Annotated in this window: 115 protein-coding genes and 4 tRNA genes (2 of these 119 running past the window's edge); 58 read left to right on the top strand and 61 right to left on the bottom strand. The window is 60.8% G+C overall.

Annotation, left to right across the window (positions count from 1 at the left end; all coding sequences use genetic code 11):
• The 4 genes from fabF to gmk form a co-directional block, all read left to right on the top strand.
• Positions 1–251 carry the 3' portion of a beta-ketoacyl-ACP synthase II gene (fabF, locus tag ABID44_RS01980; RefSeq protein ID WP_354149996.1) on the top strand. It extends 1012 nt beyond the left edge of the window, so only the last 251 of its 1263 coding nucleotides appear in the window; its start codon lies off the left edge, out of view; its stop codon occupies positions 249–251.
• 105 nt (positions 252–356) lie between these two features.
• A complete protein-coding gene (gene mltG / locus ABID44_RS01975) occupies positions 357–1562 on the top strand; it encodes an endolytic transglycosylase MltG (protein ID WP_354149995.1) in 1206 nt (401 codons plus the stop codon).
• 80 nt (positions 1563–1642) lie between these two features.
• Positions 1643–2533, top strand: a complete 891-nt coding sequence (locus ABID44_RS01970; RefSeq protein ID WP_354149994.1) for a YicC/YloC family endoribonuclease — start codon at positions 1643–1645, stop codon at positions 2531–2533.
• 3 nt (positions 2534–2536) lie between these two features.
• A complete protein-coding gene (gene gmk, locus ABID44_RS01965; protein WP_354149993.1) occupies positions 2537–3193 on the top strand; it encodes a guanylate kinase in 657 nt (218 codons plus the stop codon).
• Positions 3194–3295: 102 nt separating this feature from the next.
• Here gmk and rsmA read toward each other — a convergent pair whose 3' ends face one another.
• From rsmA to lptF, 6 genes are all read right to left on the bottom strand, one after another.
• Positions 3296–4123, bottom strand: coding sequence for a 16S rRNA (adenine(1518)-N(6)/adenine(1519)-N(6))-dimethyltransferase RsmA (rsmA, locus tag ABID44_RS01960; protein ID WP_354149992.1), 828 nt, complete (start codon positions 4121–4123; stop codon positions 3296–3298).
• Positions 4120–5145: a 4-hydroxythreonine-4-phosphate dehydrogenase PdxA gene (pdxA, locus tag ABID44_RS01955; protein WP_354149991.1), complete on the bottom strand. Its 1026-nt coding sequence runs from the start codon at positions 5143–5145 to the stop codon at positions 4120–4122. Before pdxA ends, rsmA begins: the two co-directional genes overlap by 4 nt.
• 1 nt (position 5146) lies before the next feature.
• A complete protein-coding gene (locus ABID44_RS01950) occupies positions 5147–6082 on the bottom strand; it encodes a peptidylprolyl isomerase (protein ID WP_354149990.1) in 936 nt (311 codons plus the stop codon).
• Positions 6083–6164: 82 nt separating this feature from the next.
• Positions 6165–8573 (bottom strand): LPS-assembly protein LptD, encoded by a 2409-nt coding sequence (locus tag ABID44_RS01945; protein WP_354149989.1) that lies wholly within the window; start codon positions 8571–8573, stop codon positions 6165–6167.
• A complete protein-coding gene (lptG, locus tag ABID44_RS01940; RefSeq protein WP_354150187.1) occupies positions 8573–9661 on the bottom strand; it encodes an LPS export ABC transporter permease LptG in 1089 nt (362 codons plus the stop codon). Before lptG ends, ABID44_RS01945 begins: the two co-directional genes overlap by 1 nt.
• Complete coding sequence (gene lptF / locus ABID44_RS01935) at positions 9658–10857, bottom strand: LPS export ABC transporter permease LptF (RefSeq protein WP_354149988.1); 1200 nt, start codon at positions 10855–10857, stop codon at positions 9658–9660. The genes lptG and lptF overlap by 4 nt, the downstream gene beginning before the upstream one ends.
• A gap of 321 nt (positions 10858–11178) precedes the next feature.
• Between lptF and ABID44_RS01930 the strand changes: the two genes are divergently transcribed.
• The 6 genes from ABID44_RS01930 to ABID44_RS01905 all read left to right on the top strand — a co-directional run bounded on the left by ABID44_RS01930 (position 11179) and on the right by ABID44_RS01905 (position 15874).
• Positions 11179–12687, top strand: coding sequence for a leucyl aminopeptidase (locus ABID44_RS01930; protein WP_354149987.1), 1509 nt, complete (start codon positions 11179–11181; stop codon positions 12685–12687).
• A gap of 39 nt (positions 12688–12726) precedes the next feature.
• Positions 12727–13176: a DNA polymerase III subunit chi gene (locus ABID44_RS01925; RefSeq protein WP_354149986.1), complete on the top strand. Its 450-nt coding sequence runs from the start codon at positions 12727–12729 to the stop codon at positions 13174–13176.
• Between the two features lie 46 nt (positions 13177–13222).
• Positions 13223–13828 carry a hypothetical protein gene (locus ABID44_RS01920; RefSeq protein WP_354149985.1) on the top strand — a complete coding sequence of 202 codons (606 nt, stop codon included), beginning with the start codon at positions 13223–13225 and terminating at the stop codon, positions 13826–13828.
• Entirely contained in the window at positions 13825–14685 is an 861-nt protein-coding gene (locus ABID44_RS01915) for a 23S rRNA (adenine(2030)-N(6))-methyltransferase RlmJ (protein ID WP_354149984.1), read from the top strand. The genes ABID44_RS01920 and ABID44_RS01915 overlap by 4 nt, the downstream gene beginning before the upstream one ends.
• A gap of 52 nt (positions 14686–14737) precedes the next feature.
• A complete protein-coding gene (locus ABID44_RS01910) occupies positions 14738–15184 on the top strand; it encodes a hypothetical protein (RefSeq protein ID WP_354149983.1) in 447 nt (148 codons plus the stop codon).
• 93 nt (positions 15185–15277) lie between these two features.
• On the top strand, positions 15278–15874 hold the full coding sequence (locus ABID44_RS01905; RefSeq protein WP_354149982.1) for a glutathione S-transferase: 597 nt from the start codon (positions 15278–15280) through the stop codon (positions 15872–15874).
• Between the two features lie 88 nt (positions 15875–15962).
• On the opposite strand, the gene ABID44_RS01900 is transcribed toward ABID44_RS01905, so the two are convergent.
• Positions 15963–16637, bottom strand: a complete 675-nt coding sequence (locus ABID44_RS01900; protein ID WP_354149981.1) for an outer membrane protein — start codon at positions 16635–16637, stop codon at positions 15963–15965.
• A 415-nt stretch (positions 16638–17052) separates the two neighbouring features.
• Between ABID44_RS01900 and ABID44_RS01895 the strand changes: the two genes are divergently transcribed.
• From ABID44_RS01895 to ABID44_RS01870, 6 genes are all read left to right on the top strand, one after another.
• Positions 17053–17817: an SDR family oxidoreductase gene (locus ABID44_RS01895; RefSeq protein WP_354149980.1), complete on the top strand. Its 765-nt coding sequence runs from the start codon at positions 17053–17055 to the stop codon at positions 17815–17817.
• The gene (gene uvrC / locus ABID44_RS01890; protein WP_354149979.1) at positions 17814–19844 is read left to right on the top strand and encodes an excinuclease ABC subunit UvrC; all 2031 of its coding nucleotides are present in this window, start codon (positions 17814–17816) and stop codon (positions 19842–19844) included. The genes ABID44_RS01895 and uvrC overlap by 4 nt, the downstream gene beginning before the upstream one ends.
• Positions 19845–19980: 136 nt before the next feature.
• Positions 19981–20577 carry a CDP-diacylglycerol--glycerol-3-phosphate 3-phosphatidyltransferase gene (gene pgsA / locus ABID44_RS01885; RefSeq protein WP_354149978.1) on the top strand — a complete coding sequence of 199 codons (597 nt, stop codon included), beginning with the start codon at positions 19981–19983 and terminating at the stop codon, positions 20575–20577.
• Between the two features lie 4 nt (positions 20578–20581).
• Entirely contained in the window at positions 20582–20833 is a 252-nt protein-coding gene (gene moaD, locus ABID44_RS01880; RefSeq protein WP_354149977.1) for a molybdopterin converting factor subunit 1, read from the top strand.
• 4 nt (positions 20834–20837) lie between these two features.
• Complete coding sequence (locus ABID44_RS01875) at positions 20838–21305, top strand: molybdenum cofactor biosynthesis protein MoaE (RefSeq protein ID WP_354149976.1); 468 nt, start codon at positions 20838–20840, stop codon at positions 21303–21305.
• 85 nt (positions 21306–21390) lie between these two features.
• Positions 21391–22131 carry a YbaY family lipoprotein gene (locus ABID44_RS01870; protein WP_354149975.1) on the top strand — a complete coding sequence of 247 codons (741 nt, stop codon included), beginning with the start codon at positions 21391–21393 and terminating at the stop codon, positions 22129–22131.
• Positions 22132–22308: 177 nt separating this feature from the next.
• Here the strand turns inward: ABID44_RS01870 and ndk are convergent, their stop codons facing one another.
• Complete coding sequence (gene ndk / locus ABID44_RS01865) at positions 22309–22731, bottom strand: nucleoside-diphosphate kinase (RefSeq protein ID WP_354149974.1); 423 nt, start codon at positions 22729–22731, stop codon at positions 22309–22311.
• Positions 22732–22963: 232 nt separating this feature from the next.
• On the opposite strand from ndk, the gene ABID44_RS01860 reads away from it, so the two are divergent.
• Together ABID44_RS01860 and ABID44_RS01855 are read left to right on the top strand one after the other, a co-directional pair.
• Positions 22964–23476: a DinB family protein gene (locus ABID44_RS01860; protein ID WP_354149973.1), complete on the top strand. Its 513-nt coding sequence runs from the start codon at positions 22964–22966 to the stop codon at positions 23474–23476.
• A gap of 60 nt (positions 23477–23536) precedes the next feature.
• Positions 23537–25414 (top strand): ABC-F family ATP-binding cassette domain-containing protein, encoded by a 1878-nt coding sequence (locus ABID44_RS01855; RefSeq protein ID WP_354149972.1) that lies wholly within the window; start codon positions 23537–23539, stop codon positions 25412–25414.
• A gap of 3 nt (positions 25415–25417) precedes the next feature.
• On the opposite strand, the gene ABID44_RS01850 is transcribed toward ABID44_RS01855, so the two are convergent.
• The 3 genes from ABID44_RS01850 to purM are packed head-to-tail and all read right to left on the bottom strand — an operon-like array spanning position 25418 to position 27714.
• Positions 25418–25933: a SixA phosphatase family protein gene (locus tag ABID44_RS01850; protein WP_354149971.1), complete on the bottom strand. Its 516-nt coding sequence runs from the start codon at positions 25931–25933 to the stop codon at positions 25418–25420.
• A gap of 6 nt (positions 25934–25939) precedes the next feature.
• On the bottom strand, positions 25940–26653 hold the full coding sequence (gene purN, locus ABID44_RS01845) for a phosphoribosylglycinamide formyltransferase (RefSeq protein ID WP_354149970.1): 714 nt from the start codon (positions 26651–26653) through the stop codon (positions 25940–25942).
• Positions 26650–27714 carry a phosphoribosylformylglycinamidine cyclo-ligase gene (gene purM / locus ABID44_RS01840; RefSeq protein ID WP_354149969.1) on the bottom strand — a complete coding sequence of 355 codons (1065 nt, stop codon included), beginning with the start codon at positions 27712–27714 and terminating at the stop codon, positions 26650–26652. Before purM ends, purN begins: the two co-directional genes overlap by 4 nt.
• 170 nt (positions 27715–27884) lie before the next feature.
• Here purM and ABID44_RS18670 point away from each other — a divergent pair, with 170 nt between their 5' ends.
• From ABID44_RS18670 to hdaA, 3 genes are read left to right on the top strand one after another with little or no spacing between them, the layout of a single operon-like run.
• The gene (locus ABID44_RS18670) at positions 27885–28052 is read left to right on the top strand and encodes a hypothetical protein (RefSeq protein ID WP_378226736.1); all 168 of its coding nucleotides are present in this window, start codon (positions 27885–27887) and stop codon (positions 28050–28052) included.
• On the top strand, positions 28024–29193 hold the full coding sequence (locus ABID44_RS01830; RefSeq protein WP_378226735.1) for an AI-2E family transporter: 1170 nt from the start codon (positions 28024–28026) through the stop codon (positions 29191–29193). Before ABID44_RS18670 ends, ABID44_RS01830 begins: the two co-directional genes overlap by 29 nt.
• Positions 29194–29213: 20 nt before the next feature.
• Positions 29214–29903: a DnaA regulatory inactivator HdaA gene (gene hdaA / locus ABID44_RS01825; RefSeq protein WP_354149968.1), complete on the top strand. Its 690-nt coding sequence runs from the start codon at positions 29214–29216 to the stop codon at positions 29901–29903.
• A gap of 74 nt (positions 29904–29977) precedes the next feature.
• Here hdaA and ABID44_RS01820 read toward each other — a convergent pair whose 3' ends face one another.
• Positions 29978–30751 carry an O-methyltransferase gene (locus tag ABID44_RS01820; protein ID WP_354149967.1) on the bottom strand — a complete coding sequence of 258 codons (774 nt, stop codon included), beginning with the start codon at positions 30749–30751 and terminating at the stop codon, positions 29978–29980.
• 68 nt (positions 30752–30819) lie between these two features.
• Between ABID44_RS01820 and ABID44_RS01815 the strand changes: the two genes are divergently transcribed.
• The gene (locus ABID44_RS01815) at positions 30820–32382 is read left to right on the top strand and encodes a glycosyltransferase (RefSeq protein ID WP_354149966.1); all 1563 of its coding nucleotides are present in this window, start codon (positions 30820–30822) and stop codon (positions 32380–32382) included.
• Between the two features lie 639 nt (positions 32383–33021).
• Here ABID44_RS01815 and ABID44_RS01810 read toward each other — a convergent pair.
• The 5 genes from ABID44_RS01810 to ABID44_RS01790 are packed head-to-tail and all read right to left on the bottom strand — an operon-like array spanning position 33022 to position 38421.
• The gene (locus tag ABID44_RS01810; RefSeq protein ID WP_354149965.1) at positions 33022–34053 is read right to left on the bottom strand and encodes an ABC transporter permease subunit; all 1032 of its coding nucleotides are present in this window, start codon (positions 34051–34053) and stop codon (positions 33022–33024) included.
• Positions 34050–35102 carry an ABC transporter permease subunit gene (locus ABID44_RS01805; protein WP_354149964.1) on the bottom strand — a complete coding sequence of 351 codons (1053 nt, stop codon included), beginning with the start codon at positions 35100–35102 and terminating at the stop codon, positions 34050–34052. The genes ABID44_RS01810 and ABID44_RS01805 overlap by 4 nt, the downstream gene beginning before the upstream one ends.
• Positions 35099–35911, bottom strand: a complete 813-nt coding sequence (locus ABID44_RS01800; protein WP_378226792.1) for an amino acid ABC transporter ATP-binding protein — start codon at positions 35909–35911, stop codon at positions 35099–35101. Before ABID44_RS01800 ends, ABID44_RS01805 begins: the two co-directional genes overlap by 4 nt.
• Before the next feature lie 19 nt (positions 35912–35930).
• Positions 35931–36950: a transporter substrate-binding domain-containing protein gene (locus ABID44_RS01795; protein WP_354149962.1), complete on the bottom strand. Its 1020-nt coding sequence runs from the start codon at positions 36948–36950 to the stop codon at positions 35931–35933.
• Positions 36951–36987: 37 nt separating this feature from the next.
• Positions 36988–38421 (bottom strand): NAD-dependent succinate-semialdehyde dehydrogenase, encoded by a 1434-nt coding sequence (locus ABID44_RS01790; protein WP_354149961.1) that lies wholly within the window; start codon positions 38419–38421, stop codon positions 36988–36990.
• A 170-nt stretch (positions 38422–38591) separates the two neighbouring features.
• Here ABID44_RS01790 and ABID44_RS01785 point away from each other — a divergent pair, with 170 nt between their 5' ends.
• From ABID44_RS01785 to ABID44_RS01760, 6 genes are all read left to right on the top strand, one after another.
• Positions 38592–39494: a LysR family transcriptional regulator gene (locus ABID44_RS01785; RefSeq protein WP_354149960.1), complete on the top strand. Its 903-nt coding sequence runs from the start codon at positions 38592–38594 to the stop codon at positions 39492–39494.
• Positions 39495–39618: 124 nt separating this feature from the next.
• Positions 39619–40575, top strand: a complete 957-nt coding sequence (locus ABID44_RS01780; RefSeq protein ID WP_354149959.1) for a dihydrodipicolinate synthase family protein — start codon at positions 39619–39621, stop codon at positions 40573–40575.
• Between the two features lie 49 nt (positions 40576–40624).
• Positions 40625–41173, top strand: coding sequence for a 3-hydroxyanthranilate 3,4-dioxygenase (locus tag ABID44_RS01775; protein WP_354149958.1), 549 nt, complete (start codon positions 40625–40627; stop codon positions 41171–41173).
• The gene (locus tag ABID44_RS01770; protein ID WP_354149957.1) at positions 41170–41994 is read left to right on the top strand and encodes an aspartate dehydrogenase; all 825 of its coding nucleotides are present in this window, start codon (positions 41170–41172) and stop codon (positions 41992–41994) included. Before ABID44_RS01775 ends, ABID44_RS01770 begins: the two co-directional genes overlap by 4 nt.
• 22 nt (positions 41995–42016) lie before the next feature.
• Positions 42017–42781, top strand: coding sequence for an SDR family NAD(P)-dependent oxidoreductase (locus ABID44_RS01765; RefSeq protein WP_354149956.1), 765 nt, complete (start codon positions 42017–42019; stop codon positions 42779–42781).
• Positions 42782–42971: 190 nt separating this feature from the next.
• Positions 42972–43304, top strand: a complete 333-nt coding sequence (locus tag ABID44_RS01760; protein ID WP_354149955.1) for a hypothetical protein — start codon at positions 42972–42974, stop codon at positions 43302–43304.
• A 317-nt stretch (positions 43305–43621) separates the two neighbouring features.
• Here the strand turns inward: ABID44_RS01760 and ABID44_RS01755 are convergent.
• The 4 genes from ABID44_RS01755 to ABID44_RS01740 form a co-directional block, all read right to left on the bottom strand.
• Positions 43622–43698: transfer RNA gene (locus tag ABID44_RS01755), tRNA-Arg, on the bottom strand.
• A gap of 49 nt (positions 43699–43747) precedes the next feature.
• Complete coding sequence (locus ABID44_RS01750) at positions 43748–44053, bottom strand: ETC complex I subunit (protein WP_354149954.1); 306 nt, start codon at positions 44051–44053, stop codon at positions 43748–43750.
• Positions 44054–44163: 110 nt separating this feature from the next.
• Positions 44164–44240, bottom strand: a tRNA-Pro gene (locus ABID44_RS01745).
• 360 nt (positions 44241–44600) lie between these two features.
• Complete coding sequence (locus ABID44_RS01740; protein WP_378226790.1) at positions 44601–45779, bottom strand: cystathionine beta-lyase; 1179 nt, start codon at positions 45777–45779, stop codon at positions 44601–44603.
• A gap of 432 nt (positions 45780–46211) precedes the next feature.
• On the opposite strand from ABID44_RS01740, the gene ABID44_RS01735 reads away from it, so the two are divergent.
• The 4 genes from ABID44_RS01735 (at position 46212) to ABID44_RS01720 (ending at position 50507) form a co-directional block, all read left to right on the top strand.
• Positions 46212–47240, top strand: coding sequence for an amino acid ABC transporter substrate-binding protein (locus ABID44_RS01735; protein ID WP_354149953.1), 1029 nt, complete (start codon positions 46212–46214; stop codon positions 47238–47240).
• Between the two features lie 99 nt (positions 47241–47339).
• Complete coding sequence (locus ABID44_RS01730; protein ID WP_354149952.1) at positions 47340–48524, top strand: amino acid ABC transporter permease; 1185 nt, start codon at positions 47340–47342, stop codon at positions 48522–48524.
• 3 nt (positions 48525–48527) lie between these two features.
• Positions 48528–49688, top strand: coding sequence for an amino acid ABC transporter permease (locus tag ABID44_RS01725; protein ID WP_354149951.1), 1161 nt, complete (start codon positions 48528–48530; stop codon positions 49686–49688).
• Between the two features lie 15 nt (positions 49689–49703).
• Complete coding sequence (locus ABID44_RS01720; protein ID WP_354149950.1) at positions 49704–50507, top strand: amino acid ABC transporter ATP-binding protein; 804 nt, start codon at positions 49704–49706, stop codon at positions 50505–50507.
• A gap of 108 nt (positions 50508–50615) precedes the next feature.
• Here the strand turns inward: ABID44_RS01720 and ABID44_RS01715 are convergent, their stop codons facing one another.
• Entirely contained in the window at positions 50616–51836 is a 1221-nt protein-coding gene (locus ABID44_RS01715; protein ID WP_354149949.1) for an FAD-dependent monooxygenase, read from the bottom strand.
• A 23-nt stretch (positions 51837–51859) separates the two neighbouring features.
• The gene (locus ABID44_RS01710) at positions 51860–52105 is read right to left on the bottom strand and encodes a zinc-finger domain-containing protein (protein WP_354149948.1); all 246 of its coding nucleotides are present in this window, start codon (positions 52103–52105) and stop codon (positions 51860–51862) included.
• Positions 52106–52272: 167 nt separating this feature from the next.
• On the opposite strand from ABID44_RS01710, the gene ABID44_RS01705 reads away from it, so the two are divergent.
• Together ABID44_RS01705 and ppx are read left to right on the top strand one after the other, a co-directional pair.
• A complete protein-coding gene (locus tag ABID44_RS01705) occupies positions 52273–54474 on the top strand; it encodes an RNA degradosome polyphosphate kinase (RefSeq protein ID WP_354149947.1) in 2202 nt (733 codons plus the stop codon).
• On the top strand, positions 54474–56009 hold the full coding sequence (gene ppx / locus ABID44_RS01700) for an exopolyphosphatase (protein ID WP_354149946.1): 1536 nt from the start codon (positions 54474–54476) through the stop codon (positions 56007–56009). Before ABID44_RS01705 ends, ppx begins: the two co-directional genes overlap by 1 nt.
• A gap of 29 nt (positions 56010–56038) precedes the next feature.
• On the opposite strand, the gene ABID44_RS01695 is transcribed toward ppx, so the two are convergent.
• The 9 genes from ABID44_RS01695 to moaA all read right to left on the bottom strand — a co-directional run bounded on the left by ABID44_RS01695 (position 56039) and on the right by moaA (position 63285).
• Positions 56039–56542, bottom strand: coding sequence for an Lrp/AsnC family transcriptional regulator (locus ABID44_RS01695; RefSeq protein WP_354149945.1), 504 nt, complete (start codon positions 56540–56542; stop codon positions 56039–56041).
• A gap of 73 nt (positions 56543–56615) precedes the next feature.
• Complete coding sequence (locus ABID44_RS01690) at positions 56616–57485, bottom strand: NAD(P)-dependent oxidoreductase (protein WP_354149944.1); 870 nt, start codon at positions 57483–57485, stop codon at positions 56616–56618.
• A gap of 61 nt (positions 57486–57546) precedes the next feature.
• Entirely contained in the window at positions 57547–58377 is an 831-nt protein-coding gene (locus ABID44_RS01685) for an ABC transporter permease (RefSeq protein ID WP_354149943.1), read from the bottom strand.
• Positions 58374–59087 (bottom strand): ABC transporter permease, encoded by a 714-nt coding sequence (locus ABID44_RS01680; RefSeq protein WP_354149942.1) that lies wholly within the window; start codon positions 59085–59087, stop codon positions 58374–58376. Before ABID44_RS01680 ends, ABID44_RS01685 begins: the two co-directional genes overlap by 4 nt.
• A gap of 104 nt (positions 59088–59191) precedes the next feature.
• A complete protein-coding gene (locus tag ABID44_RS01675) occupies positions 59192–59968 on the bottom strand; it encodes an ABC transporter substrate-binding protein (protein WP_354149941.1) in 777 nt (258 codons plus the stop codon).
• 182 nt (positions 59969–60150) lie between these two features.
• Entirely contained in the window at positions 60151–60660 is a 510-nt protein-coding gene (gene mobB / locus ABID44_RS01670; protein WP_354149940.1) for a molybdopterin-guanine dinucleotide biosynthesis protein B, read from the bottom strand.
• On the bottom strand, positions 60657–61274 hold the full coding sequence (gene mobA / locus ABID44_RS01665) for a molybdenum cofactor guanylyltransferase MobA (RefSeq protein ID WP_354149939.1): 618 nt from the start codon (positions 61272–61274) through the stop codon (positions 60657–60659). Before mobA ends, mobB begins: the two co-directional genes overlap by 4 nt.
• 11 nt (positions 61275–61285) lie before the next feature.
• The gene (locus ABID44_RS01660) at positions 61286–62206 is read right to left on the bottom strand and encodes a DMT family transporter (RefSeq protein ID WP_354149938.1); all 921 of its coding nucleotides are present in this window, start codon (positions 62204–62206) and stop codon (positions 61286–61288) included.
• An 83-nt stretch (positions 62207–62289) separates the two neighbouring features.
• On the bottom strand, positions 62290–63285 hold the full coding sequence (gene moaA / locus ABID44_RS01655; protein WP_354149937.1) for a GTP 3',8-cyclase MoaA: 996 nt from the start codon (positions 63283–63285) through the stop codon (positions 62290–62292).
• A 175-nt stretch (positions 63286–63460) separates the two neighbouring features.
• Between moaA and ABID44_RS01650 the strand changes: the two genes are divergently transcribed.
• Positions 63461–63817, top strand: coding sequence for a gamma-butyrobetaine hydroxylase family protein (locus tag ABID44_RS01650; protein ID WP_354149936.1), 357 nt, complete (start codon positions 63461–63463; stop codon positions 63815–63817).
• A 15-nt stretch (positions 63818–63832) separates the two neighbouring features.
• On the opposite strand, the gene ABID44_RS01645 is transcribed toward ABID44_RS01650, so the two are convergent.
• Positions 63833–64336: a MarR family winged helix-turn-helix transcriptional regulator gene (locus ABID44_RS01645; protein WP_354149935.1), complete on the bottom strand. Its 504-nt coding sequence runs from the start codon at positions 64334–64336 to the stop codon at positions 63833–63835.
• A gap of 49 nt (positions 64337–64385) precedes the next feature.
• On the opposite strand from ABID44_RS01645, the gene ABID44_RS01640 reads away from it, so the two are divergent.
• Positions 64386–65300 carry an alpha/beta hydrolase gene (locus tag ABID44_RS01640; protein WP_354149934.1) on the top strand — a complete coding sequence of 305 codons (915 nt, stop codon included), beginning with the start codon at positions 64386–64388 and terminating at the stop codon, positions 65298–65300.
• A gap of 3 nt (positions 65301–65303) precedes the next feature.
• Here the strand turns inward: ABID44_RS01640 and ABID44_RS01635 are convergent, their stop codons facing one another.
• Positions 65304–65699, bottom strand: a complete 396-nt coding sequence (locus ABID44_RS01635) for a rhodanese-like domain-containing protein (RefSeq protein WP_354149933.1) — start codon at positions 65697–65699, stop codon at positions 65304–65306.
• Positions 65700–65881: 182 nt separating this feature from the next.
• On the opposite strand from ABID44_RS01635, the gene ABID44_RS01630 reads away from it, so the two are divergent.
• A complete protein-coding gene (locus ABID44_RS01630; protein WP_354149932.1) occupies positions 65882–67726 on the top strand; it encodes a L,D-transpeptidase family protein in 1845 nt (614 codons plus the stop codon).
• On the opposite strand, the gene ABID44_RS01625 is transcribed toward ABID44_RS01630, so the two are convergent.
• Positions 67723–67950: a DUF2842 domain-containing protein gene (locus ABID44_RS01625; protein ID WP_354149931.1), complete on the bottom strand. Its 228-nt coding sequence runs from the start codon at positions 67948–67950 to the stop codon at positions 67723–67725. The genes ABID44_RS01630 and ABID44_RS01625 overlap by 4 nt on opposite strands.
• 152 nt (positions 67951–68102) lie before the next feature.
• Here ABID44_RS01625 and ABID44_RS01620 point away from each other — a divergent pair, with 152 nt between their 5' ends.
• Positions 68103–69197, top strand: coding sequence for a COX15/CtaA family protein (locus ABID44_RS01620; protein ID WP_354149930.1), 1095 nt, complete (start codon positions 68103–68105; stop codon positions 69195–69197).
• On the opposite strand, the gene ABID44_RS01615 is transcribed toward ABID44_RS01620, so the two are convergent.
• From ABID44_RS01615 to speB, 3 genes are read right to left on the bottom strand one after another with little or no spacing between them, the layout of a single operon-like run.
• Positions 69181–70023, bottom strand: a complete 843-nt coding sequence (locus tag ABID44_RS01615) for an aminoglycoside phosphotransferase family protein (RefSeq protein ID WP_354149929.1) — start codon at positions 70021–70023, stop codon at positions 69181–69183. The two genes, ABID44_RS01620 and ABID44_RS01615, sit on opposite strands and share 17 nt — an antisense overlap.
• Positions 70020–70952, bottom strand: a complete 933-nt coding sequence (gene argC, locus ABID44_RS01610; protein WP_354149928.1) for an N-acetyl-gamma-glutamyl-phosphate reductase — start codon at positions 70950–70952, stop codon at positions 70020–70022. The genes ABID44_RS01615 and argC overlap by 4 nt, the downstream gene beginning before the upstream one ends.
• 29 nt (positions 70953–70981) lie before the next feature.
• Positions 70982–71974 carry an agmatinase gene (gene speB, locus ABID44_RS01605; RefSeq protein ID WP_354149927.1) on the bottom strand — a complete coding sequence of 331 codons (993 nt, stop codon included), beginning with the start codon at positions 71972–71974 and terminating at the stop codon, positions 70982–70984.
• Between the two features lie 179 nt (positions 71975–72153).
• Between speB and ABID44_RS01600 the strand changes: the two genes are divergently transcribed.
• Positions 72154–73446 carry a DUF445 domain-containing protein gene (locus ABID44_RS01600; protein WP_354149926.1) on the top strand — a complete coding sequence of 431 codons (1293 nt, stop codon included), beginning with the start codon at positions 72154–72156 and terminating at the stop codon, positions 73444–73446.
• A gap of 130 nt (positions 73447–73576) precedes the next feature.
• Positions 73577–74077: a MaoC family dehydratase gene (locus ABID44_RS01595; RefSeq protein WP_354149925.1), complete on the top strand. Its 501-nt coding sequence runs from the start codon at positions 73577–73579 to the stop codon at positions 74075–74077.
• Between the two features lie 6 nt (positions 74078–74083).
• On the opposite strand, the gene ABID44_RS01590 is transcribed toward ABID44_RS01595, so the two are convergent.
• Positions 74084–74779: a fumarylacetoacetate hydrolase family protein gene (locus ABID44_RS01590; protein ID WP_354149924.1), complete on the bottom strand. Its 696-nt coding sequence runs from the start codon at positions 74777–74779 to the stop codon at positions 74084–74086.
• 202 nt (positions 74780–74981) lie between these two features.
• On the opposite strand from ABID44_RS01590, the gene serS reads away from it, so the two are divergent.
• The 4 genes from serS (at position 74982) to ABID44_RS01570 (ending at position 79121) form a co-directional block, all read left to right on the top strand.
• Entirely contained in the window at positions 74982–76286 is a 1305-nt protein-coding gene (serS, locus tag ABID44_RS01585) for a serine--tRNA ligase (protein WP_354149923.1), read from the top strand.
• Positions 76286–77044: a 5'/3'-nucleotidase SurE gene (gene surE, locus ABID44_RS01580; RefSeq protein WP_354149922.1), complete on the top strand. Its 759-nt coding sequence runs from the start codon at positions 76286–76288 to the stop codon at positions 77042–77044. Before serS ends, surE begins: the two co-directional genes overlap by 1 nt.
• Positions 77041–77688 (top strand): protein-L-isoaspartate(D-aspartate) O-methyltransferase, encoded by a 648-nt coding sequence (locus ABID44_RS01575; protein ID WP_354149921.1) that lies wholly within the window; start codon positions 77041–77043, stop codon positions 77686–77688. Before surE ends, ABID44_RS01575 begins: the two co-directional genes overlap by 4 nt.
• A gap of 188 nt (positions 77689–77876) precedes the next feature.
• Positions 77877–79121 carry a peptidoglycan DD-metalloendopeptidase family protein gene (locus tag ABID44_RS01570; protein ID WP_354149920.1) on the top strand — a complete coding sequence of 415 codons (1245 nt, stop codon included), beginning with the start codon at positions 77877–77879 and terminating at the stop codon, positions 79119–79121.
• A 78-nt stretch (positions 79122–79199) separates the two neighbouring features.
• Here the strand turns inward: ABID44_RS01570 and ABID44_RS01565 are convergent, their stop codons facing one another.
• Positions 79200–80081, bottom strand: coding sequence for an ATP-binding protein (locus ABID44_RS01565; protein WP_354149919.1), 882 nt, complete (start codon positions 80079–80081; stop codon positions 79200–79202).
• A gap of 175 nt (positions 80082–80256) precedes the next feature.
• Here ABID44_RS01565 and yajC point away from each other — a divergent pair, with 175 nt between their 5' ends.
• The 4 genes from yajC to ABID44_RS01545 all read left to right on the top strand — a co-directional run bounded on the left by yajC (position 80257) and on the right by ABID44_RS01545 (position 84501).
• The gene (gene yajC / locus ABID44_RS01560) at positions 80257–80592 is read left to right on the top strand and encodes a preprotein translocase subunit YajC (protein WP_354149918.1); all 336 of its coding nucleotides are present in this window, start codon (positions 80257–80259) and stop codon (positions 80590–80592) included.
• Between the two features lie 62 nt (positions 80593–80654).
• Positions 80655–83222, top strand: a complete 2568-nt coding sequence (gene secDF / locus ABID44_RS01555) for a protein translocase subunit SecDF (RefSeq protein WP_354149917.1) — start codon at positions 80655–80657, stop codon at positions 83220–83222.
• Positions 83223–83261: 39 nt separating this feature from the next.
• On the top strand, positions 83262–83651 hold the full coding sequence (locus ABID44_RS01550; protein WP_354149916.1) for an Mth938-like domain-containing protein: 390 nt from the start codon (positions 83262–83264) through the stop codon (positions 83649–83651).
• Between the two features lie 4 nt (positions 83652–83655).
• Positions 83656–84501 carry a phytoene/squalene synthase family protein gene (locus ABID44_RS01545; protein WP_354149915.1) on the top strand — a complete coding sequence of 282 codons (846 nt, stop codon included), beginning with the start codon at positions 83656–83658 and terminating at the stop codon, positions 84499–84501.
• Between the two features lie 103 nt (positions 84502–84604).
• On the opposite strand, the gene trmFO is transcribed toward ABID44_RS01545, so the two are convergent.
• The 3 genes from trmFO to ABID44_RS01530 all read right to left on the bottom strand — a co-directional run bounded on the left by trmFO (position 84605) and on the right by ABID44_RS01530 (position 86680).
• Positions 84605–86014: a methylenetetrahydrofolate--tRNA-(uracil(54)-C(5))-methyltransferase (FADH(2)-oxidizing) TrmFO gene (gene trmFO, locus ABID44_RS01540; protein ID WP_354149914.1), complete on the bottom strand. Its 1410-nt coding sequence runs from the start codon at positions 86012–86014 to the stop codon at positions 84605–84607.
• A gap of 337 nt (positions 86015–86351) precedes the next feature.
• Positions 86352–86492: a DUF1127 domain-containing protein gene (locus tag ABID44_RS01535; RefSeq protein WP_354149913.1), complete on the bottom strand. Its 141-nt coding sequence runs from the start codon at positions 86490–86492 to the stop codon at positions 86352–86354.
• Positions 86493–86539: 47 nt separating this feature from the next.
• On the bottom strand, positions 86540–86680 hold the full coding sequence (locus ABID44_RS01530; RefSeq protein WP_354149912.1) for a DUF1127 domain-containing protein: 141 nt from the start codon (positions 86678–86680) through the stop codon (positions 86540–86542).
• 236 nt (positions 86681–86916) lie between these two features.
• Here ABID44_RS01530 and ABID44_RS01525 point away from each other — a divergent pair, with 236 nt between their 5' ends.
• From ABID44_RS01525 to tig, 4 genes are all read left to right on the top strand, one after another.
• Entirely contained in the window at positions 86917–88038 is a 1122-nt protein-coding gene (locus ABID44_RS01525; RefSeq protein WP_354149911.1) for a DUF2157 domain-containing protein, read from the top strand.
• Positions 88035–88622 (top strand): GDYXXLXY domain-containing protein, encoded by a 588-nt coding sequence (locus tag ABID44_RS01520; protein ID WP_354149910.1) that lies wholly within the window; start codon positions 88035–88037, stop codon positions 88620–88622. Before ABID44_RS01525 ends, ABID44_RS01520 begins: the two co-directional genes overlap by 4 nt.
• 115 nt (positions 88623–88737) lie before the next feature.
• A tRNA-Leu gene (locus ABID44_RS01515) sits at positions 88738–88822 on the top strand.
• 398 nt (positions 88823–89220) lie between these two features.
• On the top strand, positions 89221–90693 hold the full coding sequence (gene tig / locus ABID44_RS01510) for a trigger factor (RefSeq protein WP_354150184.1): 1473 nt from the start codon (positions 89221–89223) through the stop codon (positions 90691–90693).
• A 116-nt stretch (positions 90694–90809) separates the two neighbouring features.
• Here the strand turns inward: tig and ABID44_RS01505 are convergent, their stop codons facing one another.
• The 4 genes from ABID44_RS01505 to ABID44_RS01490 all read right to left on the bottom strand — a co-directional run bounded on the left by ABID44_RS01505 (position 90810) and on the right by ABID44_RS01490 (position 93672).
• Positions 90810–91307: an NUDIX hydrolase gene (locus ABID44_RS01505; RefSeq protein ID WP_354149909.1), complete on the bottom strand. Its 498-nt coding sequence runs from the start codon at positions 91305–91307 to the stop codon at positions 90810–90812.
• 110 nt (positions 91308–91417) lie between these two features.
• Entirely contained in the window at positions 91418–91915 is a 498-nt protein-coding gene (gpt, locus tag ABID44_RS01500) for a xanthine phosphoribosyltransferase (protein ID WP_354149908.1), read from the bottom strand.
• A gap of 112 nt (positions 91916–92027) precedes the next feature.
• Positions 92028–92861: a universal stress protein gene (locus ABID44_RS01495; RefSeq protein ID WP_354149907.1), complete on the bottom strand. Its 834-nt coding sequence runs from the start codon at positions 92859–92861 to the stop codon at positions 92028–92030.
• 70 nt (positions 92862–92931) lie between these two features.
• A complete protein-coding gene (locus ABID44_RS01490; RefSeq protein WP_354149906.1) occupies positions 92932–93672 on the bottom strand; it encodes a competence/damage-inducible protein A in 741 nt (246 codons plus the stop codon).
• A 186-nt stretch (positions 93673–93858) separates the two neighbouring features.
• Here ABID44_RS01490 and wrbA point away from each other — a divergent pair, with 186 nt between their 5' ends.
• Entirely contained in the window at positions 93859–94458 is a 600-nt protein-coding gene (gene wrbA, locus ABID44_RS01485; protein WP_354149905.1) for an NAD(P)H:quinone oxidoreductase type IV, read from the top strand.
• Positions 94459–94541: 83 nt separating this feature from the next.
• On the opposite strand, the gene ABID44_RS01480 is transcribed toward wrbA, so the two are convergent.
• Together ABID44_RS01480 and ABID44_RS01475 are read right to left on the bottom strand one after the other, a co-directional pair.
• On the bottom strand, positions 94542–94781 hold the full coding sequence (locus ABID44_RS01480; RefSeq protein ID WP_354149904.1) for a DUF2188 domain-containing protein: 240 nt from the start codon (positions 94779–94781) through the stop codon (positions 94542–94544).
• Positions 94782–94851: 70 nt separating this feature from the next.
• Entirely contained in the window at positions 94852–95952 is a 1101-nt protein-coding gene (locus tag ABID44_RS01475) for an NADH:flavin oxidoreductase/NADH oxidase (protein WP_354149903.1), read from the bottom strand.
• Between the two features lie 334 nt (positions 95953–96286).
• Between ABID44_RS01475 and ABID44_RS01470 the strand changes: the two genes are divergently transcribed.
• Together ABID44_RS01470 and ABID44_RS01465 are read left to right on the top strand one after the other, a co-directional pair.
• A tRNA-Leu gene (locus ABID44_RS01470) sits at positions 96287–96371 on the top strand.
• A gap of 125 nt (positions 96372–96496) precedes the next feature.
• Positions 96497–97855, top strand: a complete 1359-nt coding sequence (locus ABID44_RS01465) for a site-specific integrase (RefSeq protein ID WP_354149902.1) — start codon at positions 96497–96499, stop codon at positions 97853–97855.
• 8 nt (positions 97856–97863) lie between these two features.
• On the opposite strand, the gene ABID44_RS01460 is transcribed toward ABID44_RS01465, so the two are convergent.
• From ABID44_RS01460 to ABID44_RS01445, 4 genes are all read right to left on the bottom strand, one after another.
• Entirely contained in the window at positions 97864–98478 is a 615-nt protein-coding gene (locus ABID44_RS01460) for a hypothetical protein (RefSeq protein WP_354149901.1), read from the bottom strand.
• A gap of 181 nt (positions 98479–98659) precedes the next feature.
• The gene (locus ABID44_RS01455) at positions 98660–99055 is read right to left on the bottom strand and encodes a hypothetical protein (protein ID WP_354149900.1); all 396 of its coding nucleotides are present in this window, start codon (positions 99053–99055) and stop codon (positions 98660–98662) included.
• A gap of 179 nt (positions 99056–99234) precedes the next feature.
• Positions 99235–101118 (bottom strand): prohead protease/major capsid protein fusion protein, encoded by a 1884-nt coding sequence (locus ABID44_RS01450; RefSeq protein WP_354149899.1) that lies wholly within the window; start codon positions 101116–101118, stop codon positions 99235–99237.
• A complete protein-coding gene (locus tag ABID44_RS01445; RefSeq protein WP_354149898.1) occupies positions 101115–101525 on the bottom strand; it encodes a hypothetical protein in 411 nt (136 codons plus the stop codon). The genes ABID44_RS01450 and ABID44_RS01445 overlap by 4 nt, the downstream gene beginning before the upstream one ends.
• Positions 101526–101632: 107 nt before the next feature.
• Here ABID44_RS01445 and ABID44_RS01440 point away from each other — a divergent pair, with 107 nt between their 5' ends.
• Positions 101633–103960: a phage tail tape measure protein gene (locus ABID44_RS01440; protein ID WP_354149897.1), complete on the top strand. Its 2328-nt coding sequence runs from the start codon at positions 101633–101635 to the stop codon at positions 103958–103960.
• Between the two features lie 133 nt (positions 103961–104093).
• Here the strand turns inward: ABID44_RS01440 and ABID44_RS01435 are convergent, their stop codons facing one another.
• The 8 genes from ABID44_RS01435 to ABID44_RS01400 all read right to left on the bottom strand — a co-directional run bounded on the left by ABID44_RS01435 (position 104094) and on the right by ABID44_RS01400 (position 109709).
• Entirely contained in the window at positions 104094–104597 is a 504-nt protein-coding gene (locus ABID44_RS01435; RefSeq protein WP_354149896.1) for a phage tail assembly protein, read from the bottom strand.
• A 350-nt stretch (positions 104598–104947) separates the two neighbouring features.
• Positions 104948–105205, bottom strand: coding sequence for a hypothetical protein (locus ABID44_RS01430; RefSeq protein WP_354149895.1), 258 nt, complete (start codon positions 105203–105205; stop codon positions 104948–104950).
• Positions 105202–105456 carry a hypothetical protein gene (locus ABID44_RS01425; protein ID WP_354149894.1) on the bottom strand — a complete coding sequence of 85 codons (255 nt, stop codon included), beginning with the start codon at positions 105454–105456 and terminating at the stop codon, positions 105202–105204. The genes ABID44_RS01430 and ABID44_RS01425 overlap by 4 nt, the downstream gene beginning before the upstream one ends.
• Positions 105453–105734 (bottom strand): hypothetical protein, encoded by a 282-nt coding sequence (locus ABID44_RS01420; RefSeq protein ID WP_354149893.1) that lies wholly within the window; start codon positions 105732–105734, stop codon positions 105453–105455. Before ABID44_RS01420 ends, ABID44_RS01425 begins: the two co-directional genes overlap by 4 nt.
• Positions 105727–106518 (bottom strand): hypothetical protein, encoded by a 792-nt coding sequence (locus ABID44_RS01415; RefSeq protein ID WP_354149892.1) that lies wholly within the window; start codon positions 106516–106518, stop codon positions 105727–105729. The genes ABID44_RS01420 and ABID44_RS01415 overlap by 8 nt, the downstream gene beginning before the upstream one ends.
• Positions 106515–106748 (bottom strand): hypothetical protein, encoded by a 234-nt coding sequence (locus tag ABID44_RS01410; RefSeq protein ID WP_354149891.1) that lies wholly within the window; start codon positions 106746–106748, stop codon positions 106515–106517. Before ABID44_RS01410 ends, ABID44_RS01415 begins: the two co-directional genes overlap by 4 nt.
• A 578-nt stretch (positions 106749–107326) precedes the next feature.
• Positions 107327–108547, bottom strand: coding sequence for an alpha/beta hydrolase (locus ABID44_RS01405; RefSeq protein ID WP_378226718.1), 1221 nt, complete (start codon positions 108545–108547; stop codon positions 107327–107329).
• A 67-nt stretch (positions 108548–108614) separates the two neighbouring features.
• Positions 108615–109709 carry an alpha/beta hydrolase gene (locus ABID44_RS01400; RefSeq protein WP_354149889.1) on the bottom strand — a complete coding sequence of 365 codons (1095 nt, stop codon included), beginning with the start codon at positions 109707–109709 and terminating at the stop codon, positions 108615–108617.
• 198 nt (positions 109710–109907) lie between these two features.
• Between ABID44_RS01400 and ilvA the strand changes: the two genes are divergently transcribed.
• Positions 109908–111164 (top strand): threonine ammonia-lyase IlvA, encoded by a 1257-nt coding sequence (gene ilvA / locus ABID44_RS01395; protein WP_354149888.1) that lies wholly within the window; start codon positions 109908–109910, stop codon positions 111162–111164.
• Positions 111161–111175, top strand: partial view of a DUF1697 domain-containing protein gene (locus ABID44_RS01390; protein WP_354149887.1) — the 5' end (the start) only. Its footprint extends 543 nt past the window's final position; the window shows 15 of its 558 coding nt (coding positions 1–15); its start codon is at positions 111161–111163; the stop codon falls past the right edge of the window. The genes ilvA and ABID44_RS01390 overlap by 4 nt, the downstream gene beginning before the upstream one ends.

The raw sequence follows: 111175 nt of genomic DNA, 5'->3' as shown, positions 1-111175 counted from the left end.
TGTCGTCGACCAAGTCGTCGATCGGACACCTGCTTGGCGCCGCCGGTGCTGCGGAGGCGATCTTTTCGATTCTCGCCATCCGCGACAATATCGTGCCGCCGACCATCAATCTGGACAATCCCGAACGCGAAACCGCGATCGATCTGGTGCCGCACAAGCCGCGCCAGCGTCAGGTTGATGTCGCGCTGTCGAACTCTTTTGGCTTCGGCGGCACCAATGCTTCGCTGATCTTCCAGCGATTTAATGGCTGACAACCCAACGCGTATGGCCTTCGGCAGTGTCGAACGCCGGGAATTTTGCCATATTCGCTCCTACTCTGCCGGAGGGGAAACGATACGATATCAGACCGGGACGCCATGAACACCAATTCTGCGGGCAACGAGTTTGGCCGAGACGCTACACCGCAAGCCGGTCCGATCGTGCCGAAGACGGCAAACGAAGCTTTGCGACCGGAAAAGGGCACGCCTCCACCGGCCAGGAGGTCGCGCAAGTCCCGCAGCCAGGTGATCGTCTTCCTGAACTTCGTGCTTTCGCTGGTGCTGCTGGTTACGGTTGGCGCGGGGCTCGCAGTCTATTTTGGCAAGAAGGCTTTCATCGAGCAGGGTCCGTCCCTCGCCGGAGACACCTTTCTCGTCAAACCCAATACCGGCGTCGCGCAGATCGCAGAGCAGCTTGAGCGCCGGAATCTTATCAGCGACGCACGTATCTTCCGGATGGGCGTGCGCGCCTACAACAACGATCAGGCGCTCAAGGCCGGCGAGTACGAGATCAAGCCGCACGCCTCGATGCGTGACATCATGGACCTGCTGAAGAGCGGCAAGTCGGTCACATATGCGCTGACCATTCCGGAAGGTCTGACCGTGCATCAGGCTTTCGAGCGTATAGCGGGCCATGAAGCGCTGACCGGCGATATGCCGGCGCAACTGCCGGTGGAGGGCAGTATCGCGACGGACACGCTGCGCTTTACGCGCGGGGCCACACGCCAGCAGATGATCGACAAGCTTATGGCCGACCAGAAAGCTCTCGTCGCCGAGATATGGGCGCGTCGCGATTCCGATTTGCCTGTTGCCGATGAAAACGAGTTCGTGACGCTCGCCTCCATCGTGGAGAAGGAAACTTCTCGCGGGGACGAACGCTCGCGCATTGCCGGCGTTTTCCTGAACCGCCTGCGCAAGGGCATGCGCCTGCAATCGGATCCGACGATTATCTACGGTCTGTTTGGCGGCAAGGGCAAGCCGAGCGACCGCCCGATCTATCAGTCGGATATCGAAAAACCCACGCCGTACAACACCTACACGATCAACGGTTTGCCGCCCGCGCCGATCGCGAATCCGGGGCGTGCTTCGCTTGAGGCTGTCGCCAATCCCTCCAAGACGGAAGATCTCTACTTCGTCGCCGACGGAACGGGCGGACATGCCTTTGCGACGACGTTGAAAGAGCATAACGAAAACGTTGCGCGCTATCGCGCCTGGCAGCGCAAGCAGGCCGAGGAAGCGGCAAAGGCGCCTGCCGGCCAACCCGCTGCGGCGGGTGAAGCCGCGGGAACAACTTCAACTCAGTAGAACCGGTAGCCGGATCGTTTGTCCGGTCAAATCGTGGCGATGCCCGCCGGGCTTGTCGGCGGAAGGCGGGAGAGAATCGCATGACCTTGCAAAGCATGACGGGATTTGCGCGCGCTACTGCGGAGCACGAGGGCTCGGCTGTAGCGTGGGAACTCAAGTCGGTGAACGGCAAGAGTGCCGAGGTGCGTTTGCGCCTTCCGCCCGGTTTCGAGAGGCTGGAGCTTCCAGTTCGACAGGCGATCCAGAAGCGTTTTACGCGTGGCAGCTTTCAGGCCAGCCTCAACGTCACCCGGCCTGCGGGAACGATGGCTCAGCCTGTGGTGAACGAAGTTTTCCTGGAAAATGTCGCCGGTCTCGCCATGCGTCTTCAGGAGCAGTTCGGAATAGCAGCCCCCAGCGCAGATGGCCTGTTGGCGCTTCGCGGCGTTCTGGACATTCCCGATGCGGCCGAAACACCGGAAATGCGCGCGGCACTCGATGCTGCAATCCATCAGGCGCTTGAACATGGGCTTTCACAGCTTGAGCAGGCGCGCCAACAGGAAGGGCAGGCGCTCAATGGCCTGTTGCTTGGGCACCTGCAACGTATCGAAGAACTGACATTGCGCGCTGAAGCTGACCCGTCGCGAGAGATTCCGGCCATCCGGGCGCGGCTTGGCGAGCAGGTGAAGCTGTTGCTCGATTCATCCAGAGAGCTGGATGAGGCGCGCCTCCATCAGGAAGCTGCATTCCTCGCCACCAAGGCGGATATTCGTGAAGAAATCGACAGACTGAAGACCCATTTGGCCGCCGGGCGCGCGCTGCTGGTTTCGGGTGGCGCTATCGGGCGCAAGCTCGATTTTCTTGCGCAGGAATTCAACCGCGAATCGAATACCTTATGCTCCAAATCGAATGCCGCCTCGATCACCGCCATAGGGCTTGAACTGAAGGCCGTTGTCGATCAATTCCGCGAGCAGGTTCAGAATCTGGAGTAGCAGATGCCGTCAAAAGATGCCGGTTCCCAAATTCGTCGGCGGGGCTTGATGCTCGTTCTGTCCTCTCCTTCGGGGGCCGGCAAGTCGACCATTGCGCGAAACCTTCTGGAGAGCGACAACCAGTTCGAACTGTCGGTCAGCGTCACCACACGTCCGCGGCGCGGCAGCGAGATCGATGGGCGGCATTATCATTTTCGTACCCGTCGCGAATTTGAAATCCTGCGCGATAATGACGAATTGCTGGAGTGGGCCGAGGTGCATGGCAATTACTACGCCACACCACGTGGACCTGCGGAGCGCGCCATGGCCGAGGGGCGCGACATGCTCTTCGACATCGATTGGCAGGGTGCGCAGCAACTGCGCGAAAAGATGCGAGGCGACATTGTTTCGATCTTTATCCTGCCGCCTTCCATGGCGGAACTGAAAGAGCGCCTCAAGCGCCGCGCCGAAGATCAGGAAGCGGTCATCGAAACCCGGCTGAAAAACGCCCGCGATGAGATCGAGCATTGGACGGAATATGATTTCGTCGTCGTCAATGACGATCTTGACCGCGCTTTCACGGAAGTGGTGTCGATCGTGACCGCGGAGCGGCTGCGTCGTGACCGCCGGCCGGGGCTGTTCGATTTCGTCTCGGGATTGCTTGACGAAACGGTCGTGTAAGCCTGTTTAGAGCATTTCCAGCAAAAGTGTGAAGCGGTTTTGCGTCCGGAAATGCGGCCAAAACAAGCGTTTCTGCCGATTCATTGAAAAACCAGAACCGCTTTAGATCGCGTTTGCGAGGCGAACGAACTCCTCGACGCTCAAGGTTTCGGCACGTCGCGTCGGATCGATCCCCATTTTTGCAAGAAGGCTCTCGCCTCCCAGCCCCTTCAGGCTCTGGCGCAGCATCTTGCGGCGCTGGCCGAAAGCCGCTTCCGTCAGCTTGCCGAGCTTGCCCACGTCTGCGGCCAGCGGTTCGGCGCGCGGCACGAGATGCACTACGGAAGACGTCACCTTGGGCGGCGGAGTGAAGGCTTGCGGCGGCACATCGAAGGCGATGCGCGCCTGCGTGCGCCAGCCGGCCAAAACGCCGAGCCGCCCATAAGCATCCGCGCCTGGCTCAGCCACGATGCGCTGCGCCACCTCACGCTGGAACATGAGCGTCATGGATTGATAAAAGGGGGGCCATTCCCGTGCGGTGAGCCAGCGCACCAGCAATTCGGTGCCTACATTGTAGGGCAGGTTGGCGACGATCCTGATCGGCTCGCCGGGATTGGCCAGTTGCGAAAAATCCGTCTTCAGCGCGTCACCCGGTATGACCTCCAGCCGACCGGGATAGTGTCGTGAAACCTCGTCCAGGGCGGCAAGGCAACGCTCGTCCTTCTCGATGGCGACGACCTTTTTCGCGCCGTGGGCGAGCAGCGCACGCGTCAGGCCGCCAGGTCCGGGACCGACTTCGATCACTGTCGCGTGCGACAGGTCTCCAGCGGTGCGGGCGATCTTGCCGGTGAGATTGAGATCGAGCAGGAAATTCTGGCCGAGAGCCTTCTTCGCCCGCAACTCGTACCGGTCGATGACCTCGCGCAAAGGAGGCAGTCCGTCGAAGCTCACGCAACCTCCGCGGTCTTGCCGGTTTCGGCCAGCTTGCCGGCCAGTTTCAGGGCGGCAATGAGACTGTCGGGGCGCGCTATGCCCTTTCCGGCAATGTCGAATGCGGTGCCGTGATCCGGGGATGTTCGGATGAACGGCAGGCCGAGCGTCACGTTTACGGCCTCGTCGAAGGCCAGAGCCTTGGCCGGAATAAGAGCCTGATCGTGATACATGCACAGGGCGACGTCATAGCGGGTGCGGGCGCTGGCATGGAACATCGTGTCGGCCGGCAGCGGCCCGAAAGCGTCGACGCCTTCCGCCTTGAGCGTCGCAATGGCCGGCGCGATGACATCACGGTCTTCCGTGCCCATGGCTCCATCCTCACCTGCATGGGGGTTCAGCCCCGAGATCGCCAGCCTTGGATTGGCCAGCCCGAAACGGGCTCGCATATCTTTGGCTGTGATGCGCGCCGTTTCGACAATGAGATCGGTGGTCAAGGATTTCGGCACTTCCAAAAGAGCGATATGGATGGTCACGGGAACCGTCCTCAACTCCGGGCCGGCCAGCATCATGACAGGCCTGACCGGTTTTCCGGTACGCTGCGTGGCCAGATGCGCGAGGTATTCGGTATGCCCCGGGAAACCGAAGCCTGCGTCGTAAAGCGGCTTCTTGGCGATGGGACACGTGACCACCGCGGCGGCCACACCGGAAAAACAATCCGCAACGGCGCGGTCGATGGCCTCGATTATGCCGAAGGCGTTGGCTTTGTCGGGGTGGCCGGGAGTATCGGTAAATCGGCTTTCAAGCGGGACAATGGGCATAAAGCGGGGAAAGCGGTCCACTGCCTGCGCCGGCGTCACTTCTGCGAGAGGAATCTCCTCGCCGAGCAGTCTGGCCCGAGCCGAAACCAGCGCCGGATCGGCAATCAGGTAGAAGGGCGGGGTATCCGCATTCCGTCGCAGCCATGCCGCAACGGCGATTTCCGGTCCTATACCGGAAGGGTCGCCGATACTGACGGCAAGCGGAGCGCGGCTGTTGTGCATGTCAGCGCTGAACGATCTTGGCCTTCTTTTTCAGCTCATCCATGTATTTGTTGCCGAGTTCGTCCGCACCGGCATTGGCGTTCTCGCTCTGGAAAACCAGTTCCGCCACGCGGTCATCGGAAACCTCGCGCGCGCTGCATACGCCGATGAATTCTACACCGCGCTCGGTCTCCCGGACGCCGGTTGCGCCGCCGGCCTTCGTTTTCTTGATCTGGTCGGCCCATTCCGGTGGCAATTGTGGCGCAATAATGCGGCCCAGATCGCGAACGGTCACATCCAGAAGACCTTTGGCAAATTGCTGAGTGTTGGCGCAACCGTTGAAGCGGGCGCGGAAGGATTCGGCCTCGCGCTTGCGCTTGGCGAGCGTCGATTTGCGCTCAGCCGGCGGGATGACGAAAATCACCTGCTGAAGCATATATTCAGTGGCGGATGGTTTAGAGCCGCCTTTCTTGAGCATGTTGCGCACGGCTTCCTGCTGGCTGGTCAGGCCGGTTCCCGACTGCTCGGCGCGGTAGCGCGCCCCCAGCGTCTGATTCCACGCAAGCTGCGAACGGATGAACTCCTTGAAGTGCTGTTTGGTCACCCCGGATTGCGCCATGACCGCGTCGAGTTGCGCAAGCTGCATCTTGTTGCTCGCGGCGAAGCGGGCATAGGCGTCGTTGACCTGCTTGTCACTGATACGGATGCCCAGCCTCTGCGCTTCGGCAAGACGCAGGGTCTGCTCGATCATCTCGTTGGCCGCGTCGCCCTTGCGCCGCTGAAGGCGGAAGAAGGCGTTGCGATGCTGAATGTCAGCCGAGGTGATCGGCATATTGTTGACGATGTATTTTATCTCGCTGGCCTGCGCAGGCGTCGTCACGGCTGTCGCCGCAATCGCCGTTACACCGACGAAAAGGGCAAGGCTTGCAGACAGGATGTATTTCCGCATTCCAGGCATCCAGCTTTCAAATTCAGGTCACAACACGATATGAATCGGGCTTCTGCCCGCTTTATGCGGCAAAACCGTGTCGAGCGCCAGTTTACTGGACGATGTTGCCGCTGGAGGATCCGAAATCACCGAGCGTCCGGAAAGTGATGTTGAACCCGATCGTCTGGGAAACATCCTTGTCGTCACGGTTCCGCGTCTGGGAGTAGGTCATCAGATAGGTGAAGCACTCGTCGGCATAACCGAAACCGACGCCGTTCTTGACCAGGACGTTTTTCTCCAGATCGTAGGTGCCGGAGCCGAAAACGCGCCAGTTTTCGGCGAACTGGGTCGAAGCACCGAGCGAGACTTCATGACGGTCTTCGGTGAAGCCATAGTCCGGCTGGGACTGGATGAAGGCATAGCGGGCCGACAGGGAAACCGGGCCGCCGCTATAGCCGAGCTTGGCTTCCGAGCGGCGGACCTCAAAAGTCTGTTCGTCAAACCGCCCGCTGAGCGACGCCGAAACGCCACTCGGGCTGCTGAAGCCGACAAGGCCGACATAATCGGAGCGATCGGATTCGAGACCGGAATTGGCGCCTACATTGACGAGATCGGGCGCGGCAAAGGAATTCTCTCCGCCCAGATGATAGGACTGGCCAAACAGCGCGTTCGTCGTCCAGCCATTGTTGAAGCTGGCGACATAGCGGAAGCCGACATTGGCGCGCGAGCCACCTTCGATGCGGTCGTAGCCGGAGAACTTGTCGCGCTCGAACAGGGTCGAGGCGTCGAAGACGAAGCTCTGCGCATCCTCATTCGGAACCGAAAGGCCGCCGACATAATCCTCATTGGGGCGCAGGAAGAGCTGCGCCATCGGCTCCAGCACATGGGAAGAGCCGGTCGCGGAAAAGAGGATCGGCCAGCGCCATTCGAGACCCAGAGTCGCCATGGACCGGAAGAAGGACGAGCGCATGTCGGCTGTCGTGCCGCGGTTGCTGGCCATGTCGTTAATGGCGACAAGGGAGTCCGACGACGCATTGAGATAGTTGCCGTCAGCCTGGAAGGCGAGTAGCGGCGTGAACACCATGCCGCCATCGGTGACAAAAGAGCGTTTCCATTCCGCTTCGGCAGTCAGGCGACCGCTGTCGCCCTCGACGCCACGGACACGCTGCACGCCAGATGTGGGAACGTAAGGAGTGTTAAATGCCTGATCGATCCGGTCACGGCTGATGGTCCGTGCGTTCACATTCAGCGAAAGCTGTCCACCGGCAAGCGGAGTATCAGGAATGTAGGCATAGTCGAATGATGGGAGAACCCAGGGCTGCTTTTCGTCACGACCACGCTGCCGTGGGTCGCTTTTGAGAATATCTTCCTGAATCTGGAATTTCATGCCGCGCAGATCGAAGTAATTCCGATCGTTGAGGCCGGTCAGATAGACTTCGGAACGGTGAGCGTAATCGCTGAAGCCGTCGATGCTGTAGGTCCGGGAGAAATTCTTGTCTGTCTGAAGCAGGACGTCCCAGCCGAAATCCCAGCGCGAGTTGATCGCGAACTGACCTTTCGTGCCCATCATGCCACGAAATTTGTTGTCGTCGTTGGGGCCGCGGTTTTCGGTATCGGCTTTAAATGCGCCCGGGTCCTGCTGGCGGATGCCGGCAACCTTCACACTGTATTGACCGCTGTTGAAACGCTGGCGCCACTCGGCCTCACCAAGGAAACCCTGCTTCGAATAGTAGTTACCCTTCACCGTCAGGTCGTAGGTGGGGGAAAGGGCGAAATAATAGGGAATGCCGGCGCCGACGCCGAGATCGGACTTGTATGAGATCGACGGGAACAGGAAGCCGCTCTTGCGCTTCACCGTGGGGTCGGCAATCTCGAACACCGGCAGATAGGCGATCGGCAGGCCGAAGAACTCGAAATTGGAGTTCTGGAAGCGGATCGTCTTTTTCTGGCTGTTCCAGATGATCTTCTGCGACTTGACGCGCCAGATGGCGGGCTTGTCCGGCTTGTCCTCGCACGGCTCGCAAGCCGTGTAGACGCCGTTATGGAACGTGGTCAGCACGCCGCCCATGCGCTCGGCGCTCTCGGCGGCGAAATAGGTCTTGTCCACAGTCTCGACGCGCAGTGCGTTCACGAAGCCGTCCGCGAAGTCGTCTGTGATGTCGATATGCTCGGAGCTGACCTTGGTGCCGTCGCTGTGGATAATCTCGACCTTACCGCTCGCCACAAGGCGCTGCGTGTTGCGGTCATACTCCACGCGCTCGGCGACCAGCCGGTTGCCGGCATAGTCGATCTGCACGCCGCCGACGGCGGTCACGGTCTGCGAATCGTTGTCATAGACCAGCGTGTCGGATTCCAGCAGCATCTGCGCGTCGGAAGGAACCCTCTGGGCCAGATCCTGCATGTCCTGTGCGAGAGCGGGCGTAGCCGCCAGGCCGCCCGCCAGAAGGCAGGCGAGGCCGCTGACGCCGCACAGGAGCGACAATCGGCTGAACCGACCGTTTTGCAAAACCGCCCCCCTCACTAGCCATCTTCCTTATACAAAAGGAATGTTACCCCGAAAAACATGGCGACGACAACCGGGAACCATGCAGCCACGATTGTGGGCACGAAACCCGCCACGCCGAACGCCTTGACGAGAACCGAGACGACATAAAGCAGAAACCCGGCCACGACGCCACCCAGAATCATTGTCGCCGATTGCCCCATGCGTGCAAAGCGCATCGACACCGTAGCCGCTATCAGAGTCATGGCCACCAGCAGGAAGGGCAGGGCGATCAGCGAATCGAACTGCATCGCAAAGGCATTTGCACCAAGGCCGAATGAACGGGCAACCTCGATCTTCCGGGGCAGTTCGTAGAACGGGATGGTTTCCGGCTGGGCGAGCCTTTCCTGAACGAACTCCGGCTTCAGATCTGTGGGAACGCGGTCGGTCTTTCTCTTTTCGCCGGGCCCATCGGAGGGGCGCACGGTTACATCCTGCAATTCCCAATAGCCGTCGCGCAGAAACACGCGGCGGGCGTCCTTGCGTTCGAAGATCTCGCCGTCGCGATCCAGCATGAAAAAGGTCGCATCCGACATCTGCAAACCCTGCGAAAGGATTGCGCGCGCGCCGATGATGGTGTCGCCGGATGCGGTTTTCTGCCGTAACCACGGCACGGTGTCGCTGTCGACCTGGTTGGATTCGCCCGAGCGCAGCAGGTCCTCGATGTTCTGAGACTGGATAAGCCCCTTGGCCGCCAGAGGGTTCAGAACCGCAACAGAAAGAATGCCGAAAACAAAGGCCCCGAGGCATACGGGCAGAAGGAATTGCCACGCCGAGATGCCCGCGGCTCGCGCGACCACCAGTTCGTATTTTCGGTTAAGGGATATGAGCGTGGCCATCGCGGCGAAAAGCCCGACGAACGGCACCGTCTGAAGCACCAGCATCGGAACCCGCAGCGCCGAGATGGTGGCGCCGATCCAGTAAGTGAACCCCGGTATGCGGGCGGTGCGGCTGGTCAGCTCCGTGAAATCGATAAGGAAGACGAGCGCGAAAATGCCGAGGAAGAACCATGTCGCGATGGTTGCGTAGCGAAAGAAGAAATAGCGCCCGAGCGTCCAGCCCATCAGACGGATCCTCCGCCTGCGCGTGCGTTGGAAATCCGTAATCTGACATCGGTGATGAGGCGCGACACGCGGGTGGGCAGAGCGTTGATCCTGTCCACCCACCCAATGGGCAATTCCATTGCGCGTTGGGTCCTGATGCACCACACCGAGACGAGCGCCATGCCGATGGGAACGGCATAGAGCGCATAGTTCAAAAGAGGCTGGTTTTTGCCCTGTCCTTCGGCGAAATAGCCCATCCAGCGCACGAACAAGGCGATGCAGATGGTGGTCACCAGAGGATGGATGCGCGCTTCACGATGCGATTTCGCGTCACCGGCCACAGCAAGAGCGATCAGGGCGAACGTGATCGGGTAGAGCCACTCGGAAAACCGCTTGTGCAATTCGTTACGAAAGGAGTGGGGCGACCTCTTGTAATGTCTGTCATTGCGGTCGGGATTGAAAAGATAGGCGGTGCTCTGGTCCTTGGGCATCAGTGTGGCCGCGCCGGCCTCCGGTTCGAATGCCGACAGGTCGAACGCATAAGATGTGAAATGGACGATGGATATGTCGCCGCCGGTCGCTTTTCGCTGAATGACGCCATCGTTCATCAGCAGGGCCTTGGCGTTGGCGAGATCCACCACCGATCCGGTCTTGGCGTAATAGATCAGGTCGACGCCTTCTTCCCTGCTGTCGGCTACGAAAAGCCCGGCGAGCTGATTCCCCGGCAGCCGTTCGCCGACCTGCACGAACAACCCGTCCTCGATCTTGCGGAACGTGCCTTCCTGAATGACGAGCGAAAGGAAGTCGGCGCGCGCATTCGTGATGAGCTCGCGATTGCGCTGACGGGCATAGGGCTCGACGACGTTCTGAATCAGAAAGCAGAATATGGCGGCTGCAACCGCGAGGATCAGCACAGGTTTGGCCACGGTCATGCGCGACGCGCCGGCGGCGTTGATCACCACCAATTCGGAATCGGCGTTCATGCCTGAAAGTGTCTGGGCGACCGCGCCGGCGACGGCGAAAGGAACGACGATGGGGATGACGGTCGGTATGATGAGCGCCGCAACTTCGAAGAATGTTAGCGCCGATTGTCCGCCATCGGTGACGAGGTCGATGCGTGCGAGAACCTGCGTCGTCCACACGATCGCCAGCGTCCATGCCAGAGCCGCCAGAAAGAGCAGCAGCATGCGGCGCATTATATAGCGTTCAATGACCTTCATGCAGGCGGTTTCTCGAGCGGTTCAACTGGCATCTTGCCTCGATCAGAGGAATTATCGGCCCCGGCGCCGCCCGCACCAACGGCGCGATCCGACACTCCGGAACGGATCGCGCTTCCCACAGGCGCAATGTGGTTCCCAATGGATAAAAAAGCGCGAAGGCCCATGGTTAACAACTGGTTTCAGGAAGAATGACGCTAGAATGCAGCCGATGCTGCACGGCCGAATCGCGCAATCTGCTATCCACGGTTGTCACCATAGCTTGCCAGGGCGCGTAAAACGACCAACTCTCGCCATCCTTCACCGAACCGAAAGTCCAGTTTGATGACACCGACACCTTCAATAAGCTTCGCCAAGTTTTCCGTACCTGCAAAGGGCAATGCCTACCTCCTGTCTGCCGAAAAGGATGGTTTCGGGCAGGCTGTGGCCGGTGTCGATCCGGCCGGGGTGCTTGAGCGCGCTTTCGGGATCGCCGACTTTTCGGGCAAATTCGGGGCCACGCTGGAAGTTATTGCGCCCCAGGGCAGCGGATTGGACAAGCTGGTGGCCGTCGGGGCTGGCAAGAGCGCCGAGCTGGATGAATATGCCTGGCTTCGGCTGGGCGGGGTGATTGCCGCTTCCGCGACCAAGGCCAAGGACGCGAGCGTATTGCTCGATCTGCCCGGCGAGGTGGCTGCCGATCCGGCCTGCGCCGCCAATATCGCAGCCGGAATTTTGCTGCGCGCATATGCCTTCGACAAGTACAAGACCCGCAAATCGGACAATGGAGACGACAAAAGCGGCGTCGTTTCGAAGCCGGCCCGGATCACGATCATGTGTGCGAACCCCACTGGCGCCAAAAAGGCGTTCGCCGGGCTGAAAGCTGTTGTCGATGGGGTCGTTCTGGCTCGCGACCTCGTCAATGAACCGGCCAACATGCTGGGGCCGGTCGAATTCGCCGCACGTATCAAGGAACTGGAGTCGCTGGGCCTTCAGGTCGAGGTTCTGACTGAAAAGGAAATGAAGAAGGCCGGTATGGGGGCGTTGCTTGGCGTGGCGCAAGGCTCGCCGCGGGGCGCGCGCCTGGCTGTCATGCGTTGGGAAGGCGGCCGCAAGGGTGGGAAACCGCTGGCCGTGGTCGGCAAGGGCGTGACCTTCGATACCGGCGGAAACTCGATGAAATCGGCGTCCGGCATGGAGGATATGAAGGGCGATATGGGTGGAGCGGCGGCTGTCGCCGGGCTCATGTGCGCGCTGGCGTCCCGCAAGGCCAAGGCCAATGTGGTCGGCATCGTCGGGCTCGTGGAGAATTCCGTCGACGGCAATGCGCAGCGCCCCGGCGACATCGTGACTTCCATGTCGGGCCAGACCATCGAGATTCTCAACACCGATGCGGAAGGCCGCCTCATTCTGGCGGATGCGCTCTGGTATTGCTGCGAGCGTTTCCAGCCTTCCGCGGTGATCGATCTCGCCACGCTCACGGGCGCGATCATGGTGGCGCTGGGCCAGCATCACGCCGGCCTGTTCGCGAACGATGACGATCTGGCGAACCATCTGACGCAGGCCGGTCTCGCCACGCGGGAGCGGCTGTGGCGTATGCCGCTCGGCCTGGAATATGACAAACTGCTCGAATCCAGGAATGCGGATATGAAGAATATCGGCGGGCGCTATGGCGGGGCCATTACCGCCGCGCAGTTCCTGCAACGCTTCGTCACGGACGACACGCCCTGGGCGCATCTGGACATTGCAGGCACGGCGATGGCCGCGCCGTCGAATGACGTCAACCATTCATGGGGTACGGGTTTCGGCGTTCGACTGCTCGACCGCCTTGTCCGCGATCATTATGAGAAGTAGCAGGTTTCATAATCACAGGGCCGGACCGGCCGCGGCGTCATGACAGAGATACTGTTTTATCACCTGACCGAATCGACGCTGGAGGATGCGCTACCCGGCTTGCTGGAGCGCAGCCTGCAGCGTGGTTGGCGGGTGGTGGTGCAGACCGGCTCTGAAGACCGCCGCGATGCGCTCGACCAGCATTTGTGGACTTTCCGGGACGATTCGTTTCTCGCCCACGGCACCGATCGCGAAGCATTCCCGGCCGAACAGCCGGTTCTGCTCACCACCGGCGGCGACAATGCGAACGGGGCGCAAATCCGGTTTCTGGTCGACGGAGCGGAGCCGCCGGACCTTTCCGCCTATGAGCGGGCCGTATTCCTGTTCGACGGACACGACGCCGCCCAGCTCGAATCCGCCCGCAGCCACTGGACGACGATGAAGGCGGCTGGCCACGAGGTGACCTATTGGCAACAGACTCCGGACCGGCGCTGGGAGCGTAAGGCATGAGTTCCGGGTTTGGCATACCGTGTCGCGGGGCTGAGGGAGCCTGAAGGTGCGTTTGCTTTTTTTGCTTATTCTCCTGGCGGGAGCCGCGCTCGGCCTTTACCCATGGGCCGTCGCAAACTTTTCAGGCTCCGAAATCGGAACGTGGAGCGTCTTTGAGTCGGGTCGCTTCGTACCGGCTCAGGTGCGGCTGAAATCTTCCGATGCTCCCGTGCGGGTGCTGGTCGATCTGACTATATGGCGGCCTCATGCCGTGCAGACTGGCCGCGCGGAGCTAGGCATAACCGCCACCCATGACGGGCAGACCGTATTTCAGGACGTGCTGAAATTTCCGGCCGACCCGCTGCGGCGGCAAAAAAGCCCGCAAATTACCGAGCGGGTGTTTCGGGCCGATGGCGGGCTGATCGAAAGGATCGGAGGAGGAATCTACCGGTTCGATCTGCAGCGTAGCGATCTCGTGGACGCCGATATCAAGGGCGTCGAGCTGGTGCTAAGGCGCGATGCCGGGGCGGTCGATCCGCGCATGCAGCCGGCTGGCCTGTCCCTGATGGGAATAGGCGTCGTCGGATTGGTGCTGGCGTTCCGGCGTCGAGCCAGGCGCCCCGAGAATCCGAACTCCCGGTCTCCGCGCTGGGGCAGGGGCAATCGGGAATGAACTATCGGCACGCCTATCACGCAGGCAATTTCGCCGATGTGGTCAAGCATGTCGTGCTGGCGCGCATCATTGAGTATCTCAAGCGTAAGGAAAAGCCGTTCCGCGTGATCGATACACATGCGGGTATCGGCTTCTATGACCTGGCGGCGGAGGAGGCGGGCAAGACGGGAGAGTGGTGCGACGGCATTGGCCGCATTGCGGGCGCGCAACTGGATTCCCGGGCAGGGAAGCTTCTGGCCCCCTATCTCGATGCGGTGCGCGCTGTGAACGCTGGCCCTGAAATTGCGCATTATCCGGGCTCGCCCATGATCACGCGCCATCTGCTGCGCAAACAGGACAGGCTGACCGCAATCGAGCTGCATCCGCGGGATGCGGTTCAGCTCAGGCAATGCTTCGAAGGAGACGTTCAGACCCGCGTGATCGAGCTCGACGGCTGGCTGGCGCTCGGCGCGCATCTTCCGCCCAAGGAAAAGCGTGGGCTTGTGCTCGTCGATCCGCCCTTCGAGCAAGGCGGGGAATTCCGGCGTCTGACGGAAGGTCTTGAACGCGCGCATCGCCGCTGGCCGGGCGGCATCTATGCGCTGTGGTATCCGATCAAGGATCGCAAGGCCGTCGCCGACTTCCGCAGATCGCTGGCGGATGCCGGTATTCCGCGCATATTGGATGTCGCCTTTGAGATCCGGCCCGCCGGTTCAACGCCCCGGCTCGACGGCAGCGGAATGATCGTGGTCAATCCGCCGTTTACGCTTGAGCAGGAGTTGAATGTCGCTTTCCCGGAACTTCACCGGTTGCTTGAACTGGAGCCCGGCTCGAAATGCTCATTGAGCTGGCTCGCGGGGGAAAATCGAGACGCTTGACCGCGCCGCGCGAAATCCTCAAAGTGCCGCCAAATCACCTTATGAGGCTGAAATGATCCGCGCCGCCAAGTCTGCCCTTGTTGCCATCGTCGGCATCTGCGCCCCGCTGCTCGTGCAGCCTGCGGCTCAGGCCGCCGACCTCTCCGTCTACGTGGAGGAGGCTCCGTCCACGGTTTGCAACACGCCGTCGGTTCTGAACCGGATCAGCAGCAAGTTCTCGCACCAGGTGCGCAACGTTCCCAATCTGCCGCAGGTCGCCATATCGGATTTCCACCGTATCCATCTGCGCCGCAGCGAGCCTGCCAGCGAAAGGTGGCCGATCGCGCGCCATTACTGCGGTGCGAAGGTTACGCTTTCGGACGGGTATGATCGCGATATCTGGTATCTGATCGAAGAGGGGCAGGGCTATGCCTCCATCGCCGGCGACAATGTCGAATTCTGTGTATCCGGATTCGATCGCTGGCTGGTTTACAACGCGAGCTGCCGGGTCCTGAAATAACACATTTGCCGTGATGGCCGATTTTCATCCTCACAGGCTCCAAAGCCTTGAGGGATAAATTTGTTGCGCTTTGCACAAGGATGGAAAGAGAGAATGCCGAAGCTGCTTTATGCACCAGCGTCACCCTATAGCGCCAAGGTGCGCATGTCGGCTGTCTACGCCGGATTGGATCTGGAGGCGGTCATCATCAATACGTCGGAGCAGCCTCCGCAACTGACTGACGCCAACCCGCTCGGCAAGATTCCCACGCTGTTGCTGGACGACGGGCGTGTGATCTTCGACAGCCGCGCCATCACGCAATATCTGAATCGCGAATCGAAAAATGCGCTGTTTCCCCGCAATCCGGACAAGCGCACCGAGGCTGAGGTGCTGGAGGCGCTTGCCGATGGCGTCTGCGACTGCGCGCTGGCGATCATATATGAGCGCCGCATGAGACCTGAAGAAAAGGTGCATCAGGACTGGATCGACGGTCAGTGGCGCAAGATCGCCCGCGCGCTCGACCACCTTAACGACAATCCGCCGAAGCTGCCGAAGAAGATCACGGCGGGCCAGATCGCGGTGCGGGCCATGTTGGGGTATCTGTCGCTGCGCTTTGCCGGACAGTGGGAACGCGGTCGCGGGCGGCTGACGCGGTGGGCAGCGCGTTTCGACGAGAAGTTCCCGGAACTGAAGGCCAGCATTCCATCCTGACGGGCAGCGGACAGCAGCTTTCCTGGGTTGAAAGGCAATAAAAAAGCCGGGGCAAGCCCCGGCTTTTTCGTATGATCCAGCGTCAGGATCAGAACTTCATGCCGACGCCGAAGTTGATGCGATGATCACGCGAGTCGAAGTCCGCCGAGCCGCCAGCGCCAAGGTTGAAGTTTTCCTTGCCGTAGTCGGTGTAGCGATATTCAACGCGGCCGAACACATTGTCGGTGAACTTGATGTCGGTGCCGGCCCCGGCGGTCCAGCCGAGCATGGTGTTGCGGTCGCTGGCGCCGCCGACGTTGTTATCCGTGACCTTCAGGCTCTGGGCAGCGCCACCCGCCGTACCGTACAGCAGAATGTCGGGGCTGATCGCGTAGCCGAGGCGGGCACGGATAGAGCCTTCGACGCCGGCCTTGGCTTCCACGCCGGCATTGCTGCCCTTGACGCCGCTGTAGCCGATGTCGCCTTCCGCACCGAGGACGAGATTGTTGTCCATCTGATAGTTGTAGCCGACGAAAGCGCCACCGAGGAAACCATCGGTGCTGATCGAATTGCCGGGCTCCCTGGCGCGGCCGCTGAAGCCGTAGCCGAGGTTCACACCGGCATAAGGGCCGGCCCAGGAAGCCACGGGAAGTTCGGCGATCGGGGCAGGAGCCGGCGGCTCTTCCATCACCACGTCGGCGGCGAATGCCGGAGCGGATGCGGCGAAGGCGAGAATGCCGAGCGCTGCCGCTGCGGGCCTTGCGAATTTGAGTTTGGTCGTCATGGTCATTACTCCTTCAGCCACAGACACTGGCTTTCCTGACGTGAGGGGCGAGGCAGTCTTGGGAGGAAAAACGATCCCGCCGCTCATCGGTTCCGAAATCTCGTGGGGAAATGCGGCGGAAGCGAACCTGAATTTGGGTGATTTTCCGGCCTAAATGAGGCTGAAAGGGGGCGTTGCATTCACGCAACAGGTTCTGTCAGGAAGGATCTGGCTATCCGGCTAAACGCCCTTGGTCCAAGGCGTTGGCATGCCTATATTGGCGCTGCGACGGTTCCAACGAGCCGTGAATCGGATAGAACGCCAGCGTTTTCGCCACAATCCCGCCTCAGGCGCAAACGGAGTCTGAACGCCAGCCGGAGATTGCGGTCAGGCAGGCGGGCTGGCACGCTCGGATAACTGAAGCAGGAATCGACAGATGGATGAGGTTGCGGCGGTCGCGCTGGTGACGGGTGGGGCGAAGCGGATCGGGCGCGCGATCGTCGAAGATCTGTGCGCCAACGGCTTCACAGTCGCCATTCATGGCAACAACTCGTCGTCAGAAGCGCAGGAACTCGCCGACCGGATCACGGCGCAAGGCGGCAAAGCTGCGGCTTTCGAGGCCGATCTTACCGACATGGATGATACAGGCCGGCTGGTCGGCAGCGTGGCGGATACTCTGGGGCCAGTGCGCCTCCTGATCAACAACGCTTCGGTGTTTGAGAGTGATTCGGCGCTCGATTTCGACTGGGAGGGATGGGATCAACATTTCGCAATCCATCTCAAGACGCCGGTTCTTCTGGCGAAGCGGATGGTCGAGCAATTGCCTTGCGGCGCCGAGGGGCTCGTGGTCAACATCATCGATCAGCGGGTGTGGCGTCTGACGCCGCGCTATTTTTCCTACACGCTCTCCAAATCCGCATTGTGGACCGCCACCCGGACCATGGCCCAGGCGCTTGCCCCACGCGTGCGGGTCAATGCTATCGGTCCGGGGCCGACACTGCGCAACGCCCGGCAGGATGAAGACGATTTCCGCCAGCAGGTCGATGCGCTTCTTCTGAAGCGTAGCCCCGGGCTTTCCGAATTCGGCGCCACCATCCGCTATCTGTGGCAGGCGCGCTCCGTCACCGGCCAGATGATCGCGCTCGACGGCGGCCAGCATCTGGCATGGAAGACGACGGATATTGCAGGTGTCGTGGAATGAACGCCGCAAGACAGGGCAAAATCTCCGGCCGGGCGGTCGCGGACATGCCCGATGAAGAGCCGGACGACGATATCGTCGAGGAGGTGGTCGCAGCACTTCCCCAGCTGTCCTTCACGGGCATTGATCTCGACAGGGATGGCGAGGAGGGTCAGGCGAAGATCGGCGCTGAAGTCATACAGGCGCTGGTCAAGCGCCTGCCCAATGCGCCCGGTGTTTATCGTATGATGAATGCCGCCGGCGATGTCCTTTATGTCGGCAAGGCGCGCAGCCTGAAGAAGCGTGTAACGCAATACGCACAGGGACGTTTTCATACCAACCGGATCGGCCGTATGGTGCGTGAAACGGCGCGTATGGAGTTTGTCGTCACCCGGACGGAAACCGAAGCGTTGCTTCTTGAGGCAAATCTTATCAAGAGGTTGCGCCCGAGATTTAACGTTCTGATGCGGGACGACAAGTCGTTTCCCTATATCCTGCTGACGGCCGATCATCCATCCCCCGGCATCTACAAGCATCGCGGGGCGCGCTCGCGCAAAGGCGATTATTATGGTCCCTTCGCGTCGGCGCAGGCGGTGGGGCGCACCATCAATTCCCTGCAGCGGGCGTTTTTGCTCAGAAGCTGCACCGATTCCTTCTATGAAAACCGCACCCGGCCCTGTCTGCTTTTCCAGATCAAGCGCTGCTCGGCGCCCTGTACCGGCGAGATTTCGCATGTCGACTACGCCGCGCTGGTGACGGAAGCGAAGGACTTCCTTTCCGGCCGCAGCCAGAAGGTGAAGGAAGAGATTTCGCAGGCGATGCAGCGCGCTTCCGAAAATCTCGACTTCGAACATGCCGCGATCTATCGGGACCGGCTGGCTGCGCTTTCCCATGTCCAGAGCCATCAGGGCATCAACCCGCAGTCGGTGGAGGAGGCGGACGTCTTCGCCATCCATCAGGAAGGCGGGCAGAACTGCATACAGGTTTTCTTCTTCCGCACTGGCCAGAACTGGGGCAACCGGGCCTATTTTCCGAAGGCCGACCCAGCGCTCGACGCCGGCGAGGTGCTGGGTTCGTTTCTTGCCCAGTTCTATGACGACAAGCCCACCCCACGCGCGATTCTGTTGTCTCATGGCATCGAGGAAAAAGAGCTTCTTGCGGAAGCGCTCAGCGCGCGCGCAGGACGCAGGGTGTCGGTGTCCGTACCGGTGCGTGGCGAAAAGAAGGACCTGACCGAACACGCCTTGCAGAACGCGCGTGAAGCGCTTGGGCGACGATTGGCGGAAACCTCCACGCAGGCGCGCCTGCTGGAGGGTTTCGCGGCCACCTTTGCTCTTGAAAAGGCGCCGACGCGCATCGAGGTCTACGACAATTCCCACATCATGGGCACCAATGCGGTGGGTGCGATGATCGTGGCGGGGCCGGAAGGCTTCGTGAAGAACCAGTACCGCAAGTTCAACATCCGTTCGACGACCATCACTCCGGGTGACGATTTCGGCATGATGCGCGAGGTGATGGAGCGGCGTTTTTCACGTCTGCTCAAGGAGCATGCCGACGAGGACGCCGCGGAAGTCGAGGATGCCCATGGCTTTCCGGCCTGGCCCGATGTGATCCTGATCGACGGCGGGCAGGGGCAGATGACGGCGGTGCGCCAGATTCTCGCCGAGCTTGGCGTCGAGGATCGTGTCACGGCGATCGGCGTCGCGAAGGGCCAGGACCGTGAAGCGGGCCGTGAGCGGTTCTTCGTGCGGGGCAAGAACCCGTTCACGCTGCCTGTGCGCGATCCGGTGCTTTATTTCGTGCAGCGGCTGCGCGACGAGGCGCACCGCTTCGCCATCGGTTCACACCGGGCGCGGCGCAAGAAGGTGATGGTGAGCAGCCCGCTGGACGAGATCATCGGCATTGGTCCGACCCGAAAGCGCGCCCTGCTTCATCATTTCGGAACTGCAAAGGCCGTCAGCAGGGCCGCCGTGGAGGACCTGAGGGAGGTCGAGGGGATTTCGGAGCGCGTCGCCCGGCTTGTCTATGATCATTTCCATGACAATGGATAAGCGTCCGGCGTGCATGTCCGGGCGGAAAGGTCACCGTTTTACCGCGTTGACAGCTTTCGATGGTTGCCCCTTCGACCGCCTTCTGATTTGACTATGCGTCGATCCGATCCGATTTGCCTGTAACGAGTGCATAAAAATGGCCAGCCCAGCTTTCAACCTGCCGAACATGCTGACTTATGCCCGCATTCTGGCGGTGCCGCTGGTCGTGCTGTGTTTCTATCTTGAGGGAAATCTCAAATCGAGCGATTTCGCCCGCTGGTCGGCGCTCGCGATTTTCCTCGCCGCGAGCGTCACCGATTACTTCGACGGCTATTTCGCCCGTGCGTGGAAGCAAACCTCCAATATCGGCCGCATGCTGGACCCGATCGCCGACAAGCTGCTCGTAGCCACCTGTCTGCTGCTTCTGGCGGCCGACACCGACCATCGCGGCGGCATCGCCGGCTGGTCGCTGTGGGCGGCGATCATCATCCTGTGCCGCGAAATCCTTGTTTCGGGCTTGCGCGAATATCTGGCGGCGCTGAAGGTCAGCGTGCCGGTCACGAAGCTGGCGAAATGGAAGACGGCCATCCAGATGGTCTCGATCGGGTTCCTGCTGGCGGGGCCTGCCGGTGACAAGATCTTCCCCTACACCACGCAGACAGGCCTTGTGCTGCTTTGGGTTGCAGCCATCGTCACCCTATATACGGGTTATGATTACTTCAGGGCCGGCCTGAAGCACATTGTCGACGAGTGAGGCGATGAAGCTCATCTATTTCGCGTGGGTGCGCGAGCGCATCGGCAAGGCGGAGGAGAAAGTCGAGCTTCCGACCGAAGTCGAGACCGTTTCCGATCTGCTGAAATGGCTGAAGCAGCGCGGCGAGGAATATGAAAACGCCTTGCAGCACCCAGAGGTGATCCGCGTCGCGATCAATCAGGAACATGTCGGGCATGACGAGAAGATCGCCGGTGCGCATGAGATCGCGCTGTTCCCGCCCATGACTGGCGGGTGACGACATGGGTTCCGTCCAGCCGCATATTCGCATCCAGTCTGCGGATTTCGATGTGGGCGAAGAAATTTCCCGCCTGGCCGGCGGCCGCCGGGACATCGGCGCGGTCGTGACGTTCACGGGCCTGTGCCGCGACGAGGCCGGGCGGCTTTCGGCGCTGGAACTGGAGCACTATCCCGGCATGGCGGAAGCCGAGATGCGGCGCATCGCCGACGAGGCGTCCAAACGCTGGCCGTTGCAGGGCATCACCGTCCTCCACCGCCACGGCAAGCTGAAACCGGGCGAAAACATCGTTCTGGTCGTCACCGCCTCGACGCACCGGCAGGCGGCGTTCGAGGCAGCCACCTTCATGATGGATTTCCTGAAATCGCGCGCCCCGTTCTGGAAGAAGGAGCACACGGTGGATGGAGCGGCAGGCGATTGGGTCGAGGCCCGGGAAGCGGACGAGACAGCGCTCGCAAACTGGCTAAAGTGACCTCCGGTCAATCGCGGAGTTTGCGCATGTCATGCTTTTTCCTCAATCGTGCGCCCCTTTGAACGGCCGGAAACGAGGACATGAAATGCTCAAGAAACTGATTTTGCTGGGACTGGCGCCTGTTGCGGGTGTGATGATGACAACTGCTTCCTCGCCAGCGGCAGAGGTGACGCTAAAGGGTGATGTTTTCTACCGCGAGCGTATTGCGCTCCCGGAAAATGCCGCCTTGTCGGTCCAATTGGCGGATGTGTCGCTCGCCGATGCGCCAGCCGTCGTGATTGGCGAGCAGGAGATTTCGCCGGCAGGGCAGGTCCCGGTGAAATTCGAGATCAAGTTCGATGATTCCGCAATAAGACCGAACATGACCTATGCGCTGCAGGCGCGCATCGCGGTCGATGGCGAACTCTGGTTCATCAATGACACGCATCACGGGGTCGATCCGCTGGCGAAAGATGAGCACAGCATTCTGGTGAAGCGAGTTGCCCGGCAAAGCAACCATCCTCTCCAGAATGTCGACTGGAGGCTGATCTTCATCGACGGCTTTGAAGGTTTGCCGGAGCGCGCGGCCACACTGACGATCGGTGACGATGGGCGGGCCCATGGCAAAGGGCCTTGCAACGGCTACTTTGGCGGCGTGAAAATCGACGGCGAAAGGATTTCGGTTGGCCAGGTCGGCGCGACCCAGATGGCATGCGAACCGAAGCTCATGCAGGCGGAGCACGCCTATTTCCAGTCGCTCGCCAAGGTGGAGAATTACAAGCTCGACGGCGATACGCTTACCTTCAGCGACGCTGATGGCAAGGAACTGCTGCGCTTTTCCAGATAGAGCATTTCCAGCACAAGTATGAAGCGGTTTTGCGTTCTGAAATGCGGCTAAAACAAAGAGATAGAGCGGTTTGGCCGTTTCAATGAAAACCAGAACCGCTCCAGGCCGGGCAGCCGTCTGATCTGAAAACAAAAAAGCCGGGGAGGGTCCCCGGCTTTTTCGTATGGCCTGCTGCGATCAGCCGACGATTTCGGTATCGGAAAACCAGTACTTGATCTCCTGAGCGGCGGTCTCCGGAGCATCGGAACCGTGCACGGAGTTTTCGCCGATCGACAGGGCGAAGCTCTTGCGGATGGTGCCCTCGGCGGCGTCGGCCGGGTTGGTTGCGCCCATCACTTCACGGTTCCGGGCGATGGCGTTCTCGCCTTCCAGCACCTGCACCACGGTCGGTCCGGAGGACATGGACTCGACCAGTTCGCCGAAGAAGGGGCGTTCCTTGTGAACGGCGTAGAAGCCCTCGGCTTCACGGCGGCTCATCCACACGCGGCGGGAAGCGACAACGCGCAGGCCGGCGTCTTCCAGCGCCTTGGTGATGGCGCCGGTCAGGTTGCGGCGGGTGGCATCCGGCTTGATCATGGAAAAGGTGCGTTCGAGCGCCATGGGTCGTCCTTCTGAATTTGGGATTGCTGTGTGGCGCGCTCTATACAGGCCAGCCGGCCTATTGCCAAGGGGAGGCGGTCCAGAGGGACTTGGAGATATGGAGCAGCGGGCGTTCCGACGAACGCGTCTCCGCTGCCCAGCTTGTTTCCCTGGCCGCATTTGTGCAACGTCAGACGATTCCGTCTGACTGCAAAATGCTCTAACCTTTTGCACCAAGCGGCGGGAGAAGCGCATGAGACGCCATTTCACGATGTTTGCAGCCTACAACCAGTGGGCCAACAAGCACATCTATGATGCGGCCGCCGATCTTGCGGACGATGAGTTCACCCGCGATGTCGGAGCCGCGTTCGGCTCCATGATGGGAACGTTGAATCATATTCTCGTGGCGGATCGCATCTGGATGAAACGCTTCACCGGGGAGGGCGATGCGCCGACACGTCTGGACACCGTCCTCCACGGCGATTTGCCGGCGCTTCGGGCGGCGCGCGAGGCCGAGGACAAGCGCATCTTCGATTGGGTCGAAAGTCGGGAAGACAAGGATTTTTCCGGCCGTTTCACCTACATCACGGTCACCGACGTGCGCACCATCTCCCAACGGCTTTCACCCGCGCTTGGGCACTTCTTCAACCACCAGACACATCATCGCGGGCAGGCTCACACCATCCTGACCATGCTGGGGCGCGCCTCCGTGGCTTTGGATCTCGTCTATTTTCTGCGCATGCAAGAGGGCAGGTCCTACGCCTGATCGACGGGATCGCGCTTTCGGCCTTGCTATCGGTGCGCAGGCGGGCCAAAACGCGCGACCATGTTGATCATAAACGACCTTTCGCTGCGAATTGCCGGACGCCTGCTGCTCGACCACGCTTCGCTCACACTTCCCGCCGGCGCCAAGGCCGGTCTCGTGGGACGCAACGGAACCGGCAAGACGACGCTGTTTCACGCCATCACCGGCGATATGGCCTCGGAGACGGGCTCGATCAGCCTGCCCAGGGGCCTGCGTATAGGACAGGTGGCGCAGGAGGCTCCGGGGACCGAAGAGCCGCTGATCGAAATCGTGCTCAAGGCCGACAAGGAGCGTGCGGCGCTTCTTGAGGAAGAGAAGACGGCGACCGATCCGCACCGGATTGCCGAGATCCATGTCAGGCTCGCCGACATCGACGCTCATTCGGCGGAAGCGCGCGCCGCCACCATCCTGTCGGGTCTGGGCTTCGATGAAGAGGCGCAAAAGCGGCCGGCTTCTTCCTTTTCGGGCGGGTGGCGCATGCGCGTGGCGCTGGCCGCCGTCCTGTTCTCCGAGCCCGATCTGCTGCTGCTCGACGAGCCGACCAACTATCTCGATCTGGAAGGCACGCTCTGGCTGGAAACCTATGTGGCGAAATATCCGCATACTGTTCTGCTCATCAGCCACGACCGTGATCTGCTCAACCGGGCAGTCAACTCGATCGTGCATCTCGACAGCAAGAAGCTCACCTTCTGGCGCGGCGGTTATGATCAGTTCGAACGCCAGCTCGCCGAGCAGCGGGAATTGCAGGAGAAGGGCCGCGTCAAGCAGGAGGCGCATCGCAAGCATCTGCAATCCTTTATCGACCGGTTTCGCGCCAAGGCTTCCAAGGCGCGGCAGGCGCAGTCGCGCATCAAGGCGCTGGAGCGAATGAAGCCGATTGGCGCGGTTCTGGACGAGAGTGTGCGGCCGTTCTCGTTCCCGGAGCCGCAAAAGACGGTGGCTTCCCCTATCGTCGCGCTTTCTGGCGTCGATGTTGGTTATCAGCCGGACAAGCCGGTGTTGAAGCGCATGACGCTGCGCATCGACAATGACGACCGCATTGCGCTTCTGGGGGCCAATGGCAACGGCAAGTCCACCTTCGCCAAGCTGCTGGCCGGCAGGCTTGCGACCGAAACCGGCACGATCACGGTCGCGCCGGGGCTGAAGACATCGATCTTCGCCCAGCATCAGCTCGATGACCTGAGACCGGAAGAAAACGCCTATGAGCATGTGCGGCGGCTGATGCCAGATGCTCCGGAATCGAAGGTGCGGGCTCGGGTGGCGCAATTCGGCCTTTCGACCGAGAAGATGAACACCGCCGCGAAAGACCTCTCCGGCGGCGAGAAGGCGCGGCTGCTGATGGGCCTTGCCGCTTTCGAAGGGCCGAACCTGTTCATCCTCGACGAGCCGACCAACCATCTGGACATCGACAGCCGTGAGGCGCTGATCCATGCGCTGAACGATTTCCCGGGCGCTGTGATCCTCATCAGCCATGACCGCCACCTGCTGGAGGCGACAGCCGACCGGCTGTGGCTGGTCAAGGATGGCGCGGTGCAGCCCTTCGATGGCGACCTCGACGATTACAAGACGCTGGTGACGGGACAGCCGGCCGATCGCCGCGACAGGCGCGAGGCGGAGAAGGCTTCGAAGGCGGATCGTCGCCGCGAGGCAGCCCAGCGCCGCGCCGCGCTTGAACCTTTGGCCAAGCAGATCAGGACTACCGAAGGCCTGATGGACCGGCTGCGCAAGCGCATCGACCTGATCGAGGACGAATTGGGCGACCCGGCGCTTTACGAAAAGGACGCCGCCAAGGCCACGAAACTGGCCAAGGAACGCTCCGACCTCGTGACGCAACTGAGCGGTCAGGAAGAACGCTGGCTGGAAATGTCCGCGGAATATGAGGAAGGCATCGCTGAATAGAATTCAGCCGAGGTCCTTCGGAGAGATGAAATCCGCCAGGCGGGCTGAGCCGGCGGCGAGCTCCGCCCAGTCCGGGTCCACTTCAAGACGCGCAATCGCGGCGGTCGGGAATTTGGCGCTCAGGCGGTCGAGGACTGAGTTGTCGGAACTGGGGTCGGCCAGCATCTTTGCAAGAAGTTCCAGCCCCGGATTGTGTCCGACAACGAGCAAGCTCCCCACCTCGTCAGGAACGTTGTTGATTTCGGCCAGTATGCGCCATGGCGCGGCTTCGTAGATTGTTTCGGTAAATTGCGTTGGGCACGGGACTGGCAGTTGCGCGCCGGCAAGCTCCCATGTCTCGCGGGTGCGGGCCGCGGATGAAACCAGCGCAAGATCGGGCAGCCAGCCGCGTCGCGCCATTTCCCGGCCCATCAGCGGAGCAGCTTTTCTGCCGCGCGGAGCAAGCGGTCTGTGAAAGTCCTCAAGGGCGGGATCGTTCCAGCCCGACTTTGCGTGCCGCAGCAGAAAAAGCTGGCGCATCGCCGGTCAGGGCGTGAAGCGCGCCAGCGCCTCAAGGTCGACTTCTTCGCGAAGGTCGGCGGGCGACATCAGCAGGCTCTCCGGCTTTTCAACCAGACCCGGGCCGCTGGAAAAGCGGACCTTGCCGTCGGTCATGGCGACTTTTCCTTCAGCCAGCATCTTAAGCGCCAGTACATAAAGGGGATGTTCCGCCCTCAGCACACGCGCAATGAGCGAGGCCTCGTCATCCTCAGCAAGAACCGGAACGGCCGCCTGCGCGATGATCGGACCGTCATCCATTTCGGCGGTCACGAAATGCACGGTGCAGCCATGAACCTTCACGCCGGCTTCAAGCGCGCGCCTGTGCGGTTCGAGGCCCTTGAAGGATGGCAGCAGGGAAGGGTGGATATTGATCATGCGCCCCAGCCACTTTTCCACGAAAGAAGCGGTCAGCAGGCGCATGTACCCTGCGAGCGCGACGATTTCCGCCTTGAACCCTCCAAGGGCTGCGTCAATGGCGGCGTCATGTTGCGCCTTGCTGGCATAGTCGCTGCGCAGCACGGTACGCGTGGGTATGCCGCGCGCGGCGGCCACGCGCAGGCCCTGGGCATCGGCATTGTCGGATATGACGCCGACGATCTCGGCAGGGTAGGCCGGATCGGACGCCGCTTCGATGAGCGCACCCATGTTCGAACCGCGCCCGGAAATCAGCACCACCGTACGTTTGCGCTGGATTGTCATAGGCCGATGGTCCCCCGATAGATCACGCCGGTGTCGCGGCGCGGCACGATGCGGCCGATTGGCGTCACGGTCTCGCCTGTTCCCTGAAGCACGGCGGCGATCTGCGCGGCCTGTCCGGAAGCCACGACGATAACCATGCCGACGCCACAGTTGAAGGTGCGCATCATTTCACCGGCTTCCACGCCGCCGGCCTTGGCCAGCCACGAGAACACCGGCGGCGCCTGAATGCTGTCGAGATCGAGTTCGGCCGAGAAATCCTTCGACAGCACGCGCGGAATGTTCTCCGGGAAGCCGCCGCCGGTGATATGCGCCAGCGCCTTGATGCCATGGGTTTCACGGATCGCCTTAAGCAGCGGCTTCACGTAGATTCTGGTCGGTTCCAGCAACGCTTCGGCCAGCGACTGACCCTTGTCGAACGGCGCCGGATCGTTCCAGCCGAGGCCCGAAGTGGCCACGATACGGCGCACGAGCGAGTAGCCGTTGGAATGCACCCCGGAAGAGGCGAGGCCAAGAAGAACGTCGCCTTCGGCGATATCGTCACTCGGCAGCAACTGGCCGCGTTCGGCAGCCCCCACCGCGAAGCCGGCGAGGTCGTAGTCGTCGCCATGATACATGCCGGGCATCTCGGCGGTCTCGCCGCCGATCAGCGCGCAGCCCGCCTCACGGCAACCCCTGGCGATGCCCCCGACGATGGCTGCGCCCTGTTCCGGGTCGAGCTTGCCGGTGGCGAGATAATCAAGGAAGAACAAGGGTTCCGCGCCCTGCACGACCAGATCGTTGACGCACATGGCGACGAGGTCGATGCCGATGGTGTCGTGCTTGCCGGCATCGATGGCGATCTTGAGCTTGGTGCCGACACCGTCATTGGCGGCAACCAGAACAGGGTCGGTGAAACCCGCCGCCTTGAGGTCGAACAACCCGCCAAAACCACCGATTTCGCCATCGGCGCCCGGCCGGCGGGTGGCGCGCACCAGCGGCTTGATCTTTTCCACCATCAGATTGCCGGCATCGATATCGACGCCCGCTTCGGCATAAGTCAGCCCGGTCTTGCGCTCGGCCATCGCTTTCCCCTTGCTATGGCGGGCTCTTCGCATGAACAGCCCCATCCCGCAAGGTAGCGCAGATGCTGTGGTGCAGGGAATTGGGGAAAGCTCGCCGGGTGAGGCGCAGGTGCGGTCTTCTCTCCCGCCGGAACTTGTGCTGCCGGCCCGCCTTAGCGTTTCCATCACTGGTGAGCGTGGTTGGCGCCGAACTCGCCTCCGGCAAGAGCTTCGGACAATTGTGCGCCTTGCTGATAATCCTGCCCGGCCTCTTGACCGTTGCTTGGGCAGCAGCCTATCTCCTCAACTGGCTGAGGCACATGAGCGGCAATGGCGAAGGCAGCAAGATCCAGAACTGATGAAAGCGCCGCCCCGCCGGACATGTCCTTGACGTTGCGGCGACAAGCGCTGTTCTGGGGCGTGGCGGCCGTCGTGCTGATCATCTTTATGTATGTCTTTTCAGGCATTTTGCTGCCATTCGTGGCTGGCATGGCGCTGGCCTATTTCCTTGATCCCGTAGCGGACCGTCTGCAGCGTCTTGGCCTGTCGCGACTGATGGCCACCATCGTCATCCTCTTCGCCTTTATCGTCGTTCTGGTGTTGGCGGTCGTGGTGCTGGTGCCGGTTCTGGCTTCACAGATGGCTGATTTCGTAGCCAACCTGCCAGATTACATGACACGATTGCAGTCGCTGGTGACGAATTTCGATCCGCAATGGCTGGAGCGTCGCTTCGGTGTCGACGCCGCCGGACTGAAGGAGGGGCTGAATTCGCTTCTGACCTCCGGTTTCGGACTCCTGACGACCTTGTTCCAGTCGATCTGGAATTCCGGCATGGCGCTGGTTTCCGTCGTCAGCCTGCTGGTCGTGACACCCGTCGTGGCCTTCTACATGCTGCTCGACTGGGATCGCATGATCGCCGTGGTCGATAGCTGGGTGCCGCGAGATCATGTTCAAACGGTGCGGACGATCTTTTCCGACATCAACAGGGCGACCGCAGGATTCGTGCGCGGGCAGGGCACGCTGTGCCTCATTCTGGGCTGTATGTATGCCATCGGCCTCACCCTGACCGGCCTCAATTTCAGCATCCTGATCGGATTGTTCGCCGGCCTGATCAGCTTCATTCCCTATGTCGGTTCGCTCACCGGGCTTGTGCTGGCTGTGGGCGTCGCCTTCGTGCAGTTCTGGCCGGACTGGATCATGGTCGTGGCCGTAGCCCTTGTGTTTTTTATCGGCCAGTTCATCGAGGGCAACATCCTGCAACCGAAACTGGTCGGCAAAAGTGTCGGCCTCCATCCTGTCTGGCTGATGTTCGCGCTATTTGCCTTCGGCGCCTTGTTCGGCTTCGTTGGCCTGTTGATCGCGGTCCCGGCAGCCGCCGCCATAGCAGTGCTGGTGCGGTTCGCCCTGTCGCGCTATCTGGAATCGCCGCTCTACAAGGGCACAGCGGATGAAGACGCGCCGGCCGCTGCGCGCAGCGGCGCTTCAGGCGCGGACGACTGACGCCCGGCATGGTGCAACAGATGGACAAGCCCCGACAGTTGCCGCTGGATTTCAGCCACGCCCCGGGCTATTCGCGCGACGAACTGGTCGTTTCACCAGCGAATGAGGAGGCCGTGGCGCTGATCGATCGCTGGCCGGACTGGCCCGCGCCGGTGATGGTGTTGTCCGGCCCGACCGGGGCGGGCAAGACGCATCTGGCGGAAATCTGGCGTTCTGTTTCGGAGGCGATGGCGCTTCATCCGGCGAAGCTTTCGCAGGCGATCGGATTGCTCGATTCCCGGCCGGTGCTGATTGATGACGCCGATGGAGCCGCCATTGATGAAAATGGGCTCTTCCACCTTATCAACCACGTTCGCGCCAATGGCAGTTATCTTCTGATGACCGCGCGGCGCTTTCCGTTGGCGTGGGGGGTGCGCCTGCCGGATCTCGTCTCCCGGCTCAAAGCTGCGCCGACGGTTGAAATCCACGAGCCTGACGACGCGCTGCTCGCCGGTGTGATGACCAAGCTGTTCGCGGATCGACAGGTGGAGGTGGATCTGCCGGTGGTGCAATATCTTGTGCGCCGCATCGAGCGTTCGCTGGCGACAGCCATACGGGTTGTGGAGCGCCTTGATCGCATGGCCCTTGAAGAGCATAGCCGCATCACCCGGGCGCTGGCTGCGGAAGCCGTCAACGCGATGGACGAGGGGCAGGGCGAACTGGGCTTTTAAGCCGGAACGCCTTCACCTAAAACGGACACAGTATCCGGAAAGGCGCCGCGTCCATTTAACCGAGCAGGAAGTGCTTATCGACCTACAAATTTGAGAACGGCGGCATGCTTCTCAAGCGCCGTGTTTTCCTGCTGGATTTCAACCAGTCCGTCAGCCGCCCATCCGGCAACCATTTCCATTTCTCCTGGACGATAATAGTCGTCAACCAGAATGGTGCAGCCTGGCGACAACACATCCTTGAACAGAGGCAGGAAACCGCCCCTTACTTTTTCGGACACGTATTTGGGTGGGCCGTCAAGGAAGGCGAAATCGAACTTTATACCCTTGGCTGCGACGGGCGCGAGGTCATAGAATAATGTGTGTTCACCACTTTCCAACGGTTGCTCAATGACGTCGACGATAATCAGATCGAAAAAATCTTGCGCTCCCCACGCCGAAACATAACCTGCGGCAAGATCGCCAAACTCTTGAAGATGATCGACGGATGTGAGTGTTCCACCATATTCTGCGCAATGTCGGGCGAGAAGCGCCGAACTGAAGCCTGAACCCAGCTCCAGTATCGCTTTGGGCCGCAAGGCTTTCAGTATGTCGTCCATGAAAATCGCGGTGTCCGGCGAAATGGCGTGTCCGCGTAGCGGTGGTATCGGAACCTCGAACCCGGCGCGCAGACGAAGGTCGATGTATGATACGACCTGCTGATAGAGTCGGCGATCAAGATGCCGAAGGTCGCGCGCAATATGCTTCAGCCTGCGGTCCACGAACTTCGGCAGATCGAGTACGGCCGCATCGATGTCTCGGGCCAACCGGAACTGCTCGATTTCCCTGCGGCGTCGCCTTCGGATTGTCATGAAGATGGTTTCTCTTTCATCTCTGCCCTGATTTTGGCAATATTGATGGACTGTGAGGCAAGGAAAGCATGAACGAACGACGCGATAGCGGCAACAGCGGTTCCTCCGACATACATGCCACTCCATCAATCCAGCAGCCGAGTTGTACAAGCTTCTTCGATGAAGTGGCGGAATTAAGGGCAGCCATTCAGCACGAAAAACAGATGCGATTGAAGGCGGAGGCTTTACCCGTCATCTCTTCCGATCTGCAATCGGAGGCCGCCGACCGCGAGGCGAAGCTGAAGAACGAGATCAGAAAGCTGCGTCGACGGCTGATGGATGTAAGCAGGAGGCATGAGGCACTGGTCAACAGCCGGTCATGGCGTATGACTGCGCCGTACAGGTCCGCGGGCCTCATGTTGAAATCGCTTTTCCGTCGAAACGGGGGAGCACGTTACCTCGCACAGAATATGGAGGCCGGCTTCAAGGCGAAGCCGGTCAGTGAATTTGCCCGAAAGGCCATTCCCTCCGGCCTGAAGCAAGCTCTCCAGTGCGACGTATGTATCATCACCAATTGTCGGTTTCCCGGCGGCAACGCCTCTTCCACACTGGATGAAGTCAGAACATTCTCGGAAGCCGGCTTGCAGGTCGCGCTGGTGCACTGCCCCCTTAACGGAAAGATCAAGCCCATTTCGGAGCGCTATGCAACATGGCTGGAGCATATAGTGCATATCGAAGACCTGTCTTCGATAGACTGCAACCTGCTGATCATTCGAGGCCCTCGGGTCATCATGGAAGAGTCGCTCAAAGCTATAGGTCCGATCGTAAAGTCGAAACGAACTGCGTTCGTGATAAACAATTCAGCTTTCCGCCCTGATGGCGCTCTGGTTTTCGGCTGGCGTGAACTGCTGGACCGTGTCGATTCTCTGCCTTGGGAAAATAAGGCCATCCATCCGCTTGGCCCGGCGATCCGTCATGAGGTTCGGGAGGAAGCTCTGTCGGAAGCAGTATCACCGCATGATTGGCCGCCAACCTTCGACGCTGGGGCGATTCCGTTCATCGAACGTGGGCCGATGGTGATGCCGTTTGTCATCGGTCGCCATGGGCGGGATGGACATGAAAAATGGCTTGAGAGTTCTGACGAGCTTTTGAAAGCCTACCCGAGCAATCCATCCGTACAGGTGCGTATAATGGGTGGTGCTGAAAAAGCTGAAAGACTGCTTGGCGTTATACCCGAAAACTGGATGGTTCTCCCATTCGGTGCGCAATCCGTTGCTGATTTCCTGCAGGGGCTCGATGCCTTCGTTTACTTCCCCCATACAGGGCTTAACGAAGCCTTCGGCAGAACCATTGTGGAGGCGATGTTTTCGGGCCTGCCGTGCATACTCCCGCGACGGTTTGCAACGACTTTTGGCGAACTCGCTGTTTATTGTGAGCCAAGTCAGGTCATGGGAGCTCTGGAGCGGCTCGCTTCTGACGACATAAAAAGAAAAGACTTCGTGCGGGCTGTAAGAGAACAGGCTTTCGCGCGCTATGAATCCGCGAGCTTGTTTCTGCGAGCGCCGGAATTGCCGGTGAAATCTGAGATCCCGCAGCCTGAACCGCTCAACGAGGAGTTGTTACGTTACAAGGCGTGGGTAGAGGGCGTTTGAACTGTTTCGCTATCAATCCATACCATTCGGGAAGCGGAAGTTCGTTGGGTTAGTTCATTTGCTTCTTCCGGGGCGTGTCACCTTTGAGATGATCGTCTGAATCTGTTTCGGAAGGCAGTTCACGCTGACGAGCGGGAGAACGGCTTCCTTCCCGATGTGATTTAGAAAAGGATTGTCCGGTTCCGCGGCATTCGGAACAGAGCACGGTTTCGCCAGGGCACTCCGAAGCTATCGTCCCGTCCGGGCAGCCACATGCTGGCCATTGAACGCAATGAAATAAGCGCCCAAGCCCGGCGCATGCTCCGCACACCGGCATGGTGCGGCTCCCCCCAAAAAAACCCCTCTTCTACTTATGCGAGAAAAGAAAACCCGGCAAGTGCCCCCATAGCGTGCGACGTGGTGCGCCAAAGCCCGCTGACCGCCCTCGGTACGCTATAGCCACCCAAGCCGTGCCTGCGCCAAGAGCGGGAGTTGGTCTGTGTGCGAAAAGCGTAGAAACGGCGGCGTCTGATGGTGAAAAAGTTCGAATCGCTTGCGATCGATTGGTGGTTTTCTTTGACACCTCCCGGCTCATTCGCTGGGATAGGCGGCGGGGACCTTGTATCGGATCACATTTGCTTGGACAGGCAGCCGACCGGGTCAGACCCGTTGCCGGCTTTCCTCTATCCGTCTCCCGACGACCGAAATCAGCATGCCCGCTCCCAGGAAGACGAGATAGACGACCAGGAACATCTCCATGGCGAAGCTGCTCCATTCCTGCGTGTTAACCGAGGCGTTGGCCGCGCCCAGAAGCTCGTAATAGCCATAAGTCAGGATCAGCACCGTATCCTTGAACACCATCAGGTTGATATTCATCAGCGCCGGGAAAGACAGGATCACCACCTGGGGCAGGATGATGCGGCAATGGATGCTGAAGCGCCTTAGGCCGAGTGACTGGGCAGCTTCGATCTGACCCTTGTCCAGGGTCAGTAGGGCGCCGCGCAAGGCCTCGGCATAGAAGGCGGACATGGCCAGCACGAAGCCAAGAAGAATGCGCAGGAAGATATTCTCGCCAATCACTGATGGAAGCAGATAGGGCGCGATGACAAGGATCGCAAACATCGTCACGACGGAGGGCAGGGCTCGCATCACCTCGATATAGCAACCGCATAGCGCGACGACATAATCGTTGCCGAAGCGCCGCCCGAAAGCGAGCAGGACACCCAGCGGAAACGCCAGTACGAAGCCGCCGAAGGCGAGCAGAACGGTCAGCGAAAATCCGGTCCAGAGCCGGGACGGAACGTCGGTAAGCAACAGGCCGTCGCCGGCCAGCAGCCAGAACGAAGCCACGAACGCGGCCAGCACCACGCAATAGCTGCGCGACAGGCGCTGGTGAATGCCGGGGAGCGCCCAGATCGCGAGCAGCGCCAGACCCTGGATGATCAATCCGGTGAAGGGCCGCCAGCGCAATTCAGCCGGATAGAAACCGTAGATCAGAAATTCCAGCCGCAGCCGGACGGAAGCCCAGCAGGCGCCGGCCCCGGCCCGACAAGTTTCGGCGTCACCGCTCCAACTGGCGTCGAGCAGGGCCCAGCGGAAGAAGGGCTGCAGCAGGACAGCAAGCAGAGCGAGGAAGATGAGGAAGCCGATCCGGTGGACGCGGCTGTTGGAGCGGGCTGGAAAGCTGGTCATTGTCCGTCCTGTGTTCTCAGCCTGGCATTGATGTGGTTGACGACCAGCGAAAGCGTTCCACAGATCAGCAGGAAATAGAGCCCCATCAGGCTGAGACACTCAACGATGCGCCCGGAAGACGACATCGACAGCCGCGCCACGGAAAACAGCTCGGTGTAACCGATGGCGACGCCCAGCGAAGTGGCCTTCATCACCACCAGATAGGTGTTGAGTGCTGACGGCAAGCCAAAGCGCAGGGCCAGAGGTGCGGTGATCTTGCGGAAGCGGTCGAAGCTGTGCAGGCCGAGCGCATGCGCCGCCTCGATGATGCCCGTGCCGACCGCACCGATCGCCCCGCGGGTGATCTCGGCGATTTCGGCCGCATAATAGAAGGACAGGGCGGCGGTGAGAGCGAGAAATTCCAGCGGAATCTCGAAACCGCTCCGGAAGCCGAACTTGCCCTGCTGCGGCGCTTCGGCATCGAAGCAAAGCCACAGAATCAGCAGCACGCAACCAAGGCTCGCGCACAGGCGGCCAAGCGCCGGAACAGGCAGCCGCCACATCGCCAGTCCCACGGCCAGAACCAGTGCGGCCAACGACAGACTTGTCGTTCCGGCCAGATGCAATTCCGGAAGGACGAGGCCTCGGTTGGACAGGAACACCAGCCCCATGAGATCAGGCGCCTTAGCGGGCGAGGGCAGCAGAATGCCGACGAAATAGAAGAGCAGGATCACGAACAGCACCGGAACATTGCGAAACGCCCCGACATAGAGCTGGCAGACCAGCCTCGCGGTCGGATTGGCAAGCGTGCCGAGCATGCCGATGCCGACCCCGATCAGAGTGGCCAGAAGCATTGCGATCAGGCCGGCCGCCAGCGAATTGACTGCCGCAACCGCAAACGCCGATAGATAGGACCAGGACGGATCCCATGGCAGGACGAGGGAAGATATCGTCAGCCCCGATGCCGAAAGATAGAAGCCGGGCTCCACCGACAGCATCAGGCAAATCGCGAGCGCTGCGACGAGGAGCACACAAACGAGGCCCTGTCTCTGGAAGGAATTCATGCTCATATGGTCCGGATCTGTTCGACGAACTGACGCACGCTGTCATGCTCCGGCGCCGTGAAGAAATTGTGCGGATCGGCGGCCTCTATGATTTCGCCCTTCTCCATGAAGACGATCCGATCGGAGACACTGCGCGCAAAGCCCATCTCATGCGTGACGCACAGCATGGTCATGCCCTCTTCGGTCACCGCGATGATCGTGTCCAGCACTTCCTTGATCATCTCGGGGTCGAGCGCTGATGTCGGCTCATCGAACAGCATGATCCGCGGCTTCATGCACAAGGCCCGGGCGATCGCCGCCCGCTGCTGCTGACCGCCCGACAACTGGGTCGGATATTTTCCGGCCTGATCGGGAATCTTCACCTTCTCCAGAAAATGCAGCGCGAGGCTTTCCGCCTCCGGGCGTTTCATGCCTCGGACCAGCATTGGCGCGAGACAGCAATTCTCGAGAATGGTCATGTGCGGAAACAGGTTGAAGCTCTGGAACACCATCCCGACATCGCGGCGCACCTCATCAATGCGCCGCAGATCGTCGTTAAGGGTGATGCCGTCGACGACAATACGGCCCGCTTGATGGCGCTCTAGACGGTTGATGCAGCGGATGAGGGTCGATTTTCCGGAGCCGGAACGGCCGCAGATAACGATCCTTTCACCGCGCCCGACCGTGAGCGAGACGTCGCGGAGCGCTTGATAGTCGCCATACCATTTGCAAAGTCCGGAGATATCTACCGCGACTTTGTCCGCAATGTTGCCCCGGACGCCCCCGGGGCCGCGAGCGGCGCCGGGTTCATCCTTGCAGGCAGTATTGGTCTTCATCCGAAGCGTGCTCCCGCACTCAGAAGCTGGGTGACCAGAACAGGCCGCCATCGCGCACGAGCCGGTTGTAACCGGGTTCGATCTTGCTGGCGCTGTCCTTGCCGAGGTTGCGGTCATAGATGGCGGAATAGGACCCGACCTGGGTGACGACCTGAAGACCCCAGTCGGCCGGCAGACCCATGAACTTGCCAAGCTCGCCCTCAGTGCCGAGCAGGCGGCGCACCGACGCATTGTCCGAGCTTTTCGCCGCCTCGGCAGCACTTTCGGCGGTCAGCCCATACTGGTCCGCGGCGACGGTGGCGAAGATCACCGAACGGGTGATGTTGTTCCACTGCTCGTCGCCTTCAGCCACCATCGGGCCGAGCGCATCGATGGAGAACAAGTCGTTCAGGATCTCATGCTCGTCAGGATTGGCATAGCCGAGGCGGAAACCCGCCAACAGGGCCGGCTCGGTGGCGAATGCGTCGCAGCGCCCCTTGGAATAGGCTTCCGACACCGCCGTCATCGTATCGAAGGGCAGACTCTTGAAGGTCAGGCCCTGTGCGCGATACCACTCGGCAATGGTCGCCTCGTCGGAGCTGCCCGAGATATGGCAGATGGTCGCGCCCTCAAGATCCTCGAAGGACCGGATCTCATGCTCCTTGCGCGTCATCACCGTGATGCCGGTGAAGAAGTAGGCGGACGGAAAGTTGACCTGGAGACCTGTGTCACGTTCAATGCGGTAGGTGTGGGACGTGGTGGCGACATCGATTTCGCCCGAACGCAGCGCCTCATAGGACGACGCCCAGCCGATCGGCATGATCGCGACCTTTTCGGCGTCGCCGAGCACAGCCGCCGCAAAGGCGCGGCAGTAGTCGACACCGAAGCCGACCCAGCGGTTGTCGTTGTTGAGGCTGTGCCAGCCCGGCGTCGGGTCGCCGACGCCGCAACGCAGTTCGCCGCGTGCCTTTACCCGGTCGAGCACGCCTTCGGCCTGGGCCGCCGGGGTGGCCGCCACGAGAGAGGCGAGGCCGATCAGTGCGGTGGTCAAAAGCTTCATGTGAAATTCCCCATTTTGCTGTCGTTGTTTTCTGCCATCACAACACCATGCGGTGCGAGATATTCTTGACTGTCATGTAGTGGTGCAGGCCTTCGGCGCCGCCCTCGCGGCCATAACCGCTTTCCTTCACCCCGCCGAAGGGGGTTTCCGCCACCGATGCCTCGAGCGTGTTGATCGAGACATTGCCTGCTTCGATTCGCTCGGCGAGCAGGTGAGCATTGCGAGCGGAATGGGTGAAACCATAGGCGGCCAGCCCGAAAGGCAGCGCATTGGCCTGCTCGATGGCCTCATCGATCGAGTCGACCGGATTGATCAGCGCCAGCGGCCCGAATGGCTCGATCTCCAGCGCACGGGCTCCGTCGGGCAACTCGGCGGCGACGGTCAGCGGATAAAAATAACCCTTGCCGGCCGGCCGCTCGCCGCCGGCGAGTATCCGTGCGCCTCGGGCGCGCGCATCTTCGACCAGCGATTCGATTGCCTCCACGCGTCGATGATTGGCGACCGGACCCATATCCGTGGCGGAGTCAAAACCATCGCCGATACGGATCGCCCTGGCGCGCTCGGCAAAAGCGTTGAGAAACGGGCGATAAATGTCCTTGTGGACGAAGAAGCGCGTCGGCGAGGTGCAGACCTGTCCCGCGTTGCGCGCCTTGCGCGACACGCTCAGGGCGGCCGCCACCTCAGGGTCGACATCGTCGCAGACGATGACGGGCGCATGGCCGCCCAGTTCCATCAATACGGGCGTGACGCTGCGCGAGGCGATCTCGGTCAGGTGCTTGCCCACGGCCGTGGAGCCGGTGAACGCCACCAGCCGCACCTGCTCCTTGGGGATCAGGTAGGACGAAATATCAGATGGCACCCCGAACACCAGGTTCAGCACGCCGGCAGGCAGGCCAGCTTCGTGGAAGGCGCGGGCGATGTGCAGCGCGCCAGCGGGCGTTTCTTCGGCAGCCTTGAGGATGATGGAGCAGCCGGACGCCAGCGCACCGGCGATCTTGCGGGCAGGCTGGCTCATCGGGAAGTTCCAGGGCGAAAACGCCGCCACCGTGCCGACCGGTTGATGAATGACTATGTAGCGGATATCGGGAGCACTGGGGATAACCCTTCCATAGGCACGGACGGCCTCGCCGGCGTCCCACTCAAAGAACTCGCAGCCGCGCTGCACTTCAAGCCGGGCCTGGGCGATGGGCTTGCCATGTTCGAGGGTGATCGAATGGGCGATCTCCTCGGAGCGCGCTTTCATCAGCGCGACGGCGCGCAGGATGACCTCGGCCCGCTTCGCCGGCGCCGTCTGCGACCAGATTTTGAAACCCCGCCCGGCAGCCTCGAGCGCATCGTCGAGATCCGCGCGGCTGGCGATCGGCAAGGCTCCTATGACCGATTCATCGGCCGGATTTAGGACCGGGATCGTGTCCTTTCCGGAGCGCCATGCGCCCGCAATATAGAGCTGAAGTTCAGGGTAAGTCGTCATTCTCATACCTTGTTCGTCTGGCTCCGCCAGGGTGCGAGGCTGGCGGTTCCCGGCCCTGCCGGCCTCTGGGGAACAGCTTGATCCGTCCAGACCATGGCATTGACATTTTCATTCATCCAGAATGAATTATCTTATTAATTTATTCCCAGTGGTTATAAATGGAAAAGCCGATGCGCATCGCCATCAAGCAGATCGAGGCCTTCCTCGCCGTTGCCGAGCACAAGAGCTTTTCGGCGGCGGCGCGGCACATCGGTGTGGCTCAGCCGGCATTGTCGACGACTATCCGCGACCTTGAAACCGAGCTCGGTGTGCGCCTGTTCGACCGCACCACCCGGCGCGTGGAGCTTACGCAGGCCGGCGAAGAATTCCGCGCCTCTTCGTCCAAGGTTCTGGAGGATCTCGGCCACGCCGTCCAGAACGCCAGGGATCTCGCGGCGCGGCGGCGGGGGCGTATCCGCATCGCTGCGCCGCCCTTGCTGTCATCGACCATCGTCCCCTGGGCTATCGCTGCGTTTCAACGCGAATACCCCGGCATCACGGTCGAGCTGCTGGATGCCCCAGCGCAGGATATCCGCGAGGAAGTGCTCTCCAGCAACGCCGATTGTGGGCTGGGAACCTTTTCAGCCCACGAGGAAGGTATCGAACGAACCGTTCTGATGCGCGATAATCTCGCTTTGTTCATGCCGGCCGATCATCCGCTGGCGGCAGCCCCCTATGTGCGCTGGGAGGATATGGCGACGTTGCCTTTGATCGCCATGGCGCGCAGCAGCGGCATCCGGCGGCTGATGGAGCTTGGCGCGGAATCGGCCGCGCAGGTCCTGCGCCCGAAATTCGAAGCCTCGCTGGTCACCACGGCGCTTGCCTTCGTGGGGGCAGGGCTGGGCGTCTCCGTTCTGCCTACCTATGCGCTGTCACGCGCCGACCAGCTCGATCTCGTCGCCCGCCCGCTGGTCGATCCAACCGTATCGCGTGACTTGTGCCTGATCCGCGCCAGCGGCAAATCGCTGTCGCCGGCGGTCAGCAGTTTCATCACCGTGCTGCGCAACCATGTGCAGGGCCGCATCCCATCCTGACGGGACCCAAGTCTGGCCTGATTTATAATCATATCTTATTAATTGATAGCAATTTTCATTCTTGAAATATAACTCACCCCCGGATGAAATCGCGGCGCAATGACCTTTTGATGGAGCGCCGTCGATGAAATACAGCAGGGCAGACGCCAAGAGCCATTCCAGGGCCACGATGCGGGGCGTCTGGGCGGCGGCCAATGTGCCTTTCCGCGAGGATGGCGCCATCGATGAGGACGGTTACCGCCGCAATATGGAGCACTGGATCACCGATCTCAGCATCGAAGGCCTGTTCGTGGCCGGCAAGCAGGGTGAATTCTTCTCCATGTCGGTCGATGAGCGCAAGCGCATGTTCGACATCTCCGTCAAGGCTGCCGACGGCCGCGCCCAGACGATCATGTCCTGCTCCGACCAGAACATGGATGTGGTGATCGAACTCGCCCGCCATGCCCAGTCTTGCGGTGCGGACTACATCGTCGTCCATGCGCCGGTGCTGCACTTCTTCAAAGCGCAGGACGAAACGCTGCTGCGATATTACGAAACCATCGCCTCGAAGGTCGATATCGGTATGGCGCTGTGGTCGCACCCCGACAGCGGCTATCTGATGAGCCCCGAATTGTGCAACCGCCTGGCCGATATCGAGACGGTGGTCGCAATCAAATATTCGGTGCCACGCGATATGTACAAGCGCCTGACCGAACTGGCCGGCGATCGCATCCTCGTGTCCACCGCCTCGGAAGAGGAATGGCTGGCAAACATCGTCGAGTTGGGCTGGCAGCTCTATCTTTGTTCTTCGCCGCCCTACACCATGCAAACGAAGGCCGACAGGCGTATACGCGCCTATACCGATCTGGCGTTCGCCGGGAAGTTCGATGAGGCCCACGCCGTCAGCGCCAGCCTCGATCCGGTGCGCGACGCTTTCCGCCGTACGAAGCCCGCGGAGAAGCCGAATGCCCACCAGAAGTATTGGCAGGAGCTTCTGGGACAGGTAGGCGGGCGAGTGCGTGCCCCGCTGCTGGAACTGACGGATGCGGAAAAACGCGCCACACGCGTCGCTTTCGAAAGCTGTGGCCTGAACCTGGGTTGATGCCGACCTGAAACCGGTGCGGCTGCGCCGAAACCAAAGGGAGTGAACAATGGGAAAGTTGAGCGCCTTCAACCTCCAGAAGTGGATCGATGAGCACAAGCACCTGCTGAAGCCGCCCGTGGGCAACCAGCAGGTGTGGAAAGATGCCGACCTGATGGTCACCATCGTCGGCGGCCCCAACCGCCGCACCGATTATCATGACGATCCGGTGGAGGAATTCTTCTACCAGCTCAAGGGCGACATGCTGCTCAAGGTGCATGACACATCGACTGGCGAATTTTACGACGTGCCCATCCGTGAGGGCGACATCTTCCTGCTGCCGCCTCATATCCGCCATTCGCCCCAGCGCCCGCAGGAGGGCTCGATCGGACTGGTTATCGAACCGGCTCGCCCCGAAGGCGAGTTGGATGCCGTGGAGTGGTATTGCTTCGAATGCTCGACCCGGGTGCATCGCGCCGAGGTGGATCTGGAGTCCATCGTCGATGATTTGCCGCCGATCTACGCCAAGTTCTATGCCGATGAAAAGCTGCGCACCTGCCCGAATTGCGGGACGGTCCATCCCGGCAAGGAGCCACCGGACGGCTGGGTTCAACTGTGAGAGCTGCGCCCGCGGCACCTGCGCTGCGGCTGTGCCTGATCGGGTCGGGCGCGATCGGTGGACGCGTGGCGGAACTGCTTGCCGCACATCCCGGAGCACGGATCGATCTGGTGGGTGTCATCACACGCCCCGGCGCGTCCCGCCGCGATTGGTGGTCGGCCGGTTGTCAGCAGATCACCGATCCGGCTGGCCTCGCCGCATTGGCGCCGGATGTGGTGGTTGAAGCAGCCAGTCGTCAGGCCGTGGAGGACTGGGGACATGTCGCCTTGCATGCGGCGCGCGAGTTCATCCTGTGCTCCGCAAGCGCGCTGACCGATGACGCGCTACGCGACCGGCTGACTCAGGTTGCCGGCGCTACGGGGTCGAGAATGGTAATAGCGCATGGCGCTCTCGGCGGCATTCAGGCGATCTCCGCCGCCTCGCTGCGTGCGCTTAACCAGGTGACGCATGTGATCCGCAAGCCGCCTGCGGCCTGGCGCGGCACTCCCGCGGAATGCCTGTTCGATCCCGACGGCCTCGACAAGGCGCTCGTGTTCTTCCGCGGCTCCGCCCGCGAGGCCGCATCGGCCTATCCCGCCAATGCCAATGCCGTCGTCACCACTGCCCTTGCCGGTGTGGGGCTGGACGAGACTCGGGTCGAACTTGTCGCGGACCCGCATACGGACAGGAATGTCCATCAGTTGCACGCCGCGGGTGATTTCGGCATCCTGAATATGACCATTTTGAACGAACCTATGCCCTCGAACCCGAAGACCTCTGACATGACGGCTCTCAGCATCACCCGGATGCTGCTCGACCGCACCATGCCGCTGGTGGTTTAGAGGCAAACCGGAAAGACAGATCATGACTGACACTCCCGCACCTGTTCCGCAGGCCTACAGGCTGGACGGTCGCCGCATCCTCATTACCGGAGCGGCGGGCGGTATCGGCTGGGCGACGGCCCGGACATGCTGCGAACTGGGGGCGGAAGTTCTGCTCACCGACCGCAGCGACTGCGAGCCGAAGGTGCAGGCGCTGCGCGCCGAGGGGCATCGGGCAAGCGCCATGGAGATCGACATTGTCCGCGGCGGCGCGGCCGATGCGCTGGGCGCCTGGGCCGGAGAGATCGACGGGCTGATCGTCGCCAGCGGCCTGTACCGGGTGATGGACTGGGATTCACCCGACTGGGATGCCCAGGCCGACCTTTCCTTCGAGGTCAACCTCAAGGCGCCGATGCATCTGGCGCGGGTCTTCGCTCCCGCCATGGCGGCACGCGGGCATGGGCGCATCGTTTTGATCGGCTCTGTCGCCGGCCATACCGGCGGCACCTTTCCGGGTGTGGCCCCACATTACGGGGTGACCAAAGGTGCGATCCATACGCTGACGCGTTATCTCGCGGCGCGATTCACCCCACAGGGCGTGCTGGTCAACGGCGTCGCCCCCGGCACCATCGACACCGCCATGCTCAGCGAGATCGACGTGCCGGCGGCGGTTGCACGCCAGCCTCTCGGTCGGGCGGCTCGGCCGGAGGAGGTCGCTCTGCCTGTCGCATTTCTCTGCTCCGACGCCGCAAGCTTCATTTCCGGCGCGGTCCTTGACATCAACGGTGGAAATTACCTGCGCACATAATGCGCGCGGAACCGGATAACGGTTCGCCGCCGGCAGCATTGGCCGCCTGATATCGCGTCTCTCGATCCGGTTCTGCCGGGAATGGCGGGTGCTACACGGCTGGCGAACTGGAGATAGGCTCCTTCTTTGCAGGTGCCGACGCCTGTGTCATTCTTCAAGCCAACACTTGGACTGAAGGGCGGGCGTGCAAATGTGGTTATTTCTCAGCGCGTTGGTGATGCTGCCGCTATTTTTGGCGCTTGTGTGGGTTCTGTCGAAATTGCTTTCGCCCTTTTTCAGCGAAACGTCGAATCGGATTTACGTTGCGGTCTCGCTGGCATGGATTATTGCGGGGGCGGCTACTGTGACGCTCGCGAACTACGCCTTCCCGAAACTGGGTATCAAACCCTACGTCATCGGCATTCCTCCCGACTGTCCGCCACAACTATACTTCAATCCTGAGAAGTACGAGATGGGACGCGATCCACTGATGGAGAGAGAGGCGCCGCCTACCCTCGACGGATGCCCGAAACCTTCATTATAGGAAATTACCTCGGCGCTTCGGGTAACCACACGTGTCGATCCCGAACCCGCAATCTGGTATCCTTCGAGCCAGGACAGTGGTCCGGGCCTCACGGCCTACATTTCGAATGCGCCTGCCGGCTTCGCATCGAGCTATTCTGTGATCTGAAATGGAGAAGCTATGAACGGTCTCCGGGCTGCTAAAATTTAGCGGTAAGGCAGTTGGATTTTATCCGATCAAAAAGCCGGCAGCGCCGGCATATAAAGGCCCTTACTGAGAACGACCTGCGAACAAAAATTGGAGCTCGCTTTCGTCGTGGCCTAAGTACTTGATTTTAATGGCGATCCCGGCAGGATTCGAACCTGCGACCATCGGCTTAGAAGGCCGGTGCTCTATCCGGCTGAGCTACGGGACCGTAGGTCCGCCGCGGAAGTTTCACCCTGCACGGCAGATGCGATCATTGGTCAGTGCGTCCAGGGGGTGCGACGATCATACCGGAAGTTGTCGGCATAAGAAATCTGGCGCCGTTTCGGCAGATTAGGTTCTTGGAGGCGATAGGCCAGACCTTCGCGCTCGGCATAGGCGATCGCCTCTTCCTTTGTCTGGAAGTGAAGCCTGATCTGGCTCTTCATGTCGCCGGAGGTCGTATAGCCCATCAGCGGGTCGATCTTGCGCGGCCGTTCGGGTTCGAACTCCAGAACCCAATAACCGGTCTTGGCGGTGCCGGATTGCATGGCAGTCTTGGCGGGACTGAAAATGCGCGCGGACATGGAAACCTCATTGCTGTTCGGCTAGTCAGCCGTTGCCGACTGCTTACTGCGCAAAGCGCGCGGCGGCAAGATCGCAAACGCCGCAGTACGATTTTCCCAAAGGTGAAAAGTGGTCGGAGTGGCGTGATTCGAACACGCGACCCCCTGATCCCAAATCAGGTGCGCTACCAGGCTGCGCTACACTCCGGCGACCACCGTCCGATGGTGGCGGTTGCCGACCTCAGGACAATGACGGATGCCGTATCAGCCCGAATGCCCATACGCAAGCCTGCTTTTTAAACTTATCGATCGGGAAGCGCCCGATATCAGCGGCAGCGTTGAAGTTCGCAACCAAACCTCGCGAGATTGATCTCGCCTTCCATGCGAGCCGAGACGCCATTTACCGGAATGCCGGGAGCATCGGCGTAAGGCAGCAGGTGATTTCCTGACACGGATCGCGGAAGGCAGGGCTTTGAGGGCAGCATTAGCGAACGGGACCTCCGCGTTTTAACGGACGTCCCGGACGCTTTGCGAAAGAATGCCGCTACGAGTGACGACAGGGGAGATTTCAGGCCGAGGCAGCCGCTTTAAGTCCGCGCCGGATATCAGCCTTGAGATCCTCAACGTCTTCCAGCCCTATCTGAAGACGTATCACCGGACCTTCATAAGGTCCCTTGGCTGTCGTGCGGTCAGCCAGTGAAACCGGCACGGCCAGACTTTCATATCCGCCCCACGAATAGCCAAGTCCGAAAATTCGCAGCGCATCCAGGAAGGCATGGGCCTGCTTCTGACCACCGCCGGCCAGAACGATCGAGAATATGCCGCTGGAACCTGAGAAATCACGCCGCCAGATGGCGTGGTCGGGATGACTCGGCAGGGCAGGGTGGAGCACGCTTGCGACGCCAGGGCAGGTTTCCAGCCAGGCGGCGATGTCGAGCGCGCTCTTGCGGTGATGCTCCAGTCTGACGCCCATTGTGCGCAGGCCGCGCAGCACCTGGTAGACGTCATCGGGCGCCGGGCAGCAGCCGAGCGTAATGAATCCGTCGTGCAGACGCTGCCAATGCTCCTCGTTGGCTGACGCCGTCCCGAGCAGCACATCGGAATGCCCGCCGGGATATTTGGTGGCGGCGTGGATCGAGATGTCCACACCGTGATCCAGCGGCCTGAAGTAAAGCGGAGTGGCCCAGGTATTGTCCATCATCACCACAGCCCCGGCTTTTCCGGCCGCTTTGGAGATCGCCGGGATGTCCTGCACCTCGAACGTGTTGGAGGCAGGAGATTCGGTGAAGACGACGCGTGTATTCGGGCGGATCAGGGTTTCGATGCCGGCGCCAATATGCGGGTCGTAATATTCCACCTCCACTCCAAGGCGTTTGAGCATGGTGTCGGCGAAGTGACGGGTCGGATTGTAGACTGAGTCTACAATCAGGATATGGCTGCCGGCTTCAGCGAACGTCAAAAGCGGCACGGTGACGGCGGCAAGTCCCGATGGAACGATAATGGTTCCTGCGGAGCCCTCGAGTTCGTCGATCGCCGAGGCCAGCGCATCGGTGGTTGGGGTGCCGCGCGTACCGTAGCTGTATTTCTGGGACCGACCGACCAGCGTCGCCGAATCGGGAAAGAGAACCGTAGAGGCATGGACGACCGGAGGATTCACGAATCCGTGAAATTCACGCGGGTCGTTGCCACAATGCGCAAGCCGCGTGTTGACGCCCAGTTCCAAGCTGTTCTTGTCCATATCGATCATCCCAGAGAAAAGTGATGAAGTCTTAGGCTGGCGCCCGTTGGGGCGCAACCTCGGGGGCCGGTCAGAGAGCCTCGTTTTGATGATCCAGCCCGTTCGCGACGGCCCGTACGGCAGGATTCGAGAGGCAATCGAGCGACATTTTTCGTCGTAAAAGGGACATTGCAAAAGGTTCCGCAAGGGAAGTTTCCTGCCTGAATTCCGGCAAAACATCCCGGGAAATCAACCCCTTCTTTCGCAGGGGGCGCAAAGGCTGGCCCAATCGTTCATTTTTCTTGACCTCACGAAGATTATCGCCTTCGATGAGGTGCGTGAATGGGAGCGGGTTACGGGTCTGCGATGACTTTACATCCCGGGAGAAAGCGACCGGCAAAGGTCGCCTGAGCACGACGAATCCGGGTCGGATCCCGGATAACAGAAAAGGGTCTGTGGGTTATGAAAAAGTTGGCAATCGGTCTTTTGAGCGCAGCCGCGATGGGCGTTGCAGCCACCGCGGCAAGCGCCGATACGCTTGACGATGTCAAGCAGAAGGGCTTCGTCCAGTGCGGTGTGAACACCGCTCTCGCCGGATTCTCCGCCCCCAACGACAAGGGCGAGTGGACCGGCCTGGACGTCGATTACTGTCGCGCCGTCGCCGCTGCCGTCTTCGGCGACGGAACCAAGGTGAAGTTCACCGGCCTCAGCGCCAAGGACCGCTTTACGGCGCTCCAGTCGGGCGAGGTGGACATTCTTTCGCGTAACACGACCTGGACGGTCAACCGCGATACGGCGCTGGGCCTTAATTTCGCGGGCGTCACCTACTATGACGGTCAGGGCTTCATGATCAACGCCAAGAAGCTGCCGGGCGTGAATTCCGCGCTCCAGCTTTCGGGCGCTTCGGTCTGCGTTCAGGCCGGAACAACGACGGAGCTGAACCTGGCCGACTACTTCAGCGCCAACAAGATGGAATACAATCCTGTGGTGTTCGAGAAGTTCGAGGAGGCCAACGCCGCTTATGATGCGGGCCGCTGTGACGCCTATACGACCGATCAGTCGGGCCTCTATGCGGTGCGTCTGCAGATGGCGGCGCCGGACGATCACGTCGTTCTGCCGGAAATCATCTCCAAGGAGCCGCTCGGGCCTTCGGTGCGTCAGGGCGACGACAAGTGGTTCGATATCGCCAAGTGGACCTACTTCGCGTTGCTGAACGCCGAGGAAGCCGGCATCACTCAGGCCAATGTCGACGAGATGAAGAGCAGTTCTAATCCCGACATTCGTCGTCTGCTCGGCACCGAGGCGGAAACCAAGATCGGCACCGATCTGGGGCTCAGCAACGACTGGGTGGTGAATATCATCAAGGCCACAGGCAATTATGGTGAAATCTTCGAGCGTAACGTCGGCTCCGGCAGCCCGCTCAAGATCTCGCGCGGCATCAATGCTCTGTGGACCAAGGGCGGCCTGCAATACGGCATGCCGATCCGCTAAAACGGAATGGCCGGGGAGCACGCGCTCTCCGGCCTTCACCCCTGCCGGGACAACAAAACAAAGGCTGGCGGGAACAGACACCAGGTTAAGGGGAACCATGTGTCAGAACATGTTATCAGAGAAGAATCCGTTCGGGTCCCGCTGATCTATGACCCGAAGGTGCGCAGCATCTTCTTCCAGGTGTTTCTCGTCGCCCTGCTGGCGCTGGGCGTCTGGTGGATTGTCGACAACACCATTGAAAATCTGCGGCGCTCGAACATTTCCACCGGCTTTGCGTTTCTACGCGGCCGGGCCGGCTTCGATATTTCCGATCGTCTGATCGACTACACCTCCGATTCGTCCTACGGACGAGCGCTGCTGGTCGGTATCGCCAATACGCTGGCTGTGGCGGCGGCAGGTGTCGTCACGGCGACCATCCTGGGTTTTCTGGTGGGCATCGGCCGGCTTTCCAACAACTGGCTGATCCGCAAGCTTGCGATGGTCTATGTCGAGGTGTTCCGCAACATACCGCCGCTGCTGGTCATCCTGTTCTGGTATCAGGGCGTTCTGGCGGTGCTGCCCAATGTACGTGACAGCCTGTCGCTGCCTGTCGGCTCCTATCTCAACAATCGCGGCTTCTACTTTCCACGGCTGGTGTGGGAGCCCGGGTCGGGCCTGATTCTGGCCGGTTTTGTCGGCGCCCTTGTCCTGAGCTGGTATGTCGCGCGGCGTGCGCGAGCAAGGCAGATGGCCACCGGCGAGAGGTTCCCGGTATTCCTGACAAGCCTCGGTCTGATCGTCGGCCTGCCGCTATTGGCCTATTTCGTGTCCGGAATGCCGGTATCTGTCGATTATCCCCAGAAGGGCACATTCAACCTGAGCGGCGGCACCAATATCAAGCCGGAATTCCTGTCGCTCTATCTGGCGCTGTCCTTCTACACCGCGTCGTTCATCGCGGAGATCGTGCGCGCTGGCATCATGGGAGTGCCGAAAGGGCAGACAGAAGCCTATTCCGCGCTTGGAATGAACTCCAATGACGGATTGCGCCTTGTGGTGATCCCTCAGGCCATGCGCATCATCATCCCGCCCCTTACCAGCCAGTATCTCAATCTGACGAAGAACTCGTCTCTGGCGGTCGCGATCGGATATCCGGATCTCTATGCAGTCGGTGGCACGATCCTCAACCAGACAGGGCAGGCGATCGAGGTGGTGGTCATTTTCATGACCGTCTATCTCAGCATCAGCATTCTCACCTCGCTGTTCATGAACTGGTTCAACACCAAAATGGCGCTGAAGGAGAGATGAGCCATGCAGGAACATGACATCTCCTGGGTGCGTACGGAAATGGTCCTGGCCGATGCGGCCCCGCGCTCGCAGGTGGGCCTGAGCGCGTGGCTGCGCAAGAACCTGTTCGCAACGCCCGTTGACTCGATACTGACGGTCATCGCGCTTCTCGTAGTCGCCTCGTTTCTACCGCGGATACTGGACTGGCTGTTCTTCAATGCGGTCTGGACCGGCACCGATCGCACCGCCTGCCTGACGACGGAGCAGGGCGGCCAATTGCCCGCCGGATGGTCCGGAGCCTGCTGGCCGTTCGTCAGCGGCCGTTTCGGTCAGTTCATGTTCGGGCGCTATCCGATGGACGAGCGCTGGCGCGTGGTCCTGACGGGCGTCCTCTTCGTCGTGCTGCTTGCGCCGCTGCTCATCCCCCGCGTTCCCTATAAAAAGCTCAACGCGATCCTGTTCTTCGGCGTCTTCCCATTTGTCGCCTTCCTGCTTCTGGTCGGCGGCGCGTTCGGCCTGCGCTATGTTGAGACGCCTCTGTGGGGCGGGCTCATGGTCACGCTGGTGATATCCTATGTCGGTATCCTGGTGTCGTTGCCGTTGGGCATTATCCTGGCGCTCGGGCGGCGTTCGCATATGCCCATCGTCAAGCTGCTGTCGGTGGTTTTCATCGAGACGGTACGCGGCGTGCCGCTGGTGACGGTGCTGTTCATGGCCAGTTTCATGCTGCCGCTGTTCGTGCCGCCCGGAACGAGCTTCGACAAGTTGTTGCGCGCCTTGATCGGCGTGGCGCTGTTTGCCTCGGCCTATATGGCGGAGGTCGTGCGCGGCGGGTTGCAGGCGATACCCAAGGGGCAATATGAGGGGGCGGATTCGCTCGGCCTCGGCTATTGGCCGAAGATGGGCCTCATCATCATGCCGCAGGCGCTGACGCTGGTCATCCCGGGGATCGTCAACACCTTCATCGGCATGTTCAAAGATACGACGCTGGTGCTCATCATTTCGATGTTCGACCTGCTCGGCGTTGTGAAGCAGAACATCTCGGGCGATCCGACATGGGCGACGCCGCAAACGGCGAAGACCGGCTACATATTTGCGGCCGCGATCTTCTGGGTGTTCTGCTTTGGCATGTCGCGCTATTCTCAATATATGGAACGCCGGCTTGACACCGGTCATAAACGTTAGACAGGGGAATGGCATATGGCCACCGAGAACGCAGTCAAAGCCCAGGAAATCAAGGTCGATACCGGCAAGATGCAGATTTCGATGACCGATGTCGCCATCGAGATCATCGGCATGCACAAGTGGTACGGTGAGTTCCATGTCCTGAAGGACATCAATCTGAAGGTGATGCGCGGCGAGCGCATCGTCATCTGCGGGCCGTCGGGTTCTGGCAAGTCGACCATGATCCGCTGCATCAACCGGCTGGAGGAACACCAGAAGGGCAGGATCCTCGTCGAAGGCAAGGAACTGACCAACGACCTGAAGAAGATTGACGAGGTGCGCCGCGAGGTCGGCATGGTGTTCCAGCACTTCAACCTGTTTCCGCATCTGACCATTCTGGAGAATTGCACGCTGGCCCCGATCTGGGTGCGCAAGGTGCCGAAGAAGGAGGCCGAGGCCACGGCCATGCATTATCTGGAAAGGGTCAAGATCCCCGAGCAGGCGCACAAATATCCGGGGCAGCTTTCCGGTGGCCAGCAGCAGCGGGTCGCCATTGCGCGCTCATTGTGCATGAAGCCGAAGATCATGCTGTTCGACGAGCCGACCTCGGCGCTCGATCCCGAAATGGTCAAGGAGGTTCTGGAGACGATGGTGAGCCTGGCTGAAGAGGGCATGACCATGCTGTGCGTGACCCACGAGATGGGCTTTGCGCGCAAGGTTGCGAACCGCGTGATCTTCATGGATCAGGGCCAGATCGTGGAACAGAACACGCCGGCGGAGTTCTTCGACAATCCACAGCACGAGCGCACAAGGCTGTTCCTCAGCCAGATTCTGCATTGACCGACGCCGGGACAGAACAGGTCTTCCAGCGGCGCAGCGGCATCCCCAGCCTATGTGGCAGGCGTGGACAGGCAATTCCGAAACAGACAATTCGGTCTGGCGCTGCGGTCAGTGTTGCTGCGGCAACCGCCAGCCGTAGAGCCAGTCGAGATCGGCGGCGAGGCTTTCCGGCGATCGAAGGCTGAGAACGAGATTCCGCGCCAGAGCGATGGGGCCAGTGGCGTTCCACGCCAGCTTGTTCAAGGCTCCGCGCCTCGCGACCTTCGTGAGGCGCGCCTTGCGTTGCGCTTCCCATGCGGAGATCGCGCTTTCGCTTGAGCCAGCAGCTGTCGCCAGCGAATGAGCAAGCAGGGCGGCGTCTTCTATGGCCATGGCTGCTCCCTGCGCTGCAAACGGCGTCACGGCGTGGGCGGCGTCGCCGATCAGCACCATGCCGGGAGCGCTCCAGCTCGCCGCAGGATCGACCGTGTTGAGCGGCCATGCGGTCCAGCGGACCAGTCCGGCGAGAGCCAGGAGCCGCGCCGAACCGCGCGTCAGGGCGCGCATCAGGATTGCGGGGTCGGCAGCCGTCGCCCAGCTATCGGCAATTTTGTCGGCCGGCGTAAAGGCCACCAGATTGATCTCCGCGCCAGCGCGCAAGGGGTAGGCGACGAGATGGAAGTCGCCGTGCAGGAAAGTGGTTACGCAGTCCGTTTCCGCCATCGTGCGGAAAGCCTGGCCGGCGTCGCTGTCGGTCATGATCGTGGCGCGCCAGGCTATTTGTCCGCTGAATCGGCTATCGGCCGATCCAGCTATATGCTGGCGCGTTCTGGACCAGACGCCGTCGGCCCCAATCAGCAAGCTGCTCTGCGCGACTTCGGTGCGGCCGTCTTCACTCTCGAAGCACGCCCTGACATCGCCTTCCGCAGTTTCAGATATGTCGGAAAGACGCATTCCTGACGTTAGAGTGATTTCCGCCCATGTCGCCACCTCGGCAAGCAGCGCCTGCTGCAAATCGGCGCGATGCGCAACCAGATAGGGGGCTTCCCAGCGTCGTTCTGCCGCCTGTCCCAGCGGTACGCTGGTTAGCACCCGCAGCGTCCTCGCATCCTTGAGCCGGACGGCTTTCGGCTGAACAGCTTGCGAGCGCATACACGACAGAACGCCAAGCTCGGCCAGAATATGGGTAGCATTCGGAGAAAGCTGGAGCCCGGCGCCGAAAGCTTCCAGTTGCGGAGCCTGCTCATATAATTGGCTGGCTATTCCCCGGCGCGCCAGGGCGATCGCCAGCGTCAGGCCGGCTATTCCAGCTCCGGCGATCAGGATCGGGCGAGCGCCCTGGGGTTTCATCGATGGCTGGGCCTGTCTCGCGATCAGGCCGCGCGTTCAGTGTAGGCGCATCCGGCAGGGACGGTCTCGGACGGACCAAGGCTCGCGCTGTAGCGATAGAGGGTCGAACAGTAAGGACAGACCTTTTCGTTATCCGCGCCCATGTCGAGAAACACATGAGGATGGTCGAACGGCGGATTGGCGCCGACGCACATGAATTCCTTGACGCCGATTTCGATCGCCGCATGACCCTGATCGTTCTGGAAGTGGGGAATGGTACCGCCAGCCATGATCGTCTCCTTCGAACTGTTATCCTGCGTTTGGATCATAAGACCGCTCTTTGCAAGCGTGTGAAATCAAACTGTCGCAAAACCCTGCCAGAGGATAATGTGAAACATGTAGCCGGCTGGCTGGTCGGCAAGGCGCCGAACCGGCCGGGTCTTAGGAAAGCGCGGATATGAATGAATTGAGGCCGAAACAGGCGGAATTCAACACCTTGGACGTGGCTGCAGACGAGAGCGGGAACCCGGACCGCTTCGTCAATCGTGAGTTTTCATGGCTGCAATTCAACAGGCGCGTGCTTGAGGAAGCGCGTAATGAACGCCACCCGCTTCTGGAGCGGGTTCGCTTTCTGTCGATCTCCGCGGGAAATCTCGACGAGTTCTTCATGGTTCGTGTGGCCGGCCTTGCCGGACAGGTTCGCCAGCGCATCACATTGAAAAGCCCGGATGGACGCACGCCCGAACAGCAGCTCGAGCAGGTGCTGCGCGAGGTGGAGCGGCTTCAGTCGGATCAGCAGAAGATTTTCGCGGAACTTATGGCGCTTCTCGACAAGGAGGGCATTGAGACGGTGAGCGTTTCGGCTCTCTCCAAGGACGAGAAGGTCTGGCTGGAAGACTATTTCCGGGAGCAGGTGTTTCCGGTTTTGACCCCGTTGTCGATCGATCCGGCGCATCCGTTCCCTTTCATTCCCAATCTCGGATTCTCGATGGCGCTTCAATTGCGCCACCTGAGGGAAGGGGAAGACATGAGCGCGCTTCTGCGCCTTCCGCCGGCGCTCAAGCGCTACATTCGCCTGCCCGACCGAAAGGGGCGCGTGCGCTTCGCGCCGCTGGAAGATGTGGTGGGCCTCTACATCGGGCGTCTGTTTCCCGGCTATGAAGTAAAGGGCTCCGGCACATTCCAGATCATTCGTGACAGCGATATCGAAGTCGAGGAAGAATCGGAAGATCTGGTGCGCCTGTTCGAGACCGCGCTCAAGCGCCGGCGGCGCGGCTCGGTCATCCGCATCGAGTTCGACAGCCGTATGCCGGAAAGCCTTCGGGAATTCGTGGCGGGCGAACTGGGTGTGGCCGGAAATCGCATCAGCGTTATCGAAGGTCCGCTGGCCCTCAACCAGATTTCGGAGATCGTCAGTGTGGCGCGCGACGATCTGAAATTCACGCCCTACAATCCCCGCTTCCCCGAGCGTATCCGTGAGCATGGCGGCGATTGCTTCGCCGCCATTCGCGAGAAGGACATCGTCGTCCATCACCCCTATGAATCGTTCGATGTGGTCGTGCAGTTCCTGCGTCAGGCCGCGCTCGATCCCGAAGTGGTGGCGATCAAGCAGACGCTTTACCGTACATCGAACGACAGCCCGATCGTGCGTGCGCTCATCGATGCGGCCGAAGCGGGAAAATCGGTTACGGCGCTGGTCGAGCTCAAGGCGCGCTTCGATGAGGAGGCCAATATCCGCTGGGCGCGCGATCTCGAGCGCGCGGGCGTGCAGGTCGTGTTTGGCTTCCTCGAACTGAAAACGCACGCCAAGATGTCGCTGGTGGTGCGGCGTGAGGATGGAAAGCTGCGCAACTACGTGCATCTTGGCACCGGCAATTACCATCCGATCACGGCGCGCATCTATACGGATCTGTCATTCTTCACGACGGACCCGCAGATCGCTCGCGACGTGTCACAGATATTCAATTTCATCACCGGCTATGCGGAACCGGCGGAGGAAATGACGATCGCCATGTCGCCCTTCACCCTGCGCAGCCGGATCCTGTCCCATATAGAGGACGAGATTCGCCATACGCGGGAGGGCCGGCCGGGGCGTATCTGGATGAAGATGAATTCGCTCGTCGATCCACAGGTCATCGATGCGCTCTACGAGGCGAGCCGGGCCGGCGTGGAAATTGATCTGGCCGTGCGCGGTATCTGCTGCCTGCGGCCACAGGTGCCGGGCCTGTCGGAGAACATCCGCGTCAAATCCATCGTCGGGCGTTTTCTGGAACACAGCCGAATCTATTGCTTCGGCAACGGCCATGGCCTGCCCTCGGATGAGGCGATCATCTACATCAGCTCCGCCGACATGATGCCGCGCAATCTGGACCGGCGGGTGGAAACCATGGTGCCGATCACCAATCCGACCGTGCATGAGCAGATTCTGGGGCAGATCATGCTAGGCAATCTGGTGGACAACCAGCAAAGTTTCGAAGTATTGCCCGATGGAACGTCGCGCCGGGTGGTGCTTGAAGAGGGCGAGGAGCCGTTCAATGCGCAGGAATATTTCATGACCAATCCCAGCCTTTCGGGACGGGGTGACGCCTTGAAGTCGCATGCGCCAAAGCGGATCGCCCAGTTCAAGCGCCGCAAGAAAACCGCTTCGACGACAGGCTGATGATTCCCGCTTCCCAAGGCCGGCTCCAGGACAGGCGTCCGGTTTCGATCATCGACATTGGTTCCAACTCGATCCGTCTGGTCGTGTACGAAGGATTGGCGCGTTCTCCGACGGTGCTGTTCAATGAAAAGATGCTCGCCGGCCTCGGTCGCGGCATTGTCTCCACCGGCAGGCTAGACCCCGACGCCGTAACGCGGGCGATGGAGGAGTTTCGCCGCTTCCGCGCGCTTTCCGATCAGGCAGGCGCTGTGCACATGCACGTCGTGGCCACCGCCGCAGCACGCGAGGCGGAAAACGGTCCGGACTTCATCCATCGGGCCGAAGAGGTTCTGGGCACAGAAATCCATGTTCTGAGCGGCAGACAGGAGGCTTACTACTCCGCGCTCGGGGTAATCTCCGGCTTTCAGCCGGCCAATGGCATTGCCGGCGATCTGGGCGGCGGCAGCCTCGAACTGGTCGATATAGACGGCGAAAGCATCGGGGACGGCATAACCTTGCCGCTTGGAGGACTGCGACTTCAGGACATGGCCGGAAATTCACTCGATCTGGCGGCGAAGATCGCACGCACGGAGGTGACCAGAGCCGGGCTGTTGAAGGCAGGGCAGGGGCGCACTTTCTATGCGGTTGGCGGGACCTGGCGAAACCTCGCCCGCCTGCATATGGAAAAGACCGGCTATCCGCTGGATGTGATGCACCATTACGAGATCGATACGGCAAGCGCCCTGCCGTTCCTGAAGCAGGTGGCGAAGGGCAATCTGGAGCGTATTAAAGGGATCGAAGGCGTCTCCAAGGCGCGCCGCGCCCTGTTGCCTTATGGCGCAATCGTGCAGAAGGAAATTATCTGCGCCATGAATCCGGCGCGCATCGTGGTCTCGGCCGTTGGTGTGCGCGAAGGATATCTCCATTCGCTGCTCACGCCGGGCGAGCAGCAGACCGATCCGTTGCTTTCAGCCTGTGAAGAACTCGCGCGCCTGCGCTCCCGCTCCTTCACCCATGCGCGGGAACTGGCCGACTGGACAGGACGGGCTTTCGAGATGTTCGGCGTCGAGGAAACGGTGGATGAGGCGCGTTATCGCAAGGCGGCCTGCCTGCTGGCCGATATTGGCTGGCGCGCGCATCCCGAATACCGGGGCACGCAATCGCTCAACATTATCTCGCATGCCTCATTTCTGGGCGTGAACCACCCCGGGCGCGCCTATCTGGCGCTGACGAATCTCTTCCGTCACGAGGGGCTGTTCAGCGAATCGGCGGCCGAGATCCGGTTGCTGGCGACGCCGCGCTATCTTGAGCGCGCACGTATTCTCGCCGGCACGCTGCGAGTGGTGTATCTGCTGTCGGCGGCCATGCCCGGCGTGATCCCGCAATTGAAGTGGGACAGACGCGAAGACGGCACACTGGCGATCGTGCTGCCCTCCAATCTTGCCGGCCTCTCCGGCGAGCGGCCTGCGGCGCGCGTCGCACAACTGGGCAAGGTGCTGGGGCGTCGTATGGCGCTGGCGATTGAGGGACGGCCAGTCGTCGTCGCCGCCAAATAGAGCGGCGGAGGCCGTCGCTCAGGGTGGATTTACGCCATTTCCGGTTTCATGCCGAGCGCGGTTCGGTCCACCACTTCGCGCAACGCAAAGGATGAATTGATGCGTGTCACATGGGGCATGGCCGATAGCCATTCCTTGTGGATGCGCTCGTAGTCGGCCAGATCGCGCGCGGCGATACGCAATATGTAGTCGTATTCGCCGGACATGAGATGGCAGGATAATACGTTCGGGCAACGCTTGATGGCCGCCTCGAAATCGGACAGCGTCTTTTCGAACTGGCCCGACAGCGAGATATGGACAATCACCGTTGTGTGGTGACCCAGAGCGGCGTTTGACAACCGGGCATGATAGCCCCGGATGGTGCCGGACCGCTCAAGGTTGTCGAGCCGGCGCGAGCATGCCGACTGCGACAGTCCGACCTTTTCAGCCAGCGCAGCGTTGGGAATGCGCCCGTCCTTCTGCAACGTATCCAGAATGGCGATGTCGATGCGGTCGAGGGCCGTTTTCCGTGATTCTTGCGAGATGCTTGCCATGGTTTGCAATGATTATCGGATTATAAGGTGTCGGCAAGCAAGAAAGCCGCATTTGAACGGATAAATCCGGGATTCAACGCTCGAGTCGTGCAAGCAGCGACGAGGTGTCCCAGCGACCGCCACCCATGGACTGAACGTCCTTGTAGAACTGATCGACCAGCGCCGTTACCGGGAGGGTAGCGCCGTTGCGGTTCGCTTCGGCAAGGCAAATGCCGAGGTCCTTGCGCATCCAGTCTACCGCAAAGCCGAAGTCGTATTTGTCTTCATTCATAGTCTTGTGGCGATTTTCCATTTGCCAGGAACCCGCAGCGCCCCTTGCTATGACCTCGACCACTTTTTCGATATCCAGGCCGGCCTTTTTGCCGAAATGGATTCCTTCGGCCAGCCCTTGCACAAGCCCGGCAATGGCGATCTGGTTGATCATCTTGGTGAGCTGGCCGGCGCCGGCCGCCCCCATCAGGCCGACCATGCGGGCAAAGGAATCGATGACCGGGCGGGCGCGATTGAACGCCGCCTCTTCGCCGCCAACCATGACCGTCAGGACGCCGTTTTCAGCGCCGGCCTGGCCGCCCGAGACGGGCGCGTCGAGGAACGAGAATCCGGCTTCCGCGGCCCGGGCGGAAAGTTCACGCGCAACCTCAGCGGACGCGGTGGTATTGTCGATGAAAATCGCGCCTTTCTTCATAGTGCTGAAAGCGCCGTCAGGGCCGATCGTCACCGAACGCAGATCGTCGTCGTTTCCAACGCACGCAAAAACGAAATCCTTGCCTTCCGCCGCTTCAGCGGGGGTGCTGGCGAACTGGCCGCCATGTTCGGCGACCCAGCGTTCGGCCTTGGCGGAGGTGCGGTTGTATACGGTAACGTCGTGGCCGCCCTTGTTTTTCAGATGGCCCGCCATCGGATAGCCCATCACGCCGAGACCAAGGAAAGCTACTGTTGCCATTATCGAAGTCCTTTCACGCAAGCACGCTTGCGTCTTAAAGCATTGTTGCGGGTAAGGGGAGTCAGCGCTTGAGGTGGCGTGTGATGCGTTTCTCGACCCAGTCGACCCCGTGGCGCAGGGTTTCCACAATCAGCAGATAGATGATCGCGGCCCACAGATAGGCCTGGAAGTCGAAAGTGCGGGAATAGGTAAGACGGGTCACGCCCATCAGATCGTAGACGGTGATGATGGCGACGATGGCGGAGCCCTTGATCATGAGGATCAGCTCATTGCCATACGGCCTCAGGGCCACGATCAGCGCTTGCGGAAAGATCACCTTGCGCAGCGTGAGCAGACGGGGAAGTCCGAGTGACTCGGCGCCTTCCCACTGACCTTTGGATACGCTTTGTATGGCGCCGCGCAGGATTTCGGCCTGATAGGCCGCGGTGTTCAGCGAGAATGCGAACAGCGCGCAGTTGAAGGCGTCGCGAAAGAAACTCCATAGCCCGATGGCGTCGAGTTGCGGGCGGAACGATCCGAACCCATAGTAGACAAGGAAGGCCTGCGCCAGCAGCGGCGTGCCGCGGAAGAAATAGACATAGGCATAGGCGAAGCTGGCGATTATCGGATTGCGCGACATGCGCCCATAAGCGACCGGGACAGACAACAGCGCACCGATGACCACCGAAATCGCCACCAGCTTGATGGTCACCCATACACCGGACAGATAGCCCGGCGCGTATCTCCAGAACATATCCGGCTTCCATGCCGAGATGAGGTAGGCGACGAGACCAACGAGCGCCAGCGCCCACAGGGCAACGAGAATGTAGCCGACGACGCGTTCGCGTGGCCAGCCGTGCGGTGGTGGAGGCGGACGCAGCACTTCGCTGGCGGCAGGGTCAACGGCGCTCATCGCTGAACCTCCTGCTTGTTGACCCGGCGTTCGATGAGGCCGATGCCGATTGAGGACAGGATGGCCAGTCCGAGATAAACCAGGGTGGCGAAGCCGAAGAACAGGAAGGCCTGCTTGGTGACGCGTGCGGCGACGCCTGCCTGACGCAATATGTCTGTCAGCCCGATGGCCGAAACAAGCGACGTGTCCTTGAGCAGGATCAGCCAAAGATTGGAGAGGCCCGGCAGAGCGATGCGTACAAGTTGCGGCAGCACGACGAGCCGCATTGTCTGGAATTTGGAAAGCCCGATGGCGTAGCCGCCTTCATACTGCCCCAGGGGAATAGCTCTGAACGCCGACAGGAACACTTCGCTGGCATAGGAGGAGAACACCACGCCGAGCGCGATCATGCCTGAAACGAAGCTGTTGACCTCGATGCTGGCGTTCGGATTGAAAAACCGAACGACCTGCTGGATGCCGATCTGCGCGCCGTAAAACACCAGAAACAGGGTCAGCAATTCCGGCAGGCCGCGGAAAATGGTGGTGTAGATGTCCGCGGCCAGTCTCAGCGAGCGCTCCTGCGACTGTTTCGCGACCGCGATCAGGAAGCCGATGAGCAGACCCACCGGAAGCGTGGCCAGAGCCAGGCTGACGGTGATGAAGACGCCATAGGCGATCTCGTCCAGCCAGCCGTTCGGCCCCCAGCTCAGCAGCGTCCAAACGCTCTGCATTGCCCCGCCCGCATCTTTTTGTTTTCAGTTGCTGTCGATCCGGCACGCGAGTGCAGGATCGACAATGTGGTCTGGGTCACGTCGCCTGCCGCCAGACTATTCCGTTAATCACCATATACATCAAACTTGAAATATTTGTCGTTGATTTCCTTGTATTTTCCATTTTCCCGAATGGCGGCGATCGCTACGTTAAAGCGGTCCCGCAACTCGGTCTGGCCCTTGCGGATGGCGATGCCGGCGCCTGGACCGTGAATCTCATCGACAGAAGTTATCGTTCCAGCCAGCTTGCAGCAGGCGCCATCGGGCGAATCCAGCCACTGGGAAAGTGCGATGATATCGTCGTTGGCGGCGTCGAGACGGCCGTTGGCGAGATCGAGCTGATATTCCTGAGCTGTCGGGTAGGGTTTTACGGTGCTGTCGGTATAGGTCACCGTCGAATAGTTGAAGTGGGTGGTGGAGGCCTGCGCACCGATCGTCTTGCCCGCCAGATCTTCCTTGGCGACGCCCTTGATGTCGCTGTCTTTCGGCACGGCGAGGGCGGGCGGCGTGTTGTAGTACTTATTGGTGAAGTCGACCTGTTGCAGCCGCTCCGGCGTGATCGACATGGATGCGATAATGGCGTCGAACTTGCCAGCCTGAAGAGCCGGGATGATGCCGTCCCAATCTTGCGTGATGAACTCGCACTTGACCTTCATTTCATCGCAAAGAGCCTGTGCGATGTCGACGTCGAACCCTTCGAGCTTGCCATCGGAAGTCAGGTTGTTGAAAGGAGGATACGCCCCTTCCGTGCCAATGCGGACGACTTCTTCCTGCGCGTGAGCCGAACCAAGCGCGAACAACGCGCTTGCGGTTGCAATAAGCACGTATTTTCCAAACCTCATGGTGTTCCTCTCTGGTTATCGCGAATATCGAAGCGACATTCGCAAGCGGCTCTTCCGACCGCGATAAGGGGATACTCCCATTGTTTTTGCTGGAAAAGCAACACTAAAAACCACCACCACGCTGCTGCCCGATTACGTGGCGGCACCCTCTTCAGGCGGCTGCGACAGAGATGTCGGACAGGCTAGATATTCAGCCGCACTGAAGTCTCGATGAAGTCGGCAATCGTTGGAATGTCATCGATATCGAACACCGGCAGCCTCTCGTGCGGCTGCGGGTGATCGGCGGCCACTGCGATGATGTTGGGATCGTTCTGTGACAGGGGCGTATGATCACGCGCGCCGCGCCGGCGCGCCTCGATCTTGATATGCGATTCCTGCTTGTAGCCTTCGACAAGAACGATGTCGCATGGAGCGAGACGCGCAAGGATTTCGCCAAGCGCCGGTTCTTCGTCGCCATCGAGTTCATGCATCAGCGCCCAGCGGCGGCCGGAGACGATGGCGACTTCTCGGGCTCCCGCCTCCCGGTGGCGAAAGCTGTCGGTGCCAGCCTTGTCGATGTCGAAGCCGTGATGCGCATGCTTGACGGTGGAGACCTTCCATCCGCGGGAAACCAGTTCGCTGACGAGCCGCTCGGTGAGGGTCGTCTTGCCGGAATTCTTCCATCCCGTGACGCCAAAGATACGCTGGATCATTCGTGGCTCTCCGTTATGAGGCGTCGCGCTTCGGCCAGATCATCAGGCGTATTGATGTTGAAGAACGGATCGATTCCGTCGTGGGCGTCAAAATTCACCGAGACGAATGGCCTTGATCGGATGAAATCGAGCACCTTTCTGCCCCCTCCGATCAAATAGCTACGCAGTGGCGCGGACATTCCCGCCGGCCAGAGGCCGAAAACCGGGTGGTCACGACCGCCGGAACCCGCAATGGCGATCGCCTGAGGGTTGTTGCTTCTTGCGGCAGAAAGCCGGGCGACCAGATCGAACGGCAGGAAAGGCGTATCTCCCGCCACGGTCACGAGCGCCTGATGGGTCTGTTGCGCTTCGATCCATTCCAGACCGGCCAGCACCCCCGCCAATGGACCGGGAAAGCCGGGCGTCGTGTCCGGCAGCACCGGCAGCCCGAATGCGGCGAACCGGTCGAGGTCGCCATTGGCGTTGAGCGCCAGCGCACCGACCTGTGGGCTTATGCGGCCGATGATGTGATGCAGAACCGGTTTTCCGTTCAGCTCCAGCAGGGGCTTGTCGCCGCCCCCCATGCGGCTTGAGAGGCCGCCGGCCAGAATGATTCCTGCTATCGAATCAGGCATTCCGCCAGCTCCTATATGCCGTCGGGCCCCATGCTCGGACCCGCGCTCTCGGCCGCGGTCTTGTATCGGCCAACAGCATGCTCACGATAAAGCGTATAGAGACCGGAGGCGACAATGATCGCCGCGCCGACGATCATGGGCAGGTCAGGAAACTCCGAAAACAGGATCATGCCGAGCAGGATCGAGCACAACAGCGATGTGTAGCGGAAGGGGGCGATGAACGAGACTTCGCCCACGCGCATGGCCGTTATGATGAAATTGTAGCCCAGAAGCAGCAGCGCGGCGCTGAGCGCCAGAAGCGCTGTACCTGAGATTTCCATGGAACTCCATCCACCCATCGGATTGAGCAGGATGGCGCCGGTAACCGTCACGGAGATCGACGTGATGGTGGAAACCAGATGTGTGGGAATGTTCGATGGAAGGCGGCTGGTGGCCAGATCGCGCACCGTGCAAAAGCCTACGCTGGCGAGCGCGTACAGCGAGTAGGCGCTGAAGCCTTCATAACCCGGCCGTACAGTGATGATGACACCCGTAAAACCCGCGCAAATGGCAAGCCATCTGCGCCAGCCGACGCTTTGCCCGAGTGCGAGTGCCGCGCCCATGCTGACTGCAAGCGGAAGGGCTTGCAGCACGGCGGAGACATTGGCGATAGGAAGATGGGCCAGCGCCAGCAGGAAAGTGACCGTCGCCGCCACTTCGCTTACCGAGCGCAGAGCGACCAGCGGCTGCCGGATCATGCTCATCTGCGAGAAAGCGCCGCTTCGCCAGCCTATGAACGCGATGACGGCGGAGGCGAAAAGGCCTCTCACCAGCATGACTTGAGCGACGCTGATCGATTCCGTCATAAGCTTGGTGATGGCGTCATTGGTCGCGAAACTGACCATGGCGATGACCATATAGGCGGCGCCACGCATATTGCTGGACATATTCAAGGACGCGCCCCCGTTGACTGGCTTCCGAAGCCTTACCAGCCAAACCGCGATCGGCAATGGCCCATGACGGGGAAAAGAACCGATCAGCCGCCGGTTACGCTCATGTGGCGGGAGACAGAGGGGCGGTTGGTGCGCCTGTCTATGATGAAGTCATGCCCCTTGGGCTTGCGGCCGATAGCTTCGTCGATCGCCGCCGAGAGAAGCTCGTTGGCTTCTGAGGCGCGCAGCGGGGCCCGAAGATCGGCCGCGTCTTCCTGGCCCAGGCACATGTAAAGCGTTCCGGTGCAGGTGAGGCGCACGCGATTGCAGCTTTCGCAGAAATTGTGGGTCATGGGCGTGATGAAGCCGAGACGCCCCCCGGTTTCCTCCACTTCGGCATAGCGGGCGGGGCCACCGGTCTTGAAGGGAATGTCAGTCAGCGTGAACTGGCGCTCTAGCTGCGCGCGCAGTACGGAAAGCGGCAAATACTGATCCGTCCGGTCCGCGTCGATCTCTCCCATGGGCATGGTCTCGATAACAGTCAGGTCCATGCCGCGGCCATGAGCCCAGCGCAGCATTTCTGGCAGTTCCATATCGTTGAAGCCGCGCAAGGCGACTGCGTTGATCTTGATGCTGAGGCCGGCGGCCTGTGCGGCGTCGATGCCGGCCAGAACCTTGTCGAGGTGGCCCCAGCGCGTGATGGCATGGAATTTTTCAGGATCGAGCGTATCGAGGGAGACGTTGATGCGACGCACGCCGGCATCCGCCAGTTCGTGAGCGAAACGCGAAAGCTGTGAACCGTTGGTGGTGAGGGTAAGCTCCTCCAGCGCGCCGCTTCGCAGATGGCGGGAGAGCTCGCGCACGAGGTGCATGATGTTCTTGCGCACCAGCGGCTCGCCGCCGGTAAGTCGTAACTTACGAACGCCCTTTTCTATGAACACCGTGCAGAGCCGGTCGAGCTCCTCGAGCGAAAGCAGGTCTTTCCTGGGCAGGAAGGCCATATCTTCCGCCATGCAGTAGACGCATCGGAAGTCACAGCGATCCGTAACCGAGACCCTGAGATAGGTGATGGCGCGACCGAAAGGGTCGATCATGTCCATTGCGCGTTCCAGATTTCCCGTCGCAGGTTAATGCAACCGTTATATACTCTTATGTGATACGAAACACCGCCCTGTTCAAGACGAATTGCCGCTTCTTTCGCGACATGTCTTCCTGTGTGGAAGCGGGCATTGGGGTCCTGTATTGATAGGCGGACTCATTGAGAAGGATGCCGCCATGACCGCACCGAGCGAATTGCGGGTTTCGAAGGACCGCAGGCTGTTGACGATCACGTTTCCCGGTCGCGATCCTGTCGAACTGCCGGCGGAGATGCTGCGGGTGCTTTCACCTTCGGCGGAAGTGCAGGGGCATTCGCCCGAGCAACGGGTCACCGTTCCGGGCAAGCGTGGTGTGATGATCACGCGCATGGACCCGGTCGGCAACTATGCGGTGCGCATCACCTTCGACGATTTCCATGACACCGGTATCTTCACCTGGATCTATCTCAACGAGCTTGGCGAGCAGAAAGAGGCCCGCTGGCAGGCCTATCTTGACGAGTTGGCGCAGAAAGGCATGAGCCGCGATCGGCGGTAATTAAGAGTATAAATTTCAATATGTTGACGGCTTGTCCGGATGTTTTTGATGTAGCGCTTCAGCCTCGCGAGCCTTGTCGAGCACATCCGTGATGCGCCGCATCTGATCACCCATAACATCGCATTGGGCGGGGGACGATTCGGCCATCGCCAGTTCGATAAGGGCGTTGTAGATTTTCAGCGCCTCCATCAGCAGCGTCGTTCCTGCATCGGTGAGGGCAAGGCGCAGGATGCGCTTGTCGCGTGGGTCGCTCTCACGGAGAACCAGCCTACGCTTTTCAAGCTGCGGCAGGAGCATGGTGATGTTGGAACGGCCCACCAGCAGTTTGCGGGCTAGGTCGTGCTGCGACATGCCGGGATGGCGATAGAGGTTCATCAGCACATCGAGTTGGGCTGGCTTCAAATCCAGCGGCGCCAGCCGGGCCGCAAGCGTGCGTTCGAGTGCGTGGCAGGCACGGGCCACAGCCACCCAGTTGCGGAAACGGGGGTTATCCCAGGGAAGCTCTTGCTTATTGTTCATTCTTGAACTAATGTTTGTTCATCATTGAACTAGTTTCGGATTTCGCACTATGGCACCATTTCCGCAGAAGGTCATCCGGTGCATGTTTGGTGTGGGAGAAAAGGTGGCGCCGAGCCTTGCCGGTCGCGCCGCGTTCGAATTGTTCTGCCGCACCCCGGATCCTCGCAAGCTGACGCCAAAGGAGCGTATCGCCGTGGCGGCGGCAGGCGATTTCATGCAGAACGCCCGCCGGCATTGCCTGACGACCCCGGCGGGGCGTGTTACGGCATATGAATTTCGAGCGGAAGTTCCGGCGCGGCGTGCAGGCACAGTGCTTGTACTGCATGGTTGGCGTTCCCGCACGGAATATATGCGCTTCCTCATCGCGGGCTATCGTGATGCTGGTTACAGGGTGATTTCGCTTGATCTTCCCGGCCATGGCCAGTCCGGCGGCAGGAAGCTGACGCTCATGAACGCCGTTGAGGCGGCGCATATGGCCGGCCAATGGTTCGGGCCGTTCGAGGCGGTAATCGGGCATTCGTTCGGCGGGGCGGTGTCCTTGAACGCAGCCGCAGGCTTCATGCCCGGGATACCGCCTTTGGAGACGAAACGCCTGGTGCTCATCGCAGCGCCGAACTCTCTCCCGTCGGTATTCGAAGGTTACAGCCGCCAGCTCAATGTCGGGCCGCGCGCGCAGGCGAGCCTGGCGGAGAGCGTGCGGCGTCTTTCCGGGCGGCGGCTCGATGAGTTCATGGGCGATCGTCAACTGGCCATGTTGCGTCTGCCAACCCTGATCGTACATGCTCCGGACGATCGCGAGGTTCCGGCCAATCAGGCGAAGGCCCTCGCCGAAGCCGGGCCGCATGTCGATATCTGCTGGGCGCAAGGGCTCGGCCATCGGCGCATTCTGGCCGATCCTGCCGTGATCGAGCGGGCGGTGAATTTCGTCAGCCGCCGGCATGAAGCTCCCGTATCGCTACATTGAGATTCAGACTTTCGGTTTGGCAGGTTCGACCGGAAGCCCGGCCTTTTTCCATGCTCCGAAGCCGCCTTCGATGTGCTTGACCGGTTCAAGCCCCATATCCTGTGCTGTCTTGGCCGCCAGTGCGGAGCGCCAGCCGCCGGCGCAGAAGAATACAAAGGTGTTGCCGCTGGCGAAGAAGGGCTTGTGATAGGGGCTTTCGGGATCAATCCAGAATTCCAGCATGCCGCGGGTGCAATGCCGGGCTCCCGGAATGTCGCCTTCCCGTTCGATCTCGCGCGGGTCCCGCAGGTCCACGAAGGTAATCTTTTCATCGCCAAGAAGTTTTTCTGCTTCATGGGGCGAAATCGCCTCCACCTCGGCGTTCGCCTCGTCGAGCAAGGCTCTGAATCCCTTCTTCATGCATCGTTCCTCCACATTCGCGCATTGGCCAAAATAGATGGCACAGCGCGCTTCGGCTGGCCACCCGCAGCGGAAAGTTCAATCAAATTTAACCAAATCGCAGTGAATCAATATAGTCACAGCTGCGTGCCGGGCCTCCGGTTCCGGTGCGGACGATGTGTTTGCGAAACAGGTGATCGCTCATGAGGCAGTTCAAAAAGGCCGCGTGGTTTGCATCCGTAACCCTGTTGGGAAGCGGCATAGCGCTGTCGGCGCAGCCGGCGAGCGCCCAGACCCTCATGGACATGCTGTTCGGCGGCCCATCGAAGCGGCATTCCGCACCGATGCAAGGCGAATTTCCGCCACCGCCGAAGCCGAAAGCGGCTGCTCCGATCAAGAAGATTTCCGCCCCGACCTATAATGCCTACAAGCCGGACAAGCTGACACGAGTTGATTTCACAGCGCTGACCGAGACGCCGCAAAAAGCTGCTTTCTCTCCCGCCGATGCCGATGAGACCTTCGCCGGTTCTGTGTCCGCGCTGGAGGGCTTCGAACTGCTGGCCGAGCCGGCCATCGCCAGGGCGCTGGTGGAGTACTATTCGGCTAATCCGGATTTCATATGGATTTCAAACGGCGCGCTTGATGAAAAGGCGCGGGAAGCGATACGGGTTCTGAGCGACGCGTCGAGCCATGGCTTTTTGCCCGCGGATTACGTGGTCGAAGCGCCGAATGCGGGGCAGACCGCCGATCGCGCCGAGCTGATCCGTTTCGAGATGACGCTGTCGGCGCGCGTGCTCCGTTATGCGCGCGATGCGAGGCAGGGCCGCATCCAGCCGAACCGCATTTCCGGCTATTACGACTTTCCGGAAAAGCCCATAAATCTTGCTGGCGTGCTCGGCATTCTGGCGAACACCAAGGAAGTGCGCGCCTATCTGGAGTCGCGTCATCCGCAGAATCCGGAATACGAAGCCTTGCGGGTCGAACTGGAGGCTTTGGAATCGAGCGCGGAGAATGACATCACGGTCGAGCCCGGGCTGTTGCTGAAGCCGGGACAGTCGAGCGCCGAATTGCCGAAGCTGCTGACATTGATCCAGCGCGACATCGACGACGAAATGCGAGCGCGCCATGGCGAGGTGTTGGCGCGTCTTGCGGCCAGCGAGGTCTACGAGCCGGATCTGACGCCGGTTTTCGAGGACGTGCAGAAAAAGGCCGGCCTCAAGCCGGACGGTATCATCGGCGCACGCACGGTCGCCGCGATAGCCGGCGAAACAAAAGCCGACAGGCTGGCGAAGGTGCGCATCGCCATGGAGCAGCTACGCTGGCTGCCCTCCGATCTTGGCAATCCCCGCGTATTCATCAATCAGCCGGCCTTCACGGCAAGCTATATCGAGGGCGGTGAGGAAAAGCTGAAGACGCGCACCGTCGTCGGTAGCGTCAGCAATCAGACCAGCTTCTTCTATGACGAAATCAAGCAGGTCGATTATAATCCCTATTGGGGTGTGCCCCAGTCGATCATCGTCAACGAGATGCTGCCCAGATTGCGCAGCGATCCGGGCTATCTCGACCGGGCGGGATATGAGGTGACCGACTCGAAGGGCAAACGCATTCCCTCATCGTCGATCGACTGGTCGCAATATGGGGGCAGGGTGCCGTTCAATGTGCGGCAGGCCCCAAGCGAGGCGAATGCCTTGGGGGAGCTGAAAATCCTGTTCCCCAACAAGCATGCCATCTACATGCATGACACGCCGCAAAAGGCCTATTTCCAGCGCGACATGCGCGCTCTGAGCCATGGCTGCGTGCGCTTGCAGGACCCGCGCGGCATGGCCGCAGCCGTGCTCGGCACGTCCGTCGAGCATATCGCCGACAAGCTCGGAAAGGGCCATTCGACTGAAAAGGTGACGCGCCGGATTCCGGTCTATGTCGCCTATTTCACCGCCTGGCCGGACATGGCCGGCAAAATGGAGTATTTTGGGGATATCTATGGTCGCGATGACCGGCTGAAACAGGCGATCGCCGCCACGGAGGCGGCGCGGTCGCCTTCGAGCTAGCTGTTATTTGCCCGGCGCGTCTTCGGCTCCCTGATCATCCATTTGATGATCAGCATGGCCGGCAAGATCCAGACCAGACCTCCGATTAGGAAGAACAGCAGGTGGACGACCGGGCCGGATTGCGAAAGCTGCGCCACAGCGATCAGCGTTGCGACGATGGAATAAACCACGACGAGAAGCACCAGCAGGATCGTTCCAATCAGTTTTTTGAGGCGAACCGGCATCTTTTCGTCCTTTCAGTTGCCTTCGCATAGGGCCTGAGCGAAGCTGGCGCAAGCTAAAGCGGCGCGACGGCGTGCCGCGCCATGCGCTCTTGCCAGTGTCTGCGCCATGGTCCACCAATCCGGCGCTTTCTTCGAGTTGCTGGAGACACGCAATGGCTGTCAGTGCCGACTACGCATCGTCCACGCCCGATCGGGAACGTTTGCTGAGGAACCGGGCGCAGGTGCGTTTCTGGCTCTACTGCATCCTGGCGGTGCTGTTTGCGCTGATCCTTGTCGGCGGCGCCACCCGCATGACCGGCTCGGGCCTGTCGATCACCGAATGGAAGCCGATCCATGGCGTCATCCCGCCGCTGAACGAGGCGGAGTGGCAGGAGGAATTCCTGAAATATCAGCAGATTCCGCAGTATGAGAAGATCAACCACGGAATGAGCCTGTCGGAGTTCCAGTTCATCTTCTGGTGGGAGTGGGCGCACCGTCTTCTTGCACGGGGTGTGGGCTTCATATTCGCCATTCCGCTTGTCTTCTTCTGGGCGACGCGTCGTATCGAAAAAGGACTGATGCCGAAGCTTCTCGGCATACTGGCTCTCGGCGGCTTGCAGGGCGCGATTGGCTGGTGGATGGTGGCCTCGGGGCTGGTGGAGCGCGTCAACGTCAGCCAGTACCGGCTGGCCACCCATCTGACCATCGCATCCCTGATCTTCATGGCCACCATGGTCGTTGCACGCGGTCTCGCGCCGCATTCGCAAGGCGCAGCGGATCGCGGCACGCAGCGGATCGCCGGAATCCTGACGCTGCTGCTCATCGTGCAGATTTATCTTGGAGGGCTTGTGGCCGGGCTTCACGCGGGGCTGAGCTATACGACATGGCCTTTGATGGACGGCAAGATCATACCCGGAGACCTGCTTCTGCTTGAGCCGGCATGGCGGAATTTCTTCGAAAGCCCGAAGACAGTGCAGTTCGTGCACCGCATCGGCGCTTACACGCTGTTCGTTGTGGCGTTGTGGCACATGATCTCCACCGGCAGACGGTTGCCGGGCACCACTCATGCGCGGCGTGCGGTGCTTCTGTTCATCCTTGTCCTGATGCAGGCTGTTATCGGCATCGCCACGCTGCTCATGCAGGTGCCGTTGCATCTGGGCCTGACCCATCAGGGCTTCGCACTGGTGGTCCTGGGATTTGCGGCCGCGCACTGGCGGGGCGCCAAGGGCGCCTATCCGCTGCCCGGCGAGATCAGAACCGCTTCCTGACCTCGCGAATGGCCGTCGCCACCGCAAGTTCGCGGTTTTCGTCTGTGGCGTTTCCATCGCCATGATGCCATGCCGCCGAAAGGCAGCCATAGGCGATCGCATGGTCGAGAAGCCGACGCGGGTCCTGGCGCATTGAGTGCGAAAGCTGTTCGGCCATACGCGTGATGCGTTGCCGATTCAGGCACAGATCGTCCCGGTCCAGCGGATTATAGAACAGGTTGGCGGCATCGAATCCGGCGTCGCCGATTACGCCCTTGGGGTCGATGGCCAGCCAGCCGCGCGGTCCCTCGAGAATATTCTCGTGGTGCAGATCGCCATGCAGGGGGCGAACCTCACGGGCGGAGTCGAGAAGCTCCTGCGCCAGCGTTGCAGCGTCGGAATAGGCTGAAACAGCGCCGGCGGCGACGTCCCGCTTCGCCTTAGCGAACAACGCTTCATAGCGTTGGGCCAAAGGCTGCAATCCTGACGGGACTGGGCGGTCGCCCGGTGCGTGCAGCCGCTGCATGACTTCGGCGGCGATTTCGGTCGCCGCCGGATCGCCTTCCGTTTCGAGCACTTCAGTCAGATGCCGCTGGCCGGCATATTCGATCAGCATGCGGCAGCCGTCCTGATCGATCAGCCGCACAAGCCCCTGGCCATCGCGCCATGCAAGCAGATGCGCGCCGCGCAACTCGTCGTCGACGTCATCGAAAGGTTTCAGGTCCTTGACCACAGCGGGCGAACCATCGCCCAGCGTGACCTTCCAGACGCGGCTGCTGAATGTGTCCGCAATCAGCCGCGCCCCGGTTATGCTCCAGCGGGAAGGAAAGTCCGGACTTGCCGTCAAAGACTCTTGCCGATCATCAGGTCGAGATTTTGCACGGCTGCGCCCGACGCCCCCTTGCCGAGATTGTCATAGACGGCGATCAGCAGCGCCTGCGCCCGGTCGTCATTGCCGAACACATGAAGCTTCATGCGGTTGGTTCCGTTGTAGCGCTCGGGATCGATGTCCGGCACGCGTTCGACCTGCTCATAAGGCGCGACCTCGACCACGCCGCCCGGAATGGCGGCAAAATGATCGGCAATGGCGGCATGCAATTCGGCTCCACTGGGAATGTAGTCCTGAGTTCCGAGTTGCAGCGGGACGATGGTGATCATGCCCTGTGCGAAATTGCCGATCGCCGGCTGGAGTATTGGATCACGGCTGAGGCGGCTGTAAGCCTTGATCTCGGGAATGTGCTTGTGCTGCAACGAGAGCCCATACGGGAAGAACTCGCAGGCGCTTTCGCCTTTGGCCTCATAATCCTCGATCATGGTGCGACCGCCGCCGGAATAGCCGGTGATCCCGTTGATCGTGATCGGGAAATCGGCAGGCAGCAGGCCGGCGTCAATCAGCGGGCGCAGCGTGGCGATCGGCCCCTGAGGCCAGCAACCGGGATTGGCCACCCGTCTGGCGGCGGCGATACGGGCCGGCTGGTCCTTGTCCATTTCGGCGAAACCATATTCCCAGCCTTCGGCGACACGATGCGCGGTGGATGCGTCGATGACGCGCGTGGTGTCGTTCGCGATCAGCGAGACGCTTTCGCGGGCGGCGTCGTCCGGCAGGCACAGGATGGCGATGTCGGCGGCGTTGAGATATTCGGCGCGCGCCCCCTTTTCCTTGCGGCGCTCCGTCGGCACTGAGATGATCTCCAGATCACGACGCCCGGCCAGCAGCGTGCGGATCTGAAGACCGGTGGTGCCATGTTCGCCGTCAATGAAGATTTTCGGTTTCATTCCCGTTTCTGCCTGAATGCCGGACGGACCTAGATGTCCTGCCCGTGGTGGATGTTGTTGTGTAAACCGGTTTCCTGCCGGGCTTTACGCTCCGCCAGCAGACCGAGATAGTGCATCGCAATCATCGATCCGGCGATAGCAGTAATATCGGCGTGGTCGTAGGCCGGCGCAACCTCTACGACATCGGCGCCCACGATGTCGACCTGTCCAAGCTGCCGCAGCACCGAGAGCATACGCGCCGAAGACGGGCCGCCGGCCACCGGTGTGCCGGTCCCGGGCGCAAAGGCCGGGTCCAGACAGTCGATATCGAAGGTGAGGTAGGTCTTGCGCCCTCCGGTACGCTCCACGATCGCATAGGCGATGTCGGCCGCGCGCATTTCCTCCACCTCATAGCCGTGCAGGATTTTGATGCCGAATGCCTCCGGCGCGTGGGTGCGGATGCCGATCTGGATCGAACGGTCGGGGTCGATAACGCCTTCCTTGACCGCTCGGCCGACGAAAGAGCCATGATCAATGCGCTTGCCGTCATCCGGCCATGTGTCCTGATGGGCGTCGAACTGCACCAGCGCCAGCGGGCCGTGAACGGCTGCATGGGCCTTTAGCAGCGGCCATGTGATGAAATGATCGCCGCCGAGCGTGAGCAGGAACGCACCGGACCGGAGGATTTTCGCCGCCTCACGCTCGATGGTGGCCGGGGTCTTGTTGTGGTTGCCGCTGTCGAGAAGGCAGTCGCCATAGTCGACAACGGTGAGGTCCTCGAACAGGTCGCGGGAAAAGGGGTATTGCGGATCGTTGTCGAGGATCGCGGATGCGCGGCGGATCGCCTGGGGACCGAAGCGCGCGCCCGGCCGGTTGGTGACGGCGGCGTCGAAGGGAACGCCCCAGACCACCGCATCTGCGCCGGTGACATTCTTGGTGAACCGGCGGCGCATGAATGAGAGTGCACCGGCATAGGTGGGATCGGAGGCGGCGCCGCGTTTGCTGCGCGCGGTGAAGGCGTGGTCGATGGTCCCCGAAGGCATGATCGCTCCTTGAACGTCTCTGTCGCACTGCAACAACTACAGAAGCGGCGTGCAACTTGCCAGCGTCTCGGCGGTTAAAGTGCCAGGCGGGCAGGGTGTCGGCAAAAACAGACTTCAATCCATGGCTGCACATGGCGGCCGCGCCGATAATGGCCGGACGAATCGAACGGAACGGTGCAATGGCGAAATCGACGGCGAGTGTTTTGCACGGGGATGCCGCCCTGCAGGAGCAGGCGAAGGTAGTGGCGCTGCGGCGAACGAAGTTTGTGGCGTTGGCAGCGCTGCTGGGGTGCGTCGTCCTGTTCGCCGCGGCCAAGATGCTGGAGCCAAGCTATCCCGCCATGGGCTTTATCGCCGCCTTCGCCGAGGCGGCGACGATCGGCGGGCTGGCCGACTGGTATGCGGTGGTGGCCCTTTTCCGGCGGCCGCTCGGTCTGCCAATTCCCCACACCGCCATCATCTCCGCCAACCAGAACCGCATCGCCGATAATCTCGGCCGCTTCATCGAGGTGAATTTCCTTGCCCCCGGTCCGGTGCGGGAGAAGCTGAAAGAAGTGGATTTCGCCGCGCTGGTCGCGGACTGGCTGGTGGACGAGAAGCGCGCCGCCGGGCTGTCGCGCTTCGTTGGCCGGCTGGTGCCGCAAATGCTGGCGGCGGTCGAGCAATCCGGCCTGCGAGATTTCGTCGGCCAGCGTTTGAGGGGCGAGCTTGAAAAGGTGAAGGTGGCCCCGCTCGCCGCCGATCTTCTTTCTACCTTCACCCATGATCGTGGCCACCAGAAGCTGTTCGACGAGATCGTGAGGGCCCTTGCCGGCGTGCTTGCGGACGAGAGGGCGCTGGAGGCGATGCGTGAAAAGATTCGCGCCGAATTGCCGACGCTCTTCAATATGTTTCGCGCCGACGCCTATCTGCTGAAGAAGATCGTGGCGTCGGCCGCAACATTGCTCGATGACGTGAATGCGGACCCCGATCACCCGCTGCGCGAGGAATTCGATCGTTTCGTGCAAGACTTCATCGCAGAACTTCGAACATCGCAAGACTACGCCCGGCGCGCCGAGAAGCTGAAGGATGACCTCCTGAAGCGCCCGGAAATGCGCGATCTCGTAGGCTCAATGTGGAACAGTGTGCGCGCCTTCATCGAGGAAGGCGCGGCCGGCCGGAACACGGCGATCCAGACGCATCTGACAAATATGTTCGTGGAGGTGGGCCGGCATCTGGCGCATGATCCAAAGGTCAAGGCCGACATGAACGCCGGTTTCGTCGTGGCGCTTTCGGCCTTCGTCGAAAGCCAGAAAAGCGGCGTCTCCACCTTCATCGCGGATCAGGTGAAGCGTTGGGATCTGGCGCAGCTTACGAGGCTGATTGAAATCAATATCGGCAGGGATCTGCAATATATCCGCTTCAACGGCATGATCGTGGGTGGCGTTGCTGGCGTTGCGCTCTATATCTTTGAAAGAACGTTCCTTTCATGAAATCTGGATTCAGCTCCGCGAAATTCTCTCACCCGATAAGTTGAAGTTTGCCGTCCTGCGGCTGCATGTTCTACACCAGAGTTAAACTTCCACAGAGACATCCAATCGGCGATTTGTCTGGAAAGGCGGAATGCAAGACACACCACCGACATTCGACGAACTGAAAACCATGATCGGGCAGGAACTTGGCGTTTCCAGCTGGACGCTGGTGGATCAGTCGAGGATCGACCAGTTCGCCGCCTGCACGGGTGATCGTCAGTGGCTGCACACAGATCCCGAGCGAGCGAAGCGGGAAAGCCCGCTGCGGGTGACCATTGCCCATGGCTATCTGACGCTGTCGATCATCGGGGCGCTCTGTCATGAACTTGGCGCCATACCGGAAAATACACAGGCCGCGTTCAACCACGGGCTCGACAGGGTGCGTTTTCTTTCGCCGGTGCGGGTGGGGTCGCGCGTGCGACTGCGCGCGACCTTGCTGGCGATGGACGAGAAAGGCCCCGGCCAGTATCTGATGAAATTCCTGAACACCGTCGATATCGAGGGCGAGGAGCAGCCGGCGCTGACCGCCGAGACGCTGGTCATGTTCTACGAGCGGCGGCGCAAGACGGCCCGGCCCGCGAAGGCCCGCTGATCCGTTCTATCTGGCCTGGCCGATTTCCAGCTCGACCGCGCCGACGCCTTCCACCTCGCCGCTCAAACGATCGCCGGCTTCCACTGGCCCGACACCGGATGGCGTGCCGGTGAAAATCAGGTCGCCCGGCTGGAGTTCCACGGCTTCGCTGCAAATGGCGATGATGTCGGCTACGGGCCAGATCATTTCGGCGAGATCACCTTCCTGGCGCACCTCGCCATTGATGGCCAGCCGGATACGCCCGCTTTGCGGATGGCCGCTGGTTTCGGCGGGGATCAGCGCTCCACAGGGCGCCGAATCGTCGAAGGCCTTGGCCCAGTCCCAGGGCCGGGCCGCCTTCTTCGCCATATCCTGAAGATCCCGGCGAGTGAGGTCGACGCCTACGCCGTAGCCCCAGATATGATCGAGCGCCGCATCGCGATCGATGCGGACGCCGCCCTTGCCGATGGCTACGACCAGTTCGATCTCGTGATGGAGATTTTGCGTTGCGAGCGGGTAGGGGATGGTGCTGCCGGTTTCGACCAGCGCGTCCGCCGGTTTGGTGAAGAAGAAGGGCGGATCGCGCTCGTCATTGCCCATTTCGCGGATATGGGCCGCATAGTTGCGGCCGACGCAGAAAATGCGCCGCACCGGAAAGCGTTGCCGGCTGTCCCTTATGGCGACGGAAGGGGTTGGGGGCGGCGGCAGAACGAAAACGGTCATCGGCTCTCGGGCTTTCTGTGGCGAGGTGATTCTTTTTCAGGTTTTGAAAGCCTGCACCTTCGTCCCAATTGCGGGGACGGGCAAGAAGCGACGGGGGGAAATGGGCCAATGCGTGAAAATTTGGCTCGCCTGCAAGGCCCAAGCTTGAAACGTTTCCGGATGCGGTTTAGGCCGGTGACGTTTACTAGGAAACGGGCCTGCCATGCTGGATATCAAGTGGATACGCGAGAACCCCAACGCTCTTGTCGATGCACTGAAGAAGCGTTCGTGGCCGGAAGCCGAGGCAAGGTCGACCGTTGACGATCTCATCGCAAGGGATGAGGCGCGGCGCGCCCATGTGCTGAAACTTCAGCACGCGCAGGAGCGCCGCAACGCCGCCTCGAAGGAGATCGGCAAGGCCATAGCCGCGAAGGACATGGAACTGGCCGAAAAGCTGAAAGCCGAGGTCGGCGACATCAAGTCGTTTATTCAGGATGGCGAAGCTGAGGAACGCCGCCTCGACAAGGCCCTGACCGATGCGTTGGCCGTGATCCCCAATCTTCCGCTCGACAGTGTGCCGCTGGGCAAGGACGAGAATGAGAATGTCGAACTGCGCAAGGTCGGCAAGGTTGCGCCGCCTGCGAACTGGGCGCGCGAGCATTTCGACCTTGGCGAAGGGCTTGGCCTGATGGATTTCGAGCGCGCCGCGCGTCTTTCCGGCTCGCGCTTCACCGTGCTGAAGGGCCAGCTTGCGCGGCTGGAGCGGGCGCTCGGCCAGTTCATGCTGGACCTGCACACCACCGAGCACGGCTACACGGAAGTGCAGGTGCCGCTTCTGGTGCGTGATGATGCGCTTTTCGGCACGGGCAACCTGCCCAAATTCGAGGAAGACCTGTTCTTCGTGCCGCATGGCGAGAGCCGGCTGGGCCTCATCCCGACTTCCGAAGTTCCGCTCACCAATCTGGTGCGTGAGGAGATCACGGCGCACGACAAGCTGCCGCTGCGCTTTACCGCGCTGACGCCATGCTTCCGCTCGGAGGCCGGATCGGCGGGCCGTGACACGCGCGGCATGCTGCGCCAGCACCAGTTCTACAAGGTCGAGATGGTGTCGATCACGGACGCTGACAATTCCATCGCGGAGCACGAGCGCATGACGGCTTGCGCCGAGGAGGTGCTGAAGCGTCTCGACCTGCCGTTCCGTACGGTGGTGCTGTGCACTGGCGACATGGGCTTCGGCGCGCGCCGCACCCACGACATAGAGGTGTGGCTGCCGGGCCAGAAGACCTATCGCGAAATTTCCTCCTGCTCCGTGTGCGGTGATTTCCAGGCGCGTCGTATGAACGCCCGCTACAAGGACAAGGACGGAAAGGGCAACCTTTTCGTTCACACCCTGAACGGATCCGGCATAGCGGTCGGCCGCGCGCTGATTGCGGTGATGGAGAACTACCAGAACGAAGACGGCTCCATCACTGTCCCCGGCGTCTTGCGGCCCTATATGGGCGGCCTCGAAAGGATCGAAGTGAAATAATGCGCATCCTTCTTACGAACGACGACGGCATTCACGCCGAGGGCCTTGAATCGCTGGAGCGTGTCGCCCGCACGCTATCCGACGACGTCTGGGTGGTGGCTCCTGAAAACGACCAGTCGGGCTACGCGCACTCACTGTCGATCTCGGAACCGCTGCGTCTGCGCAAGATTGGCGAGAAGCGCTATGCCGTGCGCGGCACGCCGACCGATTGCGTGATCATGGGGGCTCGCAAGGTTTTGCCGGGCCTGCCCGATCTGGTGCTGTCGGGCATCAATTCCGGCTCGAACATTGCCGACGACGTGACCTATTCAGGCACTGTCGCCGGTGCGATGGAAGGTACGCTGCTCGGCATCCGCTCGATAGCGCTCAGCCAGGCCTACTCCCGCGAAGGGGATGAGCGTGTGGTGCCGTATGATACGGCCGAGGCTCTTGCGCCCGATCTGCTGAAAAAGCTCCTGGCGATGCCGCAACAGGAAGGCGTGCTCATCAACATCAACTTCCCGAGTTGCACGCCGCAGGAGGTGAAGGGCACGCAGGTGACCTCGCAAGGCAAGGTGGTCCACCGGCTGTGGATCGATGAGCGTCGGGACGGGCGCGGGCTGCCTTATTACTGGATGCGGTTCGGCCGTGGCGAGAGCAACGGCAAGACCGGCACCGATATCCATGCGGTCGAGAATGGCTATGTTTCGGTGACGCCGCTGCAACTCGACTTCACGGCGTACGAAATCCGCGATCAGCTGACCAAGGCCCTGGCATGACGGAAGACGATCGCGAGGGATTCGCCGCCTTCCTGCTGCGTCTGCGTGGCAAGGGAACCGTTCCCAAGGCGCTTATCGCCGCGATCGAAGCCACGCCGCGCCGAGGCTTTCTCGCTCCGCAGTACAGCAACGTCGCGTGGTCGGAGCGGATGCTTCCGATCGAGTGCGGCGAAGCGATCGAAGGCGCAGATATACAGGCCGCCATCATCGCCGCCATGGCGCTCGAGTCCGGCATGCGCGTCATGGAGATCGGCACCGGATCGGGCTATTCGGCCGCCGTCATGTCGCGGCTTGCCGGCCGTGTGGTGACGATCGAGCGCTACAAGACGCTTGCGGAGCAGGCGCGACAGCGGTTCGAGGCGCTGGGCGTCACGAACGTAATTGTGCGCCATGCGGATGGCTCCAACGGCTTGCCGAACGAAGGCCCGTTCGATCGGATTCTCGTCTGGGCGGCTTTCGAATCAATCCCGCGTTTCCTTCTCGAACAGCTTTCCAGCGGCGGTGTGGTCATCGCGCCGATCGGGCCGGAGGAGGGCGAGCAGGTGGTTGCGAAACTCACCAAGGTCGGCAGCCGCTTCGAGCGTGAGGATATCGGCATCGTGCGCCTGCAACCCATGCTTCCCGGCATTGCCGCCATTCTCTGACGCGCGCCGCCATTCTTCATATCATCCGGTTTTCCGACCCGGCGTTGCATCGCTGGATCATCCCGCGTTCACGCTATCGGTGCGATTTTCAAGATAAATCGCCCCTGATTCTAATGATTTAACCGACCGGTAACATTAACGCGCTTTAATCGTACCCAGTTCGTTCCGGGTCAGCGCGGGTCAGTGTCATGCAGTTCAGCGTTTTGAAAGCAAAAGGGCGCAATTTGGCGCGAGGCTGCGCCGTTCTCGTCGTTGCCGCCGCAGCGTCGGGGTGCAGCTCCGGCGCCATGCGTTTCGCGGATGGGTTGGACGGCGTCACGACCGCTTCCACGCCCCAGGCCAATGTCGGCAGCTACGGGCAGCCATCCCAGCCCTATCCGGGCGATGTCGCCACGCAGCAACCGGTCTACAATGGTGGGGGGTATAACTCCGGTTCGGTTGGCCGTTCGTCGCTGCCGCCTCCCTCGCAGCCTTCCGTGGCGCAGACCCAGGCCGCGCCCGTTCAGACACAGGTGGCGTCCGCACCGGCGCTTGACCCTTCCACCACGGGCACGGTCCGGCAGGCGCAGCCAGCGCCCATGCCCTCCGACAAGCCATTCCAGTCCGCGGGTGAGGAAACGAAGCGTCTTGCCGGAACAGGTGCGCCGGCCGCTACGCAGCCCCAGCAGCTTGCTGCCGTGCCGCAGCCGGCTAAGCCGGCGGCAAGCGCCAATCAGGCTGTCGCAGGCGGAAGCTACACCGTCCAGCAGGGGGATACGCTGTCGGCGATCTCGCGCAAGACCGGTGTCAGTGTCGCTTCGCTGCAGCAGGCCAATGGTCTTGCGGACGGCAATATCCGCATCGGTCAGTCGCTGAAAATCCCGGGCGCGACGGGCGCACCTGCGGCGACCGCCGTCGTTGCGGCGGCAAAGCCGCAACCGGTCAATGTCGATCCGGTCAAGACAGCTTCCACACCACCTCCGACACAGCAGACAGCGAGCGAGAAGGTCGCTTCCTATACGCCTCCCAAGCAGGGAACCAAGACCGTCGAGCAGGTCGACGATGACGGCGCCGCTGCGCCCAATTCCACCGGCATCGGCAAAATGCGCTGGCCTGTGAAGGGCCGGGTGATCTCCGGCTACGGGCAGGGCGGCGACGGCATCGATATTTCTGTGCCAAAGGGCACGCCGGTCAAGGCGGCCGAGAACGGCGTGGTCATCTACGCCGGCGACGGCCTGAAGGAGTTCGGCAACACCGTTCTGGTGCGCCACGACAACGGACTGGTCACGGTTTACGGCAATGCCAGCGAACTGAGCGTGAAACGCGGCCAGACCGTCAAGCGAGGCGACCAGATCGCGCTGTCAGGCATGAGCGGCAATGCCTCGGCCCCGAAGCTGCATTTCGAGATTCGCAAGAACTCCGCCCCGGTCGATCCGTCCACCTATCTGGAATGATCGGGAAAACTTGATTGCGGGCCGCCTGACCTCCAGTCCGGCCCGCTCTCCAGACCCGCCCCGCAAGGGGCGGGTTTTTCAGTTCGTGGCTTTCAGCGGCTTCCCCAGCCTGCCGGCCAGATCCTGGATAAATTGCCATGCGACGCGCCCGGACCTGCTGCCGCGGGTGGTGGCCCACTCAAGCGCTTCCGCGCGCAGGCTTTCCTCGTCCAGTTCGAGCCCGTAATGGCCGGCATAGCCGTTCACCATGTCGAGATAATCGTCCTGCGAGCATTTGTGGAAGCCCAGCCACAGGCCGAAACGATCCGAAAGCGAGACCTTTTCTTCCACGGCTTCGGAAGGATTTATGGCGGTCGAGCGTTCGTTGTCGATCATGTCGCGCGGCAGAAGATGGCGGCGGTTGGAGGTCGCGTAGAAGATCACGTTGTGCGGACGCCCTTCGACGCCGCCCTCCAGCGCCGCTTTCAGCGATTTGTAGGAAGTGTCGTCATGATCGAACGACAGGTCGTCGCAAAACAGGATGAAGCGATAGGGAGCCGCCTTGAGGATGGCCATGAGTCGCGGCAGGGTGTCGATGTCCTCGCGGTGAATTTCGATCAGTTTCAGCGGGTTGTCCGTCTTGCCTGATGCATTGATCGCGGCATGCGCCGCCTTGACCAGCGACGATTTGCCCATGCCGCGCGCACCCCACAGCAGCACATTGTTGGCCGGCAGGCCGGCTGTGAAGCGCTCCGTATTGTCGACCAGAATGTCGCGAACACGATCCACGCCCTTGATCAGGTCGATGTCGACGCGATTGACGCTGTGCACGGGCTCCAGGAACGACGTTTCGGCCTGCCATACGAAGCAATCGGCAGCTTCCAGATTGCTGGTCGGGGCTTTCGGCGGGGCGAGACTGCCGATCGCCTCGATCAACTGGTCGAGCTTGCGGTTCAGTATGTCAACGCTGCTGTCGGTCATGGAAATATCGTTTCATGTCTGTCAATTGAGGAACGGGCAGGCTGTAGCATGAGCCGATTGGCGCGAAAAGCGCGGGATTGCCTGCCGAGCGCGGTTGCAATGGCTGCTTGAGCGACTATATTCCGGCGGATTTTCTGGCCGGATTGCGGCTTTCCTTACATTCCAGGAGTTATTCATGTTCGTGACCCCGGCATATGCGCAGGCAGCAGGCGGCGCTCCCGATATGTTCGTCAGCATACTGCCGTTCATCCTCATTTTCGTGGTAATGTATTTCCTGATCATCCGTCCGCAGCGCTCGCAGATGAAGAAGCGCGGCGAGATGCTGCAGGCCATCCGCCGCGGCGACACGGTGGTTACAGGCGGCGGTCTGGTGGGCAAGGTAACCAAGGTCATCGATGACAACGAGCTTGAGATCGATCTCGGTGGCATGAAGGTGACTGCTCTTCGCTCAACTATCGCCGACGTTCGCGTCAAGGGCGAGCCGATCGCGAACCAGAACGCCAAGAAATAACCGTATTGGGGGCCGATGGCCCTCAATACATCGCCCTCGGGCACGCCAACAGGTTTTGACTGATGCTCTATTTCTCGCGCTGGAAGACGATTTCTATCTGGGCCGTCGTCCTGCTGGGCGTGCTGTTTTCTCTGCCCAATCTCTATCCGCAGGCGCTGATATCATCCCTGCCGAACTGGTTTCCGACCAGGCAGATGACATTGGGCCTCGATTTGCAGGGCGGTTCGCACATCCTGCTCAAGATCGATACGAACGATCTGATCAAGGCGCAACTGGAGAGCGCGCGCGACGAGATCAGGACGCAGCTTCGCGATACGCGCATCGGCTATACCGGCCTGTCCGGCACCGGCAAGGTCGTGCAGGTGCGCATACGCGACGCCAGCCAGATCGCCGCCGCGAAGACCGCGCTGGCGTCGCTGACCATGCCGGTGTCGTCCGGACTGTTCGGCACGGGCAACGTGACGGAAATGGCGATGGACGAGCCGGAGCCCGGATTGCTCCGCTTCACCATGACCGAGGAGGGCATCAAGTATCGCACGGCAACTGCGCTCAACCAGTCCATCGAGGTGGTGGGACGCCGCGTCAATGAACTTGGCACTACCGAGCCGATCGTTCAGAGACAGGGCGACGACCGCGTTCTGGTGCAGGTGCCGGGCTTGCAGGATCCGCAACGCCTGAAGGACATTCTCGGCCAGACCGCGAAATTGACCTTCCAGATGGTGGACCAGAGCGTTCCGGTGCAGGAGGCCATGGAAGGGCGTCCGCCGGCGGGATCCACCGTCATGTTCTCGCGCGACGATCCGCCGGTGCCGTATCTGATCGAGAACCGGGTCATCGTCTCCGGTGAAAACCTCATCGATGCGCAGGCGACGTTCGACCAGCGCACCAACGAACCAGTCGTTTCGTTCCGCTTCGATTCGAAGGGCGCCGGCCGTTTTGGCCAGGCGACCCAGCAGAACACCGGCAAGCTGTTCGCCATCATTCTCGACAATCAGGTGATCTCGGCTCCGCGAATCAACGAGCCGATCCTCGGCGGCTCGGGGCAGATTTCAGGCTCCTTCACGCCGCAGAGCGCCAACGATCTCGCCGTTCTGCTGCGCGCCGGCGCGCTGCCGGCCACGCTGACGATTGTGGAGGAACGCACGGTCGGCCCAAGCCTTGGCGCGGACTCCATCAGCGCCGGCAAATTCGCTTCCATAGTCGGCGGGGTGCTGGTGATCGGCTGCATGCTGCTGGTCTACGGTTCGCTTGGTCTCATCGCCAATCTGGCGCTTGCGGCCAACGTAGGCATGATGATCGCCATATTGACCCTGATGGGCTCGACGCTCACGCTGCCGGGCATCGCAGGTATCGTGCTTACGATGGGCATGGCGGTCGATTCCAACATCATCATCTTCGAGCGCGTGCGCGAGGAAAGGGCGTATGGCAAATCCATCGTCCAGTCCTTCGACCAGGGCTTCAAGCAGGCGCTCGCCACAGTCGTGGACGCCAACCTCACCACCTTTATCGTTGCGGTGATCCTGTTCTATGTGGGCACTGGCCCGGTGCGCGGCTTCGCCGTGACGCTCGGCATCGGTATCATCACCACCGTGTTCACGGCCTTCACGCTGACGCGGTGGATGATCGCGTTCTGGGTCAAGCGCTCGAAGCCGACCGAGTTGCCCAAGGGTCTGGTGCACTATCTGCCGCTGGAGCCGTCGCTGCCCTTCATGAAATTCCGAAACTGGGCCTTTGCGCTGTCCGGCATCGTATCGCTCGCCATCATTGGCATGATGTTCGTCAAGGACTTCAACTACGGCGTCGACTTCAAGGGCGGGTCGATGATCGAGATACAGGCGAAGTCGCATCAGGCGGACGCCGCCGATGTGCGGTCACGCCTTGAGCAACTGAATCTCGGCGATGTCCAGGTGCAGGAGTTCGGTGACGAAGGCGGGCTGATGGTTCGCGTCGCGGCGCAGGATGCGGGCGACAACGCCGAGCAGTCCGCTGTGGAGAAGGTCAAGGGCGAGTTCGCCGAAGACTACGACTTCCGTCGCGTCGAGACGGTCGGTCCGACCGTTTCAAGCGAACTGGCGCGCACCGGCACGATCGGTGTTCTCGTCTCGATGCTGGCCTTGCTGGTGTATATCTGGTTCCGCTTCGAATGGCAGTTCGGCGTCGGCGCTGTCGTCTCGACCGCTCATGACGTGATCGTGATCGTGGGAATCTACGTGTTTTTCGGGCTGGAGTTCAATCTCTCCTCCATTGCCGCAATTCTCACTGTGGTTGGTTATTCGATCAACGATACGGTCGTGATCTACGATCGAATTCGGGAAATGTTGCGCAAATATAAAAGGATGCCCATCGAGGAGATCATCAATCTGGCGCTCAACCACACGCTGTCCCGTACTTTCCTGACCGGCCTGACAGTGCTTCTGGCGCTGGCCGCGCTCTACCTGTATGGCGGCGAGGTGATCTCTTCCTTCGTGTTTGCGATCATCATCGGCGTGTTCGTCGGCAGCTACTCTTCGGTGTTCATCGCCGGACCGATGCTGATCCTGTTCAAGCTTCGGCCGGAGACGTTCGAAAAGGATGATGGAGCCAAGAAGGGCGGTACGCCGTCCACCGTGGCCCCGGTCTCCGGCAGCTAGCCGGTGGCGGCGAGTGAAGAGGGCAGGTACTGTTCACGAATGGGACAAGGTATTGTCATGCGCGAGGCGCATTTCCCCGGCCGCGCACCGATAGAGGCGTATGGCAACGGCGGGTTTCGCTTTGCGGAGATGTCGCACAAGGGGTCGATCCTTTGTCTGCCTTCCGGGATCTATGGCTGGGAGCCGGCGGATCGCGAGAGGTTGACCGCCGCCGACTTCAGCCGTGTGCTGGCGGAAGCAGCCGAAATCGAGATTTTTCTGGTCGGCACGGGTATGGATCTGAGACCTGTACCCAGAGAGTTGCGGTCAGTTTTCAAGGAGATCGGAATCGCATCCGATCCCATGTCGACCGGGGCGGCGGTGCGCACCTACAATGTTCTGCTCGCGGATGACCGCGCTGTCGCGGCTGCGCTGATCGCTGTCGACTGATCTCATGGCCGCCGCACCGTCTCTGGTCATGCAGGCCGTGCGCGAGGCCGATCATGACCGCTACCTTGCCGCGCTCTACGCTCCGCCGGACAAGCGCGACGCGCTCCTGGCGCTTTATGCCTTCAATGCGGAAATTGCCGGCGTGCGCGACCGTATCCGTGAGGCCCTGCCGGGAGAGGTTCGGCTGCAATGGTGGCGAGATACGCTCGGCGCGCCTTATGACGCTGTGGAAACGGGGCAACCTGTGGCCGATGCGTTGCGTGCAGCTATTGCGCAGTTTCACCTGCCGCTTCCGGCCTTCGAAAATTATCTGGATGCCCGTATTTTCGACCTCTATGACGACCCGATGCCCTCCCGCACCGATCTCGAAGGTTATTGCGGCGAAACGGCCTGCACCATCATCCAACTCGCCTCGATGATGCTTGATGCCGGCGCAGCTCAGCAATTTTCAGAACTTGCGGGTCATGCGGGCTGCGCCCAGGCGATGACGGGGCTTCTGCTGCTGCTGCCGCTGCACAGGGCACGGGGACAATGCTATATTCCCGCCGATCTTCTTCAGGCCGTTGGCGCGTCGCGGGAAGAGTTTATCAAGGGAGAGGAGAGGGAAAGCGCGTTGCGGGCAGTGGCGGCGATGATCGCCCTCGCCAGAGAACACCTTCTGGCTTTCCGGAAGCAGGCGTCGTCTATCCCTGTCTCATTGCGCCCGGCATTCCTGCCTCTGGCCCTGACCGAGGCGACGCTGCGGCGCATGGAAGGCCGGCAGCAGGATGTTCTCGACGGCAAGATTGCGCTTTCGCATTTTCGTCGGCACTGGCTTTTGTGGCGTCATGCCGTGAGAGGCTGGCGATAGAGCGCCATGCGTCCAATCGGGCGCATAAAGGACGCTCTGACATTTTGATTGAGCATCGGATTTTCCGCAAACTGGATTCCACTTTTCGGTCCGATACTCTAGCCTATTCGGCTGCCTTCATGCCGGTTGTCGTTCCCAGCCATGCCGAGCAGTCCTGAAGCGCGCGCGCCGACATCGCCCGTTTCCTTGCGAGGGTCTTTTCCTTGCCACGCAACCGCTTGCCTTCCACTTTTGGCGCTTCCACTGGCGGAAACAGGCCAAAATTGATGTTCATGGGCTGGAAGGAGCGTTTGCCGGGTTCGTCGTCCGAAACGATGTGGCCACCTGTGATGTGGTTGAGCAGCGCGCCGAAGGCCGTGGTGACCGGCGGCACGGAAAGCGAATGGCCGAGGCGCGCGGCAGCAGCGAATCGACCCGCCAACAAACCGATGGCGGCGCTTTCGACATAGCCTTCGCAGCCTGTGATCTGGCCTGCAAAGCGAAGCCCCGGACGCGCCCTGAGCTGCAACGTGCCGTCCAGCAGTTCCGGCGAATTGATGTAGGTGTTGCGGTGCAGTCCGCCAAGCCGCGCAAAATCGGCGTTTTCCAGCCCTGGAATCGTACGGAAGATGCGGACCTGCTCGGCGTATTTGAGCTTCGTCTGGAAGCCGACCATGTTATAGAGCGTGCCCAGCGCATTGTCTTGCCGCAGTTGCACCACGGCATAGGGCTTTACGGTCGGGTTATGGGCGTTGGTGAGCCCCATCGGCTTCATCGGTCCATGGCGAAGGGTTTCCGGACCACGTTCAGCCATGACCTCGATCGGCAGGCATCCGTCGAAATAGGGCGTACCTTCCCATTCCTTGAATTCGGTTTTACCGCCGGCGAGAAGCGCTTCGATGAAGGCCTCATATTGTGGCTTGTCGATCGGGCAGTTGATGTAATCCTTGCCCGTGCCGCCAGGGCCTACCTTGTCGTAACGCGACTGGAACCAGGCGACATTCATGTCGATCGTATCGAAATGAATGATCGGCGCGATGGCGTCGAAGAAAGCGAGTGCGTCGGCGCCGGTTCTCGCGGCGATTGCGGCGGCAAGGTCTGGCGCTGTTAGCGGGCCTGTGGCGATGATTGCCTGGTCCCACTCTTCCGGCGGCAGCGACGTCATCTCTTCACGCATGACGGTGATGAGCGGATGTGCATCCAGCTTTGCCGTCACCGCTTGCGAGAATCCGTCGCGGTCGACCGCCAGCGCGCCGCCTGCCGGAACCTGATGCGCGTCGCCCGCCTGCATGATGAGCGATCCTGCCAGCCGCATTTCGGCGTGCAGCAAGCCGACGGCATTGGTTTCGGCATCGTCCGAGCGGAACGAATTGGAGCAGACGAGCTCGGCCAGACCCTCGGTCTTGTGGGCTTCGGTCCCGCGCACAGGGCGCATCTCGTGGAGAACGACGGGGATGCCGGCCTGCGCGGCCTGCCATGCAGCTTCCGAACCAGCGAGGCCGCCGCCGATGATGTGAACGGGCTTGATGCTCATGCCGCGCACTTAATCCTTCGGGCTGTGGAATGCAATGCGCGGCGGGATGCCGCGCCTTCCCTGAAACGACGACACCCGCCGGGGGAGGAGGTCCGGCGGGTGTCGGTAGGGTGGTCGATCCTACTAGGGAGGAGGAGAAGATCGACCAATCGCCTTTGCCGGGGAGGAGGTCGGCATCGGCGAAACTGTTTGCTCCAAAGGGAGCCGAATTCGTTTTAACAGCGCCCGCCGGGGGAGGAGATCCGGCGGGCGCCGTATGGCGATCAGCCAATTGGGAGGAGGAGGGCTGATCTTATCCATCGAAGCGGGGAGGAGGTCGCTCCGATGAAATTCCCTGTCAGAAAGCCTTGCGCACGAACTGTTCGATCTCGTGGCGCGAAATTCCGACGTCATCGAGCTGGCGGTTGGACAAACGACCCAGCTCGCTTACCGTCCTGCGGTAAGAACGCCAGTTGCGGTAGCTGCGGATCAGGTTCATCGTCTTTTACCAGCGAAACTGTTCGGGGTGATGGTCACCCCGAAGGGTTAGACCGACTTGCGGGCTACGAAGTGAATGTCGGCGCGGCTGATGCCGAGGTCATTCAGCTCACGGTTGCTCAGGCGGCTCAGTTCGGAAACGGTTTCCCGGTAACGGCGCCAGTTGCGGTAATTGCGGATCAGGTTCATGGTCTTGCTCGTCTTATTGTTCTTGCGGTTTCTGTCGTCTTCGTACGCAGCCTAGATAGGAGGACATGGCCGGCTTTGGAAGAGCTGAACTCGCATGGCAGCAATGCATTTTGTGCAATGCAATATCTCACCTCTTTCACGCCTCTGACATAAAAAGGCCAAATTCAAAAAACGTCGCTTTGACAATGGCTTGGAAATGCGGATTGGTAAATCTACTTATTTAATGGAAAAGGCATATGGCGCGCTACGTTGTGCAGCTCAGGCAGGACGTTGAGCGCTGGGTTTCATCCGGCCTGATCGACCGTCCCACGGCTGAAAAACTGGTTTCCGACGCTGAACGGCGCGACCGGCGGTCGTTTGGTCCGGGCGCGGCGCTCGCCATGATGGCGGCGCTCCTGTTCGGCGCCGGAGTTCTCATATTCATCGCCGCGAACTGGGAAGCTTTTCCGCGTCTGGTCCGCGTGGCCTCGCTTTTCGCTCTCATCATCGGCGGCTATGTCGGCGGTGCGTTCGCCAAGCTGAAGGACTATTCCGCCATCGGCGAAGCGCTCTGGATTGTGGCCGCCGCTGCATTCGGCGGGTCGCTCGCCCTCATCGGCCAGATGTATCATATGAGCGGTGACGAATCCGTCGCCATCCTGACCTGGTGCGTGGCGACCGCGCTGGCGGCTGTCGCGCTTCGGTCCGGTCCGCTCACGGTCGCGGCTGTAGCTATCGCAGATGTATGGCTTTCCGGGGCGTTCACAGGCGGCCTCACGGGATATGCCAGCTACGGGAATCCCAATCTGTTCCTACCGATAGTCGCTGTTCTGTTCGGGATTTCCTACTGGACGCCCAGCCGGGCGGCGCGCCATCTCATCCTGCTTTCGCTTATTGCCTATGTCACGTGGTTTGCGCTGGAAGGGGACTCCTTCGAGGCAGCATTCATGATGGCTTGCGTATCGGCCGGCCTTTTCGCTGTCGCGCATATCGCACCAGCGGAGGTGGACAATATTGTACGTATCAATCGTCGGCTGCCGATCCATGCCCTGATCGGCTTTCTGGTCGCGATGATGGTGATCCAGTTCGATCAGGATGGCGAGGGCCGTTTCGCGCTGACCGCCGGTGTGACGCTGGCCGGCATCGTTGTCGCTCTAGTATTGCAAGGGCACGAAAGCCGCGGGCTGCGCTGGATCGCTTATCTGGCTTTCGCCGTCGAACTCTGCCTGATCTACGCCATCACCATGGGCACGATGCTGGGAACCGCCGGATTCTTCATATTCGCCGCTGTTCTTCTGGGCCTCCTCGCCTTGCTCATCATCCGGCTTGAGAGGCGTATGGGCAATAGAGCGCCGCAGGCCGAAGGAGGCAGGGCATGAGCAATGGCAGGAAACTCGTTCTGTCCGCGCTGCTGCTGGCGCTTGTTCAGGTGGGGTTTCTGGGCTGGATGATCGCCGGTCGGGCTACGGTCCTGCGGGACGGCCGCGAAGTGTTGCTGAAGGTCGAGCCGGTTGACCCGCGCGACCTGTTGCGCGGTGATTACGTGATTCTGAGCTACGAAATATCGCGCATACCGCTGACAATCGTCTCCGATATAGGCGAGCCTGGTGAGGGTTTTGACGCGGCGGGGAAAATCACCGTGCGGCTTGGCAAGGATGAGGACGGCTACTGGCGCGCGAGGAGCGCGTGGATCAGGAATGCTCCTGCTGGCGCGGCGGGGCCTGATGAAGTCGACATCGCCGGTCAGATTCCGCCTTTGAATCTTGCATATATCGACAGGGAAGTGCGTGTCACCTACGGCATCGAGCGCTTTTACCTGCCCGAAGGGGAAGGGCGCGCCATCGAGCGGGACATGCGCGTGCGCCCATTCGGCGTTCGGGTTGCGGTGCCTGCTTCCGGCGGCGCGCAGGTCAAGGCGCTGATGGACGGCGATCAGACCTTGTTCCAGGAGCCGCTCTACTGATGCGCTGCGACCGGAATCAGCTCATCAAGCCGGGAGCGGAGAAGGTTCTTCCTATGCGGAGACACCATGTCGGCGTTGACAGCGGCCAGCCTTCATGGGATTTGCTGGGCCGCTAGCGGATGTGGCGGAATTGGTAGACGCCCCGGATTTAGGTTCCGGTGCCGAAAGGCGTGGGGGTTCGAGTCCCTTCATCCGCACCAGACTTCCCACGATGCCGCGATATTCTCCCGCGGTTTTCCATTTTCAACAGTTGCTCCGGCATGCAGGCCCCCGTAGCGCCGGTATATCTTCCCTTGATTGGGTTTGCGGTCATATCGTCGTGCCTCGCGCGGTGTTAAGATGGTTGAAAATTGGCCTCGCCTGTGACAAAAGGCGTGTCGAATGTGACGGGATGCGACGATCCGCTTCTGCATCATGTGAAAAGAAGTCGGAAGAACAAAGACTTACTCACATTGTTGGAGCGTCTCGGGTGGTCGGGTCATAGTATGACCGGGTTCATCCGGCTTCGCCCCGAAGCCAACCCCGGAAGAATGTACCGGCAGGCTGTGAACGGCAAAGGCCGTCTTGCAGTCTTTCAGGTCAAGATAAAGGTTTGATGATGCAGGTCACCGAAACGCTCAACTCCGGCCTCAAGCGCGAGATTAAAGTCGTCGTGCCGGCTGCCGATATGGAAGCCAAGCTCATGACGCGTCTTGCCGATGCCCGGGGCAAGGTCCGCATCAACGGCTTCCGTCCGGGCAAGGTTCCGGTTCAGCATCTGCGCAAGGTGTACGGCAAATCTTTCATGGCCGAGGTCGTCAACGAGATTCTCAATGACGCGCGCTCCGTGATTGTCGAGCGCGGCGAGAAGGCGGCCATGCAGCCCGAGGTCATCATGACCGAGGATGAGAAGGAAGCCGAGAAGATCCTGGAAGGCGGCGTCGATTTCGAGTTCAGCCTGAACTACGAGGTTATTCCGCCGATCGAGATCAAGGACTTCACCGACATCAAGGTGAACCGTCCGGTGTATGACGTGCCGGAAACGGAAATCGACGAGCAGGTGCAGCGCGTGGCCGAATCCACCCGCAGCTACGAGCCGAAGGACGGCAAGGCCGCCGAAGGTGATCGCGTGACGATCGACTATCTCGGCAAGATCGACGGTGAGGCTTTCGCTGGCGGCGCCGGTTCCGATCAGCCGCTGGTTCTGGGCTCCAAGGAATTCATCCCCGGTTTCGAGGACCAGCTTGTCGGCGCCAAGGCCGGCGACGAAAAGCAGGTCGTCGTCACCTTCCCGGAGAATTACCAGGCCGAGCATCTCGCGGGCAAGGAAGCCACCTTCGATGTGACCGTCAAGGAAGTGGCCAAGCCGGGCGAACTGAAGATCGATGACGAGACCGCCAAGGCCCTGGGCCTTGAGTCGCTGGAGCGTCTGCGTGAGATCGTGCGCAGCCAGATCGAGAGCCAGTTCGGCTCCATCACCCGGCAGAAGGTGAAGCGTCAGCTTCTGGACCAACTCGACGGAGCCTACAGCTTCGAGGCGCCTTCCAAGCTGGTGGAAGCCGAGTTCAGCAACATCTGGAATCAGGTCAACCGCGATCTTGAGGCTGCCGGCCGTACCTTCGCCGACGAGGAGACCACCGAGGAAGAGGCCCGCGCCGAATACCAGCGCCTGGCAGAGCGCCGCGTGCGACTCGGTCTCGTTCTGGCCGAGATTGGCGAGAAGGCCGGCGTCACGGTTTCCGATGAGGAATTGCAGCGCGGCCTGTTCGAGCAGGTTCGCCGCTTCCCCGGCGACCAGCAGCAGGAAGTATTTGAGTTCTACCGCAGCAATCCCGAGGCCCTGAACACGCTGCGCGCTCCGATCTTCGAGGAAAAGGTGGTCGACCACCTGCTCGGCCAGATTTCAGTGACCGACCAGAAGGTCAGCAAGGACGAACTGCTGGCCGACGACGAGGAAGGCGAGACTGAGGCGAAGCCGGCCAAGAAGAAGGCCGCGCCGAAGAAGGCTGCCGCCAAGGCCGAGGAAGGCGAGGCCGAAGCTCCGAAGAAGAAGGCCGCGCCGAAGAAGAAGGCTGAGAAGGACGCCGAGTAAGCGTCGTCTTCTGTTCCAAAGTGACAAAGGCCGCCTTTCGGGCGGCCTTTTTTCTGCAACGCATGGCGGCTGAGCACATCGGCTGACGAATGGTTGTCATGGCGCGGCCATGATCTTCAGCGGCATGGGCGATGATCTTGCCGGCTCAGGCAGAAGTGACCGATGATTTCGGCAAGGTCGGGTTCCGCGACATGGCGTTGTGCATCGGGACCTTTCATCCAGCGGCGGATTCGCTGGCGGCTTTCCTTCCAATGGTCGGCGACGGTTTCAACAAGCAGCGGGAAGACAAAGACCTCGCATGGAACGTCATGCCCGCCTGTCATCGCCTTTGCGTAGAAGTAGCGGCCTGTTTCCAGTGCTGAAACCCGACCCGAAACGCCGGCCTCTTCACCGGCTTCGCGTGCGGCCGCTTCGCAAAGCGGCTCCCGCGCCTCCGGCCAGCCCTTCGGCAAAACCCAGCGCCCGGTGTCGCGACTGGTGATGAGCATGATCTCGACTTCGTCGTCCAGTTCGCGCCAGGGCAGGGCGGCGACCTGCAACCGGCAAGGCACCGTGCCGAACAGCTTGCGCACTCTTTCGGCGAGATGCGCGTGTGACTGAGGCCCCGTCAGCATCGTAGCAGCGCCCGATTGGAATCATTCGTCAGCCAGCAGGCTACACTTTTCATGGTGTAGGGAAAGTAAATGGCGCGACCGAAGCCGACGAAGGCCCTGCTGTGGGAGCGTTATCTTACCTGGTCGTCTGCGATGGGCTTCTGGTAGGTGAAACCCATATCCCAGGGGAAGTAGATCCAGGTGTCCTGGCTGACCTCGGTGACGAAGGTGTCGACCAGCGGCCGGCCTTTCGGCTTGGCGTACATCGTGGCGAAATGAGCCTTTGGCAGCATGGCGCGCACGATACCCGCCGTCTTTCCTGTATCCGTCAGATCATCGATGATGAGGACCGACTCGCCGTCATTTTCCAGAAGCGCCGGGTTCACTTCCTTGAGAACCTCCAACTGCCCCTGCGAGGCGTAATCATGATAGGAGGCGACGCACACCGTCTCGATGATGCGGATGCCGAGTTCGCGCGAAATAACGGCCGCGGGGACCAGCCCCCCTCTGGTGATGCAGACAATGGCTTTCCATTTCTGGTTGGCGCCGGCAAGTCGCCACGCCAGCGCGCGCGCGTCACGGTGGAACTGATCCCACGATATGGGGAAAGCTTTGTCTGGCAGGGACATTCGGGCACACTCCGCTGGCGCGCGGTGGCGCGCAGATGACATGGAATGCGGGCGGAATTAGCCGGAAATGAACATGGTTGGCAAGTGGCCGCGCAGGGGCGCGACGATCCGCTCAACGCGACAGCAGGACGGTGACCGGCGCGGAACGAAGAATGGAGCGTGTGACTCCTCCAAAAAGGAACTCCCTCAGCCAGGAATGGCTGTACGCGCCAAGCACGAGAAGATCGGCGCCGCTGGCTGTCAGCCGCTCCTGAATCACGCCCTCAACCGAATGGCCGCGCGAGCTTTCGATGGACACTCCTACCGTTACCCCATGTCGCGCCAAAGCGGCGGCGATATGCGCCGCCGCCGCGTCGGGACTTTCATCGGCAGTGGAGGGCGGGTCGATCACCAATATGTCAGTCTGGTCGGCTTCGATAAGGAACGGCAGGGCGTCGAAGGTGGCCCGCGCGGCTTCCTTGCTGCCGTTCCAGGCGAGCAGAACGTGGCGGAACGATGAGGTGACAGAACCGGAATGCGGCACCATGAGAACAGGTCGTCCCGCCTCGTAGACAAGGCTTTCGACGTCGGCGCCGTCGTCGCTTTCCACATCGCGCTGGGCGGCGACGATCAGGTCTGCGGCGCGGATACTCGGCATACCTGTCAGCGTGCCGTCACCGGAGAAGCTTTCCAGGGTGCGCCATTCGAAGGAAAGACCCGCCTGGTCGGCCTGGTCGTTGAAGGAGCCGCGAAGCTTCAGCGTCGTTTCCTTGTTTAGTTCAGTGGAAACCTGAATGAAGTCGGTGTCGGGAAAGCCCACAGCCGCCGTATAGGGCACCGGCAGAACTTCGGCATGAATACCAACCAGATGCGCTTCAAGGCGAGCGGCAAGCGGGATGGCGCAATCGAGCACCCTCGGGAACTCCTGCTCGCCCTGCAATATGGCGGCGATCGTTTTGAACGACATGGCCTGACCTTTTCGACAAGGAATTGGCCGATACAAACGCGGCGAACCGGTTTCCGGTTCCATTCTGACTTCAGTTCATCGCACCGAGTTCGCTGACCATGGATTCGACGTCCTTTCGCGCGGCCTCCAGCGCATCCTGCGAGCGGGCGCGCACCACCAGTTCGGTCCAGAACTTGCCCTCGCCGAATTTCGGGTAGGAGCCGATGATTGTGTGCGGATGCGCCTTCTGGATTTCGGAAAGTGGACCGCCGATAACCCCCTCGCCAAGCGGGCATGGCACGGCTGCCGAAAGCATTTTCACCCCCGTTTTCAACGTGGGTACAACTTTGTCCAGCATGGCCTGAAAAACAGACGGAACCCCGGCCATGACGTGAACGTTGCCGACACGGAAACCGGGAGCGACCGAGACAGGGTTTTCGATATGCTCCGCACCGCGCGGCATTTTGGCCATACGTTTGCGGGCTTGGGTGAACTCCAGACCGCGTTTCGCATAATGCGCTTCCAGCAAGGCATAGGCGTTGTCGTCATACTCGCATGGCAGGTCAAACGCCTTGGCGACTGAATCGGCGGTTATATCGTCATGCGTCGGGCCTATGCCGCCGGAAGTGAAAACATATGTGTAGCGCGAGCGGACGGCGTTGAGCGCCGAAACGATTTCGTCCTCTTCGTCGGGCACGATCCGCACTTCCTTCAGGTCGATGCCGATGGCCGTCATGATGTCGGCGAGGTGGCCGATATTCTTGTCCTTGGTGCGTCCGGATAAAATCTCGTCACCTATGACAAGCATGGCGGCGGTGACGATTTCGGACATGAGCGACTCCTGTATCGATGTTTCAAGATTCAATACCGCGCCGCCGGCGAAGGCGCAAAGGGTGCTGAAACAGTGAACGGTGTGTCGGCTTTGCTGTGCTTTCCTGTGAACGAGAGCTACCCTAAATTCGCCTTGCTATTTCACGCGGGCAACATGCCCGCAGTCGCAACTGTGGAGATGATGAATATGGCGAAGGTGCTTGTCCTCTATTATTCGAGTTGGGGTCATATGGAGCAGATGGCGAAGGCCGCGGCCGAAGGCGCGCGGGAAGCCGGCGCCGAGGTGACTATAAAGCGGGTTCCCGAACTGGTGCCGCTGGAGGTGGCGAAGGCCGCGCACTACAAGCTCGATCAGGAGGCGCCGATTGCCGAGCCACTCGAACTTGAGAACTATGACGCCATCATCTTCGGCGTTTCCACCCGATATGGCGCGATGGCTTCGCAGTTGAAGAACTTCCTCGACCAGACCGGCCCGCTCTGGGCAAATGGCGCACTTGTCAACAAGGTTGCTTCGGTGATGGTGTCGACCGCGACGCAGCACGGCGGCGCCGAGATTGCGCTTCTGAGCACTCAGGCCTCGCTTCAGCATCACGGCATGATCATCGTGCCGCTCTCTTATGCCTATCAGGGTCAGATGGGCAATGACGTGGTTCGGGGCGGCGCGCCCTACGGCATGACCACAACCACGGAGGGCGACGGATCGCGCCAACCTTCGGCACAGGAACTGGAGGGCGCTCGCTTTCAGGGCAAGCGTGTGGCGGAAATCACCGCCAAACTTCACGGCTGAGGCCCGAACATTCGGCCAAATGGAGAAGGGCGGCCGCCGGCCGCTCTTTTTTATGGAACGAGCCCGCAGAAGCGGTGAAACGGCTATTCCGAAACTTCGGTCTCCGGCCTGTCCCGACCATCGGACAGTTCTTCATGCCATTTTCCGGAACTGTCCTCGTACTGGATGCCGTCCGAAGTCCCGGCTATCTGTTGTTCTTCGGCCGCGCGCTCGGCGGCTCTGGCTGCCGCCTCACGGCTTGGAAAAGTCTCCGAATAGGTTGAGCCAACCTGATAGGCCCACCCTCCGTCATGTTCCACGATTTTGTAGACGACCCTGGTCATCCCCGTTCTCCGCGTATCACCTGTTGGGATCATAGGGAAACGCCGGGAATGGCCATTGGTTGCCTTATCGTCAGGCGGAGACCACCCAATGCCGCATGGTGGTGACGGAGCGCTGCAACTGTGGCGCGGCCGGGATCTCCGCTCCCAGCGAAGCGGCGGCGCGCCAGCCCCAGCGGGGATCGGCAAGGAAGGCGCGGCCAAGCGCAACCATGTCCGCGCGGCCTTCGGCAATCACGTCTTCCGCCTGTTTCGGTTCGGTTATGAGTCCGACGGCGCGAACCGGTATGCCGGCTCCCTTGCGCACGGCTTCGGCCAGATGAACCTGATATAGCGGGCCGGATGGAATCTTCTGCAGGGGTGAATTGCCGCCACTGGAGCAGCAAATGTATGAAACGCCCTCTGCCTCGAGCGCGTTCGCCACCTTCACCGCCTCGTCGAGGTCGAAGCCTCCATCCACCCATTCCTTCACCGACAGGCGCATGCCCAGCATGAGCGTGGGGGCAGCCTTCCGCACGGCGCGTGTAACCTCCAGCGCAAATCGCATTCGGTTTTCCAGGGAGCCTCCCCAGTGATCCTCACGCCTGTTCGAGAGCGGCGACAGAAACTGGAAGATCAGATAGCCATGCGCGCCATGGAGTTCGATGAAATCGAAGCCTGCGCGTTCGGCCCTGTTCGCCGCCTTGGCGAAATGATCGACCACCTCGTGGATTTCGTCGTCCGTCAGCGCATGGGGCGTTTGCCAGCCATCGTCATAGGCAATGGCGGACGCCGATATGATCGGCCAGGGGTCCTCACCCTGTTGTAGCGGTCCACCTCCCTCCCACGGCCGCCGACATGAGGCCTTGCGGCCGGCGTGGGCGATCTGCACGCCGAACTTCGTGCCGGGCGCTGCAACGCGTCTGGCGGCGTCCAGAGCCCGTCTGGCGGCCGCTTCGTTGGCGTCCGTATAAAGTCCCATGCAGCCATGGCTGATGCGCCCGCGCCGTTCCACATTCGTCATCTCAACCGTGACCATGCCCGCGCCCGACATGGCAAGGTTCATCCAGTGCTGGAGATGCCAGTCCGTGGCGCATCCGTCATTGGCCGAATACTGGCACATGGGCGCCACGGCAATGCGGTTGGGCAAATCGAGATTGCCGAGCGTGATGGGCTGGAAAAGAGCGGCTGTCATGAAAGGCTCCGGGGAATGTCTGGATTTTCCGGGCTTGCGGCGGACCGCCGAGGTTCCTGAGGCGCAAAGCACGATTTTGTAAGTTCTTCGACGAATGGATGGGACAGGTTCTCGCCAAACAGGAGAAGATTGATCAGGAGGCGCAGCAACAGTCAACTGCCTGGCCCGCCGCAAGCCGGGCGAAACCTGCTGTGGTGTCTTATCGACAATCATGACAGTCATCACGGTCATAATGTCGAGCGAAGGCAGCCGGCGTCAGGATTTGGCCACGCCAACAGATTAGTTGCGCAACGCCAGTTGACGAATACCGAATAAGTCGTGAGAAACGGCACGCGCGGACGTGGCGGAACTGGTAGACGCAAGGGACTTAAAATCCCTCGGAGCGATCCGTACGGGTTCGATTCCCGTCGTCCGCACCATGTAATTATTCCCAGATTACTGAAATTATTGATTATTTTCGATCCGCTTTGATCCATCTGTTGTCAGATTGGAAAATTCGTGACACAAAATGTGCCGCATATTGAGACGCAGTGGGGCGGGTACGATGGCGAAGCGGCGAGGGAGGAATCATCAGGATCGCTTCATCATTCTTCGGGGCGGTCTGTATCAATACCGCCGTCGGGTGCCAACCGAACTCCTGCCGCTTGACAAGCGTTCGCCGGAGGTTCGCATATCGCTGAAGACTGCCGATTTGGCCAAGGCTCGAGCCCTCCGCGACCGCTATGAACAGGCCGATAACGAATTGTGGGCAAGCCTTCTAGCTGAAGAGGGCGACGACCCTTGGGCTAAGCTCGAGGTGGCACAGCGGCTCGTAAGGGCTATGGGGTTTGATTACAGGCCTTTGCACAAGCTGGCGGAGGGGCCGCTGGAAGACATCATGCAGCGCATCGAAGCATTGGGATCAGATGCTTCGAAGCCGGTTGTGTCGGCGGTCTTGGGCGCTGTGGAACAGCCTCTGGTGACGATTAGGAAAGCATTCGACATCTATGTCGAGAAGATCGCACCCCACGAAATCGCTGGAAAAAGTGCGACGCAAAAACATCGCTGGAAAAACAGCAAATTGCGTTCAGTAATTCACTTTATAGAAGTGATCGGAAACCTCGATATCCAGGCAATTACCCGCGCCGATGCCCGCAAATATTACGACTTCTGGATGGGGCGAATAGCGCCGAAAGAGGGGTCGCCGACGCATAGCCCCGATATTGGCAACCGACGCTTGGGAGACATAGCTGGCCTCTATGAGGCATACTTCGAGCATCTGGGCGAGGGCGATCGACCCAATCCCTTCGACAGACTCCGGTTTAAGCGAAAGAGCATGAAAAGGCGGAAGCGCCCGCCGTTCTCACACAAATGGATTACCGACAAGCTGCTGGCGCCGGGCGCGCTGGCCAGCATGAACGCTTCAGCCCGCGCCATCTTCCTCGTGGCGGCCAACACAGGAGCCCGGCTGAGCGAGGTGGCGAACCTCGTGCCTGAGCGCATTGTTCTCGACCACGACGTGCCTCATATCAAGATCGAGCCCGACGAAGACCCGGAAGATCCGAGAGAAATCAAAACGGAAACCTCCATCCGCGCGATCCCACTTGTCGGCATGGCTCTGGACGCCATGAAGAAATTTCCCAATGGCTTCGACCGGTATCGGGACAAGGGGAACAGCCTTTCAGCCGCGGTCAATAAGTACCTAAAGGAAAACAAGCTGTTGGAGACGGATCGGCACAGCTTCTATTCGCTGCGTCACAGCTTCGAGGACCGCATGAAGAATGCCAAGGTCGACTCCGAACTACGCAAGATCCTTATGGGCCATTCACTTGACCGGCCGGATTATGGGGAGGGCGGCTCGTTGAAGCTACGGCAGGAAACTATGGAGACGGTGGCGCTGCCGTATGATCCATCGATCGTTTGAAACCTCGCCTAGAAGAGCCGTTTCCACAACGGCAGACGTGCGCGCACTATTGGAATGCAGATGTTTTCCATCGCCGGTATGGCCTTCCGCAACAACGGGCCGATCTTGTCCTCGTTCGCTGGTGCTGCCCACAATGCCGCACTGAACGACCTCCGCAACTCTGCGTCCGCACTATCCGTGCCGTTGAGGTCCATTTCGTAGCGAACGGATGCCGCAGAGGTAAATTCACGCACAGCTTGATGTAACAGATCGAAAGGCTCTGCCGCAGCGTCACCAAAAAGGGCGCGCATTCGGAACTTCAAAGCAAATAGCTCTGACCAGAACTCGCGCTGCTTTTGCCAGCGGGCGAGCGGCACATAAAGCGAATCTCGATGATCGCGCTCAGCTTTGGTTTCACCTTCTGGTTTTGGCCTATCTGCCGATTCAATTGACGGGTAGGCGAACCCAGACCGCAGTTCCGCCATCATCTGTTCGGCTTTGTAGAACTGCTCGATCACGGTTTGACACAGTTCGATGTCTCGCCGGCCGGTCATCTCGTTTTTCCATGCACGCAAGCCTGAAAGGGCGACATAGCAGCCGATGCCCGTTGCGATAATGGTCGCTATCGATTGTATTGTTCCCAACACTCTGCCCCCGGAATCATAAGCCCGGCGGATAATCTATGCGGAAATGGGTGGCGTGTCGCATGAGCCCGAGTAGTATCCGACTCACAGCCGACCGCCTGCTCCCGCTGGCAATTTCCGGATGTTGGGTAGCCGGAAGGACTCAACGCGATTCCTGAGCAGGCTGTGGGCGAATGGCGGGCTATCGCAGCTCGACCAGGACAAGCATAATGCGCGCCATGCCGTCGGGCTGAACGCTGACGATCTCGAACTTGCGCAAATCGTCAAGCTGGATTCGGTCATGCTGCCGAGCTTCGGCCGCCTGCGGGTAACGGTGCCTGTCGACGGAAAGCTCGACATGGTTGCCGACGCGGAGAGTCTGGAAGTCGTTTCCGGTGCGGTCGCGCTTACCGGTCTCGATGGCGTCATAGACCGGTTGCTCTTCCAGGATGCCTTTGCCGTGCCAAGTCGGCCGCTCGGGGTCAGGACCAGGACGGCCGTTCGGGGTGCTGCGGGCCGGGTGAACCTCGAACCGGACGGAAAAGCTACGGTCGATTACGCGGCTCGCGATGCGATCCAAGCGGTCGAAAATCGACATGGTGGGGACTCCTCCTGGTGAATGCCCCGGACCGGCTCGTGGTCCGGTCCGGGGGCTTTGTGTCCGCGCCTCTCATCCGGTGGAGCCGGAAGGCGGACAGGGGGCCGATTGTTTCATGAGCCAAGATCGGCGGCTCGGCGCTCCCCGCCGCGCGAACAGCGGGGAGTCTCGTGCCGGCCTTATTCTTCAGGCCCTGAGGTGTCGCCGGCATTCTTGTAGGCGTAGCGATAATCGGTGATTCCGACGCCGAAGGAGTGCGCGATGGTGAACTCCACGCCCTCGATGCGGAATCCGATCTGCTCCGCCGTGGTCGGCGTCTCGTGGCCAAGCAGGTGCAGGTAGTGGATGCCGCGGCCCATTGCCTGGTTGATGTCGGCGAACAGGAACCACGCCTTGCCGCCGGGAATGTCGTCCAGTCGCGGCTCGTATACTGGCACCAGCGATTTGATCGCCTGGGGAACGACATCGTCAGTTTTCGTGGCCACGAGATTTCCGGTGATCAGCTTCTGAGCCACGATTTCAAGATCCGTGCCGACAAAGAGGTACTTCGGCGCGATATTGATCGGCCGGCGATCGATGTCCTTTTGCTGGCGGAAGGCTTTTCGCGCCGCAACAAGGGCGGACTCGTCGAGCGCGGTGCCAGGTGTGGTCAGGTTGTTGTGATCCGCGTGGAACAGCGGCTTGCCGTCCTTCAGCACAAGGCTGTCGCCGATGACGGCGCCCCATACGATGTCGCCCTCGAGCTTGGCGACCTTTAGGCCCCAATTGCGCACCACGTCCATGAAGGCGTCGAGTCGGTCGTTGACCAGCATTTCATGGGTGAAGCCGATGCTCCGCCCATAGCGCTGGAGCTTCATGCCTTCTTCGCTCTCGCGGATCGTGCCAGCCTTGAACTCTCCGTGCTCGTTCTTCAGAAGCAGGTCCGGGGCCGAGCCGATGTCGATCACCTTGGTCTCGCGGTAGTCGCTGAGAACCTTGCGGCTCGCAATGAGCTGGAAGGTGTTCTCGTAGGCGCTGTAGGCAGACAGGACGACCTGGTTGGTGATGTCCTGAAGGATAATCGGGAAGTCGCTGGAGCTGTGCATGGCACGGCTGGCGACGTCATGAACCGAGCCGCGCGTGCTTTCACCACGAAAGCGCATCACTTCCTTGACGATGTCCATCGTCGGCATGCCGCGCCATTCGCGAGCACCATCCTCGAGCTTGTCGACGAGGCCGCTGCGGTGAAGGATCGCGTTGGCAACCATGCGGCGCAGGGTCTCCTGAGAGTCTTGCATGCCACGGGTCTCCACATGCGGGAAGGTCGGGGACTGGTTCTGGCGCTCGATCATCTTGTCGAAGGCTCTGGCGCGGAAAGATTCGACGGGCTCGCCGCTGTCGATAGCCGCGTCCATTTCATCCTCGGCCATGTTCATGGAGCGGGCCAGGTCGCGAATATCTTTCACGCGGCGGCGCTCGGCGATCAGGTTTGCAGGGCGCTGATGCTGCTGGCGCTGCTGCTCGGGAGGGGTGTTGTCTTCGGGCATGTCCTGTTCCTTTCTGGAAACCGCGCCGGGATCGGCGGGAACGGCGACGACGGACAGTTCCATCGGTTCCCAGTCGATGGCGCGAATGGTTGGAAGTGTGTCGGCTCCACCTTCCGTCTTTTCGTACCTGTGGATCTTGTAGCCGACCGAAATGTTGATCGGGTGGCCGTCCTCAAGGTCGCGAAGGATGGATTCGGCCTTGGCGTTGCGGGAAAGACGAAGGGTTGCCGTCGCTTTGCCGCTCTCGAATTTGACGCTGCCGGGCACAACGGTGCCAAGCCGCGCGTCCATGGATTGCTCGTGGCCGTCAAGCAGGGACATGGCTTCGAACCGGTCGAGCCGGATGGACTTCCGGTCCACCGCCAGCTCTTCCATGTAGTACCCCTCGTCCCAAGAGTACCGCTTCACGGCTGCGCCGGTCGTCCATACAACTTTGATGGTGCGGGCCTCGGCATTGAGCGAACCGGTGCCGGCGGTGACGGCCGCGCTGCGGGTCTGCACGTCCTGCACGCTGCGCCCCTGAGTTCTGGCGGTCATGCGGCGCTCCTGTTTTTGATCCGGTTAAGCTCGGCTCGCGCTGCGGCGACCACATTGTGCATCGGCAAAATCAGGCTGACCGGATGCGAGTCGATGATGCTTTGGAGGCGGTGTGCCTTCAGCGCTGAAAGCTGCACCTCGTCGTCGTCCTCGTTGTGTATGCAGAAGGCAATCCAGCATCGGCGCTCGGGATCTGCGGACAGGTAGCTGACTTCGGATGCGAACTTGACCAGGAGTTCCACGGCGACCGATGTCGTGAAGCCTGCCGCCATGACTTCCGGAACGGCCAGAATTTTCAAGGCGTCCAGGTCGGACAGTGGCAACCGCTCGCGATAGAGCGCGCGCGCCAGTCGGGAAATTTGCATCTCCGACGTGCCCATCGTTCGGGCGATTTCAGCTTGCGTCACGGGCCTCATACATTCGATCCACTGATTTGAAGAGCCTCACACATTCACAAAATTGATGTTAGATATATGTCAGGGCTTTTGAGTCAGGCAAATGCGAGGGAAGCATCATGGCATCGTTGAGAACGGCAGCGCTTAGGCTGCAACTTGTTGATCAGGTGACGAAGCCGGCCGGCCTGGTCGGGCGGGCGCTCCATGGCGTCGAAAATCGGATCAAGGCATTCGATGCGTCTATCGCCAGGACTCGTGGCCAGTTCTTCGGCGCGGCTGGTGCTGCGGCTGCGGCCGGCGCTGCACTTGCCATGCCGATCCGGCGCGCGATGGAATTTGAAAACGCGATGGCCGACATTCGCAAGGTCGTTGACTTCGAGTCGCCGGAAGCCTTCCGGAAGATGTCGGCCGACATCCTCGAGTTGTCGCGGCGCCTGCCAATGACGGCGGAAGGCATCGCGGCCATTGTCGCGGCGGCTGGGCAATCGGGCCTTGAGAACGACGAACTGCTCGAGTTTGCCGAAATGGCGGCGAAGGTCGGCGTTGCCTGGGAGACGTCAGCGGCCGAAGCCGGCGAAGCTCTGGCGAAGCTGAAAACGGCGCTCGGGCTTACGGTGGCGGAAACCGACTCGTTGGCCGATGCGATCAATCACCTGGGCAACAACTCTGCGGGCAGTGCATCCGACATTCTGAACTTCACGCGGCGGGTTGCGCCAATGGCCGGGGCCTTCGGGCTCAGTGCGGACCAGGCGGCGGCATTCGGTGCGGCGATGATCGGCTCGGGCTTCGAGGCGGAAGTTGCTGCGACGTCGTTCACGAACATGGGCCATGCCCTGACTAGAGGTGCCCGTGCCACCAAACGGCAGCGGTCGGCCATGGCTGAACTCGGGCTTGAATCGTCGGCGGTGGCGAAGGCCATACAGACGGACGCGCTGGGAACGATCAACGATGTTCTCGCCCGGCTGCGGGCCGCGCCTGCGCACATGCGGGCCTCGCTCATGTCGGACATTTTCGGCGACGAAGCGCGGGCTCTGGGGCCGCTCCTGGAGAACGCGGGATTGCTCGGCCAGGTGCTGGACATGGTGGCCGACAAGTCTCGCTATGCCGGGTCTGCACAGGCTGAGTATGATGAGCGGGCGAAGACAACGGCGAACTCGCTCCAGCTCCTGCGCAACAAGATCACAGCTGCGGGAATCGCCTTTGGCGACGTGCTGCTGCCTTCGATCAACAGCGGTGCGGCTGCTCTCGGGCCGCTGGTCGACTCTATCGGGCGGTTTGTCGCGACTCACCCTGGGCTGGTCAAGGCGGCTGTGGCCGTGACGGGTGGCCTGCTCGGGCTGCGGGTGGCGGCGCTGGGCGGGAAGCTCGCTTTCCTCCTGCTCGGAAAGCAGGCGCTTGTCGCGGCCGGCGGGCTGCTGGAGCTGGCAGGGTGGGCACAGAACGCGGCGGGCGGTGCGGTCGCGTTGCAAACGGCGCTGGGTGCGATGGAAGGCCAGAAGCTCACGGGCCTGCAAAAGCTCACAACGGGCTTCCGTGGCATCGTGACGGCACTTCCCGGCCTCGGGCTGGTTAAAGGTGCGTTGGCTGCTATCGGCAGTGTGCTGGCCGGCATATCGGCTCCGGTGGCCATCGTCGTGGGCGGACTCGTCGCCGGCGGGCTTGCGCTCTGGAAATATTGGGATCGTGTCGGTTCGGTTTTTGCCGGCGTCGGTCGCGCCATAAGTGAACAGCTCGCACCAGCACTTGAAGCGGTGCGGCCTGTGCTGGATTGGTTGGCGCCGGTGGGCGATGTCATCGCCTCGGGCTGGCGCTCTGCCATGGACGCGTTGTCATCATTTGGCGGTTGGATCAAATCATTTTTCAGCCGGGAAGTCCTGTCGGACTCGGAAAAGGCGGCCTGGGCGGACTCGGGCTATCAGGTTGCAACCGCGATGATTGAATCGGTCAAGGCGAAGGTCGGTGAATTGGTCGACTGGTTCAAGTCGCTGCCGTCGAGGATCGTTGCCGCAATCGGCCGGATAGATCTGGGAAGCATGATCAAGTGGCCATCGCTGCCATCATGGCTTGGTGGCGGCGCTCCGGCTGCTGCCTCCCCTCCTACGCCAGATGGAACGCGGGCCTCGGGCGGACCGGTGAATGCGGGCATGCTTTACAAGGTAGGCGAACGCGGGACTGAGCTTTTTCAGCCATCGCGCAGCGGAACGATCATCCCGAATGACCGAATCCAAGATTCGACGGGCGGAAGTGCTCCCGCACGTGGCTCGGCAGTCACAGTGCATGCTCCAATTAATCTGACCTTCAACGGCGTCACTCTCGAGCAGGCGATAGCTGCCGCCAAGAAGGCGGGGCAGGACTCTGTGGACGCCTTCACAAGGCAGCTCGACGCCAGCCTGAGCCGTTCTTCCCAGATCCAGTTTGGCGGCATTGGACTGTATGGAAACTACTGACGACCAAAGGGGCGCTACTGCGCCCCCTCGGATCGAGCTTTCAGGATCGATGCGGCCTCGTCGTGCCACGCGATCAGTTCGCAAAACTCCATGTCGACAAGCTCGGCATGGGTGAAATGCAAGACGTGCGCGACTATTGAGGCGTAGCCTCGCCAGTGGCGGAAGCTTGCGCGGCCTCCGCCAATATGGCACGGGGCAAAAAATCGCGGCACGCCTCATTGAGCGTTGCGAAATCGTCGGCGTCCAGGCTGTCGATAACCCCCAAGGCAAGGCCGGTCATCATGCTAATGAGGTAGCTGTTTTCGTCGGTGCCTGCCGGCATTTCTGCCAACGCGCGGAAGTTACGGCCGGTCAGACGACGAATCTCGACCTTGTCGAGCACCGTACCGCCTCGGAGTTCGAGCGGCCATTCCAGCGTGACGACTTTCACGCGGTCGGCTGTTTTTAGAAAGTTTGCTACGGGTATTGGCACGGGCCCTTCATCAGTTAGGACGAAGGTTGCCTCTGATTTCGACTCTATTGCTGGTGTCGATGTTGCTGCGACCATGGATGCTCGCTTCTCGTCTGCGACCATGAATGCTCGCTTCTCGAATGCGGCAATCTCATCGGCGGTCAGGGATTTCGTAACTTGGTTCATAGCTGAGTTCCTTTTTATGCGGCCTTGCGGCCGATATGCGCGCAGTGGGAAAGATACGTTCTGACGGTACGAAGGACGTTCCACTGGTCGCGTCCGACTCTTCCTTCGAGCCAGCCCTCGGCAGCGAGTTGCTGAAGCCGGCGCGGCGTCAGGCTGACGATGGCCGCCATGTCGGCGGTGCTGGTGGTAGTTTCGTGATCAATCGCGGTTTGCTCATCTGGTGCCTTTCTGGCTTGAAACGGAATCGGAACCGTAGTTTCAAATCAACTAAAACCGCTCAAATCGTGCGCTGCCGCCGACCCGCGGCCGGCCGGCCCCCCTCCTGGAAGAACCTAGAGGCCGGCCCTCCCTCATGGCGTAGCCTTCGGCGTCGGCCCGATGTAGGGCAGGCAATCGGGATCCTCTCGTGCACGGCGCCGTGCCTGCTCCATGAATGCCTTGGCGGTCGCTGCTTCGGTGAAAAGCTGCCCTCCAACAGGCTCGCCGTTGACGGTGACCAGGATGGCGTACAGCTCTACTGGATACTCAGACTGGACGAAGACGTCGCCTTCGTACCAACCCTCTTGCTGCACCACGCGAGGGGTGAAGGTGGTTATGGCGCGGCTCAATGGGCCCTCCCGCTTCCGCTGGCCGCCATTGTGTCCACAGCATCCACCAGTCGCTTCGTGGCTTCGACGGCTTCGGCTTGGGTGTCGAACCTCGATATGATTTCGATCTCGGTTCCCGTCCGGTGTGCGACAAGAAACACGGTGGCCGGCCGGTCTACCGCGACCGACAGGACGCTGCCATCCTGCAACCGAAGGCCTTCGAAGGCGATTTGTGCTGGAAAAATTGCAAGGCTGTGGGTCTCTTCGCTCATGATCTGCCTCCCGCGGCAATCTTGTGAATGGGTTCGGTTCCAAATGCGGCGATCTGTTCAAGTGCCTCGAGCCGGGTTTTGATACGGGCAAGGTGCCTGTCGGCAATCTCCATAGCCTCAGCCAAGGGCGCCCCGCTCGCCACAGCGCCGTGGATGGCTGCCTTGTCGATCGCACGTAGGCGGTTGATACGGGACCGAGGCGCTCTCTCAAACAGGTCGGCCGCTTCCAGGCGGACGATTACCTCGGCGGTGACGGGGAAGGTCAGCATTTCAGCCATAAGCCTGCCTCCTTTCGTCCTCTCCATCATCGCGAATCTGAGACGTTGCGGCCGTCTTATACGCTTCAGAACTTGGCACTGTAGTAGATGAAAGAAACCCCTGCGTAGCAGGTTGAGGTTGTACCTTATGGTTAAGGGTCTCCGGTTCACGTACACATGTATGTACGTGGATCATAGACACATCGCCCTTTTTCCATTCGAGCGCATCGACACGTTTAAAGACCACTGAGCGCGCATCGCGGCCGCTTCCACCTTTCGTTTTCGGAGTCAGGATCTTTGCTGTGATTGCCTCGGGGCAATCGCGCGCTGCTATGCGCGTGATGGCACCAATATCGCTGAGTTGTTTTAGCCCTTCGGCAACGCCTTGGCGGTTCGTTTCTGACCAGCCTGCAAGGCGGGCAATAGTCTTCCAGGATGGCCATGCGTACGGGCTGGAGTCATTGAAATGCTGGAACAAAACGTTGGCGACCAAGACGCCTTTCAAGGTGACGGTCCCGCGTCCGGCCGCTTCTGTCACGGCAGCCAGCCATTCGAACCGCGTGGTTGCCTTCTTCGGCCGGGTGTTTCGAATGATCTCGGCCAGCTCACTACCTGAAATGCCGTTCTGCTGGCAGAACCGATCCGACTCCCATGCTTCAAAGTCGCGCTCGTCAAAGCCGGGCTGTGATCGCAGCGACTTGAAAGCTTCCTGCGCTTGCGTGTAGTTTGCGGACTGTCCCTTTATGTTATCCCCCTGCGCCCGGCTGCTACCGTGCGCGGGGTTTTTCTTGGCGGCGGCGGTCATGCCGCCTCCTGCACGATGACCGTGTGTGTTTGCGTGCCGTGAATGGCCATACAATCGGCCATGTCCACCACAATGCGCGCCAGCACTTCGATTCGCTGGATAGAAATCTGCGCACTCACAGGAACATCGCGGCGGCGTTTAACCCCTTCTGCAAGCTCAGCAATCATCGTTGCAAGCTCGTGGACATCGTCGATAGCCGTGAGACTTGTCTTGACTTCGCTCGGGTTCATCGTGCCGCCTCCTGCTGCCGGGCGTATGCTTCGAGCCAACTTGCCCGCCAGAAGCTGAGGCGTCCGACTTTTAAAGGCGGAGTGAGTTCTCCGCGCTTGACCAGCCGGTCGATCGTTGACTCGCAAAGGCCGCCAAGCCTGTTCCTAGCATCGCGCTTCCCGACAAGAGGGTCACGCTCGAGCGTGTTGGGTATTCCTTGAGTACTGGTCAATCGTTATCTCCGCTTAATACTGCGAAGACAATCTGAAGCCGTCTTTTGCTTTGATGCAAGCCCTCAAAAATGGAGCAAATCTCGAAATGAGACAAATAATACAGAGCGAATTGATGTATTGAGGCTCAATTCATCTTGTATTGAGGCTAAGTATTTGAGCGGACTTTGTGTTTGCCGGTTATCCACAGGCGAGGGATCGGCCAAGAATTATTTTCGCCTGGCCGGCAATACGAAGCGAATTGAGTGACTCAAATTGAGCGCAAACTGTGACACAAACCGGAAGCGCCGTAGGAAATTTGAGAATTAAATCATGACCTTAGAGATTAGTTTGATGCCCGTCGTCCGCACCACTGCAGCGTTTTCTGTTTATCCCCCGGCGGCTATCGACAGAACCTTGAACGGCGTCGTGATGACGATATCCGCCACTGAACCGACAGCCTGCCCGATATCCTTGCCGATGGTGCTCATAGGGCTTCCGAAATCACCGCTTTCCGCGGCCGAGAGACCGGCGTTCATTCGCAAACCTTCGCCCAGCAGTTCGACCAGGAACGGATTGTCCGCAAACTTGGCGTGGTTGAGTCTGTCGCCTGATCCGGCCTGGGTCAGATCGGCCACGGTGACGCCAAGGCTTGCGAGATCGGCGGCGTCGGTGTAGTCGCCCACGCGCGGCTTGTCGCCCGAAATGAAAGTCGAAAGCTGAAGCGCGCGGTCGTCATCGGACAAGAGGATGATGAACGGCTTGTCCGGCCTGCCATAGCGCTGCATCTGCTTCTTGAACACATCGACGTCGATGTCGGGGGAAGCCAGAATGACATTACCGAGCTTGCCGCCAAGATCGCGGTCCCCGGTGATGGCCAACTGGCGCAATGCCTCCATCGTCACCCAGGTGCCCATGGAGTGAGCGATGATATCGATGCTTTTCGCCTTGCTTCTGGCCAGCATTCTCAGCATCGCTTCCAGATCGTCGCGGGCCGCGTTGGCGCTTTCCTTGTCATAAAGATAACCGGTGGTCTTGGCCGCAGAAGCCCACGAGAACAGCACGGGCGTGCCCGCATATCTGGTGTCGTGAACGATCTGCGTGATGCGATAGACGCCGTCGTCGAAGCCATTGTTGAAGCCGTGCACGAAGACCAGAAGACGCTGACCTTCGTGGCGCACGACATCGGCGTTGATGGCTTGGGCGAATTGCTGCTGCTCCTTGAAGAAGCTCACGCGCCGGGCGCTGAAATGCTTTGCCGGATCGGCCTGGGCGCGCCCCTTCGCACGTTCAATCTTGCCGGTCTCGTGGACCTTTGGGACCGTTATGTCGACGGACGCATAGGCGATGTTGGGCGAGCGGTCGCCGCCATAGACGATGCGCGGCTGCTCTGTGGACTGGCGGCGGGTGGTGGCGACGAAGATGTCGTGCTCGGCTGAAATATCGGCGGGATTGGCTGGAAAAGACGACACATTGAGCAGTTCGTGACGTCCGGGGCTGGCGCATCCGGCAATCAGTACGGCAAATGCTATAGCGAACAGAGCCTTGAAGCGCACGGTACCATTGCTCCTGAATCCCGTTCCAGAGGCAGCGCACGCGCCGCTTGGCATCAGCAACCGAATATAGGCAGAAACCGGCCGGGTCGAGTCCCGCCGGTTGGGCGCAGGGCCATCGCTGTCACAGCCCCGCGCTGGCCTGCTGGGTCACCAGCCTGATTCGATCGGTGATTTCACGATCGCTGGCGAACCCGTCATCCTCGCGCAAGCGCTGGCCCAGCATGCGCACCATCGCCGGGTTGTCGGCGAATTTGGTGTGGTTGAAAGAGTCTGCGCCCTTTGCAGTCGACAGATCCACGACGGTCACGCCATAGTCGGCCAGTTCCTTGCCGGCGTCAGCATAGTCGCCCACACGCGGACGCGAGCCGGCGATCATCCCGGACAGCCGCAACGCCCTGTCGTCCTTGGAAAGAAGCAGGATGAACGGCTTTTCCGGCTTGCCATAGCGACGCATCTGGCTCTTGAACACATCGACATCGATGTCCGGCGACGCCAGCACCACATCTCCCAGCTTGCCGCCAAGGTCGCGGTCGCCGGTGATGGCGAGCTGGCGCAACGCTTCCATCGTCACCCATGTTCCCATGGAATGCGCCACGACATCGATGCGCCGCGCACCACCCTGGGCCAGCAGGCGCAGCGTGACCTCGAGCTGGTCGCGGGCGACGCTGGCGCTTTCCTTGTCATAGACATAGCTGGTGGTCGAGCCGCCGGACGCCCAGGAAAACAGCACCGGCGTGCCGGGATAACCGGAATCGTGCGCGATCTGCGTGGCGCGGTAGACGCCCGCATCGAAGCCGGTGTTGTAGCCGTGAACGAAGACCATGACGCGGCCGCCGCGGGCGGCGACATCGGCGTTCAGCGCCTGCGAGAACTGTGGCCCCGTATCATAGCCCACCGCTTCGGAAGCCATGAAGTATCTGGACGGATCGTCGGACTTGCCGCGCTTGCGCCGTTCGATCTGCCCCACCTTGTGCTCGCGCGGGACGGTCACATTGACGCGCGCGTAGTTGAGGGTGCTCGATCTCTCGCCTTCGAAGACCTTGGAGGGATCGTTGGAGCGCTTGCGCGTGGAAGCGATGAAAATCGAGTGGTTGCCGGCAATATCGGTCACCGACACCGGCATGCGCGCGCTGCCGAGGATTTCATCGGTCCTGTTGGAGGTGCAGCCGGCGACCGCCAGCGCAAGCACTATGGCAAGCAGGGTCTTCAAATTCACTTTGGTTTTCCGTCAGCATTCGGCGGCAGGGGAGGTGTTCCTTTGCCCGCCAGCTACTCCTCCACCCGCAGAGTGCGGCGGAAGTAAGTCAATGCCTGCATTGGCGAATGCGTTGTCCGTTTACGACAGCTTCAGTGTTGCCAAAAAGCCAAATTCGCGGCAGGAACACATGCTCATTCACGACATCGGGATCACGCCATGACAAGCTTCGCCGACAGGGTTGCAACCGCTGCGGAAGCGACAAGGGAGATTTTCCCCCAGACTCCGCTGCAAAAGAACGACTACCTGTCGCAGAAATATGGCGCGCGCATTTTCCTCAAGCGCGAGGATCTGACGCCGGTGCGGTCCTACAAGATCAGGGGCGCCCTGAATTTCTTCAGAAAGACCCTTGCGGCAGGCAACAAGGCTGACCTGTTCGTGTGTGCGTCGGCAGGCAACCATGCGCAGGGATTTGCCTTCGTGTGCCAGCATTTCGGGCGCAAGGGCGTTGTCTTCATGCCGGTTACCACCCCAAAACAGAAAATCGACAAGACCCGCATGTTCGGCGGCGAGTTCGTCGAGATCAGGCTGGTGGGCGACTTTTTCGACGATTGCTACCATGCGGCGCTGAAATTCACCGAAACTGCCGGGGCTCATATGGTGCCTCCCTTCGACCATAAGGATATCGTTGAGGGGCAGGCGACTGTCGCCCGGGAGATCGTCGACCAGATCGGGAAGGGCAAGGCGCCCGATATCGTCATGCTGCCGGTAGGCGGCGGCGGGCTGGCGGCGGGTGTGAGCCAGTATTTTCAGGCTATCGGGCAGGCACCGCAGTTCATTTTCTGTGAACCTGCGGGCGCTCCCAGCCTCTCGCGCAGTCTGTCGGAAGGCAAGCGGGTCAAACTGGGCTCGGTCGACAATTTCGTCGACGGCGCGGCGGTTGCCGAGATCGGCCGGGAGAATTTTCGCCTGTTGAAGGATTTTTCCGCCGGATCGACCCGCCTTGTGCCCGAAAACCGCCTGTGCGCGACAATGATCGAGATGCTCAATGTGGAAGGCGTCGTTCTGGAGCCCGCCGGAGCGCTCACCATCGATGCACTGAAGGATTTCGCAAAGAAAGATATTCGCGGCAAGACCATCGTGGCGGTGGTCTCCGGCGGCAATTTCGACTTCGAGCGGCTGCCGGACGTGAAAGAGCGTGCGCTGCGTTTTGAAGGGCTGAAAAAGTATTTCATCATCCGCCTGCCGCAACGTCCCGGCGCGCTGCGCGATTTTTTGCAAATGCTCGGCCCCGACGACGATATTTCCCGTTTCGAGTATCTGAAGAAGTCGGCACGCAATTTCGGCTCCGTGCTGATCGGCATTGAAACGCGTGACAAGCGAAACTTCGCCCAGCTCAAGGCGAAGTTCGTGGCCGAGGGCGTGCAATGTCAGGATATAACCGACGACGAAACTCTGGCGAACTTCATCATATGACCACCAGGCCG

It is taken from the genome of Aquamicrobium ahrensii, assembly GCF_040545755.1.
In the GTDB taxonomy this organism is placed as follows: Bacteria; Pseudomonadota; Alphaproteobacteria; order Rhizobiales; family Rhizobiaceae; genus Mesorhizobium; species Mesorhizobium ahrensii.
This window is presented reverse-complemented; position numbering and strand designations above follow the sequence as displayed.

Bases quoted from the DNA above. Each gene is read 5' to 3' on its own strand.
- mltG (WP_354149995.1), top strand. From the start codon at position 357: ATGAACACCAATTCTGCGGGCAACGAGTTTGGCCGAGACGCTACACCG.
- ABID44_RS01970 (WP_354149994.1), top strand. From the start codon at position 1,643: ATGACCTTGCAAAGCATGACGGGATTTGCGCGCGCTACTGCGGAGCAC.
- gmk (WP_354149993.1), top strand. From the start codon at position 2,537: ATGCCGTCAAAAGATGCCGGTTCCCAAATTCGTCGGCGGGGCTTGATG.
- pdxA (WP_354149991.1), bottom strand. From the start codon at position 5,145: ATGCACAACAGCCGCGCTCCGCTTGCCGTCAGTATCGGCGACCCTTCC.
- ABID44_RS01950 (WP_354149990.1), bottom strand. From the start codon at position 6,082: ATGCCTGGAATGCGGAAATACATCCTGTCTGCAAGCCTTGCCCTTTTC.
- lptF (WP_354149988.1), bottom strand. From the start codon at position 10,857: ATGAAGGTCATTGAACGCTATATAATGCGCCGCATGCTGCTGCTCTTT.
- ABID44_RS01930 (WP_354149987.1), top strand. From the start codon at position 11,179: ATGACACCGACACCTTCAATAAGCTTCGCCAAGTTTTCCGTACCTGCA.
- ABID44_RS01925 (WP_354149986.1), top strand. From the start codon at position 12,727: ATGACAGAGATACTGTTTTATCACCTGACCGAATCGACGCTGGAGGAT.
- ABID44_RS01915 (WP_354149984.1), top strand. From the start codon at position 13,825: ATGAACTATCGGCACGCCTATCACGCAGGCAATTTCGCCGATGTGGTC.
- ABID44_RS01910 (WP_354149983.1), top strand. From the start codon at position 14,738: ATGATCCGCGCCGCCAAGTCTGCCCTTGTTGCCATCGTCGGCATCTGC.
- ABID44_RS01905 (WP_354149982.1), top strand. From the start codon at position 15,278: ATGCCGAAGCTGCTTTATGCACCAGCGTCACCCTATAGCGCCAAGGTG.
- ABID44_RS01900 (WP_354149981.1), bottom strand. From the start codon at position 16,637: ATGACGACCAAACTCAAATTCGCAAGGCCCGCAGCGGCAGCGCTCGGC.
- ABID44_RS01895 (WP_354149980.1), top strand. From the start codon at position 17,053: ATGGATGAGGTTGCGGCGGTCGCGCTGGTGACGGGTGGGGCGAAGCGG.
- uvrC (WP_354149979.1), top strand. From the start codon at position 17,814: ATGAACGCCGCAAGACAGGGCAAAATCTCCGGCCGGGCGGTCGCGGAC.
- pgsA (WP_354149978.1), top strand. From the start codon at position 19,981: ATGGCCAGCCCAGCTTTCAACCTGCCGAACATGCTGACTTATGCCCGC.
- moaD (WP_354149977.1), top strand. From the start codon at position 20,582: ATGAAGCTCATCTATTTCGCGTGGGTGCGCGAGCGCATCGGCAAGGCG.
- ABID44_RS01875 (WP_354149976.1), top strand. From the start codon at position 20,838: ATGGGTTCCGTCCAGCCGCATATTCGCATCCAGTCTGCGGATTTCGAT.
- ABID44_RS01870 (WP_354149975.1), top strand. From the start codon at position 21,391: ATGCTCAAGAAACTGATTTTGCTGGGACTGGCGCCTGTTGCGGGTGTG.
- ndk (WP_354149974.1), bottom strand. From the start codon at position 22,731: ATGGCGCTCGAACGCACCTTTTCCATGATCAAGCCGGATGCCACCCGC.
- ABID44_RS01860 (WP_354149973.1), top strand. From the start codon at position 22,964: ATGAGACGCCATTTCACGATGTTTGCAGCCTACAACCAGTGGGCCAAC.
- ABID44_RS01855 (WP_354149972.1), top strand. From the start codon at position 23,537: ATGTTGATCATAAACGACCTTTCGCTGCGAATTGCCGGACGCCTGCTG.
- ABID44_RS01850 (WP_354149971.1), bottom strand. From the start codon at position 25,933: ATGCGCCAGCTTTTTCTGCTGCGGCACGCAAAGTCGGGCTGGAACGAT.
- purN (WP_354149970.1), bottom strand. From the start codon at position 26,653: ATGACAATCCAGCGCAAACGTACGGTGGTGCTGATTTCCGGGCGCGGT.
- purM (WP_354149969.1), bottom strand. From the start codon at position 27,714: ATGGCCGAGCGCAAGACCGGGCTGACTTATGCCGAAGCGGGCGTCGAT.
- ABID44_RS01830 (WP_378226735.1), top strand. From the start codon at position 28,024: ATGGCGAAGGCAGCAAGATCCAGAACTGATGAAAGCGCCGCCCCGCCG.
- hdaA (WP_354149968.1), top strand. From the start codon at position 29,214: ATGGACAAGCCCCGACAGTTGCCGCTGGATTTCAGCCACGCCCCGGGC.
- ABID44_RS01820 (WP_354149967.1), bottom strand. From the start codon at position 30,751: ATGACAATCCGAAGGCGACGCCGCAGGGAAATCGAGCAGTTCCGGTTG.
- ABID44_RS01815 (WP_354149966.1), top strand. From the start codon at position 30,820: ATGAACGAACGACGCGATAGCGGCAACAGCGGTTCCTCCGACATACAT.
- ABID44_RS01810 (WP_354149965.1), bottom strand. From the start codon at position 34,053: ATGACCAGCTTTCCAGCCCGCTCCAACAGCCGCGTCCACCGGATCGGC.
- ABID44_RS01805 (WP_354149964.1), bottom strand. From the start codon at position 35,102: ATGAGCATGAATTCCTTCCAGAGACAGGGCCTCGTTTGTGTGCTCCTC.
- ABID44_RS01800 (WP_378226792.1), bottom strand. From the start codon at position 35,911: ATGAAGACCAATACTGCCTGCAAGGATGAACCCGGCGCCGCTCGCGGC.
- ABID44_RS01795 (WP_354149962.1), bottom strand. From the start codon at position 36,950: ATGAAGCTTTTGACCACCGCACTGATCGGCCTCGCCTCTCTCGTGGCG.
- ABID44_RS01790 (WP_354149961.1), bottom strand. From the start codon at position 38,421: ATGACGACTTACCCTGAACTTCAGCTCTATATTGCGGGCGCATGGCGC.
- ABID44_RS01785 (WP_354149960.1), top strand. From the start codon at position 38,592: ATGCGCATCGCCATCAAGCAGATCGAGGCCTTCCTCGCCGTTGCCGAG.
- ABID44_RS01780 (WP_354149959.1), top strand. From the start codon at position 39,619: ATGAAATACAGCAGGGCAGACGCCAAGAGCCATTCCAGGGCCACGATG.
- ABID44_RS01775 (WP_354149958.1), top strand. From the start codon at position 40,625: ATGGGAAAGTTGAGCGCCTTCAACCTCCAGAAGTGGATCGATGAGCAC.
- ABID44_RS01765 (WP_354149956.1), top strand. From the start codon at position 42,017: ATGACTGACACTCCCGCACCTGTTCCGCAGGCCTACAGGCTGGACGGT.
- ABID44_RS01760 (WP_354149955.1), top strand. From the start codon at position 42,972: ATGTGGTTATTTCTCAGCGCGTTGGTGATGCTGCCGCTATTTTTGGCG.
- ABID44_RS01750 (WP_354149954.1), bottom strand. From the start codon at position 44,053: ATGTCCGCGCGCATTTTCAGTCCCGCCAAGACTGCCATGCAATCCGGC.
- ABID44_RS01740 (WP_378226790.1), bottom strand. From the start codon at position 45,779: ATGATCGATATGGACAAGAACAGCTTGGAACTGGGCGTCAACACGCGG.
- ABID44_RS01735 (WP_354149953.1), top strand. From the start codon at position 46,212: ATGAAAAAGTTGGCAATCGGTCTTTTGAGCGCAGCCGCGATGGGCGTT.
- ABID44_RS01725 (WP_354149951.1), top strand. From the start codon at position 48,528: ATGCAGGAACATGACATCTCCTGGGTGCGTACGGAAATGGTCCTGGCC.
- ABID44_RS01720 (WP_354149950.1), top strand. From the start codon at position 49,704: ATGGCCACCGAGAACGCAGTCAAAGCCCAGGAAATCAAGGTCGATACC.
- ABID44_RS01715 (WP_354149949.1), bottom strand. From the start codon at position 51,836: ATGAAACCCCAGGGCGCTCGCCCGATCCTGATCGCCGGAGCTGGAATA.
- ABID44_RS01710 (WP_354149948.1), bottom strand. From the start codon at position 52,105: ATGGCTGGCGGTACCATTCCCCACTTCCAGAACGATCAGGGTCATGCG.
- ABID44_RS01705 (WP_354149947.1), top strand. From the start codon at position 52,273: ATGAATGAATTGAGGCCGAAACAGGCGGAATTCAACACCTTGGACGTG.
- ppx (WP_354149946.1), top strand. From the start codon at position 54,474: ATGATTCCCGCTTCCCAAGGCCGGCTCCAGGACAGGCGTCCGGTTTCG.
- ABID44_RS01695 (WP_354149945.1), bottom strand. From the start codon at position 56,542: ATGGCAAGCATCTCGCAAGAATCACGGAAAACGGCCCTCGACCGCATC.
- ABID44_RS01690 (WP_354149944.1), bottom strand. From the start codon at position 57,485: ATGGCAACAGTAGCTTTCCTTGGTCTCGGCGTGATGGGCTATCCGATG.
- ABID44_RS01685 (WP_354149943.1), bottom strand. From the start codon at position 58,377: ATGAGCGCCGTTGACCCTGCCGCCAGCGAAGTGCTGCGTCCGCCTCCA.
- ABID44_RS01680 (WP_354149942.1), bottom strand. From the start codon at position 59,087: ATGCAGAGCGTTTGGACGCTGCTGAGCTGGGGGCCGAACGGCTGGCTG.
- ABID44_RS01675 (WP_354149941.1), bottom strand. From the start codon at position 59,968: ATGAGGTTTGGAAAATACGTGCTTATTGCAACCGCAAGCGCGTTGTTC.
- mobB (WP_354149940.1), bottom strand. From the start codon at position 60,660: ATGATCCAGCGTATCTTTGGCGTCACGGGATGGAAGAATTCCGGCAAG.
- mobA (WP_354149939.1), bottom strand. From the start codon at position 61,274: ATGCCTGATTCGATAGCAGGAATCATTCTGGCCGGCGGCCTCTCAAGC.
- moaA (WP_354149937.1), bottom strand. From the start codon at position 63,285: ATGGACATGATCGACCCTTTCGGTCGCGCCATCACCTATCTCAGGGTC.
- ABID44_RS01650 (WP_354149936.1), top strand. From the start codon at position 63,461: ATGACCGCACCGAGCGAATTGCGGGTTTCGAAGGACCGCAGGCTGTTG.
- ABID44_RS01645 (WP_354149935.1), bottom strand. From the start codon at position 64,336: ATGAACAATAAGCAAGAGCTTCCCTGGGATAACCCCCGTTTCCGCAAC.
- ABID44_RS01640 (WP_354149934.1), top strand. From the start codon at position 64,386: ATGGCACCATTTCCGCAGAAGGTCATCCGGTGCATGTTTGGTGTGGGA.
- ABID44_RS01635 (WP_354149933.1), bottom strand. From the start codon at position 65,699: ATGAAGAAGGGATTCAGAGCCTTGCTCGACGAGGCGAACGCCGAGGTG.
- ABID44_RS01630 (WP_354149932.1), top strand. From the start codon at position 65,882: ATGAGGCAGTTCAAAAAGGCCGCGTGGTTTGCATCCGTAACCCTGTTG.
- ABID44_RS01625 (WP_354149931.1), bottom strand. From the start codon at position 67,950: ATGCCGGTTCGCCTCAAAAAACTGATTGGAACGATCCTGCTGGTGCTT.
- ABID44_RS01620 (WP_354149930.1), top strand. From the start codon at position 68,103: ATGGCTGTCAGTGCCGACTACGCATCGTCCACGCCCGATCGGGAACGT.
- argC (WP_354149928.1), bottom strand. From the start codon at position 70,952: ATGAAACCGAAAATCTTCATTGACGGCGAACATGGCACCACCGGTCTT.
- speB (WP_354149927.1), bottom strand. From the start codon at position 71,974: ATGCCTTCGGGGACCATCGACCACGCCTTCACCGCGCGCAGCAAACGC.
- ABID44_RS01600 (WP_354149926.1), top strand. From the start codon at position 72,154: ATGGCGAAATCGACGGCGAGTGTTTTGCACGGGGATGCCGCCCTGCAG.
- ABID44_RS01595 (WP_354149925.1), top strand. From the start codon at position 73,577: ATGCAAGACACACCACCGACATTCGACGAACTGAAAACCATGATCGGG.
- ABID44_RS01590 (WP_354149924.1), bottom strand. From the start codon at position 74,779: ATGACCGTTTTCGTTCTGCCGCCGCCCCCAACCCCTTCCGTCGCCATA.
- serS (WP_354149923.1), top strand. From the start codon at position 74,982: ATGCTGGATATCAAGTGGATACGCGAGAACCCCAACGCTCTTGTCGAT.
- surE (WP_354149922.1), top strand. From the start codon at position 76,286: ATGCGCATCCTTCTTACGAACGACGACGGCATTCACGCCGAGGGCCTT.
- ABID44_RS01575 (WP_354149921.1), top strand. From the start codon at position 77,041: ATGACGGAAGACGATCGCGAGGGATTCGCCGCCTTCCTGCTGCGTCTG.
- ABID44_RS01570 (WP_354149920.1), top strand. From the start codon at position 77,877: ATGCAGTTCAGCGTTTTGAAAGCAAAAGGGCGCAATTTGGCGCGAGGC.
- ABID44_RS01565 (WP_354149919.1), bottom strand. From the start codon at position 80,081: ATGACCGACAGCAGCGTTGACATACTGAACCGCAAGCTCGACCAGTTG.
- yajC (WP_354149918.1), top strand. From the start codon at position 80,257: ATGTTCGTGACCCCGGCATATGCGCAGGCAGCAGGCGGCGCTCCCGAT.
- secDF (WP_354149917.1), top strand. From the start codon at position 80,655: ATGCTCTATTTCTCGCGCTGGAAGACGATTTCTATCTGGGCCGTCGTC.
- ABID44_RS01550 (WP_354149916.1), top strand. From the start codon at position 83,262: ATGGGACAAGGTATTGTCATGCGCGAGGCGCATTTCCCCGGCCGCGCA.
- ABID44_RS01545 (WP_354149915.1), top strand. From the start codon at position 83,656: ATGGCCGCCGCACCGTCTCTGGTCATGCAGGCCGTGCGCGAGGCCGAT.
- trmFO (WP_354149914.1), bottom strand. From the start codon at position 86,014: ATGAGCATCAAGCCCGTTCACATCATCGGCGGCGGCCTCGCTGGTTCG.
- ABID44_RS01535 (WP_354149913.1), bottom strand. From the start codon at position 86,492: ATGAACCTGATCCGCAGCTACCGCAACTGGCGTTCTTACCGCAGGACG.
- ABID44_RS01530 (WP_354149912.1), bottom strand. From the start codon at position 86,680: ATGAACCTGATCCGCAATTACCGCAACTGGCGCCGTTACCGGGAAACC.
- ABID44_RS01525 (WP_354149911.1), top strand. From the start codon at position 86,917: ATGGCGCGCTACGTTGTGCAGCTCAGGCAGGACGTTGAGCGCTGGGTT.
- ABID44_RS01520 (WP_354149910.1), top strand. From the start codon at position 88,035: ATGAGCAATGGCAGGAAACTCGTTCTGTCCGCGCTGCTGCTGGCGCTT.
- tig (WP_354150184.1), top strand. From the start codon at position 89,221: ATGCAGGTCACCGAAACGCTCAACTCCGGCCTCAAGCGCGAGATTAAA.
- ABID44_RS01505 (WP_354149909.1), bottom strand. From the start codon at position 91,307: ATGCTGACGGGGCCTCAGTCACACGCGCATCTCGCCGAAAGAGTGCGC.
- gpt (WP_354149908.1), bottom strand. From the start codon at position 91,915: ATGTCCCTGCCAGACAAAGCTTTCCCCATATCGTGGGATCAGTTCCAC.
- ABID44_RS01495 (WP_354149907.1), bottom strand. From the start codon at position 92,861: ATGTCGTTCAAAACGATCGCCGCCATATTGCAGGGCGAGCAGGAGTTC.
- ABID44_RS01490 (WP_354149906.1), bottom strand. From the start codon at position 93,672: ATGTCCGAAATCGTCACCGCCGCCATGCTTGTCATAGGTGACGAGATT.
- wrbA (WP_354149905.1), top strand. From the start codon at position 93,859: ATGGCGAAGGTGCTTGTCCTCTATTATTCGAGTTGGGGTCATATGGAG.
- ABID44_RS01480 (WP_354149904.1), bottom strand. From the start codon at position 94,781: ATGACCAGGGTCGTCTACAAAATCGTGGAACATGACGGAGGGTGGGCC.
- ABID44_RS01475 (WP_354149903.1), bottom strand. From the start codon at position 95,952: ATGACAGCCGCTCTTTTCCAGCCCATCACGCTCGGCAATCTCGATTTG.
- ABID44_RS01465 (WP_354149902.1), top strand. From the start codon at position 96,497: ATGGCGAAGCGGCGAGGGAGGAATCATCAGGATCGCTTCATCATTCTT.
- ABID44_RS01455 (WP_354149900.1), bottom strand. From the start codon at position 99,055: ATGTCGATTTTCGACCGCTTGGATCGCATCGCGAGCCGCGTAATCGAC.
- ABID44_RS01450 (WP_354149899.1), bottom strand. From the start codon at position 101,118: ATGACCGCCAGAACTCAGGGGCGCAGCGTGCAGGACGTGCAGACCCGC.
- ABID44_RS01440 (WP_354149897.1), top strand. From the start codon at position 101,633: ATGGCATCGTTGAGAACGGCAGCGCTTAGGCTGCAACTTGTTGATCAG.
- ABID44_RS01435 (WP_354149896.1), bottom strand. From the start codon at position 104,597: ATGAACCAAGTTACGAAATCCCTGACCGCCGATGAGATTGCCGCATTC.
- ABID44_RS01425 (WP_354149894.1), bottom strand. From the start codon at position 105,456: ATGAGCGAAGAGACCCACAGCCTTGCAATTTTTCCAGCACAAATCGCC.
- ABID44_RS01420 (WP_354149893.1), bottom strand. From the start codon at position 105,734: ATGGCTGAAATGCTGACCTTCCCCGTCACCGCCGAGGTAATCGTCCGC.
- ABID44_RS01415 (WP_354149892.1), bottom strand. From the start codon at position 106,518: ATGACCGCCGCCGCCAAGAAAAACCCCGCGCACGGTAGCAGCCGGGCG.
- ABID44_RS01410 (WP_354149891.1), bottom strand. From the start codon at position 106,748: ATGAACCCGAGCGAAGTCAAGACAAGTCTCACGGCTATCGACGATGTC.
- ABID44_RS01405 (WP_378226718.1), bottom strand. From the start codon at position 108,547: ATGCCAAGCGGCGCGTGCGCTGCCTCTGGAACGGGATTCAGGAGCAAT.
- ilvA (WP_354149888.1), top strand. From the start codon at position 109,908: ATGACAAGCTTCGCCGACAGGGTTGCAACCGCTGCGGAAGCGACAAGG.